The sequence below is a fragment of the Sphingobacterium spiritivorum genome (assembly GCF_016725325.1).
GTDB lineage: Bacteria > Bacteroidota > Bacteroidia > Sphingobacteriales > Sphingobacteriaceae > Sphingobacterium.
In genome coordinates this window covers 2,536,810-2,652,152 of record NZ_CP068083.1, presented here as the reverse complement: position 1 = coordinate 2,652,152, position 115,343 = coordinate 2,536,810, and the positions used below count along the sequence as shown (strand labels likewise).

At 39.2% G+C, this 115,343-nt stretch carries 97 protein-coding genes and 1 other RNA gene (1 of these 98 running past the window's edge); 61 read left to right on the top strand and 37 right to left on the bottom strand.

Annotation, left to right across the window (positions count from 1 at the left end; translation table 11 throughout):
* A protein-coding gene (locus I6J02_RS10925) for a Tex family protein (RefSeq protein ID WP_201678043.1) crosses the window boundary here: on the top strand, positions 1 to 58 show its final stretch. 2,180 nt of this gene lie to the left of the window's left edge; the window shows 58 of its 2,238 coding nt (coding positions 2,181-2,238); its start codon lies beyond the left edge, outside the window; the stop codon is at positions 56 to 58.
* Positions 59 to 297: 239 nt separating this feature from the next.
* Here the strand turns inward: I6J02_RS10925 and I6J02_RS10920 are convergent, their stop codons facing one another.
* The 6 genes from I6J02_RS10920 to I6J02_RS10895 form a co-directional block, all read right to left on the bottom strand.
* A complete protein-coding gene (locus I6J02_RS10920) occupies positions 298 to 1,089 on the bottom strand; it encodes a GLPGLI family protein (protein WP_201678042.1) in 792 nt (263 codons plus the stop codon).
* A gap of 14 nt (positions 1,090 to 1,103) precedes the next feature.
* The gene (locus I6J02_RS10915) at positions 1,104 to 3,869 is read right to left on the bottom strand and encodes an outer membrane beta-barrel protein (protein WP_201678041.1); all 2,766 of its coding nucleotides are present in this window, start codon (positions 3,867 to 3,869) and stop codon (positions 1,104 to 1,106) included.
* Positions 3,870 to 4,290: 421 nt separating this feature from the next.
* Positions 4,291 to 6,060: a RagB/SusD family nutrient uptake outer membrane protein gene (locus tag I6J02_RS10910; RefSeq protein ID WP_201678040.1), complete on the bottom strand. Its 1,770-nt coding sequence runs from the start codon at positions 6,058 to 6,060 to the stop codon at positions 4,291 to 4,293.
* An 11-nt stretch (positions 6,061 to 6,071) separates the two neighbouring features.
* Positions 6,072 to 9,395 carry a SusC/RagA family TonB-linked outer membrane protein gene (locus I6J02_RS10905; protein WP_201678039.1) on the bottom strand — a complete coding sequence of 1,108 codons (3,324 nt, stop codon included), beginning with the start codon at positions 9,393 to 9,395 and terminating at the stop codon, positions 6,072 to 6,074.
* A 22-nt stretch (positions 9,396 to 9,417) separates the two neighbouring features.
* Positions 9,418 to 10,449 (bottom strand): FecR family protein, encoded by a 1,032-nt coding sequence (locus I6J02_RS10900; protein WP_201678038.1) that lies wholly within the window; start codon positions 10,447 to 10,449, stop codon positions 9,418 to 9,420.
* A 39-nt stretch (positions 10,450 to 10,488) separates the two neighbouring features.
* Positions 10,489 to 11,019, bottom strand: a complete 531-nt coding sequence (locus tag I6J02_RS10895) for a sigma-70 family RNA polymerase sigma factor (protein WP_201678037.1) — start codon at positions 11,017 to 11,019, stop codon at positions 10,489 to 10,491.
* A gap of 262 nt (positions 11,020 to 11,281) precedes the next feature.
* Here I6J02_RS10895 and I6J02_RS10890 point away from each other — a divergent pair, with 262 nt between their 5' ends.
* The 9 genes from I6J02_RS10890 (at position 11,282) to trpA (ending at position 18,979) form a co-directional block, all read left to right on the top strand.
* Complete coding sequence (locus I6J02_RS10890; RefSeq protein WP_201678036.1) at positions 11,282 to 12,652, top strand: dipeptidase; 1,371 nt, start codon at positions 11,282 to 11,284, stop codon at positions 12,650 to 12,652.
* A 94-nt stretch (positions 12,653 to 12,746) separates the two neighbouring features.
* Positions 12,747 to 13,490 (top strand): lysophospholipid acyltransferase family protein, encoded by a 744-nt coding sequence (locus I6J02_RS10885; RefSeq protein ID WP_201678035.1) that lies wholly within the window; start codon positions 12,747 to 12,749, stop codon positions 13,488 to 13,490.
* Between the two features lie 25 nt (positions 13,491 to 13,515).
* A complete protein-coding gene (locus I6J02_RS10880; RefSeq protein ID WP_002996703.1) occupies positions 13,516 to 14,274 on the top strand; it encodes an ABC transporter ATP-binding protein in 759 nt (252 codons plus the stop codon).
* Positions 14,275 to 14,410: 136 nt separating this feature from the next.
* A complete protein-coding gene (locus I6J02_RS10875; RefSeq protein WP_002996718.1) occupies positions 14,411 to 14,632 on the top strand; it encodes a DUF2795 domain-containing protein in 222 nt (73 codons plus the stop codon).
* 94 nt (positions 14,633 to 14,726) lie between these two features.
* A complete protein-coding gene (locus I6J02_RS10870; RefSeq protein ID WP_201678034.1) occupies positions 14,727 to 15,176 on the top strand; it encodes a hypothetical protein in 450 nt (149 codons plus the stop codon).
* A 230-nt stretch (positions 15,177 to 15,406) separates the two neighbouring features.
* Positions 15,407 to 16,393 carry an anthranilate phosphoribosyltransferase gene (gene trpD / locus I6J02_RS10865; RefSeq protein ID WP_201678033.1) on the top strand — a complete coding sequence of 329 codons (987 nt, stop codon included), beginning with the start codon at positions 15,407 to 15,409 and terminating at the stop codon, positions 16,391 to 16,393.
* A complete protein-coding gene (locus tag I6J02_RS10860; protein WP_201678032.1) occupies positions 16,393 to 17,037 on the top strand; it encodes a phosphoribosylanthranilate isomerase in 645 nt (214 codons plus the stop codon). Before trpD ends, I6J02_RS10860 begins: the two co-directional genes overlap by 1 nt.
* Positions 17,018 to 18,202: a tryptophan synthase subunit beta gene (gene trpB / locus I6J02_RS10855; RefSeq protein ID WP_201678031.1), complete on the top strand. Its 1,185-nt coding sequence runs from the start codon at positions 17,018 to 17,020 to the stop codon at positions 18,200 to 18,202. The genes I6J02_RS10860 and trpB overlap by 20 nt, the downstream gene beginning before the upstream one ends.
* A gap of 3 nt (positions 18,203 to 18,205) precedes the next feature.
* The gene (trpA, locus tag I6J02_RS10850; protein WP_201678030.1) at positions 18,206 to 18,979 is read left to right on the top strand and encodes a tryptophan synthase subunit alpha; all 774 of its coding nucleotides are present in this window, start codon (positions 18,206 to 18,208) and stop codon (positions 18,977 to 18,979) included.
* A 243-nt stretch (positions 18,980 to 19,222) separates the two neighbouring features.
* Here the strand turns inward: trpA and I6J02_RS10845 are convergent, their stop codons facing one another.
* Together I6J02_RS10845 and I6J02_RS10840 are read right to left on the bottom strand one after the other, a co-directional pair.
* Positions 19,223 to 19,657 carry a PepSY-like domain-containing protein gene (locus I6J02_RS10845; protein WP_201678029.1) on the bottom strand — a complete coding sequence of 145 codons (435 nt, stop codon included), beginning with the start codon at positions 19,655 to 19,657 and terminating at the stop codon, positions 19,223 to 19,225.
* A 28-nt stretch (positions 19,658 to 19,685) separates the two neighbouring features.
* Entirely contained in the window at positions 19,686 to 20,132 is a 447-nt protein-coding gene (locus I6J02_RS10840; protein WP_201678028.1) for a PepSY-like domain-containing protein, read from the bottom strand.
* Positions 20,133 to 20,280: 148 nt separating this feature from the next.
* Between I6J02_RS10840 and I6J02_RS10835 the strand changes: the two genes are divergently transcribed.
* Together I6J02_RS10835 and I6J02_RS10830 are read left to right on the top strand one after the other, a co-directional pair.
* Positions 20,281 to 20,736 carry a hypothetical protein gene (locus I6J02_RS10835; protein WP_201678027.1) on the top strand — a complete coding sequence of 152 codons (456 nt, stop codon included), beginning with the start codon at positions 20,281 to 20,283 and terminating at the stop codon, positions 20,734 to 20,736.
* 83 nt (positions 20,737 to 20,819) lie between these two features.
* Positions 20,820 to 24,020, top strand: coding sequence for a carboxypeptidase-like regulatory domain-containing protein (locus I6J02_RS10830; protein ID WP_201678026.1), 3,201 nt, complete (start codon positions 20,820 to 20,822; stop codon positions 24,018 to 24,020).
* A gap of 25 nt (positions 24,021 to 24,045) precedes the next feature.
* On the opposite strand, the gene I6J02_RS10825 is transcribed toward I6J02_RS10830, so the two are convergent.
* Positions 24,046 to 24,627 carry a Maf family nucleotide pyrophosphatase gene (locus I6J02_RS10825; protein WP_201678025.1) on the bottom strand — a complete coding sequence of 194 codons (582 nt, stop codon included), beginning with the start codon at positions 24,625 to 24,627 and terminating at the stop codon, positions 24,046 to 24,048.
* A gap of 3 nt (positions 24,628 to 24,630) precedes the next feature.
* Entirely contained in the window at positions 24,631 to 25,149 is a 519-nt protein-coding gene (locus tag I6J02_RS10820) for a KdsC family phosphatase (protein WP_201678024.1), read from the bottom strand.
* A 995-nt stretch (positions 25,150 to 26,144) separates the two neighbouring features.
* Here I6J02_RS10820 and I6J02_RS10815 point away from each other — a divergent pair.
* The 14 genes from I6J02_RS10815 to I6J02_RS10750 all read left to right on the top strand — a co-directional run bounded on the left by I6J02_RS10815 (position 26,145) and on the right by I6J02_RS10750 (position 44,264).
* Positions 26,145 to 27,146 carry a helix-turn-helix transcriptional regulator gene (locus I6J02_RS10815; protein WP_201678023.1) on the top strand — a complete coding sequence of 334 codons (1,002 nt, stop codon included), beginning with the start codon at positions 26,145 to 26,147 and terminating at the stop codon, positions 27,144 to 27,146.
* A gap of 32 nt (positions 27,147 to 27,178) precedes the next feature.
* Positions 27,179 to 28,189, top strand: coding sequence for a helix-turn-helix domain-containing protein (locus I6J02_RS10810; protein WP_201678022.1), 1,011 nt, complete (start codon positions 27,179 to 27,181; stop codon positions 28,187 to 28,189).
* A 256-nt stretch (positions 28,190 to 28,445) separates the two neighbouring features.
* The gene (locus tag I6J02_RS10805; protein WP_236581799.1) at positions 28,446 to 29,447 is read left to right on the top strand and encodes a helix-turn-helix transcriptional regulator; all 1,002 of its coding nucleotides are present in this window, start codon (positions 28,446 to 28,448) and stop codon (positions 29,445 to 29,447) included.
* Positions 29,447 to 30,439, top strand: a complete 993-nt coding sequence (locus I6J02_RS10800) for a helix-turn-helix transcriptional regulator (protein ID WP_201678021.1) — start codon at positions 29,447 to 29,449, stop codon at positions 30,437 to 30,439. The genes I6J02_RS10805 and I6J02_RS10800 overlap by 1 nt, the downstream gene beginning before the upstream one ends.
* Before the next feature lie 107 nt (positions 30,440 to 30,546).
* Entirely contained in the window at positions 30,547 to 31,449 is a 903-nt protein-coding gene (locus I6J02_RS10795; protein ID WP_201678020.1) for a hypothetical protein, read from the top strand.
* A gap of 133 nt (positions 31,450 to 31,582) precedes the next feature.
* Complete coding sequence (locus I6J02_RS10790; RefSeq protein ID WP_201678019.1) at positions 31,583 to 32,857, top strand: helix-turn-helix transcriptional regulator; 1,275 nt, start codon at positions 31,583 to 31,585, stop codon at positions 32,855 to 32,857.
* 143 nt (positions 32,858 to 33,000) lie between these two features.
* Positions 33,001 to 34,041: a helix-turn-helix domain-containing protein gene (locus tag I6J02_RS10785; RefSeq protein WP_201678018.1), complete on the top strand. Its 1,041-nt coding sequence runs from the start codon at positions 33,001 to 33,003 to the stop codon at positions 34,039 to 34,041.
* A gap of 193 nt (positions 34,042 to 34,234) precedes the next feature.
* Positions 34,235 to 35,359: a clostripain-related cysteine peptidase gene (locus tag I6J02_RS10780; RefSeq protein ID WP_201678017.1), complete on the top strand. Its 1,125-nt coding sequence runs from the start codon at positions 34,235 to 34,237 to the stop codon at positions 35,357 to 35,359.
* Positions 35,360 to 35,374: 15 nt separating this feature from the next.
* Positions 35,375 to 36,292: a DUF5106 domain-containing protein gene (locus tag I6J02_RS10775; RefSeq protein ID WP_201678016.1), complete on the top strand. Its 918-nt coding sequence runs from the start codon at positions 35,375 to 35,377 to the stop codon at positions 36,290 to 36,292.
* 459 nt (positions 36,293 to 36,751) lie between these two features.
* On the top strand, positions 36,752 to 37,363 hold the full coding sequence (locus I6J02_RS10770; RefSeq protein ID WP_201678015.1) for a DUF3575 domain-containing protein: 612 nt from the start codon (positions 36,752 to 36,754) through the stop codon (positions 37,361 to 37,363).
* Positions 37,364 to 38,393: 1,030 nt separating this feature from the next.
* Positions 38,394 to 39,779 carry an Mfa1 family fimbria major subunit gene (locus I6J02_RS10765; RefSeq protein ID WP_201678014.1) on the top strand — a complete coding sequence of 462 codons (1,386 nt, stop codon included), beginning with the start codon at positions 38,394 to 38,396 and terminating at the stop codon, positions 39,777 to 39,779.
* A 119-nt stretch (positions 39,780 to 39,898) separates the two neighbouring features.
* Positions 39,899 to 40,825, top strand: a complete 927-nt coding sequence (locus I6J02_RS10760; RefSeq protein WP_236581798.1) for a FimB/Mfa2 family fimbrial subunit — start codon at positions 39,899 to 39,901, stop codon at positions 40,823 to 40,825.
* Between the two features lie 100 nt (positions 40,826 to 40,925).
* A complete protein-coding gene (locus I6J02_RS10755) occupies positions 40,926 to 42,308 on the top strand; it encodes a fimbrial protein (protein ID WP_201678012.1) in 1,383 nt (460 codons plus the stop codon).
* A gap of 120 nt (positions 42,309 to 42,428) precedes the next feature.
* A complete protein-coding gene (locus I6J02_RS10750) occupies positions 42,429 to 44,264 on the top strand; it encodes a FimB/Mfa2 family fimbrial subunit (protein ID WP_201678011.1) in 1,836 nt (611 codons plus the stop codon).
* Between the two features lie 869 nt (positions 44,265 to 45,133).
* On the opposite strand, the gene I6J02_RS10745 is transcribed toward I6J02_RS10750, so the two are convergent.
* On the bottom strand, positions 45,134 to 46,426 hold the full coding sequence (locus I6J02_RS10745; protein WP_201678010.1) for a DUF3472 domain-containing protein: 1,293 nt from the start codon (positions 46,424 to 46,426) through the stop codon (positions 45,134 to 45,136).
* 238 nt (positions 46,427 to 46,664) lie between these two features.
* Positions 46,665 to 47,651: a flotillin-like protein FloA gene (gene floA / locus I6J02_RS10740; RefSeq protein ID WP_201678009.1), complete on the bottom strand. Its 987-nt coding sequence runs from the start codon at positions 47,649 to 47,651 to the stop codon at positions 46,665 to 46,667.
* 236 nt (positions 47,652 to 47,887) lie between these two features.
* On the opposite strand from floA, the gene I6J02_RS10735 reads away from it, so the two are divergent.
* From I6J02_RS10735 to I6J02_RS10700, 8 genes are all read left to right on the top strand, one after another.
* Complete coding sequence (locus I6J02_RS10735; protein ID WP_201678008.1) at positions 47,888 to 48,679, top strand: hypothetical protein; 792 nt, start codon at positions 47,888 to 47,890, stop codon at positions 48,677 to 48,679.
* Between the two features lie 20 nt (positions 48,680 to 48,699).
* The gene (locus I6J02_RS10730) at positions 48,700 to 52,116 is read left to right on the top strand and encodes a response regulator (protein ID WP_201678007.1); all 3,417 of its coding nucleotides are present in this window, start codon (positions 48,700 to 48,702) and stop codon (positions 52,114 to 52,116) included.
* Positions 52,117 to 52,124: 8 nt separating this feature from the next.
* Positions 52,125 to 52,934 (top strand): CheR family methyltransferase, encoded by an 810-nt coding sequence (locus tag I6J02_RS10725; protein WP_201678006.1) that lies wholly within the window; start codon positions 52,125 to 52,127, stop codon positions 52,932 to 52,934.
* Positions 52,935 to 52,946: 12 nt separating this feature from the next.
* The gene (locus I6J02_RS10720) at positions 52,947 to 53,528 is read left to right on the top strand and encodes a chemotaxis protein CheB (RefSeq protein WP_201678005.1); all 582 of its coding nucleotides are present in this window, start codon (positions 52,947 to 52,949) and stop codon (positions 53,526 to 53,528) included.
* Between the two features lie 4 nt (positions 53,529 to 53,532).
* Positions 53,533 to 55,161: a response regulator gene (locus tag I6J02_RS10715; protein WP_201678004.1), complete on the top strand. Its 1,629-nt coding sequence runs from the start codon at positions 53,533 to 53,535 to the stop codon at positions 55,159 to 55,161.
* A 60-nt stretch (positions 55,162 to 55,221) separates the two neighbouring features.
* A complete protein-coding gene (locus I6J02_RS10710; protein WP_201678003.1) occupies positions 55,222 to 55,755 on the top strand; it encodes a plastocyanin/azurin family copper-binding protein in 534 nt (177 codons plus the stop codon).
* A 137-nt stretch (positions 55,756 to 55,892) separates the two neighbouring features.
* Positions 55,893 to 57,299, top strand: a complete 1,407-nt coding sequence (gene lpdA, locus I6J02_RS10705; protein ID WP_201678002.1) for a dihydrolipoyl dehydrogenase — start codon at positions 55,893 to 55,895, stop codon at positions 57,297 to 57,299.
* 176 nt (positions 57,300 to 57,475) lie between these two features.
* Positions 57,476 to 57,886, top strand: coding sequence for an acyl-CoA thioesterase (locus tag I6J02_RS10700; RefSeq protein ID WP_003007908.1), 411 nt, complete (start codon positions 57,476 to 57,478; stop codon positions 57,884 to 57,886).
* Here I6J02_RS10700 and I6J02_RS10695 read toward each other — a convergent pair.
* Positions 57,883 to 58,323, bottom strand: a complete 441-nt coding sequence (locus I6J02_RS10695; protein WP_201678001.1) for a DUF3817 domain-containing protein — start codon at positions 58,321 to 58,323, stop codon at positions 57,883 to 57,885. The genes I6J02_RS10700 and I6J02_RS10695 overlap by 4 nt on opposite strands.
* A 184-nt stretch (positions 58,324 to 58,507) precedes the next feature.
* Here I6J02_RS10695 and lpdA (I6J02_RS10690) point away from each other — a divergent pair, with 184 nt between their 5' ends.
* Positions 58,508 to 59,896, top strand: a complete 1,389-nt coding sequence (lpdA, locus tag I6J02_RS10690; RefSeq protein ID WP_003007912.1) for a dihydrolipoyl dehydrogenase — start codon at positions 58,508 to 58,510, stop codon at positions 59,894 to 59,896.
* Positions 59,897 to 60,008: 112 nt separating this feature from the next.
* On the opposite strand, the gene I6J02_RS10685 is transcribed toward lpdA (I6J02_RS10690), so the two are convergent.
* From I6J02_RS10685 to I6J02_RS10665, 5 genes are read right to left on the bottom strand one after another with little or no spacing between them, the layout of a single operon-like run.
* Positions 60,009 to 61,016: a LacI family DNA-binding transcriptional regulator gene (locus I6J02_RS10685; protein WP_201678000.1), complete on the bottom strand. Its 1,008-nt coding sequence runs from the start codon at positions 61,014 to 61,016 to the stop codon at positions 60,009 to 60,011.
* Positions 61,017 to 61,070: 54 nt separating this feature from the next.
* On the bottom strand, positions 61,071 to 62,582 hold the full coding sequence (locus I6J02_RS10680) for a S41 family peptidase (RefSeq protein WP_201677999.1): 1,512 nt from the start codon (positions 62,580 to 62,582) through the stop codon (positions 61,071 to 61,073).
* Between the two features lie 48 nt (positions 62,583 to 62,630).
* Positions 62,631 to 63,173: an HAD family hydrolase gene (locus I6J02_RS10675; RefSeq protein ID WP_201677998.1), complete on the bottom strand. Its 543-nt coding sequence runs from the start codon at positions 63,171 to 63,173 to the stop codon at positions 62,631 to 62,633.
* A 3-nt stretch (positions 63,174 to 63,176) separates the two neighbouring features.
* On the bottom strand, positions 63,177 to 63,668 hold the full coding sequence (locus tag I6J02_RS10670; RefSeq protein WP_201677997.1) for a hypothetical protein: 492 nt from the start codon (positions 63,666 to 63,668) through the stop codon (positions 63,177 to 63,179).
* A gap of 3 nt (positions 63,669 to 63,671) precedes the next feature.
* On the bottom strand, positions 63,672 to 64,322 hold the full coding sequence (locus I6J02_RS10665) for an ABC transporter ATP-binding protein (RefSeq protein WP_201681706.1): 651 nt from the start codon (positions 64,320 to 64,322) through the stop codon (positions 63,672 to 63,674).
* Positions 64,323 to 64,503: 181 nt separating this feature from the next.
* Between I6J02_RS10665 and sucC the strand changes: the two genes are divergently transcribed.
* From sucC to I6J02_RS10650, 3 genes are all read left to right on the top strand, one after another.
* Complete coding sequence (gene sucC / locus I6J02_RS10660) at positions 64,504 to 65,697, top strand: ADP-forming succinate--CoA ligase subunit beta (protein WP_201677996.1); 1,194 nt, start codon at positions 64,504 to 64,506, stop codon at positions 65,695 to 65,697.
* A gap of 187 nt (positions 65,698 to 65,884) precedes the next feature.
* A complete protein-coding gene (gene asnS / locus I6J02_RS10655; RefSeq protein WP_201677995.1) occupies positions 65,885 to 67,330 on the top strand; it encodes an asparagine--tRNA ligase in 1,446 nt (481 codons plus the stop codon).
* A gap of 132 nt (positions 67,331 to 67,462) precedes the next feature.
* Positions 67,463 to 68,083: an L-threonylcarbamoyladenylate synthase gene (locus I6J02_RS10650; RefSeq protein ID WP_201677994.1), complete on the top strand. Its 621-nt coding sequence runs from the start codon at positions 67,463 to 67,465 to the stop codon at positions 68,081 to 68,083.
* A 60-nt stretch (positions 68,084 to 68,143) separates the two neighbouring features.
* Here I6J02_RS10650 and I6J02_RS10645 read toward each other — a convergent pair whose 3' ends face one another.
* The 5 genes from I6J02_RS10645 to tilS all read right to left on the bottom strand — a co-directional run bounded on the left by I6J02_RS10645 (position 68,144) and on the right by tilS (position 71,808).
* The gene (locus I6J02_RS10645) at positions 68,144 to 68,458 is read right to left on the bottom strand and encodes a DUF721 domain-containing protein (protein ID WP_002996847.1); all 315 of its coding nucleotides are present in this window, start codon (positions 68,456 to 68,458) and stop codon (positions 68,144 to 68,146) included.
* Positions 68,451 to 69,557, bottom strand: coding sequence for a DNA replication/repair protein RecF (gene recF / locus I6J02_RS10640; protein WP_201677993.1), 1,107 nt, complete (start codon positions 69,555 to 69,557; stop codon positions 68,451 to 68,453). The genes I6J02_RS10645 and recF overlap by 8 nt, the downstream gene beginning before the upstream one ends.
* A gap of 37 nt (positions 69,558 to 69,594) precedes the next feature.
* Positions 69,595 to 69,894 carry a DUF4834 family protein gene (locus tag I6J02_RS10635; RefSeq protein ID WP_002996851.1) on the bottom strand — a complete coding sequence of 100 codons (300 nt, stop codon included), beginning with the start codon at positions 69,892 to 69,894 and terminating at the stop codon, positions 69,595 to 69,597.
* An 86-nt stretch (positions 69,895 to 69,980) separates the two neighbouring features.
* The gene (locus I6J02_RS10630) at positions 69,981 to 70,484 is read right to left on the bottom strand and encodes a hypothetical protein (RefSeq protein ID WP_002996853.1); all 504 of its coding nucleotides are present in this window, start codon (positions 70,482 to 70,484) and stop codon (positions 69,981 to 69,983) included.
* The gene (gene tilS / locus I6J02_RS10625) at positions 70,477 to 71,808 is read right to left on the bottom strand and encodes a tRNA lysidine(34) synthetase TilS (protein ID WP_201677992.1); all 1,332 of its coding nucleotides are present in this window, start codon (positions 71,806 to 71,808) and stop codon (positions 70,477 to 70,479) included. Before tilS ends, I6J02_RS10630 begins: the two co-directional genes overlap by 8 nt.
* A gap of 359 nt (positions 71,809 to 72,167) precedes the next feature.
* On the opposite strand from tilS, the gene I6J02_RS10620 reads away from it, so the two are divergent.
* On the top strand, positions 72,168 to 74,567 hold the full coding sequence (locus I6J02_RS10620) for an OstA-like protein (RefSeq protein WP_201677991.1): 2,400 nt from the start codon (positions 72,168 to 72,170) through the stop codon (positions 74,565 to 74,567).
* A 68-nt stretch (positions 74,568 to 74,635) separates the two neighbouring features.
* Here the strand turns inward: I6J02_RS10620 and I6J02_RS10615 are convergent, their stop codons facing one another.
* From I6J02_RS10615 to I6J02_RS10595, 5 genes are all read right to left on the bottom strand, one after another.
* Positions 74,636 to 75,601 carry a glycosyl transferase family 90 gene (locus I6J02_RS10615; protein ID WP_201677990.1) on the bottom strand — a complete coding sequence of 322 codons (966 nt, stop codon included), beginning with the start codon at positions 75,599 to 75,601 and terminating at the stop codon, positions 74,636 to 74,638.
* Positions 75,598 to 76,173, bottom strand: a complete 576-nt coding sequence (locus I6J02_RS10610; RefSeq protein ID WP_201677989.1) for a non-canonical purine NTP diphosphatase — start codon at positions 76,171 to 76,173, stop codon at positions 75,598 to 75,600. Before I6J02_RS10610 ends, I6J02_RS10615 begins: the two co-directional genes overlap by 4 nt.
* Positions 76,174 to 76,272: 99 nt before the next feature.
* Positions 76,273 to 76,827: a hypothetical protein gene (locus I6J02_RS10605; protein ID WP_201677988.1), complete on the bottom strand. Its 555-nt coding sequence runs from the start codon at positions 76,825 to 76,827 to the stop codon at positions 76,273 to 76,275.
* A 24-nt stretch (positions 76,828 to 76,851) separates the two neighbouring features.
* Positions 76,852 to 77,832 carry a deoxyhypusine synthase family protein gene (locus tag I6J02_RS10600; protein ID WP_002996875.1) on the bottom strand — a complete coding sequence of 327 codons (981 nt, stop codon included), beginning with the start codon at positions 77,830 to 77,832 and terminating at the stop codon, positions 76,852 to 76,854.
* Between the two features lie 117 nt (positions 77,833 to 77,949).
* On the bottom strand, positions 77,950 to 79,047 hold the full coding sequence (locus I6J02_RS10595; RefSeq protein WP_201677987.1) for a mandelate racemase/muconate lactonizing enzyme family protein: 1,098 nt from the start codon (positions 79,045 to 79,047) through the stop codon (positions 77,950 to 77,952).
* 199 nt (positions 79,048 to 79,246) lie between these two features.
* Here I6J02_RS10595 and gltB point away from each other — a divergent pair, with 199 nt between their 5' ends.
* Together gltB and I6J02_RS10585 are read left to right on the top strand one after the other, a co-directional pair.
* Positions 79,247 to 83,764, top strand: a complete 4,518-nt coding sequence (gene gltB, locus I6J02_RS10590; protein ID WP_201677986.1) for a glutamate synthase large subunit — start codon at positions 79,247 to 79,249, stop codon at positions 83,762 to 83,764.
* 12 nt (positions 83,765 to 83,776) lie between these two features.
* A complete protein-coding gene (locus tag I6J02_RS10585; protein ID WP_201681629.1) occupies positions 83,777 to 85,243 on the top strand; it encodes a glutamate synthase subunit beta in 1,467 nt (488 codons plus the stop codon).
* Between the two features lie 128 nt (positions 85,244 to 85,371).
* On the opposite strand, the gene I6J02_RS10580 is transcribed toward I6J02_RS10585, so the two are convergent.
* From I6J02_RS10580 to tgt, 3 genes are read right to left on the bottom strand one after another with little or no spacing between them, the layout of a single operon-like run.
* Positions 85,372 to 86,283: a DMT family transporter gene (locus tag I6J02_RS10580; protein ID WP_201681628.1), complete on the bottom strand. Its 912-nt coding sequence runs from the start codon at positions 86,281 to 86,283 to the stop codon at positions 85,372 to 85,374.
* Positions 86,284 to 86,296: 13 nt separating this feature from the next.
* On the bottom strand, positions 86,297 to 87,376 hold the full coding sequence (locus I6J02_RS10575; RefSeq protein ID WP_201681627.1) for an LptF/LptG family permease: 1,080 nt from the start codon (positions 87,374 to 87,376) through the stop codon (positions 86,297 to 86,299).
* Positions 87,377 to 87,398: 22 nt separating this feature from the next.
* Positions 87,399 to 88,529, bottom strand: coding sequence for a tRNA guanosine(34) transglycosylase Tgt (gene tgt / locus I6J02_RS10570; protein WP_201681626.1), 1,131 nt, complete (start codon positions 88,527 to 88,529; stop codon positions 87,399 to 87,401).
* 234 nt (positions 88,530 to 88,763) lie between these two features.
* On the opposite strand from tgt, the gene I6J02_RS10565 reads away from it, so the two are divergent.
* Together I6J02_RS10565 and rsmG are read left to right on the top strand one after the other, a co-directional pair.
* On the top strand, positions 88,764 to 89,912 hold the full coding sequence (locus tag I6J02_RS10565; protein WP_236582408.1) for a glycosyltransferase: 1,149 nt from the start codon (positions 88,764 to 88,766) through the stop codon (positions 89,910 to 89,912).
* 24 nt (positions 89,913 to 89,936) lie between these two features.
* Positions 89,937 to 90,572 (top strand): 16S rRNA (guanine(527)-N(7))-methyltransferase RsmG, encoded by a 636-nt coding sequence (rsmG, locus tag I6J02_RS10560; RefSeq protein WP_201681625.1) that lies wholly within the window; start codon positions 89,937 to 89,939, stop codon positions 90,570 to 90,572.
* 59 nt (positions 90,573 to 90,631) lie between these two features.
* Here the strand turns inward: rsmG and I6J02_RS10555 are convergent, their stop codons facing one another.
* Positions 90,632 to 90,865: a hypothetical protein gene (locus I6J02_RS10555; protein ID WP_201681624.1), complete on the bottom strand. Its 234-nt coding sequence runs from the start codon at positions 90,863 to 90,865 to the stop codon at positions 90,632 to 90,634.
* 158 nt (positions 90,866 to 91,023) lie between these two features.
* Between I6J02_RS10555 and dprA the strand changes: the two genes are divergently transcribed.
* From dprA to accD, 5 genes are all read left to right on the top strand, one after another.
* Positions 91,024 to 92,142, top strand: coding sequence for a DNA-processing protein DprA (gene dprA / locus I6J02_RS10550; protein WP_201681623.1), 1,119 nt, complete (start codon positions 91,024 to 91,026; stop codon positions 92,140 to 92,142).
* Between the two features lie 8 nt (positions 92,143 to 92,150).
* Positions 92,151 to 93,659, top strand: coding sequence for an MFS transporter (locus tag I6J02_RS10545; protein ID WP_201681622.1), 1,509 nt, complete (start codon positions 92,151 to 92,153; stop codon positions 93,657 to 93,659).
* A gap of 6 nt (positions 93,660 to 93,665) precedes the next feature.
* Positions 93,666 to 93,893 carry a DUF6814 family protein gene (locus I6J02_RS10540; protein WP_201681621.1) on the top strand — a complete coding sequence of 76 codons (228 nt, stop codon included), beginning with the start codon at positions 93,666 to 93,668 and terminating at the stop codon, positions 93,891 to 93,893.
* Between the two features lie 168 nt (positions 93,894 to 94,061).
* An RNA gene (ffs, locus tag I6J02_RS10535) (signal recognition particle sRNA small type) lies at positions 94,062 to 94,159 on the top strand.
* 122 nt (positions 94,160 to 94,281) lie between these two features.
* Positions 94,282 to 95,124, top strand: a complete 843-nt coding sequence (gene accD, locus I6J02_RS10530; RefSeq protein ID WP_002996908.1) for an acetyl-CoA carboxylase, carboxyltransferase subunit beta — start codon at positions 94,282 to 94,284, stop codon at positions 95,122 to 95,124.
* Between the two features lie 15 nt (positions 95,125 to 95,139).
* On the opposite strand, the gene I6J02_RS10525 is transcribed toward accD, so the two are convergent.
* Positions 95,140 to 95,493 (bottom strand): hypothetical protein, encoded by a 354-nt coding sequence (locus I6J02_RS10525; protein WP_201681620.1) that lies wholly within the window; start codon positions 95,491 to 95,493, stop codon positions 95,140 to 95,142.
* Between the two features lie 548 nt (positions 95,494 to 96,041).
* On the opposite strand from I6J02_RS10525, the gene I6J02_RS10520 reads away from it, so the two are divergent.
* The 12 genes from I6J02_RS10520 to I6J02_RS10470 all read left to right on the top strand — a co-directional run bounded on the left by I6J02_RS10520 (position 96,042) and on the right by I6J02_RS10470 (position 108,880).
* Positions 96,042 to 97,343: a hypothetical protein gene (locus I6J02_RS10520; RefSeq protein WP_201681619.1), complete on the top strand. Its 1,302-nt coding sequence runs from the start codon at positions 96,042 to 96,044 to the stop codon at positions 97,341 to 97,343.
* A 211-nt stretch (positions 97,344 to 97,554) separates the two neighbouring features.
* A complete protein-coding gene (locus tag I6J02_RS10515) occupies positions 97,555 to 100,170 on the top strand; it encodes a DUF5977 domain-containing protein (protein ID WP_201681618.1) in 2,616 nt (871 codons plus the stop codon).
* A 3-nt stretch (positions 100,171 to 100,173) separates the two neighbouring features.
* The gene (locus I6J02_RS10510; RefSeq protein WP_236582407.1) at positions 100,174 to 103,674 is read left to right on the top strand and encodes a DUF6443 domain-containing protein; all 3,501 of its coding nucleotides are present in this window, start codon (positions 100,174 to 100,176) and stop codon (positions 103,672 to 103,674) included.
* Positions 103,675 to 103,688: 14 nt separating this feature from the next.
* Positions 103,689 to 104,177 (top strand): hypothetical protein, encoded by a 489-nt coding sequence (locus I6J02_RS10505; RefSeq protein ID WP_201681617.1) that lies wholly within the window; start codon positions 103,689 to 103,691, stop codon positions 104,175 to 104,177.
* Positions 104,178 to 104,497: 320 nt separating this feature from the next.
* Positions 104,498 to 105,202 (top strand): hypothetical protein, encoded by a 705-nt coding sequence (locus I6J02_RS10500; protein WP_236582406.1) that lies wholly within the window; start codon positions 104,498 to 104,500, stop codon positions 105,200 to 105,202.
* Complete coding sequence (locus I6J02_RS10495; RefSeq protein ID WP_201681616.1) at positions 105,199 to 105,495, top strand: hypothetical protein; 297 nt, start codon at positions 105,199 to 105,201, stop codon at positions 105,493 to 105,495. Before I6J02_RS10500 ends, I6J02_RS10495 begins: the two co-directional genes overlap by 4 nt.
* A gap of 102 nt (positions 105,496 to 105,597) precedes the next feature.
* Positions 105,598 to 106,041 (top strand): hypothetical protein, encoded by a 444-nt coding sequence (locus I6J02_RS21745; RefSeq protein ID WP_236582405.1) that lies wholly within the window; start codon positions 105,598 to 105,600, stop codon positions 106,039 to 106,041.
* Complete coding sequence (locus tag I6J02_RS21740; protein WP_236582404.1) at positions 106,038 to 106,937, top strand: RHS repeat domain-containing protein; 900 nt, start codon at positions 106,038 to 106,040, stop codon at positions 106,935 to 106,937. The genes I6J02_RS21745 and I6J02_RS21740 overlap by 4 nt, the downstream gene beginning before the upstream one ends.
* A gap of 197 nt (positions 106,938 to 107,134) precedes the next feature.
* Positions 107,135 to 107,494, top strand: coding sequence for a hypothetical protein (locus I6J02_RS10485; protein WP_201681615.1), 360 nt, complete (start codon positions 107,135 to 107,137; stop codon positions 107,492 to 107,494).
* A gap of 7 nt (positions 107,495 to 107,501) precedes the next feature.
* Positions 107,502 to 107,774, top strand: coding sequence for a hypothetical protein (locus I6J02_RS10480; RefSeq protein ID WP_201681614.1), 273 nt, complete (start codon positions 107,502 to 107,504; stop codon positions 107,772 to 107,774).
* A complete protein-coding gene (locus tag I6J02_RS10475; RefSeq protein ID WP_201681613.1) occupies positions 107,771 to 108,070 on the top strand; it encodes a hypothetical protein in 300 nt (99 codons plus the stop codon). Before I6J02_RS10480 ends, I6J02_RS10475 begins: the two co-directional genes overlap by 4 nt.
* Positions 108,071 to 108,544: 474 nt before the next feature.
* Positions 108,545 to 108,880, top strand: a complete 336-nt coding sequence (locus I6J02_RS10470) for a MerR family transcriptional regulator (protein WP_002996913.1) — start codon at positions 108,545 to 108,547, stop codon at positions 108,878 to 108,880.
* Positions 108,881 to 108,950: 70 nt separating this feature from the next.
* Here the strand turns inward: I6J02_RS10470 and fbp are convergent, their stop codons facing one another.
* The 3 genes from fbp to I6J02_RS10455 form a co-directional block, all read right to left on the bottom strand.
* Positions 108,951 to 109,952: a class 1 fructose-bisphosphatase gene (gene fbp / locus I6J02_RS10465; protein WP_201681612.1), complete on the bottom strand. Its 1,002-nt coding sequence runs from the start codon at positions 109,950 to 109,952 to the stop codon at positions 108,951 to 108,953.
* An 80-nt stretch (positions 109,953 to 110,032) separates the two neighbouring features.
* Entirely contained in the window at positions 110,033 to 110,527 is a 495-nt protein-coding gene (locus tag I6J02_RS10460; protein WP_201681611.1) for a metallophosphoesterase family protein, read from the bottom strand.
* A gap of 4 nt (positions 110,528 to 110,531) precedes the next feature.
* A complete protein-coding gene (locus tag I6J02_RS10455) occupies positions 110,532 to 111,188 on the bottom strand; it encodes a tRNA1(Val) (adenine(37)-N6)-methyltransferase (RefSeq protein WP_201681610.1) in 657 nt (218 codons plus the stop codon).
* A 146-nt stretch (positions 111,189 to 111,334) separates the two neighbouring features.
* Here I6J02_RS10455 and I6J02_RS10450 point away from each other — a divergent pair, with 146 nt between their 5' ends.
* Positions 111,335 to 112,477, top strand: coding sequence for a hypothetical protein (locus tag I6J02_RS10450; protein ID WP_201681609.1), 1,143 nt, complete (start codon positions 111,335 to 111,337; stop codon positions 112,475 to 112,477).
* On the opposite strand, the gene mutS is transcribed toward I6J02_RS10450, so the two are convergent.
* Positions 112,474 to 115,083, bottom strand: coding sequence for a DNA mismatch repair protein MutS (gene mutS / locus I6J02_RS10445; protein ID WP_201681608.1), 2,610 nt, complete (start codon positions 115,081 to 115,083; stop codon positions 112,474 to 112,476). The genes I6J02_RS10450 and mutS overlap by 4 nt on opposite strands.
* Between the last annotated feature and the right edge of the window lie 260 nt (positions 115,084 to 115,343).

The following is a 115,343-nucleotide window of genomic DNA, read 5'->3' as shown; positions in this document are numbered from 1 at the left end:
GCAACCCGAAACAGATATGGCTACGAAACTTGCAGCTCTTGCTAGCAAATTCAAATAATAAAGCAATTCTCTCTCCTTTTTAAGGAGAGAGTTAGGGTGAGGTTTTGCAATTTTACAATTAACCTCTCTGCCCTTCGGGCATCTCTCCTTTAGAAGGAGAGAAACGTTATAACAGGGTCACTACAATAGAAATGGGGCTATCCAAAAGATGGATAGCCCCATTTTTATTCACATATGAAATTCTCAAAGGGTTTGACTTGACTTTTTAGACATCGTCTTCTGACAGCTATTTCCTTGTTACAAAAGGAAATAGTCAATCAGATAAGTCACCAGATCTTTCGGCAAAAAGGTCTCTACCATTTGTCTGAATCTTATTTCTACCTCTTTGCGTGGCATAACCTTATTTTTCTTTTTATCAAATACAGAAAGGTCAAATGGTACCGTATTTGAGAACTCCACTTTACTAGCAAAATAAGAAACGTGATCATACGGCACAACCAAACCTAAAATCATTCCCGGAAGTCCGCTTATAGATTCAGGTCCTCCGCTTACAGGAATCTCATTCGTATAATAACCAATTACATACAGTGAATCCTGTGTCAATCCGTTGGCACGTCGGCATTCAAATCCTGCAATATCACGATACTCATCTGTAATCTTCCATTTAATACGAAGTACAGAATCTTTGATGACGAGATTATCACCAAAAAAATCCTGATATCGCTTATATTCCTTCGTTTTCAGATTCGTATAGACCGTACCGTCTCCCTTGATCGCATGATTTTCCATAAATGAACTGGCGAGTTCATTTATATCCGTCTTTACATATTCAAAAAGAGTTTCATCGTTATTAAACTTCAACGTGTTTTTCAGAACAACATTTCCGGGAAGTTTATTAGAGATCTGATCATACCAGTTCTTTGTCATTCCTTCGGCCTTTGCATACAATTGTTTTTTAAGCATATTTTGAAGGTAGACAGTCTTATCGTATGTAATCGTCCCTGTCTTGGGAAACATCGTATACTGTGCAAATCCGGAGCGGGCAGATAAAGCAATACTTATAAAAAGAAAAATCTTAACTATTTTCATGACTGATCGAATTCTTAATTAACAAACATTTTAGTAAAATCCCAGGATACTTTCAACATATAATATCTCCGGATGGTATCCGATCTGCGCTGTATAAAAAATGTATTAGACTGAGATCTGGTAAATCCTGTATTCTGATTAAGTAAATCATTTACCGTAAAATCAAGCATCAATGATTCATTTTTCAGGAATTTCTTACTGATACCCGGATGTACCAAAAATTGATCAAATTTCTCTTTTAATGCCTCTGTCGGTGCCTGATATGTATAGGTATAGTTTACATACAGTTTAACTTTGGCAGGGAAGTAATACGACATTCCACCGTTAGAGTTGAAGATAAAACCATCATTGTTCTGATCCGGCTGCAGGCTGGAAGACATCTTTTGGTAAGATGGAGACAAATTAATATCAAAATCAAAACCTTTCGTTGTATTCTTCGAAATGTTATAGCCTAATGAATAGTTCATATTATCATTTTGATTCAGCTTACTGTTGACCGAGTTAAAGTTTTTAGATCCGTTGATATAAAGTCTTGGGCCGTTATCAATATTAAGCTTCTTACTAAGTTTGAAAGAATAACCTCCCCATACACTAATTGATTGGTTGGTATGGTCATCCAGATTTGCCCATTTGAAGTTATTTCGACCTCCATCCAGTGTTTCCACATTCTGGATCAGGGCATTATTAGTAAAACTGACATAGGCACCGACGTACATATAAGAGCCGGCCAGCATTTTGGATGAATTATAATTCACATTAAAACTGTTTGAAAATGCAGGCTTTAAGTTTTCGTTTCCTATATATTGATTAAGAGCATCCTGATTGCTTCTTAACGGCTGGATCTGATTTAAAGAAGGCAACTGATTACGTCCGCTGTAATTAAAGTACAAATTGGAGCTTTTTGTAAACCTGTATGACATCGATAACGACGGATTATAGGTCAGAAATGAACGTGTCAACTCGGAGTTTGTATAATTATTTTGCTGATGCAGACGGTCATTATTCAGGTTATTAGTAAGATTTGCCCAGATTTTTTCATTATTCAGATTCAGAGACACACGATAGCTGTTACTCAATCTGTCAAATGCATAATCATTACTATACATCGAATCCAGAATATCGTAAGGATCCTGAGCCGATGATCTGTTAAATGAATTCAGTAATGATTTATTATCATTACGTTGCAGACCATAATTCAGCGTCAGATTCAACTCTTTTGTCAATGGCTCCGTATAAGAGATATTTCCACCTTTTGTAGTCGATTTTTGTCTGTTATCCTTTCGCTGATCAAAAATAATGCTGTTGGCAAGCAGATTATCCTTGTAGATTTTGGTATCGGAGAACAAATATCCATCACCTGTCGATTCATTGTTATTGATACTTAATGCCATAGAAAAGGAACGTCCTTTTTTCATAAACTTTCTGGTAAAAAGGGCTCTTGCATTTATAGCTTCGACTTTCCTGTCATTTCTATCCAGCGACTCACTGGTATTCAGGGTGTCCATATTTCCGTCAAATGTCTGTGAATTATTTTTGGTTTCACCCCAGATATTATCACGGGAAGCATTTCCTGTAATCGTCAGTAACGTTAATGAATCAAACTGAAGATCATACTTCAGGTTCAGCTTCTGTCTGTCCTTGTCTGCAGCTATCTGGCGAAGGGCATTTGTATTTTGAATCTGATCCGGCAAATTGTTCTGTGAGATCGTTTCTTCCTGACCTTCATTTTCAATCTTACCATACTTATAACTCAAATTCAGCTTATGCTTACCATTCTTTGTTTTGTCCGAAAACATGATCCCGGAATTGATAGCTTTTGGTATACCGATAACACCCTCTCCAGAAAAATCATCTCCCCCATTGGTACTGTAGAATGTACCTCCATCATCCGAATAGGAAACATTGTCATTTTCGCCATACTTCTCCGTATCCTGCCAGGATAAAGAAGTAGTTGCATTATTACCCACTAACCCATATGCGGCAATTTTCTGTGAGCCTTTGAACTTATTCAACATCAGCTGACCCATATAGTAGTCATCTGTGCCACCTCCGGCCAGCGCTTTCCCGAATAGTCCGTTTTTCTTATCTTCTTTAAGTTTGACGTTGATAGTTTTCACTTTCTGTCCATCATCAACTCCTGTACGTTCAGCTTCTTCAGACTTCTTATCATACACCTGCACTTTATCAACCATATCGGACCGGATATTACGGGTTACCAGTTTCGGATCATTTCCAAAAAATTCTTCCCCGTCCACCAATACCTTTTCTACTGTTTTACCCTGAGCTGTAATTTTTCCCGATGCATCTACGGAAATCCCCGGCAATACTTTTAACAAATCCTCTACCTTAGCATTTTTTTCTACCTTAAAGCTCCCCGCATCGTATTCCGTTGTATCCCCTTTTACTACAATGGGAATTCGTCCGATTACAATTGCCTCTTCCAGCAACTGAGCTTTGGTACTAAGCGCTATACTAAAATTAGCATAATTATTCTTAGCATCAATAGGGCTGTAAAAATCCCCGTATTTGGGATAACTGGATATCACCAGATAAGAACCTGTATCCGGTAGGTTTAATGTGAATTTGCCATCCTTGTCCGAACGGGTAAAGTCTACTAAAATAGAATCTTGTGCTGTCAATAGCATTACAGTAGCATTCTCCAGTTTTAACTTATCCTTTTCATCCTGCACAACACCCGAAAGTTTTTTCTGGGCAAACACAGGTTGAGAGAACATAAGTGCGATCAGGAGAACCGAAAATGCGAGTAATAGTCGCCTCATATGATTTGGTATGGTTTAAAATATTTCAAATAGGTAAATAACCACCACGAAGATATAATTATATTGTCTTCCATTAATAGCCTTAACTAAAATTTAACACTGTTTAAAGCTTAAATCTTTAGTATCACAGTAAATAGATGACTTTTACAACATTATTCCACAAAAATTTTACATTTTGTTTAACAAAAAATCCTTTTTAACGGATTTCATTAACCAGATTTTTAGAAATCTGGAATACTGGCACATTTATATGAATATTAATATTGCCGGAAGAGCAAATTTGGTTGGAATGTATTACATTAAGTCAGAGTGCTGACGAGTAGATTTTTCAGAAAACAGGAAAGAAAAATATCGGAATAGAGATAACATCTTTATGAAAATAAAATAGGCTGCTCAAATGAGCGGCCTATCTATATTTAGTTTATTGAATAGTCGGATCAAAATTCCCACCCCAATCTTTATTTTGGATGATTTTCGGGTTTTTATCAATGACCGATTGTGCTATCGGAAAGAAATAGTAGGTATCCGGTACCAGATTAACTTTATTTCCGGTATTTGGCACCTGCAATACACTATATTTAAATTGATTTTCCTTCAATTGATATGCTTTTGCTAAGGCCGCAGCTTCTTCCAGATCCATTTCCGTACCACTGCTGTTGATGGCTATTGCCTCTACACCATATTTAGTGGTATTGTTTAACACATTCAGTTTTCGTGACCGTCTCAGATCCCAGAAACGATGCCCTTCAAAGCAAAACTCGATATTACGCTCGGCTAATATCGCATCCCTCATCTGTACCCTGTTTGTCGCTGTAATACCGTAGTTACCATCTGCTCCGGACTCAATTCCTGCCCGCATCCGGATTTGTTTCAGAATATCCAAAGCTGTATTAAAATCACCTGTTTCATTTGCTGTTTCTGCATAATTCATCATGACCTCAGCAAATCGCATCAGTACATAATCGACATCATATTGAGTTTCCACCTCCGTTTGCTTAAGGGATAGCTTAGAATTCTTCAGGATAAAAAATCCGCTGTACCGGTTCAAATTCTCAGAGGGAGTATTAGCTTTCGGATTTACACCAAAATTATCCAGATCAGCCGCTATACCTACTGATGTATATTGGCGTTTACCTGCTTTTCCTGACACCTCGTATATTTTTCCGTTCCATACGATAGATTTATCAAATCGGGGATCTCTATTTTCCCAATAGGATTGTAAAAACGCAGCATCTGATTTATAATATTTTCCTGCCGGATCTGAGAAGAGTCTGCCATCCTTCATAGGAAAAGCCTTTACAAAATCCCAGGAAGGAACCGCTCCTGCTGCTCCCCTGCCCTCTGAGCCCGGCCGGACTCCGTTATCCCAGGCAGCTACTTTATTAGGATAAGCATTTATAACAGCAAATACCACTTCAGAGCCCTTTTCCTGTAATGCAATATTAGCATAATCCGGGGTCAAACTATAACCATTCGCTTTGAGCCTGTCATACGCCGCCTTATTCGCAGTATGTGCATCTGCCCAATATGCATTGTCATAAGGGTTAGTCGGATTGAATTGTGGAGAAGCTTTATATAACAGCACTTTCGCTTTAAACGCCACAGCAAAATTACCATCTATACGACCGTAATCACCAGAACCTTTCGCAATAGTCGGTGGTAACAGCGCAATCGCTTCATCCAGATCTTTAATGATAAATTCAAAACATTCTTTTGTTGTATTCCGTGGCGTTTCCAGATTGTCATTTTCCAGATCCTGCGGAACCGTAATATAGGGTATTCCACCATGATACTTCACCATATTGAAGTACATATAAGCCCGCATAAAAAGCGCCTGACTTATCATCGAATTTTTAAAACTTACAGATAAAGTGGTATTCTCTCTTACCTTCTGGATTGCCGTATTGATACGTCTTATCGTGGTATAATCCCAGGCTTTGTATGCTGTATTATTTACCGTTACTGCATCTAAAGGAAAAGCTATTCCAATCAGTTGCTCAGAATTATTATCCGCCCCCGAATTCCAGTTTCCAAACAATGGATACAGGTTGGTGACATATGCTTTCACCAGATTCGAATCGCTCCAGACTTTACTCTCATCCAGCGAATTTAAGTCGTCAATATCTAAGACATTTTTACACGACCAGGTGGTCAGTACCAATGCTATAATGGGATAAAATATATTTTTCATGTTGATTTCAGTTAAAATTTAACATCTAGGCCTAATGCGAAAGTTTTCATAACAGGATAGGAATCGTACATCTTTTGCTCCGGATCATGAAATTCAGTCATCGGCGAGAATACAAACAGATTGGTTCCGTTAAAAAATACACTCACATTTTTAATTTTCATTGCATTCGTAACGGACTGCGGCAAGCTGTAGGAGATATTGAGATCTCTTAACCGCAGATATGCCCCGTTACGTATCCAGAAGCTCGAAACTCCCGTTCCGGATTCCTGCCAATTCGACCCCACAACCCTTGGGTACGCTGCATCTGGATTTTCTGCGGTCCAGACGTCGCCTGCCCAGATCGGGTAATAAGGACGGAATGTACCTCCATGCTGGCGTATACCACCACCTTCCTGATTGCTGATAACACGATCGTACGCCATGACACCCTGAAGCAAGGCAGAGACAGAAAGACCCTTCCAGCTCGCATTTAAACCAAATCCATAATTGATGCGAGGAGTATTATCATCGGAAAGGAGCATCATATCGTTGTCATCTATTTTACCATCAGGTGTATCCGAATAATTAGCTCCCCGAATATCTTTATACAAGATCATGCCCAGATACGGATCACGGCCATAGGTCTTAAAACCCTGGTTTTTCAAAGCATCCAATTGTTCCTGTGTTCTTACCAGATCAATAGCTTCCAGTCCTACAATACGATTTTCAGGTCTCCCTACCCTCGATTCGAAATTGCGGGTGCCGCCTACTGCAAATGCAGGCTCCTCATCGTAAATATCCCAACGGTCTTTGGCATAGCCAATATTTGCAGTCAATCCGTAAGACACCTCCCCTAAGCGGTCATTCCAGTTGAGAGAAAATTCGCCTCCTTTATAACTTCTTGCTGCATAATTCTCCGGCGCCAGCTCCCGACCATAGTTATCAGGAACTTTCAATGATCTGGGACCTAAAATATTCGTTTCTTTTCTACTGAATACATCCAAAACACCGGTCAGTTTATTATTGATCAAGCCAAAATCCACCCCGATATTAATACTTTTAGAAGTCGTCCAGGTCAGATTTTGAGTAGGTGTAGCACCATACGCAATTCCGTTGTAGTAACGGTCACCAAACATATACCCTCCTGCAGGTCTGTACTTCTCTTGATAAAGAAATTGTCCGATCCGTTCTGCATTCACATTTAGATCGTTACCCGTAGTACCATAAGATGCTCTCAATTTCAGGTCGCTGAATGTATTCTTAATATCAGAGAAAAATTGTTCTTCTGAGATCCTCCATGCTGCTGACATGGAAGGAAAAAATCCCCAGCGTTTATCTCCAGGGAATAATGGAGATCCATCGTACCGGAATGAAAACTCAGCAATGTATTTATCTGCGTAATTGTAATTGGCTCTTCCGATAAAACCACGTCTGGAATTGATACTTTCATAGGCGTCTGTTGCTCTGAAAGTTCTGTCTGTCGGATAAATGAACATCTGATCGATGCTAACAATCGGATTTTCAGCACGTGAAGTTACATAAGTACCTCCGGCTTTGAACTGTTCGTAGACAACCAAGGCATCAATAGCATGTTTGTTAAAACGTCGGTTATAATTCAGGAACCAGTTGACCTGATATTCCCATTCCCGCTGTGGAGCATAATCCATGAAAGGCTGTGCCTGACTGAAAGTAAAGATATTCACTTTATCTTCTGAAGGTGGTGCCGGAATAAACCGGTTTCCATCCGGATTCAAAGAGGTAAATGTATAATTCTTCTGAAAAGTCATAAAGCGCTTGCGCATATAATCCTCCGCCAGATAACTTCCCACTACCTTTGTAGAAAGTCCCTCTATAAGCTTATCCAGTTTATAATTTAATGTCATAATCGGATTTACCTGACGCACCTTGCGATCGATATACCGGTTACCCACTACCTGATCGATGACATTCCAGGCCTGCCAGCTTCCCATCGGTGTCTGAACAGGGTATTCCGTAGCTGTATTACTCGGTGAGCCATCCTTATTCAGGTAGAATGGATACATCTTTGGCCAGTTGAATGTCACACGGTAAAAATCAGACACATCAAAATCATCATCATTGGAAGAAGTACTGAATGGCCAGTAAAACCGCTGCGAATTAATCTGATTAGCAGAAATATTGACATCTATTGTAAAATCATCTGTTATCTTCGCACTGACATTACTTCTCAAATTGAATTTTTCGTGATTTAAAGATTTATAGGATCCATTTTCTTTACGATAACTGACCAGATTGTAATACGTAATCCTGTCACCGCCTCCCGATACAGAAATGGATTGACGGTGACTGAATGGATTTCTCCAGATCACATCATTTACGCTATAAACCTTATCTTTAAAATAATCAAATTCCTCCTGGCCATTAGGTGCAACCCAGGGCTGCGACCTGGAGCCATTTTCCCAGAGAAATTGAGAAACTCTATTTTGGTATGTTAATTCATCTGCTGCTGTAGTGATATCAGCGAGTAACGTTTGTGTTGGTGCTCCAAAATTGTAATTACTTTGCACATTGAACACAGGCTCCTGAGCAGTTCCCTTTTTCGTAGTTACCACAACAACCCCATTACCTGCTCTTGTACCATACACCGCTGCCGTAGCCGCATCTTTCAAAAAGCTCATCTGATCAACTTCATTCGCTTCCAGTGCATCAAAGGCAGCCTTATCCCGCACTATACCGTCTATGACATATAAAGGCTCTGCAAAGCTTCCCCGAATTCTCAGGCTCGATGATGCTCCGGCCATGCCTGAGGTATTCGTTACATTAATACCTGCTGCCCTTCCTGCCAGCGTATTGGAAAGATTAGAAGGCGCAATATTTTTCAATTGCTCTGCATTGACGGAGGCTACAGATCCTGTAATATTAGCTTTTCGCTGTTTTCCGTATCCTACGACCACGACCTCTTCCAGACTCGCCTGATCCTGTTCCAATGCAACCGTTATAGCTACTTTGTCCTTCGAATCAATATTATAGTTACTTAATGTCTTTGTTTTAAAGCCCAGATAACTGACCGTGATAACGTATCCCTGTCCTTCAGGAATACGATCAAAAGAGAAAATTCCCTCTGTGTTCGTCGTGTTGACCTGTTTGTACTTTGTGGTCGGATTTTCAATAACGACAGTGGCTCCCGTAATCGGATTATTTTCCGAATCGCGAACGACTCCGTGCACAGAAGCAGCAGATTGTGCCAGCACAACCTGGCTGCTCACACAGAGCGCTCCTAAAATTCCCAACCGTAGTGGACAGTTAATCCGCGGGCTCTTAAACCGTAAGAGCAGCATCGTCAGCATCTGATGCTTTTTAGATAGAAAGATGTTCATAATTGTGATTTTGTTTTATTGATTAGTGTTGGAGATTGGTATAATTTATATCTGCATGATGTAGGTAGTTTAGTTCTTTAATAATTTCCTTGTACACGTGACGACTGTTCACATAGACCCCACTGTAATACTTATCTCTGATCTTATCCTGATCGTATTGTAATTTTATATTATAGTTTTGCTCCAGAAGATCCAGTACATCTTTTAAGGCTATATTCTGGAATCGGATATTTTCACTATTCTGCACAAAGTATCCGTCCCGCCCTTTGCCTGTTGCCTTGACTTCTTCAAGGACCTTTAAATCCTTATGATCCAATGTTATCTCTTCATTAGGTTCATAGGTACGGATCAATTTTCTGGAATTTTTAACATCTTCGGCCTTTACCTCTATTTTACCTTCCAGCAATTTGATGTTTGTTTGTGTAGATCTTAGTTCATCTATAATAAAGATCGTTCCTAATGCAGTGGTAGTTACGCCATTAGAATGCACCCGAAAGGGTTTGCTTTTATCTTTAGCAACCTCAAATCTGGCTTTCCCTTTGAGATATAATACTCTTTCTTTCAGGTGTCTGAAATTTTCAGCATATTTAATTTCCGATTTGGGATATAACGTAATGACCGAACCATCACTTGCTGTCAGCGACATATTTTCATTTCCGGAATTGATATAGTAAAGATTACTGACTTCGGTACTGTCTGCAGTTAGGGTTGCTAAATCTTTCCGATCTGCAGGAAAACTTTCCTCGGAACGATTCAGAAATAAGTAAATCCCCAAAAAAAAGATTAATAATGCCGCCACACCCGATAGTTTAACAAGCATTCTTCTTCTAAAAGATATCTTTCGCTTATGTACTATAGCAGCCAATATTTTTGCGCGAATCTCCTCCTCCCCGCTGTATTCGAGATCTCCCTTTGTTTCTTCCCATTCCTCCAGGGGTAAGAGCTGATCCAGTGATGTTCCTAAATACTGAATGTAGTTTTCCAGATATTCAGCCTCTTCAGCTGTGCATTTATTGGTTAAATAGCGATTGATTAGGTCTGTCGTAATCTTCATACATAAAGAATACTGCAGAAACGAGGCTTACCCCCAAAACTATTTTAAAAAAAATATAATGTATAAAATGAACAGTGTCTTTTTCAATGCCTTCAGGGCTAAGGCAATATGATTTTCAACAGTTTTAGGTGAAATAGACAAGCGATCAGCAATTTCTTTATAGCTTAAGTTTTCGAGCCGGCTCAACAAAAACACTTCTCTTCTGGAGGCAGGCATACGCTCCACTGCCCGTTTGTAATTTACATTCATCTCCTTCAAACGATACAACTCTGAAGGTGTTGGTACCTCATCCTGCATGTGCCGTATTTCCACTATTATCTGTCTTTTTCGCTCTTCTTTGACGACGTCCAGCAATGTCGTGCGGGCAATACAAAAGATCTGCGCCTCGATGTCGACAGCAATATTTTTATGAAAAAGGTTGTCCCAAAGCTTAATAAACACACGCTGTACTGTTTCTTCCGCAATAAATGCTGAAGAAGTTTTGGACAATGCATATTGATAAACCTTTTTATTCCATTTTTCAAATATCAGCTCAAACTCCGGTATCGAAATCAAGGTTTGGTTAGACATGGTTTAAATCAGTGTAGACACTAATATAATAATTAATGATTATTCATGATAACATCAAATCAATTATTTTCAAAAATGAAATTCAAATTTTACAAAAGACACATATAATTAATTAAAAATTTAAAAACACATTAGCAAAAAAGCTTTATTATTTAGAAATTTTTAATACATCCATCACCTCTGAATTTGACAGACAATCTTTATTAGCGGGTTTCCAATAACCAATAGTTTACGTAATTTTGGAACCAAATACATTCATGTTATGCAAAATATAAAAGAATATGTAGAAGCAAATAAACAACGTTTTCTTGATGAATTGTTTGATTTGCTAAGACTTCCTTCAGTAAGTGCAGATCCTAAATTCAAAGGTGATGTAGAAAAAACAGCTGAATTTGTTGCTCAAAAATTGCGTGATGCCGGTGCAGATCAGGTAGAAGTATGCCCTACTGCCGGCAATCCTATTGTATATGGTGAGAAAATCATCGATCCGTCATTACCTACAGTATTGACTTATGGTCACTATGATGTGCAACCTGCAGATCCATATGAATTATGGGAGACTCCTCCGTTTGAACCTACTGTCAGAGATGGTAAAATTTATGCCCGCGGTTCTGCGGACGATAAAGGCCAGTTTTATATGCATGTCAAAGCATTCGAATACATGATGAAAAATAATGCTCTTGCATGTAATATTAAATTCATGATTGAAGGTGAAGAAGAAGTGGGATCAAAAAATCTGGGAACTTTTGTTAAAGAAAACAAGGATAAACTGAAAGCTGATGTCATCGTTATTTCAGATACATCTATGATCAGCATGAAACAGCCTTCATTAGAAACAGGACTAAGAGGACTCTCTTATGTAGAAGTAGAAGTGACAGGTCCTAATCGTGATCTTCACTCTGGGGTATATGGCGGTGCAGTGGCTAATCCGGCAACTATTCTATCCAAACTGATTGCCTCTCTGCATGACGAAAACAATCATATTGCTATCCCGGGATTCTATGATGATGTAATCGAACTGACAGCCGAAGAACGTAAGGCTCTTAACGAAGCTCCTTTTGAGATCGAAGAATACAAAAAAGACCTTGGCGTAGATGAGCTTTGGGGAGAAAAAGGTTATACCACTATTGAACGTACAGGTATCCGTCCTACTCTGGAAGTCAACGGTATCTGGGGAGGATATATCGGAGAAGGTGCAAAAACCGTACTTCCTTCAAAAGCATTTGCGAAGATTTCCATGCGTCTGGTACCCAATCAAAATTCTCAACGCATTACTGATTTGTTCAAAAAACACTTTGAAGCCATTGCTCCGGACTATGTAAAGGTAGAAGTAAAACCTCATCACGGAGGTGAACCTGTAGTAACTCCTACGGACAGTGTCGCTTATAAAGCTGCTGAAAAAGCGTTGAATGATACTTTTGGAGTAAAACCAATCCCAACACGTGGAGGAGGCTCTATTCCTATTGTAGCACTTTTTGAAGATGTGCTGGGCATCAAAACCGTATTACTCGGATTTGGTCTGGACAGTGATAATCTTCACTCTCCGAATGAAAAATACGGAATTGAAAACTACTTAATGGGTATATCTACTATTCCACTGTTTCACAAATATTACGCGGAATTAAGCAAGTAAAATAACTGCACCTTAACAATATTGAAGTTAATCTTTGATTTGTTAAGGTGCTTTACTCTTGTTTAACAATAAATCCTTCATTATATTTGGTTCCATGGTTAGAATATGGAAAAAAGCCCACCGGATTTGTTATTTTACTTCTGTTCTCTTTTTCTTTATTCTGTTTTTCCCGGTTCTTTATTTCTTTACCCGAAAACCGCTGAGGTATTATCATCAGATAGCCTATTGTCGCAAGTGGATCAGTTTACTGAGTGCCTATTGTGTCGGAATACGATTTAAAACGACATATGAAACTCCCATCGACTGGAGTAAAACCTATATTTTATGTGCTAATCATACATCCGTATTAGACATTACCACACTCAGCCATATCTGCCATCAGTCCTTTTCATTTCTTGGAAAAGCCGAATTGCTTAAAAATCCGGTAACGAGAATTTTCTTTAAGACCATTGACATTCCGGTAGACCGTAAGAGTAAAATTGCGTCCTTCAGAGCGTTCAAAAAAGCAACCCTAAATCTGCAGGTCGGCAAGTCAATAGTTATTTTTCCGGAAGGTCGTATTGATGACTCCTACCCTCCCGTACTGCATAAATTCAAATCCGGTCCATTCCGTATGGCGATAGAAAATAATATCCCGATCATACCAATCGTTATTCACAATGCATGGGATATCTTCTGGGATGACGGAAGAAGGAATGGCTCCAAACCCGGCAAAATATATTCTACGGTATTATCTCCGGTAAGTCCGGAAGGGTATACAGAGGAAAATATAGAAGATTTTCAGGAATTGATCTACGAAAAGATGAAATCCTATTGGGAAATAAAGAAATTATCGTAACTTTTGACCAATTAACAGGTTACAGATGGCAGATAACACCCTCATCCAAATAACAGATATAGGCAGGAAATACATTATTGGCTCAGAAACCATTCATGCACTTAATTCAGTTTCTCTTTCTATAAAAAAAGGAGAATTTGTTGCACTGATGGGCCCCTCGGGATCTGGAAAATCTACACTGATGAATATTCTGGGTTGTCTGGATACACCATCAAAAGGTGAGTATGTATTAAATGGCATCAATGTAAGTCAGATGACAGAGAACGAACTGGCTGAAGTCCGTAACAAGGAAATTGGCTTCGTTTTCCAGACATTCAACTTGCTTCCCAAATCAACAGCTTTGGAAAATGTAGCCTTACCCCTGATATATGCCGGTAAATCCAAAAAAGTCAGAGATGAAAAAGCGCTGGCTACCCTGACAAGTGTGGGACTGGAACATCGTACCGATCACAAACCCAATGAACTCTCCGGAGGACAGCGCCAACGTGTAGCAGTAGCCCGTGCGTTAATCAACGATCCATCCATTATATTAGCCGATGAACCTACGGGAAACTTAGACACCAAAACATCTATTGAGATCATGGGACTTCTGGAAGATATTCATGCCAAAGGAAACACCATTATTCTGGTCACGCACGAAGAAGATATTGCACAGCATGCACATCGTATCGTACGTATGCGCGACGGATTAATTGAAGATGACTACCCGAATACCAATATTAAATCTGTATCGCCAAGATTGGCCGCGTTGAATGCTAAAGGTTCTGATTTTGAAAACATTTGAGTCTGAAAAACGGACTGATTTCTTTTCAAATAACAAACTTGTTACTACAAAAAAAATAAATTACAAAGGAAAGACTTGGATAAGTCAAATTAAATATTACTTTTGCCAAAAAACGAAATTTTAAATTATCAGATATATGTATTGGACATTAGAATTAGCTTCGCACCTCGAAGATGCCCCATGGCCAGCAACTAAGGATGAATTAATTGACTATGCAATCCGTTCAGGAGCCCCTGTAGAAGTTATAGAGAATCTCCAAGCCTTAGAAGACGACGGTGAACCGTATGAGAATATCGAAGAAATTTGGCCGGATTATCCAACCAAAGATGACTTCTTTTTCAATGAAGACGAATATTAACGAATCATAAAAACGCCTTAATCTAATTAAGGCGTTTTTATTTAGCGGACTAATCTTTTGGCTCTTTTGCGAGTCAAAACCCTAAATATCTGTTATGCGAAAATATATTTTTGCACTTGGTTTGTTTTGGATCATTCCATTTCTAGGCCTTGCACAATCCTCCGATAAAGATCTTCCCTACATTCGTAAGTTTGTCCACGATTTGTCTGTAGACAGCATTGCGACAGATGTATTGCTGAGCCAGTATGTCACCGTCAATAAGGAAGTCGATGACGATTATCTGGATTATCTGGTCGTCAGTCTGGATGAAGTAAGACTAAATATTCAGAATAAGAATATAAACGAAATTGAATACCTAAACTGGAATCAGATTCCTAAAAAAGAAACCCGCGATATAGACCCGGAGGGATTGGATGTCAACAACATGTACTTTCTGAAATACAAAGGACGACAGGTCGTAGCCCTGTATCTGGAAAACGGAAAAATAGCATCTTTCACTCTTGTCTCAAAAGGAAACAGAACGGCACATTTTGTCACCTATTAGTATATTTGACAAAAACGTTTGTTTTTTTTCTAACAAAAAGTTGTTTTTTTAGAAACAATGCATCATATTTGTCATAACGATAATAAAAATGAAATCAATTAGTGTAAATAAAGCATGGTGGTGGCACAACAGTTAATGTTGTGGCAACTGTCTATTGCTTGAATTATTTACATATCAAAGAATAGTGGGCTTGCCTTTTTAGGTAAGCCTTTTTTTGTTTTAAATCCTATATGAAAGAGATATTAGCACATTTATTTGAATACAAAGCCTTCACCCGCAAAGAGGCTTACGACATATTGATCAATATAACAGAAGGAAAATATGATACGCACCAGGTTGCAGCCTTCATGACTGCATACGGAATGCGCAGCATACGTGTAGAGGAACTTGCCGGATTCCGGGATGCCATGTACGATCTCTGCAAAAAACTGGATCTGAGTGCTTACCGGCTTATTGATCTGTGTGGTACCGGAGGAGACGGCAAGAATACATTTAATATCTCGACTTTAGCTTCCTTTATTGTAGCAGGGGCAGGATATCAGGTCGCCAAACACGGCAACATAGGTGTATCATCAGGATGTGGTTCTTCCAATGTCATGGAGTATCTCGGCTATAGATTTACAAATGATGAGGGAGAAATACGAAGGCAGCTCGATGAGGCTAACATTTGCTTCCTGCATGCCCCGTTCTTTCATCCGGCAATGAAAACAGTGGCTCCTATCAGACGTGCATTGGGTGTAAAAACATTCTTCAATATGCTGGGTCCCCTGACTAATCCTGCGAATCCACAGTTTCAATCTGTAGGCGTATTCAGTCTTGAACTGGCCAGATTGTATGCTTATCTATATCAAAACACGAACAAACAATACGCAATACTGCATGCTTTAGATGGCTATGATGAAATCTCCCTTACCGGAGACTTCAAAGTAATAGACAATAAAGGAGAGCATTATTATACAGTAGCACAGCTTGGATTCGAGCCAATACATCCTGAAGCAATCTCTGGAGGAGATACGGTAGAAGAAGCTGGTAAAATCTTTATGGATATTCTCAGCGGAGAAGGAAATGACATTCAACAGAATGTGGTATTGAGCAATGCGGCAATTGCCATACAAACATTTAATCCGGAGAAAACATTTGCCGACTGTTATTATGAAGCTGAAGAATCGCTGTTAGGTAAAAAAGCGCTGAGTTCTTTCAAAAAATTAATAAACTAATGAATCATCCCGTAAAAATCAAAATCTGTGGCATGAAGTATCCGGAGAATATCCGGGAAACAGGTTTGCTGAATATCGATTATATGGGGTTCATTTTTTATGAAGGATCAAAGCGTTATATAGCAAATCTGTCTGCTTCCGATATTGATGTCCCTGATCGCATACAACGTGTTGGAGTATTTGTAAATGCTTCCGCCGAGACCATCAAAAATAAGATCCGGTCCTATGGACTTCATGCAGTACAACTACACGGGACAGAATCTCCGGACCTGTGTGAAGAGTTAAAAGTATTCGGAGTCCTTGTCATCAAGGCATTCGGGATAGACAGCAATTTTGATTGGAAAACCCTTAATGAATATACAGAGGTCACAGACTATTTCCTTTTTGATACAAAAAGTGATCAGCATGGAGGTACAGGAAAAACGTTCGATTGGGATATTCTGCAGAATTACTCTTTGCAGAAACCTTATTTTCTGAGTGGAGGATTAGGCCCTGACAATATCAGCAATGCCCTTCTAACAGATGATAAAAGGTTATATGCGATTGATCTGAATTCAAAATTTGAGTCAGAACCGGGATTAAAAAAAACAGAATTATTAAAACAAGTAGTGAAAACAATTAAAAATGAGCAAATATCAAGTTAACGAAAAAGGATACTACGGGCCGTTTGGAGGCGCCTATATTCCGGAGATGCTTTATCCAAATGTAGAAGAACTACGTCAGCAATATCTCAGCATAATTAAGGAGAAAAGTTTTCAGGAAGAATTCCAGTCTTTGCTTCGTGATTATGTAGGGCGGCCTTCACCTCTTTACCTGGCAAAACGACTTTCGGAAAAATATGGTGCCAATATCTATTTAAAAAGAGAAGATCTGAATCATACCGGTGCTCATAAAATCAACAATACAATAGGTCAGATCTTACTTGCTGAACGCCTGGGCAAAAAAAGAATTATTGCAGAAACCGGAGCCGGACAACACGGTGTCGCTACAGCTACAGTATGTGCGCTCAAAGGACTGGAATGTGTCGTATATATGGGTGAAGTCGATATCGAGCGTCAGGCACCTAATGTGGCCCGTATGAAAATGATGGGTGCACAGGTTGTAGCAGCAAAATCTGGAAGCCGGACTTTAAAAGATGCAACCAATGAAGCGCTGCGAGACTGGATAAACAATCCCGTAGACACGCATTATATTATCGGATCAGTGGTCGGACCACATCCGTACCCGGATATGGTTGCTAAATTCCAGTCTGTTATATCTGAAGAAACGAAAAGACAGTTAAAGGAAAAAACAGGAAAATCCAATCCGGATTATGTACTGGCTTGTGTCGGTGGAGGATCCAATGCAGCGGGTATGTTTTACCATTATCTGGATGAAGAAGATGTAAAAATCATAGCAGTAGAAGCAGCAGGACATGGTGTTGAGTCCGGAGAAACAGCCGCTACGACGGTCTTAGGAAAAGAAGGGGTATTGCATGGCAGCCGTTCCATATTAATGCAAACCGAGGACGGACAAGTAATCGAACCGTATTCTATATCTGCAGGACTTGATTATCCCGGTATAGGACCCCAGCATGCCTGGTTGTTCAAAAGCGGGCGTGGACAATATGTAAGCGCAACTGATGAAGAGGCTATGCAGGCAGGACTTCAGTTAACCCGTCTGGAAGGTATCATTCCGGCCATTGAGAGTTCACACGCACTTGCACATCTGGAGAAGATGAGCTTTGATGGTTCTGAGACTGTAGTCGTTTGTCTATCAGGACGTGGCGATAAGGATCTGGATAATTATATGAAATACTTTGGATTTTAAATTATGAACGAGAAAAAATATACATTCGCTTCTGTAACAGACAAACCTTTACTTTCTATTTATTTTACAGCCGGGTATCCTACGCTGGAAAGTACAGTAGAAATAGCAGAAGCTTTGGAAAAATCAGGAGCAGATTTTCTGGAAATAGGTTTCCCTTACTCTGATCCTGTGGCAGATGGCCCTGTGATCCAGCACAGCTCTGAGGAAGCATTGAAAAACGGAATGACACTGCATAAACTTTTCGAGCAGCTACGTACATTGAGAGATCGGGTCACTATACCCGTCTTCCTGATGGGTTACGTCAATCCGGTATTGCAATATGGCGTTGAAAATTTCTGCAGATCGTGTCAGGAGGCCGGTATTACAGGAGTCATTATCCCCGATCTTCCGATGTATGAGTATGAAGAACTCTATCAGGATATATTTAAAAAATACGGGATCAGCAATGTGTTTCTGGTAACACCACAGACCTCTGATGAACGGATTCGTAAAATAGATAACCTATCAACCAGTTTTATCTATCTTTTATCTTCTAATGCAGTGACAGGCAATAACCTTAATGTAGGTGATGACACTACTGCATACTTCAATCGTATCAAAGCTTTGGAACTGGAACATCCCCTAATTGTCGGATTTGGTATTTCTTCCAGAGAAGCATTTGTGCGGACAACTTCTATTGCCGATGGAGCTATAGTAGGAAGTGCCTTTGTCAAATTACTGGCTCAGGAAAACTACATGGAAAAAATTCCCGGTTTTATAAAAGATTTGAAAGCATAAAAGAAAAGCCCGGATCGGGCTTTTCTTTTTTAATACCTGATTATACTCTTTTGATTAATTTAGAGTATACCTTATATAAAGCAACTGCTGAGCTTAATAGAAGCGCGGTGCATATAAACAGGACAGTAGGGTTTGTGATCAATTGTTCCATTACAGTTCAATTTTAGGTTTGTATTTTGGTTTATATTCAATGTTATAACCAATATAAACAAGACACAAAAAAATCACAAAAATCAGCCGACGCTATTTATCCACATTTTTAAACTCTCCGTTAAGATCGAACACCAGTTCTATTCCGTTATTAAGCTTTATTTCCTGCTCCATTCGATCTAATTCCCATTTTACAACAAAAAAATTATTATAATTTACAGAAACATATGTGGATAACTTTTCAGGAATAACGGAATCCGGAAGTCTTTTTGTATTACCATCAATTCCATAAATATCTCCGGCTTTGTTAAAATCCAGTTCATAACCAGTTGATAAATAGACTTCGTAATACGAATTACTATCCCCCTTATCCTGTTCTACCCTACTGATATGGGCATCAGAAAAATGTACCGCAATATAATCCTGTACTTTGGAAGGCAATTTAGTAGGATCCATTACTTCATCCTTATCACAAGCCACAAAGACCGTCAATAATATCATCAGAGGTGCAATTATTAATTTTCTCATATTCTTGTTTTATATATCTGTAAACTGATTAATCCAATTTTTTACTGATTACGGAACCATTTGCTCCGAATACCACATCATAATCCTGAGCATTGCTTTTCAGACTCACCTTATAGGTTACTTTACCTTGCTGATCTATACGATCTACATCATCTATGCGATATCCTTTAAAGTCCTTCTTAATGGAAGCGGACACTGCTGCCGGAAGATTTTTAGCAGCCAGCTCCTCCTTATGCTGATAAAGTTTTCCCTCAGGAGTGAACAATGCTGTATGATCTTTACCTGTCAGACTCGTCTTGAATTCGACTTCATACATACCATTTGATTTAATTTCCCAATCACTGAATTTAGCACTTTTAAAATGCTGCTTATATGTATTCAGGATTACTGCCGGTACCTGAGTTTCTTTGATATCCTGTGCAAATGCAAATTGCATACCACATACTACTGCCAGTGTTAAAATGATCTTTTTCATAGTCTGCATTTTTATATTAATTATTTAATACTACAAAATTATATTTCAATTTAGGAAAGAATTGGGATAAGTCTGTACTGGGATAACTTTTTTGTCACATCTTTGGTTTTGAGTCAGAGTTCTGATTTTTTTACTATATTTGTAACTTATGCGAAAATGGATTGCCACCGTATTAGTATTGATTTACTCGCTTACCACGAGTGGAGCATCCTTTTATTTCCATATCTGCGGTAATGATCAGGAACATATTATTTCCGTTTCAGACAAATCATCACACAAAAATTGTCCTCTTTGTACCAAGAAGTCATCTTCCGAATCAACCAAAAAGAGCGGATCCTGTCATACAGATTCCAAGCCTGAAAAGAAGCATGTCTGCAAAGATGTCGTCGTTGATCTGGAAAAAGCCTCAGACAACTATTACTCCAATAATAATCAGATCAAGAATTTTAATTTATTTACACCATCAATAATTACGTTATTCTGGGTTTATAATTTCAATATTTTTGAAGAATTGGGAATTGAGCATCAAATTGCTCAAACCGATACCACAGCACTTGTCCGACAGCAGGACAGTTATCTCCTCCATTGTAATTTCCGGATTTAGCATTAATTGTATCCCCATATTAAACAGGCTTCTGACATAAAGAAGAACTCCTGTATTTTATTTGTACAATTAATGATTAAAAAATGAAAGTATTCAATATACTACTGTTGCTGTGTGCAATGGTAACGTTGCCTGTATTTGCACAGACAGGCAGGCAGGATACCACTGTTACTTTTCAGGTAAAAGGAAACTGTGGAATGTGTAAAAAAAGAATTGAAAAAGCTGCTATTACTGCGGGAGTGCATCAGGCATCCTGGAATAAAACCAAGGAGTCAATTACGGTAACATATAACCCTTCGAAGGTCAGATTAAACAGTATTAAGCAACACATTGCGGAGGTTGGTCATGACACAGAAGGCATAAAAGCAGAACAAAAGGCTTACGATAATCTTCACCAATGCTGTAAGTATGAACGTACACAAGCGGCTCCGCCCCCCATTACCGAACCCGAGGAAATGTCAAATCACAAACAAGACAGTACAGCTACCTTTAAAGTAAGCGGTAACTGTGGAATGTGTAAGAAAAGAATCGAAAAGGCAGCCCTTACAAAAGGTGTTGAACAAGCAACGTGGGATGAAAGCACCGGAATAGTCTCTCTTCAATATGACAGTTCCAAAATAAAATTGTTGCAGATCAAGCAGAATATCGCAGCTGCAGGACATGATACGGAAGAAGTAAAAGCAGATGATAAAGTATATGACAGTCTTCATGAATGTTGTAAATATGAACGTCTCGCAGCAGAGCCTACAGATCCGGTATCCCTAGCTAATACAGGTTCTGCAGTTGGCCGCGACAGTACAATTACGTTTGCAGTAGCCGGAAACTGCGCCATGTGTAAAAAAAGAATAGAAGCTGCAGCTCATATAGCAGGTGTTAAGTCTGCTGTCTGGGATATCAACACAGGCCTACTGACCGCCACCTACGATTCTTCCAAGATTAAACTGGGACAGATCAAGAAAAATATAGCAGAAGTCGGACACGATACAGAAGGTATGAGAGCAAACGATGAAGCCTACCAGAGTCTCCATGAATGCTGTAAACACGACCGTTTGCAAGAAAACGGATCGGAAAATGTATCTGTAGCAGGGAAAAGCAAAGATGAAGTAATGGGAGTAGTGGTAGAGGAAAGCAAAAACGGATCGCTGACCCCTATCCCCTCGGTAAATGTGAGATGGCTGGAGAAAAAAGACAGTCAGACATTAACCAATGAAAACGGAGTTTTTAAGATCAGACATGAAAAGGGTTTAGCAAAGCTTATCATTTCATTTGCCGGAATGAAATCTGATACAATAACAGTAACTGATCTGAATAAAGTTCTCGTAATACATGCAAAAGAGAATGTGCTTGCTGAGGTCGTTGTATCCCGTTCCCGTAAGACAAGTTATGTATCCAACATGAATCCCGCACGTGTGGAAGTACTGACTTCCAGAGAATTATTTAAGGCGGCCTGTTGTGATCTGAGTGAGAGCTTTGAAACCAACGCTACTGTAGATGTAATCAGCAATGACGCTGTCACCGGAAGTAAGCAAATTCAAATGCTGGGCTTGAGTGGTATTTACACACAACTCACCGTAGAGAGCCTACCTGGTCCCCGCGGATTAGCGACTCCACTCGGATTGAATAGTATCGCAGGTCCCTGGATTGAATCTATACAGATCAGTAAGGGAATAGGATCTGTAGTAAATGGCTATGAGAGTATGGCCGGACAGATCAATGTAGAACTGAAGAAACCTCAAAATTCAGAAAAGCTTTACTTCAACGCCTACGCAAACAATATGGGACGTACAGATCTGAACCTTAACCTTTCTCAAAAAATCAGCGACAACTGGTCCGTAGGTTTGTTGTTACATGATAATTTTATGTACAATAAAGGGATGAATTTCAGCAATAACGGCTTTCGTGACCTGCCTGCCGGTAATGTGTTTTCAGGAGTCAACAGATGGACCTATCAGAATGGAAAAGGGCTTATTGCACAGTTCGGAGTCAAATATTTAAAGGATGACCGTACCGGAGGACAAATTGATTTTGATGAAAAAACAGATAAGCTTAGCACAAACAGGTATGGACTGGGATTTGACATTAACCGATACGAAGGTTTTGCAAAGATCGGTTATGTATTTGAAGGCAATTCTCACCGGAGTATAGGTTTGCAGCTATCCGGAACATACTACGATCAAAAAAATTATTTCGGAACACGCACCTATAATGCAGAACAAAAAAACGGGTATGCAAACCTGATTTATCAGGACATTATAGGCACAGTAGCCCATAAATACCGGACAGGACTTACACTGACGTATGACAATGTGGACGAGACACTTGCAGGCACAGACCGCTATCTGCGCAAAGAAGTTGTATCAGGAGCTTTTGGGGAATACACGTATAGTCCGAATGAGAAATTTGATGCCATACTGGCAATGAGAGCTGATTACAACTCGCTGTATGGATGGTTTGGAACACCACGTGCACAACTTCGATATCAGCCCGTCACAGGTACGACATTACGGTTAAGCTCCGGAAGAGGACAACGTACTGCGAATATATTTGCAGAGAATATGTCCGTATTCGCAAGTAGCCGGGCATTGGTGATCCGGTCCGAAAATCGTTTTGATAAAGCGTACGGCCTCCGTCCTGAAGTATCCTGGAATACGGGATTAAGTATAGACCAGACGTTCCGTATGTTTGGAAGAGAAGCTACAGCATCGATGGAACTATTTTCCAATCACTTCCAGAATCAGGTAGTCGTAGATTATGAAAACCCAAGAGAAATTGCCTTTTACAATCTTACGGGTAAATCATACTCCAACAGCTTGCAAGCTGAACTCAGGTTTATGCCTGCACCAAGATTCGAAACACGCATGGCTTACCGTCTGCTGGATGTTCAGACAGACTACGGAGATCAGCGGTTAAGCAAGCCTTTATTAGCCAAACACAGAGGCTTTATGAATCTCGCATATACACTGGAAAGCGGATGGAATTTTGATTACACCTTAAATATTGTTGGTCAGAAAAGACTGCCTTCTACCGCAACCAACCCGGCTCCATATCAGCTGGAAGAATATTCACCTGCTTATGCGACTATGAATGCACAGATAAGCAAAACATTTGGAGCATCCAAAAACTTTGACATCTATGTAGGAGCAGAAAATTTCACCAACTATTTTCAGAAAAATCCCATTCTGGCCTATGACGATCCCTTCGGGAATTATTTTGACACCAATATGCTATGGGGGCCACTTTCCGGAAGATTGTTTTACACAGGAATACGATACTTTATCAAATAAAAAAAAGGAGCTAGGCTCCTTTTTTTTATTTGATATTCTTTAATTCCTGATACAACCTTGCAGTGGGAAGCCCCACCACATTGGTATAGGATCCTTTAATCTGATCAATAGCCACTAGCCCCATCCATTCCTGTATACCGTATGCTCCGGCCTTGTCATAAGGTTTGAAATGTTCGATATAATAGTCTATTTCATCTTTGGACAGCTCAGGAAAAACCACATCCGTACGTTCTACAAAAGTACGAAGTTCTCCTTTCCACAATATAGAAACAGCCGTCATCACCTGATGTGTATAATCAGAAAGCATAGACAGCATACGAAAAGCATCATCCCGATCCTGCGGTTTACCGAGGATTTTATGATGAGCGACCACAATAGTATCAGCAGTGATAAGCAAATGATTCTCATATTCAGCATTCCTAAATGCAGTAGCTTTCTTCTCCGAAATAGATTGCACTATCTGTTCCGGTGATAATTCCGGATCAAAGGATTCATCAGTATCTTTGACAATAACTTTAAAATCTATCCCCATTCCAGACAGTAATTCCTTTCTTCTGGGGGATTGGGAGCCCAGAATCACAGGTATATTCTTTAAATTATTAAGCATGGATTATACACTTTTCACATTCATATCATCATACCATTTATCCTGTAGTTTGAGCGTTTTTTCGATCAGTTCGCGAACCACTCCCTTGCCCCCGCCTAAGCCGGAAACATAATGAGAGATCTGCTTTATTTCTTCTACTGCATCTGCAGGACAGACAGCTACTCCTACAGCTTTCATACATTTGTAATCCGGCATATCATCTCCGATAAACATCACATCCGGCAATTCAATGCGGAACCGCTGCATAATATCCTGAAGCAATGTCAGCTTATCTGCTACACCTAAATGGATTTCCTGTATACCCAATCCTTCCAGACGTCTTTGCACACCCGCATTCTTCCCACCTGAGATCACAATAATCTGTAATCCTTTTGACATCGCCAGATGCATAGCATATCCATCCTTTACGTTAAAAGTACGCAGTTGTTCTCCATGTTCATCAACCTGTACCGTACCATCTGTCAATACACCATCCACATCTATAACAATAGCTTTTAATCTAGCCAATTCCTGTAAAACCATATTTCAATCTTTTCTATCAAAAGTAAAAATTAAAAATCAGAATGCCGTCCCCCGAAAAGAGATTGATAAGGACATTTTATTATCCATTCTGGACAGACTATCAAATTTATGTCAAGAAATAGTTGTTAACACAACTTTTAGATGAAATTATTTGGAACAATCCTTGTTTAATATGTATCTTTGCAGAAGATAATTCAGAATTATCCGTTGTTTTCAGAACAACCATTAAAATGTCTTTTCATAATTTAGGTTTATAATTGGTTAGTAACGAACCCTGGCGCCCATCGTCAGGGTTTTGTTTTTTTATACCTTTCACAAAAAACCTTCTCTCTCCTTTTCAAGGAGAGATTCTGATGTATCGGGAGAGAGGTTGATTACGGAATCCAATACTAACCACAGACTTTTACTTTCATTGTTGGTGGGGACACCAACAAACGCCATAAATAAAAATGAACTTTCCGGCAAAACCCTGCTCTCTCCTTTTCAAGGAGAGCCCGATGTATCGGGAGAGAGGTTGATTACGGAATCCAATACTAACCACAGACTTTTACTTTATTGTTAGTGGGGACACCAACAAACCCAATTGCTGTCAAGTACACCAACAGAGATATCACGCTGATAAGTAAACCTGTTAAATCCTTATCAACTTTACAAAAGGTAACATATATTTTTTGTTATACTAAACAGCAATCCGTACTATTCCACAGCTAAACAAACCACTTAAATAACAAAAAAATAATATACTCTACATAATAAATTTAATTTAAAATAAAATATAATTTCGAAATAAAAATATTTGTAAAAAATATTCACAAATAATACCAAAAGGCACAACAAGTTAATTAATCACCACAATAAGACCTATATAAGCAAATGTCCTATTGTGTTATTTAAATATCCTTTCCTTTCCTTTTACTGTTTTTAGTTAATTGAAATTTGCATATGTAAATCATTATGTGCAGGAAACTGCACACACAACTATCAGTATAGCGTATATGAAAAAAATACAGTTAGATCTTACATATACACTTACACCTCAATGGCTGCAACAATTTGACAATCTGATTGGCATCAAACCAGTTGATAATAAAATAATCCACCTTTCTGAGGAAATTGCTGAAGGAAGGATCTACTTTTTAGAATTAATGTCCGGGTTATCCGTCATGTTGAGAGATATGATTGTTCATCAACCTATACTCTTTAGCCGGAAAGCAAAGCAAGATGATTTGGTGTTCGTGTATTATGACTTGAGTGAAAATATTAGTACTCATATTGTAAATGGTGTCGGTCATATGGTTGGTCTCAATTCTCCTTTTGATATGGGAATAGTCGATTCATCTGTAGAAAGTACCTACATACCTATTTTAGGTGAAAGAGTGTATTCGCTGTGTTTATTGGTTAGCAAAGAACTTTTAATAAGGCTTTTTAAGGATCATATTCAAAAGAGTAATAAGAATATCTATTTTGACCCTGAACACAATACTTTATTATTTTACGGGCATATAGACAGTCGCAGTAAATTATTACTTAATCAGCTTAAAAGAAAATCGTATAAAGATCCGTCTTACGAACTTTTTTTCAGGAGCACTTCTTTACGCTTGTTTGGCTTACTTATAGAAGGATTCAGCAAGATAAGCTATCCTTCGTTCAAACTGTCGGAAGTAGAAATCAAAGGAATCTTGGCTACTCAGGAATACATATTAACACAACTGTGGTTAAAATTTCCAGGCGTCGGCACTTTATCCAGGATGGCAGGAATGTCAGAATCAAAATACAAATTAGCTTTTAAAAAGATCTTTAACGACACCCCCAATAACTTCTTTCTGACAGAAAAGTTATTCCTCGCTAAACGGCTATTGCTTAGCGGAGATTATAATTCCATATTAGAAATTGCTTACGAATTAGGTTATAGCAAATCCAGCTATTTCTCCGCTGTATACCGAAGCAAATTTGGCATCCTTCCTGGTAGTGTAATTGTTCGGAAGAAGTCTTCCTGATTTTTTTTATTCAAATAAAATTGAAATTAACCATGTTAAAAGTAAAATGCAGATTTAGTGTAGAGACGAATTGGAAAGAAGATTTAGCTATACAGCTAAATGGAAAGATACAGGGTAATTTTGTTGAAATACCTCCCTGTATGTATCAGGGAATAAATTATTTACTTGAAGTGGATTCCAATTTTTCAGTTTGGTTTTCTAATGGAAAATATTACAAAACTATTAGCATTCAATCATTGGAGAATACACAGCCAGACTTTTTCTTTCTTATCTTCTGTTCAGGTATTGGCACAATAACCCTATTAAATAATAATAAAAACCATAAATGGAATTATGGATTTGTCTTATTGGACAGTGCAGACAAAAATCACTTTGTCATTGAAGCGGGTTCAGAAAATTGTGTATTGGCAATTTTTGTAAAGAAAAAAGCGCTGAATCAACTTTTCGAAACTCATACCGCTGATCCGTCTCAAAAATATAAGCTGGAAAACACATTAGCGAAATTTGGCAGGGCCAATCCAAGAGCATGGAATGTACTGAACGAAATCAGGCATTTATCACCTGTTTCTGTGAGTTTTGATTATTTTCTTACCGGTGCTATGTATGCCCTATTAGGAATTATATTTGATGAAATCACAAATCAGGATAGAAGTTTTGCAGATCTGGAAGATGCTGATATCACAAGAATACTGCTCACACAAGAACTTATCATTCAGCGATTAGACAAAAATTTTCCGGGTATTAAGATGTTGGCCTCCATGGCCTACATGTCCGAATCCAAATTTAAACATCTGTTCCGCAAAATTACAGGATTCAGTCCAAACAACTTTTTTATAAAAAACAAACTGGAACTTAGCAGAAAAATAATGGAACTGGAAAATTCTTCAATAGCTGAAATCGCAAAGAGAATGAATTACTCCAGTCACTCTTATTTCTCAGAACAGTTTAAAAAGCATTTCGGTTTGCTTCCCAAGGAATATCGGGCGAATCTCTTCCCTCACTATCCCCAAATTGGTGAAAACCCAAAATATATTGATGATTAACTATAATATTAGAGCTTTGCACTAATTTTTATGCTCTGTATATTGTTGATTCTGGAGTAAATAAAATAAGCTCCTTACAAAGGGAAACAACAACTCTAAAACATTGTATTACAAAGAATTACAAAATTAAGCAAAACAAAAGAAAATGTCATTAAAAAGTCAAAATCATCGGATTCATTCCATAAAATAGGCGCTGTAACAAAACAAATACACTATTTCTATATTACATTATTTAATTTAAACAGTCATACTACCTTTGAAAACCAAATCAGTTGATGACATGGAAATTATTCATGAGAATGGTGTAGATCCCTACTGGATATATCCCCTTGCCCAAAAACTGGGAGGGGAAGTAGAAGGGTCATTTCTAAAGATACCAACAGAAGTACTGGAAGGCACCTGTTATTTTACAAAAGTCAGCGAATCTATTTCTACTTTTATAATTGACGCAGTGTTTAACCAATCCCTTATATTCTACCTGCGAAATTCGAAAAACAATTTTGTAACTCTTCACTTTGACTTTACTGAAGGTGACGCTGTACATATCCTGGATAATGTTGCCAATCCTGTTGGCCGATGGGATTATAATGTAGCATTTTATGACAGCAGCCTTGACGCAGATTATATTGTACAAAAAGGAAGTAAAACATATAGTATAGATATTCATATAGATAAAAGAGAATTAAGGCGAATTCTTTCAGAATTTCCTCAGTTCAGGGATATCCTAAACACTATGTTTGATTCTGAAAAAAACACTTTTTTACGATATGGACGCACCAGTAACAAAGCCTGGTGGCTGATAAACGAATTAAGAAATACAAATCAGGAAGATCCTCTTTATGAAATTGTTGTCAAAAGCACGGTGTATAACCTGTTGAGTGACTATCTGGATCAGGCAATGAATCAGGAAATTCTTTTAGAAAAAATAGTAAAAGAAGATTTGGTTTCAATAATTGATTCGCAATCCTTTCTGATTACCCGGATTGAATCTCCATTCCCGGGCATAAAGGAATTGTCGGCACGGGCAATGATGTCTGAAACGAAATATAAGACCCTATTCCGAAAAATAACAGGCTTGTCGTCCAATGCATTCTTTCTTCAGAATAAACTAACCTATGCAAAACAAATGTTGGAAACAGGACAACATACCATAGGCGAAGTGACAGCACATTATAGTTTCACTAATGCATCCTATTTTGCAGATCAGTTTAAAAAACTGTACGGAATACCTCCAAAGGATTATCTAACACACATGTAATGAGACATATTAAACACACCTACAGTTTGAATCCTGAATGGCTGTATCAGTTAGCTCATGCATTTGATACCGATATCATTGATAATAAACGGAGTACTCTTCCCAAACAACATGGTTATGGTGAAACTATATTCTTAGAAATCATGCCTGGTTTTTCTATACAATTGGTTGATGTTGTCTATACTACAGCTGTAAAAGTAACGCGCATACCTACCAAAGAAGATATGTATGTGGTTTATTATGATATCAGCGACAACTTTAATCAGCATATTATTGATGGTACAGATCACCGGGTTGGTTATTCTTCTAAATTCGGGATGGGATTTACGGATGGTAAGGTGGAGAGTACTTTTATTCCGGCAGTTGGTAAACGAAACTTTTATCTCAGACTTTTTATATCCAAACCCTTATTACAATCGATGTTGGCCGCATCTAAACCCGTACAGGAAATCGAGGCAATATTCGATGAATCAAAAAAAGTCCTGTCCTACTACAGGCATATGGAGAGCACTACACAGCTCTTATTAAATGATTTAAAAAACCGTTCGTTTGCTAATCCGGCTTTTGAATTACTTTTAAGAGGGATTTCCCTACAAGTCTTTACCAACCTGATCAGACGCATACGATCGTATGATGATAAGCTATATAAATTACCACAGCAGGATTTAGAGAACATGGATAAAAGTATAGCCTATCTGACAAAGGATTTACAGATGGATTTCCCCGGTATACAGAAACTGGCCGAAATAGCAGGCATGTCAGCTTCCAAATATAAAACACTGTTTAAAAAGATTATGAAAGATACACCTCAGCAATTCTTTCTCAGTGAAAAATTACTATTGGCAAAGGATCTTCTTAACGGTGGAACTTTTGGATCGATCAGAGAAGTGGCACTGGAACTGGGATACAATCAGTCCGGATATTTTGCGGCCGCCTATAGAAAAAAATTCAATCTTCAGCCTGGTGAAAATTTTGTAAAATCAACAGAATAGGTTTAATTTCATCTTAATATAGTACTTTAATATCCTATTTTATCCTTCCTTCACTGTTATCTATCCTATTTTTACACCTTCAATAAGATATTAACGTAAAGGAAATTATGAAAATCAAAAAATACATCATCATAGAGGGACAGCCTGTTCTTTTTCCTGTTGAATTTTTGCATGCAGATATGGTTGATAAGGGAACAACAATAGATAGCGCAGGAACATTCATTCTTATAAGAGACGATAAAGATCAAAATATAAAGGTAAAATGTATGGGAGAGAGTACTTCGCTTTCCGTCAAAAGCCATCCGTCAACGGACGAGATACTCATAGCAAATTATCTGGGACTGAATCCGGAACAACCTGCCACGAAAGTCATACCTGCTATTAAAGCCCATCTCAACAGTGACAAAGAATGCCTCTCTGCTTTTGCATTAGCTATGTCAAGGGTATACAAAGAGCTGATTCATGCCCGCAATAACCGTATCACCCTCCCTCCGTCTGTGGGTAAAGGATATATGTCTCTGTCGGAGCTTAGTGTTGGTCTTGCTCTTTTCAAGGCTGAAGTAAAGTTTAATAACCGGGTAAACTTCTTACGCAGTGTCGTTCCTTCAAATGCACATTTATATATGCATTTCAATATGAGTGAAATCCCGTTTTTTATAAAACAGGACAATGGGAAACAATTGAATGTTGGAGACAATTGGATAGAAGAAATGTTTTATTCAAGCAGTGGAAAATCAGTAGAACTGGAAGTCCCGGCAGGCAATTGGGCTAAGTGGATAACCATTATCATACACCGTTCCTGGCTGATAAACAAACAGTTAAATTATAAAGTTGATATTGGAAGTGGGCTTATTCATGATTTTCTGAAAAACAGAACTATGCAAGGCATTATCAGTCTGCCTATGGAAATTATGGTACTTGCTTTTGAGCTGCTGCAGGAAAAGGACGAACAGACATATATGCGGCTGCAGACAAAAGGAAAAGTGCTAAAATTACTCTCCTATTTTTGAGATTCTGAGCAAGAATTACGAATCCAATTATTTCTACCTTAATATAGTATTTTAATACCTTATACTATCCTCTTTACCTAATAATCCGACATAACTTTGTACTAATCAATAAGATATTAATGTGTGAAAGCGTATGAAAATAAAAAAATATATTATTATTGAAGGAAGTCCGGTTCTGTTTCCTCTTGAATTTATGCACTCGGATATGGTTCATAACGGTGCTAAAATAGAAAGTGCAGGTTTTTTCATAATTGTACAAGACAGTAAAGCCCAGCAGTTAAAAGTAAAATGTATGGGAGAGAGTACTTCTTTGTCCATAAAGAGCCATCCTGAAAAAGACGAGATCATAATTGCTCAGTATCTGGGACTTGACACCGGAAAACAAGATGATAAGATTGTATCTGAGGTTAATGTATATCTGAACAGTGAAAAAGATTGTCTACATGATTTCGCTCAGGCAATGTCAAAGGTATATAAGGATACGATTCTACCAAAGAACAACAGTATTCATTTACCCTCTTCTATAGGAGAAGGCACAATATCTATGTCCCAACTCAGTACAGGTCTGGGTCTGTTCAAAGCAAATGTCAGATTCAAAAATCCGGTTAAGTTTATACGAAATAGTATACATTCAAATACACATCTGTTTATTCATTTTAACCTTAGTGAATCTTCATTCATTATAAAAAAAGACAACGGACAGCAAACCGATGTCGGCGTTGACTGGGAGGAAGCAGTGTTTTATTCCAGCAGCGGAAAATCAGCAGAACTGGAACTTCCTGAAGGGAAATGGTCTAAGTGGGTTACCATTATCATACACCGATCCTGGCTGATAAACAAACAGCTAAACTACAGCACGGATATAGGTCAGGATCTGATACAGGATTTTCTTAAAAATAAAGCGATGCAGGGTATGCTCAACCTTACTATGGAAGAAATGTCTCTGGCTTTTGCTTTGCTGCAGGAAAAAGACAACCAGACTGATACACGACTTCAGACAAAAGGAAAAGTACTCCAGTTGCTCTCACATTTTATTACAAGACACCTGCAGGAGGATACACCTTCTCAGTATGCTGACTTTTCAGATGTATCCAGAATTATGTGTGTAATCGGAAAGCTGGAAAAAAACCTAAACAGCAGCTGGCCAACAATAAACCTTATAGCACATAAATGTTTGATGAGCCGCACTAAATTTATAACACTTTTCAAAAATATATATGGCAAAAGTTACCATACAATGATGATGGAAATCCGCATGCAAAAAGCTGCTGAATTTTTACAAACCGGCGAACCCATTTCAGAGGTTGGTCAAAAGGTAGGGTTCTCAAATCTCAGCCATTTTGCAAAAACATTTAAACAGATATTTCATATTGAACCCAGCAGATACAGACAAACAATCAGTCACTAGCATAATATTTACGACCCTCTGAGCTGGATATATCTATATAAAACCTTCATAATTAGTCTTATTCCAACAGTTAATTAGCTTATTCTAGCCTATTGCAAGGCACTGACAATGTAACTTTGTATTCAGGCAAATAAACAATTATCATGACATTTAAATTAGATTACTATCTAACAACAGATGATCGCTGGCTCAGGAATTTCTCAGATATACTCAGCGAAATGACCGGACATGTAAATGAAGTGAGGGATAACAATTTAATATTACATCCTGCTATAGGTGAGGGAATGTTTGAAGTGATCACTTTTGGAGACGGACTCAGCCTATTAAGAGTAAACTGTATCTTTCATATCAATCTGAAAATAAACAGAAGCCCTGATCCCAAAAACGAGGAGTTCATTATACACCTCAACCTGAGTGAAAGTCAGGAATGTACAATCAGCGCCAATAAAAATAAAACAGATTATATACTGCCCTTTTCAGAAGCTGTACTTTATTCTTCTTCCGGAACCGGACTACAGACAGATATACATAAGGGTGATCATATCAAATTCCTTATTCTCATTGCTGACAGGCGTTGGATTACCCATAATGCAGACAGTGAGACATGCGATTCTCATGTTTTGCAACAGTTTCAGGATAACGTTCCTGTTCATGGCTTATTGAATATGGACTTGGTGGATTTCAATACGGCATACGAAATACTCCATATGTCACTACCAACTCCTTCTTCTTTCAAGTTTCAGATACACGGCGCAACACTAAGCCTCCTTGCTCATTTCTTCAGAAAAATTTATATCCGTGAACAGGCTCTAAATAAAGAACTATCATTAGGAAGTGAGCCCTTTACTAAACTCAAAGAAAGATTGATTCGTCAGCTGCACAAACCCTGGCCACCTCTCGAGATCTTAGCCGGCGAACATAACATGAGCAAGACAAAATTTATACAATCCTTTACCCGCATCTTCGGCAAGAACTATTCACAGTTCTATCTGGACGCCCGTATGGAAAAAGCAGCTCAAATGATTCTTGAAGGAGTAAGTATATCAATAGCGGGTATGGATGTCGGATATACCAATTTAGGCCATTTTTCAAAAATATTCAAAAGATACTATGGTATATCACCAAGACAGTATGTTAAAGAAAAAGAATTGATTATAGCGCAGACACAGGTTACTGTCGCCTGAATATAAATAGCTGTAAAAGCAAGACTGCATAAATAAACCGGCTCTTTTAAATTATAAAAAACGGTTTACTATCATCATAAAAAGAAAGCCATATTCAGATCTCCATAACAGGATAATACAACGAAGCTATCGCCATATGGTCTAAAATAAAAATGCTAGTGATGTCTCCTAAACCCATGTAAGCAAAAAAAACATGAAAACTTTGTACATTCTATTTTGCCTTTGTTACCTTTTGATGTTCTCAGGTTGTCGCAAAGACTCCCCGGATATTCCGGAAAATGCTGCTATCTCCCGTACTGTTCTCGTGTATATGGGAGGGAACAATAACCTGCAGTATGAAACATACGATAAAATCGAAGCATTAAAACAGGGATATAATGCCGATATGGGGAGATTACTTATCTATCAGGCAGTACAGGATGCCACCCCCCGTTTATTAGAGATTACTACAAATTCCTCTGGCAAGGTGGTCGAAAAAGTGTGGAAGATCTATGAAAAACAAAATACGGCAGACGCGAATATATTTGTCAAAGTATTAGCTGATGTCAGGAAGACAGCCCCTTCCAAAAGCTATGGACTGATCATGTTTTCACATGCTTCAGGCTGGCTGCCTCAAAGTACACTACTCAAGCCGAGAACACTATTGCAGGATGACAAAAATGATCTGGAATTGCGAGATTTTGCCACAGCTTTGCCCGATAACAGCTTTGACTTTATAATCTTTGAATCCTGTTTTATGACAGGGATAGAGGTACTGTACGAACTTAAAGACAAGACGCGATACGTCGTAGCCTCGTCTGCAGAAATACTTTCTCCGGGATTTACGCCTATATATGCACAGCTCCTTCCCTACCTTTATAAAGAAGAAGCGGACTTAAAAGGTTTTTCTCAACGGGTATTTGCTTATTACAACGGCCTCCGTGGCGACTATCGGTCAGCTACTATATCGCTGATAGATGTCAGACCATTGCCGCAACTGGCAGGATGGGTACGCACAAATGTCTCCGGGTCTTTACCATTAAATGACCTAAGCCTTATACAACATTTTGACAGATACACAAACTACAAACTGTTTTTTGATTTCGCAGATTATTATAAAAGATTAGCTCCGGTGGAAAGCCATGAAAAACTTCAGTCTCTTCTGGACAAGATCATCGTTTTTAAATCGTCAACTCCACAGTTTTTATTAGCACAAAATGGTTTTATTATCCGGACACATAGCGGCCTTACAAGTTACATACCACAGGCCCGTTTTCTGTATCTCAATACCGAATATGCAAAACTAAAGTGGGCAACAGATACCCAAATTAATCCATAATTGCTCAAAGTGAATATGAAAAAATTGCTTTTTTCACTCCTGTATGCAGGGTTTATCATTTCCTGTCAATCTCCGAATCAGGCGATTCATGAACAGGAAGAAAAAGATTCCGATAGTCTTAGTGCTTCTATTCACGGACAGGAACATAAGTATTATCTTGCTAAACATTATTGGGATGATATACCTTTACCGGATAGTCTTTCTGACATCGGACTAGAAGGCTTTAAAGAGTCTTTGGAAGACTATCTGCTACTTCTCCAAACGTTCCCACCGGCAATGGCTAACGAAACAATGAGGGGATTTCTGAATAGAAAAGTAACTTCATCCACCTTAGTTATACAAGTGGGGGATCTGATAGAGAACTACCTCTACAATCCGCTGTCTCCTCTTCGGAATGACAAACTGTATGCTACCTTTTTGGAATATAAACTTACATTTCCAGGGATTGAGGATATATTTCTGGTGCGTACCAGATACCAGCTCCATATAATTTCAAGGAACAATGTAAACCAAACTGCAGAAGATTTCACATACATCACACGCAAATCAAGAGAAGCGTCTCTGTTTACTACAAAAAGCAACTATACACTCTTATATTTTTATAACCCCACCTGTCCCTTCTGTGAGGAAACAACAAAAAAAATGATACAGAGCCGTATATTAAACGAATTTAAAACGGTCCGTCAAGGACTCGCTATTCTGGCCATCTGTACCGAACCATCCCAAAAAAACTGGTCATCTTACATCAGATCACTCCCTTCAGACTGGATCAATGGATATAACGATAAGATATCTAATCAGCAACGGTATGACCTGCGCGCGCTACCTTCATTATACCTTATCGATAAAGACAAGAAAGTGCTTCTTAAAGACGCACCATTTTCTCAGATAGAATCCGTACTATCAGACTTAAAGGCTCAGGAGGTATTGTAAACAAATGGCATATGTATTCAGAAAAATTGTTCTTCTCTCCTTTAAAATTGGATATCCGATATGATCCGGGGGGGATCATACCGGATCTTAAGAATACAACAATTATTAGCCGATAAGGCTCCATATCAGTACTGTATAGAAAAACCTTTATGCTGGTAAACATATTCATTCGAACAAACGCCAACCATATTAAACCTGATTACCCCATATTTCCAAATTCTAGTGCCCTAATACGTACATAGCTATCCGCACAAAAAGCCTTAAAACATCTTTATCTGATTCTATTAAGCTAAATATAGAAATGATCAATCCAATTGGTTTTAAAATCCATAGGAACATTTTAATCTTTTATCATTCCCAATCTTTGCAATAAAAGGGACACAACTAGCCTGAAAGATTCGCCTCAAATGTGGATCAGTCTGATCACGTAATATAAAAACAGAATTTACATCACATCATATGAAACCAAAAGCATCAATCCTTGTTTTACTAAGCCTGATTTTAAATTGTTCTCTCCTGATTGCGCAGTTCCCTAAAAGCAGATATAATAACAGTGGCGGCAGCTGGGTATTCAAGAGCAATATAGCAGGATTGGCTATCGGTAATATCAATTTAGCAGCAGAAACCATTATCAACGAAGATTATGATTTCCCAATTACTGTACATACATCCGTCTCTTACAATTCATTAAAAAAATATGCTGGCAACACTAAACTCAGACATATCGCCCTACAACCTGAATTCAGAATGTGGATGCAGGGTGAAGCTTTTGAGGGATTTTTTGCCGGAGCCAACCTCAATTACGCTAACTACAATGCGGGTTATATATCACTTAGCAAATCACTTAAAGATAATTATTACCAGGGATATCTTTTCGGGGTTGGTATTGCCGGAGGGTATCAGCTGACCATTAGTGATAAAATTGGTGCTGAAGCCTCTCTGGGGATTGGTTACGCCAATATGAAACATGATGTATACAAGAAATTAAAATACAGTGAAAAGCTAAGGTCAGAAACCTACAATTATATAGGTCCGAATAAATTCTCTATTTCACTGGTATACAGACTATAACACATAGGCTCTACACAGAATACTGTTTGAGAAATAAAATTTATTGATCGTCTTTAATATACATCCAGTATGTTTAAGCGAGTCTTATATTCTCTTCAAAGGTCGAGTTAATCATTGTAACCAATCCATCGAATCTGCTATCACAGATACCGGTCACCTATAAATTCTTTTACGTAACCACTACCCGACTTTTCCGTAACTATAAATTTCACAGCACATTTCACACGGTACCGTCCTCCCCTTTAACGAACTTTTTTATTTGCAAACCATTCATTTCGAACATTTGAGCACAAAAATATACAATTACAGATCTCAGAGATTCCAAATAGAATGCAAATACAACCGGGCTATATACTATCCGTCTTCAGACATGATATACAGAATATGCACTCATACGGCAATGCTTACAACTTTATGCACCGTCGGACGATCCTTATACAGGGCAAGAAGAATCTGATGTCCTCCACACGTTCTTAAAAAATGAACGATCCCGATAGTTTTAAGATTAGTCGGGATAGCCTTCAGCGTGTTGATTATGGATATTTGTATTGAAAAAAATATTAATTAACGACATGCATCAAAGCATAATAAAGCTTAGGACACAAACATTCACAGATTACTAAACTCAAGTGAGCCGATAGTTTTTAAACAGTAAAATTTCTGTTTTGCTGAATTCCAGTAAACAGATCTTGAGGAACATGACACAACATTTTTTAATAACACACTGACTTCCTATTATTTCCATATTCGGATATACAGAATCCTAAGGAAATGTAAATCCGAAAGAAAAACAGATGCCTTATTCTCTGAAAATGCCGGATCACAATTTCAAAACAGGATATTATTTTATCCTCTAGACTAAGCAAACAGCATCGGTAAAGGTGGAATATTCTGACAATCAGATTTGTACACAGCATAACATCAGCATTCATAATTGACCTGATCAGAACCTTGCAGAATCAATGTGTATATGAAATTAACACATAATATAGAAAACAAGAATAATAATTTAACACCAAAAAGAATGAGTATGAAAAAGTACGCCATTATCGCTCTTGCAGGGTTAACCCTTGCATCATGTAAAAAACAAGGAGGAGAGCCCTCTCCTGTTGTACCCGGGGACGAAAAAGATGCCCGTGTAACCCTTAATATTACCCCCTCTGCCAACATCGGGACTTATGCCAGTACAGTAGGATCGGATAACGGTACCGCAAACGAGTCAAAGATTACGACTATTGACGTATTTCTGTACAATGAGGACGGAGGACTTACTCCTGCGGGATATAAAAGGTTTTCTGGTGCGGAAGCCAATCTCTCATCACCAAAAACCATCGAAACGAAAACAGGAAGAAAAAGGATTTACATCGGCATCAACTTACCTCAGTCGCTCGCCGACCAGCTAAAAGCAAACTTCTCAGCTATGCAGTCTCCTTACGTTGTCAATATGGCGCAACTGGCCACAGCTAATGACGGCGTAATGATGTTCAATCAGGCTGTAGCATCACTGACTATTAAAGAAGGTAACGATCCGGATAATAAGATCAGCATTCCGGTGGCACGTTTACTGGCCAAAGCAGGTATATTGCAGGGAGCCAACCTGAGTCTGAATACACAAGGAGGTGCGGTATCTGATCTTCAGTATACTGTGGGACAGCGCAACAAGCAGATATTTATAGGTAATCTGTTTGACTTTAAAGATGCCAACTGGACATTTATTGATCGCACTGCCAATGCTGCAGGCTATAATGCTGCATTTGAACCCGTACTTAGTAATGAATATAAGCCTGTAGATGCAAAAGGAACTGCTACAAATGCACTTAAAACGGTATATATTCCTGAAAACACTTCCGAAAAAAGTGAGCACACGCAGTTGACTTATATACAGATCAGATCAAAATTCACCCCAACTACAGTAAGTGATGGTACCCTACCAGCAAGCGGAACATTTTATGTTGTATTTGGACAGGTAGGTAGTAATCTATATATGCACCAGTTGTATTTTGCGAGCAAAACAGAGGCGGACAAAGAAGCAGCCAGCGACAAATATAAAGTAACAAAAACTGTAAACGGAGTGGCCACTACGGTTTCTCAATCAGCTGTACTTACCTATGAAAATGGACTCTGCTACTACCGTTTGTACCTCAATGAGGATCAGGCTGCCGGAGCCAATAAAGCAGGTATACTTCGTAACACCTTCTTTAATGCACAAATTACCAAAATCAACGGTTTGGGTACACCGAAAGAAGGACAAGTACCGGGCGAACCTGGAACACCAGGTAATCCGGGCGGAGGCGTAACACCGACAAATCCTGTTGATCCGGAAAAACCTATCGTACCAGGAAACGTAGATGCAAATATAGAGGCTACGATCTCTATTACACCTTGGAAACTAATAACAAGCGAACACGAAATATAAAGAACAATTGTAGAAAAAAGGAGGGAGAAAGAACAAACTCACTTCCTCCTTTTTAATCTAATCTTATAGAATAACAAAAAAACAAACGGACGAAATAACAGCATGATACACAGATGGAAATGATGAAACGATATCTACAGCACATTTACATACAGCTTCTGATAGTAACCATGCTGATGGTCACCATAAACAGCTGTATAAAAGATGATTTGTCACAATACACCTTTGATATAATGCTGAGCTTTACAGACAAAGCAGGGAGCTGTCCGGACAAAGTCGTATATACGGGTACTGCAAGTATTGTTGTTTACGCATTTGACGAAAAAGGCTATTTTGTGGATAGATTTACAGAAAAAAATATTACATTCTCTCCGGAACAAACCCTCAGGGTAACGCTTCCAGAAGGAAATCATACACTCATCGCATGGGCAGGAACTGTACAGGGACAATTTGAAGACAGACTACTTGTAAAAGGAGAAACACGTATTGACGAACTGACAGTACCTTCATTCACACTCAAAAACGGTCTAAAAGTCATGTCTGATCAGGTATTATTCCATGGCGTATTAAAAAATGTGAATTCTGAAACCGCAACATATACACCGGCACAACGAATTGATCTGCGAAACATAACCAAACCACTTTATGTCTCTGTAGAAAAATATGATATTCAAAAGCGATATCAGGTCAGAATAAGTCATAATGCTGCAGTGAGCCAGTTTGAAAGTGCTGAACTGCTCAGCACTGATGATCATTATACGATGACTGATCTTGAGGAAGATCCCACGACAGCAACATATACCGGCAAAACGGGATTGCTTTGGAGACTCGAAGACCGTAACCCGAAAATTACGATCAGGGATATGGACACAGGAACCGATGTATTCAGTGCAAGTGTAAAGGAACTGATGGAAAAACTTCCCCAGCTCAACCTTAACTGTGAACCCGCTATTAATCTGCAGATTGTTCGCAAATTCCCTACAGAGGCAAGTATTACCATTCTGATTAACGGATGGAAACTTATCGAATCTGAAGGTTCTATATAAAATCAGAAAATAACCCACAGCAAAAATTGCGTAATAAGCTTAAAAAGCTGTGTCACCATAAAAGCCAGTTGCTATAAACGGCGATCAATAATACAAAAAGATGGAAAAAATACGACTACCGATATTGCTGATGTGTATCTCCATGATTACACTGCTTTCCTGTAGCAAGGAAAAAACCATCACTGATGATACAACAACCGGAACAAACAACACCAAGGACATAACATTTACTGTAGCGCTGCCCGGCATGTCACAGAATATCAGCACGTATGCCATCACCGAAAATGAAGAGAATAAGATCCGTACCATTGATGTACTTGTATTTTTGGTTAATGGATCCAGTGAGACCTATGCCTACAGAGTACGGGGAAGGAATATCAAACAGCTAACGGCTAATACTGTTCAATTTCAGGTATCACTACAGACACATGCGACGAACCGCTATCGTGTTGTGGTCATTGCCAATGCAAAAGCAATTGTAGATGGGATCAGTTATGGAATAAATGAGAGCAAAGCAGCAGTAACAGATAAGCTTTTGATCAATAAACCTACTCCGTGGAATACTACTTCCAGCAAAGACTATGATCTCTTTCCCATGTGGGGCGAAACTAACGATATAATTATTAGCGATAAAGTTCCGTCATTGTACGCACCCCTTCTCCGAAGTTTGGCCAGGGTAGATGTAAAGGTAAGACCCGAATTGACTACTGATTTTACCATGACCAGTATCAGTGTGTACAACACCCGCATCACTGGCAAAATAGTGCCCTTCGCTGAGAATTTCGTTGGTCTAGGAACATATGTAACCAATCCATCAATGTATACTTCATTCCCTATCAGCAGCACTCCATGGGTATATACTACAGAAGCACTAAGCTCCGAACAGCAGATCTATTTATTTGAGAATGCTCCAATTACTTGGACCCCAGGTTCACCCAAATCACTCTGTCTCATCATAGGAGGTAGGTATGGTGGCAGCAGCACAGAAACCTATTACAAGGTCGAGTTTTTGGATGGTTGGCAGAGCTCTGCTTCCGTGTTACGCAACCATAAATATACTTTCAATATCATGGGAGTTGACGGAGAAGGATATGCCACGAAGGAATTGGCTCTGGCTGCCAAACCTTCCAATATGAAGGTTTCCCTGTTGACAATAAATGAGAATGAACTGCCCATTATATACTTTGATGAACATTACTATCTGGGGCTGCAAACAGATCTTATTACTTACACACATTCTGCTACGGGTCAGCCTTACAAAATAAAAACGAATGTCCCGGGAGGCTGGCAATGGACAAGTGATCAACCCTGGATTTTAGTGACTCCTAATATCGGTACAGATAACGCAAATATAAGTGTTCTTATTAATGAAGGTAATCCAATACCACGATACGGAACAGTCACCATTATCGCAGGGAAAATAAGAGCTAAAATAAAAGTCTATCAGGGGTATGGAACTAATCCCTTACCAGATATACCCTGACATAGTCCTATCAATCCGTTTGATTGGTTTTGTAGACTATATCAAACGGATTGATACTTTGAATTTAAGATCTGATGCTAACTATCAAATTAGTTGTTAGCTTAAAAATATTAAAACAGCATGAAACAAAGATTTTTTTTAATCATCTGCATATTGTTTATCACAACACTTTCTGCCTGCAAGAAGATTAACAGCCCGGAAGAAATCAACAAAGCAGACGAACAGCAGGTCACACTACGTCTGTTGCTACCGCAGCAAAGCGATAAGGCGGGTACCTACGCTATCAGTGAAGTCGATCAAAACACTATCCATACGCTGGATATACTGGCTTTTAAAGTGGCTGATGACGGCAAAGAGTACTATGCCTATCGCAAAAAAGGGGTATTACTGAGTCCCAGTCCAACAGCCGGCGAAGTCAACTTTCATGTCGATCTGCTCAAAAGTGAAGACAAATACCGCTTTGTACTTATTGCCAATGCCGCTGCACAATTGCAGGCTATCCCCGAAAAAGCAACGACAAATACCGAAAAGGAAAGCCTGCTGAGCAGTATCAATTATACCATTACCGCTGGCTGGAATGCCAACTCATCAACCAACTTTACCCCATTGTCCATGTGGGGCGAAAGTACGGTCATAAATGGTATCAGCAACAATACTTCCGGTTTTAATGTCAGCATGCTACGCAGTCTGGCCGCTATAGATGTCACTGTGAGTGCTCCTGATTTTGTGATGGAACGGGTGTATGTATACAATATGCCCAACAAGGGTCGTGTAGTACCACTGCCTGCCAACTACGATGCTGCTAGCCGTAGCGTAACGGCTCCTAGTCTGGTCACGGGCACTACTGCATTGACAGCAGTAAACTATGTATCCGGAGCTACTGAATTATCAAACAGCATTTTTCTTTTTGAGGCTGCTGCAGCTCAGTATATCGGGCAAAGCACTGCGACCGGACTGGTAATAGCCGGGAAATATGCGGGTAGCGCTATTACCACCTATTACCGTATAGATCTGGCAGATGAACAGGACAAACCATTTCCCATACTGCGCAACCATCGCTACACCATTGATATCAGCAAGGTACACGGTGACGGTTTCGGATCTCAGGCTACAGCATGGAGCAGCAAGTCCATGAATATAAATGCGACCGTTGTCGAATGGAAGGAGGGTTATGTTCCTGAAACCAACTCTACTTTGAATTACCTGAAGGTCAGCATGGACAGCATTACCATAGCGCGTTCTGCCAAGACATTATCGCTGGAGGTCCGCACCAATGATTTGGCTGCCATGACACTCACTGACATCCCGAATTGGGTTACGGTTACGCGTCAAAACAATCCAGAAAAGGCAGTTTTTACATTAAATATTCCAACTTATACCTATCCACAGGGAGTCCGTGTCGCAAAACTTGCGGTCAATGCCGGACGGATCAAAAAGATCATCACCATTATTCAAAGCCCTCCACCGATAGATATAGGGCTACCGTTTCTGGTTAGTGGAAGTAATCTGTCAGGAACAAAAGTCCCCTGGCATAAACGGGCTAATGTAGAATACGGACTACATGTAAATATGGATGCATCTCAGACGCAGAAGCCCGGTACTCCATATGCGGAGAGCTGTGCTGCACTGGGCCCAGGCTACCGGCTACCAACATACAATGAGCTTATTCAGCTTGTTCCTCCAGCTTCTCCTTCCGAAAGAGAGAATATTGATACTCAGCTTGCAAGTAAAGGTGGGGCAAAAATAAATAATACAAACTTGGCCACCACATTTTTATCATCATCTACTGCCAGTAATCAGGGTAATTATGCCTTGTATTTAGGTTTGAGTAATCTTTCAGGTGGTACAGGATCCAACGGGGTATACTCAACGGGAAACTATCCTAAGAGCAGCTATGTATGGAATTCCGAAATAGCCCGATGCGTCATGTCAAAAAGCAATGCTCCTCCGCTATAATTAAGCCTTCATGCGGAACGCGTGCGCTAGCATAGTATTAAATAATAAGAAGTTATAGTAAAGAATAAGCTATGCGCCTTTAGTTAGCGCACGCCTGTGGCGTGTGCTATATTGAGCGCCAGCAGAGAATAATAGGATAAACTATAGTATGATATATTAGAAATATCTCTCTATAATTTCTAACTACATAAGAATAATAATCACTTCATTGATTCAATTTCTCATCGGATATATGTTTAAACAAAGTATTATTACCGTTAAAAAACACCTGTTTCGAATAACAGAAAAATCTGTAAGCCTGTAATTTAGAGTAAAATAATAAACTCCATTTTCGGATCATATAACAATAAATTACTTACATAGTTCGAACAGCAAAAAAAGATTTAAATTAAGTGTGTTGTGTTTTGCCCGGATTTCCTGCTATATAAACAGAAAATCAAAACCCAAAAATATTCTGATAAGTCAGGGAATCGGGCATTTTTTACAAATATTCATTCACTTTCTAATATAAAATTTACAAAACAAATAACCAGCATCCAGACCCTTACTACTATTCGGTAAATTAAAAGAACGATTTCATCCTATTTAAAATGACATCGAATGTTATAGCAGCTATAAATTCCTCTCTTTTGTAAAGAGGGTTAGCATAAAATTAAGAGGAAATACCATACCAGTACGAATCTTAACTGTTGAAATACTTTAGTCGTTACTACTCACTTGCATAGGTAGATATCAATACATCTTATACTCATAAGATTTTTTCACACAAACTAAAGGACTGGAATTTTCAACCAAAAAGAGTCCGGAATAATTTCCGGACTCTCTTTGTTATTCTTACTTTATTAATTCACTACATTAGAATGCAGATCCTATTTCAGCGGCAACTTGTCTAAATCAATCTGAGGAGCTTTGCCTTTTGAAGGACGCTCAAAACGGGAATCAACCACCGTTTTATCCTTAAAAAAACCACAGTTTCTCAGATAAAATGCTCCATCGGCTACTCCGCCGGCATAGTCAAGACGATATCCCTTCCGGGCAGTCTGATCTGCTGTAAATTTTGCCTTTGTACACTCTATCCAATTACCCTGCTGATTGCGTACCCATTGATTATCAAATTTAACGACACGTTCATATATTCCCTGATTAGGGTTGAAGTTCTCCAGAAAAGAATGGAATCCTTTTAGATATGAATTTGTTTTAGGTCTTTCAAACTGCGCGATCAATTGCCATTTCCCCTTTTCGGGAGCATAGAACCAGGCAGTATATTCTGTATAATCATTTGCAACAGGGCGTCCTCTTAACAAGAATTTATAGGTATTACCTGTAATCCAGTTATAGCGCAGGAAACTCTGCCCACCCGAGCCCTCATTTCCGAATTCACCTGTATTGACGCCTTCGCCTTTAGCTTTCAGAATTATTTTATGATCATCCGGAATAGCTTTGGGATCATCTGTTGTAAAAGGACTCCAAACGGAAAAGAGAATTCTCCGTTCTGTCTTACTATTCACCTGCATGCCAAAGTAACCTCCCGAAAAGCCATTGGCCATATAATATGATCCTTCCGTATCATTTCCCTTGCCTACAGTCACTTCGTTATAATAGTACTCTACATTACCTTCCGGCTGATTGTAACCCAGGTGTACAGAAGGTCCTCTCCGTCCCCAATAAAAGAAATTTCCCTCATTATTGGGAACAAAATTTGCAGAAGCAATAAAAGCTTCCTTACCTGAAATCTCATAACCTTTAATGGCCGCAAAGTTTGTTTTAGGACTTAGGGCTTTTAGTACCAGAGCATAATATCCTGAATCATTCACAGTCCATTGCCCCAGATCTATGCCGCCTGTATTTTTTACGGTGATTTTCTTTTTCTGTTGTCCGATGCTGATCTCATATTCTCCTCCTTTGTTTACAGCATCAATGATTACACTCAAATCAAAACTTCCCTTTTCAGCAAAGCGAACGAAAGTCTTAAAATATATTGCAGGGTCATTCCAGGATTGGATACCAGCATCCGTTATCAGACCTTTACCATCCGGTAAAGACGGATATTGCCATGTATTACCTGCTATCGGTAGAAAAAATTTAGTTGAACCCTTTTCGACAATCTGCTGTGCAAATGTCAAAAGAGGTGCTAAGAATAGAAACAGAATTATTTTTTTCATATATGCAATTTGATTTTTAATGGTCATCTGCGAGTTGGTGGATCTAAATTCTATTCATCGGTAGTTGGGTAGTTGTGCTACATGTATATTTCAGAAACATAATTAGATCTGAGCTAAATATAGAGGAAACATCTCTAATTCCCCTTTCATCAAATGGTCTGAAAGCACAAAAAAACCGATTGCGGTTTAAGCAATCGGTTGATTATTTTTATAATATTTCTATTACAATTCGGTCAGCCTATTTCTGGCTCCCTTTATCTCCAGAACCCGGACGGGCTATGGACGATCGCATATCAGAATCTGCCTGTATATTTTGCATTTTATAATAATCCATTATACCCAGATTTCCATTACGAAAAGCTTCAGCCATAGCTAATGGAACCTGAGATTCGGCTTCGATTACCTTTGCTTTTGCTTCCTGAGCCTTCGCTTTCATTTCCTGTTCTGTTGCAACGGCCATTGCTCTTCTTTCCTCAGCTCTTGCATTCGCAACCTTAAGATCTGCCTCTGCCTGATCCGTCTGTAGCTTAGCCCCTACGTTATCGCCGATATCTATATCTGCAATATCAATAGACAGGATCTCAAACGCTGTCCCGGAGTCAAGTCCTTTTGATAGTACTGTTTTAGAAATACGATCCGGATTTTCTAAAACTTCTTTATGATTAGCAGACGAACCGATAGTTGTCACAATTCCTTCACCTACACGTGCAAGAATAGTTTCCTCTCCGGCACCCCCGACCAATTGATTAATATTAGCCCGAACGGTTACACGCGCTTTAGCGATTAATTGAATACCATCTTTTGCAACCGCAGCCACAGGAGGAGTATTAATAACCTGAGGGTTCACCGACAACTGCACAGCATCGAACACATCACGTCCTGCCAGATCAATAGCAGTAGCCAGTTTAAAGTCCAGTGGAATATTCGCTTTATCGGCTGAAATAAGTGCCTTGATTACTTTATTGACATTGCCGCCCGCAAGATAATGGGTTTCGATATCATTTGAGGTAATTCTTAGACCGGCCTTAGTTGAGGTAATCATCGCGTTTGTAACCAGAGAAGGTGGTACTTTACGAAGCCGCATTAACACAAGATTTAGCAAACTAATCTTCACATTAGATAGTTGCGCTGTGAACCACAAATTGACAGGCAAAAGATACAGCAACAGGAAAAAGGCAACAATGCCTCCGATAATAAATAATACTAAGGAAATTTCGGGATTCATAACTTTTTTAATTTCAGATTCCTTAAAGATAACATAATTTATTTAATTCTCTTCCGATCGATTTATTCATTAATTCCGAAGAAGAAAAAAACAACATTAACAACTGATTTACAATTAGATATGTTAAACAAAAAAAAATTTGCACAAGGATAAAACACAAAAAATATAATGTAATTTTATATATTCTATAAATTATATGTAATAACCGGATTATTGATCTTATATAGCGTCAAAAAATGAATATTTTCTCTGTTTTTGGTCATAATACAAACCAGGTAGTATTTGGTCATTATTCTTTTGCAGTATCGGGATTTCAAAACCCTGATTCTATATACCAAGCCTCTATTCTGAAAAGCAGAATATGGTATAAATACAGCGTTCTTCAGTATTGGTTCTTTCGGATGAATGCATTCATCCGGGTCCACATGCCGAAATGGCTTTTGCTGCATGACGATCGTTATTCCGGGATTACTGAAAAATTATCTGCGGCTCCCTCCTTTCTGCATAGATTTTTCCTTCAACAGGCATCCTATGTAGCTTCAGACTCTCTTCTTCCGTTACATTTATGCCGTAATAACATAATAAAACTACTTTTTATGAAGAAAAAACAAGATGCAGGCACACATTTAACAGCATTCGCAACTTGCTTTTTTTTAGGTTTTTCAGACTTCAAAGAAAATGAATTACGAAATAATTGTAGAAAAACAGCCTTAAAGAACAAATTAATATCACATTCTAGTCAAATTTTTAGAAAAGGAAAAACTATCTTTGGTATCGTTTTTGGGGATCAACCTAATTTGTACCGTCAAAAAATTAAGGGGAAATCAATATCTGCAATTAGCATTGATATTAACCTGAGAAAAACGACTATCTACTATGAAATTCAAATGAGTGGGGAGGGTTATTCTGAATTTGAAACGATATTTAATATCAAAAAATTCGGAATTCAATCGACTGATACCCATTCCTTATACGACAAAGAGTTGCCTGCTAAGAGCCAGACTTTATGCAGGTGGTCTCTTATTTAATCTTATTCTTACTTTGAGAAATGAATAAAATCAACTTTAAAACTCAGGTCACGATAGGAATTGTTATTGCATTCTTAATGATTTTGTTTGCAGTAGTATTCTTCTTTATTTCCTTTGACAGAAGTATCCGGTTTAATGATGAAATAATCGGGCAGTCAGAGCACAAATTCAACACCATCAATAATTTAGAAATTAATCTGGGCATCGTTAATAACAACAAACTGTTATACGCTAATAGTGAGGATCCCAGGATGCTGGATATTATAAAAAACAAGCACCTTATCATTGATGAAGATTTAAATGAACTTTTTCAGACTACCGAATTTTACACACCCAGTCACCGGATGGAAGTTGCCTTCAGGGCTGAGGTCGAGACGTTTTTAGATAACAGAAAACTCAGAAGGGATGTCGAAATCAACAAAAACGCTGTTATTCAAGACATTATTCTGGATTATGATCAATTACACAAACAGCTAACAACTATAATCAACTCTGTAGTAGATAGCCGTGCAAAATACATCAAGCAAAATAATGATCACCTGAAGATAAGCCGTTTTGTAACCTATGGATTTGTCATTCTTGGCCTTGGAATTATGATCTTTCTTTTCGTACGCGTGAATCAGGTATTCTCCGTACTCCGGAAAGCATTACGAAAAGAACAGGAAAGTTTTGAGCAGCTCAAATTGTTAGGGGATCAGATAGAAGAATCCAATTGGGTACTGGAACAACTGTCGCTACTGGATTCAGAAGTAAGAGGCAATTACAATGAAATGCAATTAGGTAACTATGCATTGGCCTGTATATGCAGAACTATCCATGCACTCGCAGGAGTTGTATATTTCAAATTGCCTGAAGGAGAAGGTTTCAAATTAACAGGAACCTTTGGTATCGAACAGAATTCTGTACCTGAATATCTGGACACAAATACAGGCTTGGCCGGAGAAGTCATTGTCCATCAGCAGCATAAAGTAATTGCAGCAGTGGATAACAACCTATTGAAAGGTCATAGTATTCTTGGAGGCAATCTGGTGAGCGATCTTCACATCATTCCGTTTATCTATGAGGACGAGACAGTCGGCTTATTAGAAATCTGCATTAACAATTCCGATGAGAAGAAGGGCAAAGTAAATGCTTATCTCGACAAGATAGGTAATACACTGGCAATCGCGATCAAGGTCACTCAGGCACATGATAAGATGGCCGAAATGTTTGAAGAACTGCAACAACAAACAGAAGAACTGGAAGCGCAGCAGGAAGAACTTCGTACAACCAATGAAGAGCTTATCTATAAAACCAATCTTTTGGAAGCTTCAGAAGAGGAATTGCGTGTGCAGCAGGAGGAGTTAACCCAGACGAATAATGAGCTGGAAGAAAAAGCCAAATTACTGGAACTTAAAAATGAAGACCTTGACAAAGCCCGCAAAAACATTACAGATAAAATCAACGAAGTAGAACAGGCAAGTAAATACAAATCTGAATTTATGGCTAATATGAGCCACGAACTCCGGACACCTCTCAACAGTATTCTTATCCTGGCCAAATTACTGAAGGATAATAAACATCATAATCTCAATACAGATCAGATAAAGTACGCAACTGTTATCCATAGTGCAGGATCAGATTTACTTCATCTGATTAATGAGCTTCTGGATCTCGCAAAAATCGAATCAGGGCAGATTGATCTGGTCGAAGACCAAATTGATATCCATTCATTGACTAGAAATATTGAGGGATTATTCAGAATCTCTGCAGAAGAGAAATCCATTAATTTCAAGACTACTATTGATCCGGAAGCTCCTGTTGCCTTTTTGTGTGATGAATACCGTCTGGAGCAGGTACTCAAAAATCTGCTTTCCAATGCATTCAAGTTCACCTTAAACGGAGGTAAGATTGAACTAACATATAAACACGTTAACGGCAACATTCATTTTATCGTTCAGGATGATGGAATTGGTATTGCAGCCGAAAAGCAAAAACTAATCTTCGAGGCTTTCAAACAAGAAGACGGATCTACCAGCCGAAAATATGGCGGTACCGGTCTGGGATTATCTATCTGCCGGGAACTTGCAACGCTGCTTGGCGGACGCATATCCTTAGAAAGTGAACCCGACAAAGGAAGCACATTTACTTTTATCATTCCTTACAGACCTGCTCAAAAAAATGAGACTTCTACAGAACCTGAAAACAGAACGATCGCACCGGAGCCAATCAGAGATACAAGCCCTGTCACTATTGAAGAAGACGCTTCTGTAAAAAGTAAAAAGCGATTACTCATTATAGAAGATGATGTCAATTTTTCTGAGATTCTGAAAGATTATGCTGTGGAGCATGGATTTGATCCAAGTGTGGCTTATAATGGCAAAGAAGGTTTAGAGATGGCAATTCAAACGCAACCGGATGCAATTATTCTGGATATTATGCTGCCGATAATAGATGGATGGGAAGTATTGAAAAAGCTCAAAAACGATGACAATACCAAAGACATCCCGGTACACATGATGTCGGCCGCCTCTCTTCATAAGGATGAGCCTATCAACAAAGGAGCTATTGGTTTTTTGAGAAAACCTGTTACTGAAGATTCTTTGGAAAACGCATTCAAAACGATCAAGTCACTTATCTCCACTCCTCTAAAACGCGTACTGATCATTGAGGATCATACCTTACAAAGTGATTTTATCAAATCCTCTCTGAACGAGCGCAATACCGTGGTTGATCAGGCATTCAACGCAGATGAGGCTATGGAAATCCTGGCGGAGAAAAAATCATACGACTGTATTATTTTGGACATCAATCTTCCTGACAAGTCTGGTCTGGAGTTACTGGATGATATCAAAGCGATTGATACTTATCAGCATACGCCTATTATTATTAATACGGCTATGGAATTGTCTCAGGAAAGCACGGAGCGTATTTTAAGACATACCCAAGCTATGGTCCTTAAATCAGGGAAGTCCAACACCCGTCTGATCGATGAGGTCAACTTATTTCTTAACAGACTCAAAAGCAATAAGGGAAGTCAGAAAATACCTACCCATACCAAAGGGGAAGTGATCATGGAGAAAGCTCTTGCCGGAAAGAAAGTATTGATTGCGGATGATGATATGCGTAATGTCTTTGCACTAAGTACCGCCTTTGAGGCCTATAATATGCAGATTGAGATTGCAAATAACGGTAGAGAAGCTTTACAGTTGCTGGATAAGTATCCGGATTTTGATTTGGTGCTGATGGATATTATGATGCCTGAGATGGATGGATTTGAGGCTATAGAAAAGATACGTGAAAATAAAAAGTTTGCTCAGCTTCCTATTATCGCTGTCACGGCTAAAGCCATGAAAGGGGATCGGGAAAGGACAATACAGATCGGTGCTAATGACTATATCAGTAAGCCCATAGATCTGGACAAACTAATATCATTAATGCGGGTTTGGTTAAGTTAGATTGAAAGATGATTTCATTTTCAGAATTAGAAGAATTAATAGAATTAGTAAAGAATGTAAATGGCATGGATCTTTCCGGTTATTCCAGAGCGTCTTTGAAACGGAGAGTAACACGTCTTATGGAAATAGACAGAATGGATTTGGTGGCTTTAAAAACAGCACTGGTCAATACTCCGGGCTATTTCAATCATTTTATAATTGAACTGACCGTAAATGTGACTGAAATGTTCAGGGATCCTTTTTTTTACAAGGCTATGAGAGAGGATGTGTTTCCTTATCTGGCCTCTTTCCCAAGAATCAAAAGCTGGAGTGCAGGTTGTTCCTCAGGAGAGGAAGTATACTCATTAGCGATTCTTTTGAAAGAAGCGGGACTATACGAAAGGTCTTTTATCTATGGCACAGACATTAATAATATTGTACTTGAACAGGCAAAAAAAGGTATCTATTCTCTTCAAAAGATTAAAGACTATTCAGACAACTTTCTGAAATCCGGGACGGTCCACTCGCTGTCTGATTATTACACAGCAATGTATGATGCCGCATCGATCAATAATGATCTCAAGAAAAACATTTTATTCTCTTCACACAATCTGGTTTCAGATGGAGTATTCAATGAATTTCAACTTATTACCTGCCGGAATGTATTGATTTATTTTGATCTGGAATTACAACAAAGCGTGATCAGACTCTTCTATGAATCTTTGTGTCTCTTCGGATTTCTTTGTCTGGGTTCAAAGGAAACCTTACATCATCAGGAGATAGCATCCAAATTTAAACTGATCAACAAAAAGTATAATATTTACCAAAAAATTGCATAGTACGAGAGAGATATGAATCAGCAAAAGATCATCATATTAGCTGGATCCGCCGGGAGTTACAGTATTTTAGTGGAAACCCTGAAATGCCTGCCTGCAGACATGTCTGTTCCGGTTATCGTTATTCTTCACCGCAATGCAAAATATGAAACCAATATAGAAAGCAGCTTATCCAAAAAATGCAAAATCGAGGTCAAGATTGCTGAAGATAAAGAACATATTCAGGCCGGAGTAGCTTACTTTGCTCCTCCCGGTTATCATTTACTGGTAGAACCGGATTATACATTCTCTCTCGATTCATCTGAACCTGTACAATTTTGCAGACCTTCTATTGATGTCACTATGGAATCTGCTGCAGATGTCTACCAGTCTGCCACCTTTGGTTTTTTATTCTCCGGAGCCAATCAGGATGGTGCAGACGGATTAGCCTATATCAAAAAAATGAATGGTACATGTATTGTACAGAACCCTGCTATAGCTGAAATATCAACTATGCCTGAATCTGCAATAAAGCTAGGGGCTTATCATCATATTATGGATAATAAAGGAATTATTGATTTCATATTAGATCTACACAAACAAAATATCAAGAATTAGTAACATGAAAAAGCTAAATCTGTTAATTTTAGATGACAAAATTGAGAACATCATTAGTTTAAAAGCTCTCCTGGAAGATATTGAGGGATTAAATATCCTAAGCAGTTCGGATCCTAATGAAGCGTTGAGACTATGTTGGAAAGAGGATATCGCAATTGCGCTCATTGATGTTCAAATGCCTGAAATTAATGGTTTTGAATTTGTCTCCATTCTCAAAAGTAATCCCAAAACACGGGAAATCATTGCAATAATGGTGACTGCTATATCAAAAGAAGATAAATATCTGATTCAGGGTCTTAACAGCGGGGCAGTAGACTATCTTTACAAGCCTTTAAGTCCGGAAATTACGATAGCCAAAGTTAAATCTTTTATGCAACAGGTATTGACCCAGCTTCAGATCAAAGAAAAAAATGCGGAGCTGGAACAATCCAAACAGGAACTGATCCGGTCTAAAGAAGAAGCTGAACAAGCCAGAAAATCAAAAGAGATCTTCCTTGCCAATATGAGTCACGAGATCCGTACTCCGATCAACGGAATTATGGGAATCACGCAGATGCTCCGCAGTTCTACGCTATCCAGTGAACAAAAGGATTGGGTAAACCGGCTCGATAGTGCTTCACATTCCTTATTATTAATTATCAATGATATTCTTGATATTTCGAAGATAGACTCCGGAATGATGAAACTGGAATTCGAAAACCTTGTGTTTCAGGATTTATTCGATGATCTCAATAAAATATTCAAAATAAAGGCTGCCAATAAGAATCTTGAATTTGAGATGAATATTGACAGCGACCTACCTACTTATGTCAAGACGGACTCATTGCGTCTGCAACAGATACTGAGCAACTTTATCTCTAATGGTTTGAAATTTACCGAAAAGGGAAAGGTAACATTAAGTATTAAGATTCTGGAAGTAAAAGATAACAGTTATTTTATACGCTTCAGTGTGAAAGATACAGGAATAGGTATACGTGCAGAATCACTGAATAAGATATTCCTGGCCTTTGAGCAGGCTGATGATGGTATTACAAAAAAATTTGGTGGAACAGGTCTCGGATTGGCTATTGTCAAACGACTTGCTGATCTTTTCAATGGATCCGTAGACGCCACCAGTGTGTATAATGAAGGCAGTGAATTTTCATTTCAATGTTGGTTTGAAAAGGCCGAGAGTTATGATGTGACAGACTCAAAAATAGAGCAACTATATACCCAATTACCTAAATTCGAGCGTTTGATAGTTTTAATTGCAGAGGACAATGACCTCAATAGTTTTATGCTTTCCCATATTCTGAAAAGCTGGGATTGTGAGGTGGATATTGTCAAAAATGGAAAATCCGCACTGGAAAATGTAGAAAATAAAAATTATGACTTAATCATGATGGACACTCATATGCCTATTATGAGTGGCTTTGAAGCGATCAGGGAAATCAAGAATCACGCAGACCCTGTCAAGGCAAATACGCCTATAATCACTATTTCCGCATCTGTTTTAGAGTCAGAACAGGCAGAAGCATATGAGGTTGGAGCAGACGGTGTAATCGGAAAACCTTTTGATGCAATCGATCTTTATAATCGTATTATTGAAGTCATCGAGAAGAAAAAGCAAATTAAGTTAGACTTCAAGAACTGATAATTTAGATAAACCATAAATATTGTATATTTTTATAAAAGTTTAAATACATAGTTCACAATGAAAAAATTATTTATTATTCCTGCTTTAGCTCTTGCTGTAGCGTTTGCATCTTGTGGCGGTGAAAGCAAAAAAACTTCGACAGAAGGGAATACAGAAACAACAAGTACAGAAACTCAGACAACTGAAGAAACGGTTCCTGGAATCGAAAATGTAGCGATTTCGAATACCCTTTCTTTAGAAGGAAATGATCAGATGAAATATGACAAAGATCTGTTTCGCGTGAAAGCTGGTGAGCCTGTGGAATTGACTTTTAAAAATGCAGGTCAACAGCCGAAAGAATCAATGGGACACAACGTCGTAATCCTTAAGCCAGGTACTGATATCGCTACTTTTGGTGGTGAAGCAGCCGGAGCAGCAGCGAGCGAATATATTCCCAAATCTTCTGCTTCATCTATTATTGCACACACAAAATTATTGGGACCGGGTGAAACAGATAAAATTACCTTTACATTAGAGAAAGGTGTTTACTCTTTTATCTGTAGTTTTCCGGGTCACTTCGGTATTATGCAAGGTAAAATCGTTGCAGAATAACCGGACTGTAAAAACAACATAAGAAAAGACACCTTCCGGGGTGTCTTTTTTGTGTAAAAACCGTTTTATTTTACGCTGTTCCTTACGAATAGTATTAATAATCATTAACTTTGGCAGCAAAATAAAAATCAAACTTTATGCAATACGACGTAATAGTAATCGGAAGCGGGCCAGGTGGATATGTGGCTGCCATCCGTTGCGCGCAATTAGGTTTAAAAACTGCCGTAATCGAAAAGTATAGTACATTTGGAGGTACTTGTCTTAATGTAGGATGTATTCCTTCCAAAGCATTATTAGACTCTTCAGAGCATTATCACAATGCTGCTCACAGCTTCGAAGGTCATGGGATTAGCCTAAGTAATCTAAAGGTTGATATTAAAAAAATGATGGCTCGTAAAGACGATGTCATTGCTCAAAACACAGCAGGTATCACTTATTTATTTAAGAAAAATAAAATAGACAGTTTTCAGGGAGTTGGTTCTTTCGTAGATAAAAACACCATTTTAGTTACTAAAGAAGATGGCAAAACTGAACAACTTACGACTAAAAATGTCATTATCGCGACAGGTTCTAAGCCAACGGCTTTACCGTTCCTTCCGGTAGACAAGAAACGCATCATTACTTCTACAGAGGCTTTATCTTTAACAGAAATCCCTAAAAATCTGATCGTCATCGGTGGTGGTGTAATCGGGCTTGAGTTAGGATCTGTATATGCACGTCTTGGTGCAAAAGTTACAGTTGTAGAATTTGCTAAATCTATCATCAGCACAATGGATGGCGGATTAGGTAAAGAATTGCAACGTGTATTGAAAAAGTCTTTAGGAATGGAATTCCTTTTGGGTCACAAAGTAACCGGTGCATCTGTAAAAGGTAAAAAGGTAACCGTTACTGCTGAAGATCCTAAAGGTCAGGAAATCTCATTAGAAGGTGATTATTGTATCGTTTCTGTCGGTCGCGTAGCATATACAGCTGGTCTTGGTCTGGAAAACATTGGTATACAGCCAGAAGAAAGAGGCAACAAAATCCCGGTAAACGATCACCTGGAAACAACTGTTCCGGGCATCTACGCTATCGGAGATGTGATCAAAGGTGCTATGCTTGCTCACAAAGCAGAAGATGAAGGTATAGCTGTAGCAGAAAGAATAGCAGGACAAAAACCGCATATTGATTATAACCTGATCCCGGGTGTAGTCTATACGTGGCCGGAAGTAGCTTCTGTTGGTCAGACAGAAGAGCAGCTTAAAGAAGCCGGTAAAAAATATAAATCAGGTTCATTTTCATTCAAAGCTTCAGGACGTGCTAAGGCATCCGGAGACACCGATGGATTTATCAAAGTACTGGCAGACGCAGAGACTGACGAAGTATTAGGCGTACATATGATCGGACCTCGTGCTGCAGATATGATTGCAGAAGCGGTAGTAGCGATGGAATACCGTGCTTCAGCAGAAGATATCGGTCGTATATGCCATGCTCACCCGACATTCACAGAAGCACTTAAAGAGGCAGCTCTGGCAGCAACTGCTAACAGGGCAATACACGCTTAAACAATATAACAAAGAAGGGCGATTTATTTGCCCTTCTTTTTTTATCAAACAGATCGGGGAATCTACCATCCGGAATAAATACAGCGTACAGAAATCAATATCTCCACTATACAACTCCGTACGAAGAGCTAAACCCGACTATCCCTATACACACCTCAACTCTAAATACGTAAATCATGAATTTTTACACCAGAAAATGGATCAAGCCTGAGGATCTCAATCCGAATGGAACATTATTCGGAGGGACATTACTGAGATGGATCGATGAAGAAGCAGTAATATATGCAATAGTACAACTGGGCAATCCTTTTGTAGTTACCAAGTATATTTCAGAAATCAACTTTGTAAGTTCAGCCAGACAGGGAGATATCATAGAACTCGGCATAGAAGCAATAGCCTTTGGCACGACATCATTGACCATGAAATGCGAAGTAAGGAATAAAATCACCAGAAAGACCATACTTTCAATTGAAAAACTGGTATTTGTAAACCTGAATGAGGAAGGCACTCCTACTCCGCACGGCAGAACAGAAATTACATATGCCTATATGGGTATTGAACGGATTAACAAAGGAGAAGCTGATTAAGCAACTCCTTTAGCATTTTTTGTAATTTCTTTTTTCAGATCCAATTCTACCCAGAAAGAAGCAACCGGGATCATCGAGACCACAAAATACTTCAAAGCTTTAATTAAGGGCCATTTGTACTCTACTGTACAGGCGACGAGCATAATTACAAATATGACGACCAAAAAACCGTGAATAGATCCGGCGATACGTACAGCTTCTGGGATATCTGCGAAATACTTCAGAGGCATCGCAAAACAGAAAAGGAGAATGGTGGAGATCGCTTCCCATAAAGCGATTTGTCTAAAAAGTCTTAGCATAATAATATCTTCAAACTTCAAAAGTAATACTAATTTGATCACAAAGATCTGACTATGTTTCTCTTTGACTAATAACTGACAAATGACACCTTTACGAATGGATTTAATGCATTTGTATGCAAACAATTGCATTTCCATTACATGGCAGATTAAAAAATAATACGTACATTTGGAGGAGATTGTGTGTTCATTTTTAGTCATGAACGCACATCACTAAATCAACTACAGAAATTATTATCTGCAGTATCCGGGATTGGAATAAATCAGTATTTATAAAGAAGAACGGAAATTACGGATAACTAAAAAAGACAAATTATATCATATGAATTACGACATCATTGTAATTGGAAGTGGTCCTGGGGGGTATGTTGCTGCCATCAGAGCTGCTCAATTGGGCTTTAAGACTGCGATCGTTGAGCGCGAATCATTAGGCGGAATCTGTCTCAACTGGGGCTGTATTCCTACAAAAGCATTAATCAAAAGCGCACAGGTTTTTGAATATCTGAATCACGCTGAAGACTACGGAATCAAAGTTCAGGGCGGAGAAGCAGATTTTGATGCGATTGTCAAAAGAAGCCGCGGAGTTGCTGATGGTATGAGCAAAGGAATCCAGTTTCTTATGAAAAAGAACAAGATTGATGTCATCAATGGTACTGCCAAAATCAAAAAAGGTGGTAAAGTAGAAGTGAAAGGAGCTGACGGAGCGACAAAAGAATATACAGCCAAACATACAATTCTGGCGACCGGAGCACGTTCACGCGAATTACCTAATTTACCACAGGATGGCAAAAAAATTATTGGTTACCGTCAGGCATTGACCTTACCAAATAAACCAAAATCAATGGTTGTAGTGGGTTCAGGAGCAATCGGTGTTGAATTTGCTTATTTCTACAATGCGATGGGTACTCAGGTCACTATCGTAGAATTCATGGATCGTATCGTTCCTGTAGAGGATGAAGAAGTATCCAAACAACTGGAAAAAAGCCTCAAAAAAGCAGGTATCAATATCTTAACAAAATCTGAAGTTCAGTCTGTAGACACCAAAGGAGAATTAAGCAAAGTAAGTATCAAGACAGCTAAAGGAGTAGAAACTCTGGAAGCAGAGATTGTACTTTCTGCTGTAGGTATCACCCCTAATATCGAGAATATCGGCCTAGAAGAGACAGGTGTGAAAACAGATAAAGGTCGTGTACTGGTAGACGATTTCTACAAAACAAATGTAGAAGGTGTATATGCTATTGGTGACATCGTGAAAGGTCAGGCCCTGGCTCACGTTGCTTCTGCTGAGGCAATCACTTGTGTAGAAAAAATAAAAGGTCTTCATGTAGAAGCCATCGACTATAATAATATCCCGGGTTGTACATATTGTTCACCTGAAATTGCATCTGTTGGTTACACTGAAAAAGCAGCTAAAGAGGCGGGATACGAACTAAAAGTTGGTAAATTCCCATTCTCAGCATCCGGAAAAGCTTCTGCTGCCGGAGCTAAAGACGGTTTTGTAAAAGTAATTTTCGATGCGAAATACGGAGAATTATTAGGTGCACATATGATCGGAGCTAATGTTACTGAAATGATCGCAGAGATCGTTGTAGCCCGTAAATTAGAGACGACAGGTCATGAAATGATCAAGTCTGTACATCCTCACCCGACCATGAGTGAAGCGATCATGGAAGCCTGTGCTGATGCATATGGTGAAGTGATCCACTTGTAGGCAATAACCTACCCCATAAAAAAGGCATTCAAGAAATTGAATGCCTTTTTAGTTTTTTATACTTCTGGGCAGGAAGCGAAATAATAGCATTATTTAGCGAGCCCTATATTGTCTATTGCAATATTAAGCGGGACTTAAATATAAATTGCTGAGGCTTATAGTCCTCCTTATTTTCCAGGCGGTCAAACAGAATCTCTGCTGCTTTCTTAGCCTGCTGATCGGGAAACTGCTCAATACTTCCCATTGGAGGATTTTCCATATATTTCCACAACGGATAGTTGGCAAAACTGATAAAATGGATATCACTGTTCAGCGATACGCCTCTCTGTCTCGCAAATTTCATAACATCCAGCGTGACAAAGTCATTGAAAGATAATATAGCCGAAGGCCTGTCCGATAGAGTAAGGAGCTTGTTCATCGCTTCTTCATTTCCTTCTTCAGTAAGATCCGTATTGACGAGATAACGGTCGTCAAATGCAATATCATTCTTTCTCAACCCCTTTATATAGGCGAGTTTACGTTCTTCGGAAGCTAACAGAGTATCAGGCCCGTTGATCAGGGCAATCTTCTGATGTCCGCGGGATACAAAAGCATCGATAGCTTCATATACTCCTGTAGCCAGATCGCATTCTATACGGTCAATATCATTCAGATTAGGAACACAGTCAAAAAATACGACCGGAATCTCCGATTCTTCCATACTCCTGATAAAATCAAAAGAATTGGTATTCTTTCCTATGGACATCAATACGCCGTCAACACGATGTTTTTTGAGGGTTTGCAAGATCCGTAATTCTCTTTCTGCATCATCCATCGACTGCCCCATGATCACCGTATACTTACGCTCATTAGCAAAGTTTTCGATTTCACTGATGGCAGCAGAGAAAAAGGGTTCGGAAAGACTGGGTAATACTACACCTATTGTAAATGTCTTTCGTTGTTTAAAGAAAATAGCAGTCTGATTCGGCTCATAATTCATTTCCTCAGCCATTTTTTTCACCCGCATCGTGGTTACCAACCCAATACTCGGATGATCATTCAGCGCTCTGGAAACTGTAGAAGGAGATATCTTCAGCTTTCTGGCTATTTCTTTTATTGTGGCCGGTTTTTCTTTTTTCATAGCTTTCTATATCAATCCTACTTGCAAAGTAAGGAATCTTTTAAACATTTACATTTATTTTAACCGTCCCGTCTGAAACTTGTACATACCATTTGCATGTGCGCGGACATCTATACTCTGTCGGTTTATATATTTTTCATTTCGCAACTTATTGACAGAAGCCAGTGCTGTCTTAGAAGTACTGGACAACCAGCTTCCATTCAGACTGTAATGCAGTGCTTCGGCAATCATCCTTTCCTGCGGATCACCAAAATCTTTGAAATAATCTTCATATGTACTTCTGTCCGGCGTTAATCCGGCAAAATAATCACCATAATTGTCTGCATTTACAGTCTGAAATGAGGTTGCATACAAATCTACGTCAGTGGTTCCTATGGTATACCTAAAGAATCCTACAGGTTTACCGAATGTATTTTCAACTACAGGATTGCCTCCGCTGTCTTCACCATATGTACCGATCATTTTCTGATTATCTTTAAAATATGGTTTTAGAGAGTTTATCAGGAGCTCACTCGCCGAAGCGGTAGATTTGGTCACTAAAAAGTATACTTTATTGAGATTAAGTGTTCCCTTTTTAGCATAACTGACCGGACCAAACTCTCCTCCATCTTTCCCCCATCCCCAGGCTTCCAGATTGCGATTCAGTTTGTAGGAATACATACGCCTGCCATTCGCAGAGGCTGGTACGATACGATTGGCCAAATACTCCGCTGTCTGGACAGAGCCCCCTCCGTTGTATCTCAGATCGACGATAAGTTCAGATATATTCTGTCCTTCAAACTGACTGAAAATATTTTCGAAGGAACTTAACATTGCTGTTGGAATCCTGTTATTATAAATAGCAACAAATGAGCTGAAAGCAAGATAGCCGATCTTTTTACCATTCTGATCAATAACTTTACTTGCCAGAACAGGATCAAAATTATACAAAGAGCTCACCATTTGTTTTTCTGTAGTGACTGAAGTCGGAGATACAAATTTGATGGTCATATTCCTGGAATTGATCGCATCATTTATCAGTTTAAAATTTTGGGATTTTTGAGTATTATAATCAATATTTGTCTGTCCGTTGATACTTAGAATACGATCTCCGCGACGTATACCTGCCTGATAAGCCGGAGAGTTCTTATCTACCATCCGTACATATAAATCTGCATTATCGCCTGAGGCACTTGTCTGCAGATAAAACACATACATACCATAGCTTGTACTGACTCCTTCTTCGATCTCGCCACTTATAGTCCCCTGTCTATCGATAAAGCTATACTTATCTACCGGCCGGCCATTAACTAAAGGTGTGAGTCCCATCATATAATTCAATACCTCTTCTCCTGTAGCGTAGTTTTTTGTATAAGAACGTACGACTCCCTTATCATCTAACGTATTGACATTACGCGGAGGCATGCTCCCCTCCCATAGAGAAAGAACTTTAGTGTAGTAAAAGACAGAATCTTTGATCATATCTTCTTCTGTATCGCTTTTATTATCAGGGTTATCTGACTTTTTACAACTATATAAAGAGGTAAAAAGTATAAGCACCCATAATACCGGAAATATTTTTTTCATAATCGTCAACAATTAGCATCTTCCGGAAATATAATCCGTAAAACTTGTCTATTCTACTATAGCTATTTCTTCAGGCTGAATCTTAAATTCATCTGCAATATAACTAATCGGGTCAATATTTCTGAAATTCAACTCATCAATAAAATACACTTTCATTCCTTTATCGAATCCCTGCCAATCTATATGCTTAAGTTTATTCAGTTGTTCGAGTGGATTACCTTTTGTTAAAACGGCCACATGTTTACCTGCATTCTGAAGATCTTGTAACAATTGTATCGTCTCCGGGAATAACAAAAGTTTAAGGGGTAAATGAGCCTGCACATGTATACGACCAAATTTTTCTCTGTATTGTTCATCCAAACCGAATTTTTCCTTTACACTGTCAAACATTCCCACTTCTCCATGTTCTTCATATTGCTTTTGCATAAAAGCCAATAAACTTTTGGAGTTCGGTGTTGTTTCTGTGAATTCAATAAAATTTGAAAAAAGATAATATACCTGCAATATGTAATCTTTTTTCGGATAGAGTATATCATCCAGTTCAAACAAAAATACTTTCTTGTCTGCCGGATATTCCTTGTAACTTTTCATCTCTTAGCCTTTAGCTGATACTAAACACAATGCCTGCTCATCTTCTGAATCAGCCAAAACAAAAGCTCCGGAGAGATTGCTAGTCCTGATTTGCTCCTCTGTCAGCAGATCTTTTCCATTCAGGAGTATATTTATAGCCATATCTTTGTCGGGATCTTCCAGCACAAAAATATCAGATAACAACTCCTTTGCCGGCAACAACAACCGGATACCATACTCTTCAAACAATATCTGCGCCTCTGCCAATACATTTATCTCCTCTTTCCCCAAAGGAAGTATATAGCTTATATCCTGATCTAAGCTAACCTTAAGTACTTCATGCGCATACGTTGACTGTCCTCCTGCCGGAATCTGAAGCACCTTGCCTGAAGACACCAAAATCCCGGGTACCTCTTCAGAAGAAGCCAGTTGTACACTTATTTTACTTTCTATCAGACGGGCAATTCGTTGCGCCAGTCCTCTGGTACCATATGTTATTAATAATTTCTCACTCATTTTTTAAACAATGTTTCCGTCACGCATATGAATGGTACGGTCTGAAATATTGGCCAGTTCATCATTATGGGTTACAATGACGAATGTTTGTTGGATTTTATCCCTTAAATCAAAAAACAACTGATGTAAGGCTGCTGCATTTTCGGAATCAAGATTACCGGATGGTTCATCTGCAAGTACGATTGAAGGTTTATTAATCAATGCTCTGGCTACAGATACACGTTGTTGTTCTCCGCCTGACATAGCTGACGGTTTATGGCCTGCGCGATGAGCCACACCCAACATCTCCAGCAGTTGCATAGCATTTGTTTCGGCATCTTTTTTAGATACTCCATTTATAAATGCCGGGATACAAACATTTTCCAATGCCGTAAACTCAGGAAGCAGATGGTGAAACTGAAAGACAAACCCAATGTGCTTATTGCGAAAAGCACTGAGTTTCTTCTCATTCAACCCGCTGACCTTCACGCCATCTATCCAGACTTCTCCGGATTCAGGCCGATCTAATGTACCGATAATATGCAATAATGTGCTCTTTCCGGCTCCGGAAGCGCCCACTATAGTCACAATCTCACCTTTGTCGACTTCCAGATCTACCCCCTTCAGAATAGACAGGTCGCCGTAGGATTTATAGATTCCTTTTGCTTGTAACATCATACAGCGAAGTTACTAATTTTTGTCCGTCCTGGCAGGAATAAAAATAGGGTTGATTAGCGAATAGAACGCCCGGTCTAAAGTCTGCCTTCGTCATTTTTATCAAATAAACATTAAAAAGACGACAGACACTTGACCTTTAAAGTTAAAAACCATATTTTTACACCTTAAAATTGTCAAAATGAACATTCACGAATATCAAGGAAAGCAAATACTAAAAAGTTTTGGTGTTACTGTACAAGAAGGAATTGTAGCTGACACTCCTGAGCAAGCTGTGGAAGCCGCTAAAAAGATGAAAGAAGACTACAACTCGGACTGGGTTGTTGTAAAAGCTCAGATTCACGCAGGTGGTCGCGGTAAAGGTGGCGGTGTGAAATTGGCTAAAAATCTGGATGAAGTAAAACAAAGAGCTACTGATATCATCGGTATGCAACTGGTAACTCCTCAGACAGGTCCTGAAGGTAAAAAAGTAAACAAGGTATTAGTTGCACAGGATGTTTACTATCCGGGAGCAAGCGAAACCAAAGAATTCTATATGTCCGTATTGCTGGATCGTGCAACAGGCCGCAATATCGTAATGTATTCTACTGAAGGTGGTATGGATATCGAAGAAGTAGCTGAAAAAACTCCTCACTTGATTTTCAAAGAAGAGATTGACCCTAAAGTTGGTCTTCAGGGCTTTCAGGCACGTAAAATTGCATTCAACTTAGGATTATCAGGTCCTGCACATAAAGAAATGGTAAAATTCGTAGCTGCACTTTACAAAGCTTACGATGCTACAGATTCTTCAATGTTTGAAATCAATCCGGTATTAAAAACTTCTGACGATAAAATTTTGGCTGTAGATGCTAAAGTAAATCTGGATGAGAATGCATTATACCGTCATCCTGATTATGCAGCAATGCGTGATGTTACAGAAGAAGATCCTACTGAAGTAGAAGCTGGTGAATCTAACCTGAACTATGTAAAACTTGACGGTAACGTAGGTTGTATGGTAAATGGTGCCGGTCTTGCTATGGCAACAATGGATATCATCAAAATTGCCGGTGGCGAGCCTGCTAACTTCCTTGACGTAGGTGGTACTGCTAATGCTGAGACAGTTAAAGCCGGATTTAATATCATTCTGAAAGACCCTAATGTAAAAGCGATCCTGATCAATATCTTCGGTGGTATCGTTCGTTGTGACCGTGTTGCTCAGGGTGTAATCGATGCTTATCAGGAAATTGGAAATATTCCGGTTCCTATCATCGTGCGTCTTCAGGGAACAAATGCGGAAGAAGCTAAGAAACTGATCGATGAATCAGGACTTAAAGTATACTCGGCTATATTATTAAAAGAAGCTGCAGATTTAGTAACTAAAGTATTAAAAGGTTAATTCCTTTTTTACCACTATATCAAAAGCCTCTGACTTAAATCAGAGGCTTTTTTGATAACAACACTTCCCGTATTTATAAATAAATCAAGGATTTTAACAAATTATAAGCTATTTTTGTGAGCTGCAGAATTAAAAAACAGCAAGAGTTTATTTTGAAAAATAGCTCCAATTAATATCTAACAACAAAATGGAACACACACGTATTAAAGAATTATTGAATGCCACTGAGTTTGGGCAAGAGGTCATTGTAAAGGGATGGGTAAGAACCTTCCGTAACAATCAATTTATAGCGATCAATGATGGTTCTTCAATCAATAATATCCAGGCAGTAGTTGATTTTGAAAATACGGATGATGCGTTATTAAAAAGAATCACTACAGGTGCTGCTGTACGTGTAAAAGGAACTCTGATCGAATCTCTGGGAAAAGGCCAGAAGGTCGAAGTCAAAGTAACGGAACTTGATGTGATCGGAGATTCAGATCCCGAGAAATTCCCTTTACAACCCAAAAAACACAGTTTAGAATTTCTTCGTGAAATCGCACATTTGCGCTTCCGCACCGGAACATTCAATGCTATTTTCAAAGTACGTAATGCATTGTCATTTGCGGTACACCGTTTCTTCAATGAAAGAGACTTTGTCTATATGCACACTCCTATTATTACCGGTTCAGACGCTGAAGGTGCTGGAGAAATGTTCCGTGTCACTACTTTAGACCTGAATAATCCTCCTCGTACCGAAAACGGTGAAATAGATTTTAAAGAAGACTTCTTCGGAAAATCCACTAACCTTACGGTATCCGGACAACTGGAAGGTGAACTGGCAGCTTTAGCATTTGGTAATATTTATACTTTCGGACCTACATTCCGTGCCGAAAACTCCAATACAACCCGTCACCTGGCAGAATTCTGGATGATCGAACCAGAGATGGCTTTCTATGAACTGGAAGACAATATGGATTTGGCTGAGGCCTTATTAAAATATGTGATACAGTATGCGTTGGAAACGTGTCCGGAAGAGATCGAATTTCTGAAAAACCGTCTGCTGGAGGAAGAGAAAAACAAACCTGCTGCAGACCGTTCAGAGATGGATCTTATTGAGAAATTAAAATTCTGTCTTGAAAATGAATTTGAGCGTGTCAAATATACAGATGCGATCGAGATTTTAAAACGCAGCAAGCCAAATCAGAAGAAACAGTTTAAATACCTGATTGACGAATGGGGTGCAGATCTTCAATCTGAACACGAACGTTATCTTGTAGAAAAACATTTTAAGAAACCGGTGATCCTTACAGATTATCCAAGAGAGATCAAATCATTCTATATGAAACAGAACGAGCCGGATATATTAGGCAGAAACACTGTTCGTGCGATGGATATTCTGTTTCCGGGAATAGGTGAAATGGTAGGTGGATCCCAAAGGGAAGAAAATCTGGACAAATTACTGGCTCGTATGGCTGAGGTAGGAATACCGGCTGAAGAAATGGAATGGTTCCTGGATACACGTCGTTTCGGATCGGTTCCTCACTCAGGTTTCGGAGTCGGATTTGAGCGACTGGTACTATTCGTAACAGGAATGACCAATATCCGTGATGTTATCCCATTCCCAAGAACACCAAAAAATGCGGAATTTTAATCCGGAATAACAACATATCAGAAACCGTCAAAAACATTAAAGCCTTTTGACGGTTTTTATATTATAAGAATCCGTTGTTCACGCGGAATGCAACGTGAACCGTTTAATATCTTTTAAATTTCAGGCTTCAATATGCTTATCCGAATTTACGAAAACAATCCTAATGAAAAGGCAATACAACAAGTCGTTGATGTATTAAAACGTGGCGGTGTAATTATCTACCCTACAGATACCGTATATGGTATTGGTTGCGATATCACCAATCATAAGGCTATAGAACGCGTATGTGAGATAAGAGGATTGAAAGTAGATAAAGCAAACTTATCTTTTATCTGTTACGATCTGACAGACATTTCGCAATATACCAAACCCTTTGACACCAGTGTATTCCGCGTGCTGAAAAAAGCACTTCCGGGTCCGTTTACTTTTATCTTCAACGCAAGCGGTCAGGTACCCAAACTTCTTTCTTCCAAAAAGAAAACTGTCGGTATACGTGTTCCTGACAATCATATTGTGAGAGAGATCGTCAGAGTACTGGGAAATCCTATTGTAACGACCTCGATTCGTGATGAAGATGATATTCTGGAATATTCCACTGATCCGGAACTTATCCACGAAAAATACGAAAATCTGGTAGATATCGTAATAGACGGTGGTTATGGAGATAATGTAGCTTCCACTGTGGTAGATCTTACCAACGGAGATTTTGAGATTGTCCGTGAAGGCAAAGGGGATCTTGAGCAGTATTTGTAATGGTGAACTAAAAAAGGATTGTTGGCCTTGTTATCCGAATTATAGACCGATACTCTTTTTTTAAAGAATGATCAATTCTTCGATAACAACCTGCCCAACATATTCATTAAGACGGCCAATAATCTGCCTGCGCATTAGAGCTAATTCGTTCTTGATTACTGCAGATTCCACCTTAACATACATCTTCCGGTCTTTGATATAAATTTTCTGGGTACGGTTGGCAATTGCTTTCCCAATAATCTCAGGCCATGCATTGACAATAGAAGATTCGTCAAATTTACGACGCAGACGATAGGTATCCACCCATTTTTCAATAGCCTGTTTTATACCAATATCATCATTGGAATGAATTTCGTCTACCTTCTTCTTATACATCTTGTATTGCGCCTCCTTTGATATCAAAGATACGGATTGGTTGTGCGATTTCCTCAAAAATTCTTTGCACACGTTCTGAATCTGTATCGGTGAGGAAGATCTGGCCAAAATCGTCTTCCGAAACCATCTGCATCAGTTTACGTGTACGTCTTTCATCCAGTTTATCAAAGATATCATCCAGCAGCAACAATGGCTTGAAGCCTTTTCTTGCCTGAAGAAAACTATACTGGGCTAATTTTAATGCAATGAGAAATGATTTTTGCTGCCCCTGAGAGCCAAATTTCTTTAATGGCATCCCTTCATGTATGGTAAACAGAAGATCGTCTTTATGTATACCCTGAGAGGTTCTTTCCAATGCCCGGTCACGTTCCAGGTTTCTATCCAGTAATTCATGAAAATCAACAGTCATCAACGGAGATTCATACACCAGAGATACCTGTTCTGCACTTTCAGTAAGAAAATGATAATGCTTTTCAAATTCAGGAAGAAAATCCTTCATGAATTGCTGACGCTTCTCAAAGATCTGTGCTCCTACTTCTACAAGCTGCAGGTTTAATACTTCCAGTAACCCCAGATCAAGTTGTCCGGTTTCCCGTGCTTGTTTGAGCATGACATTACGCTGAAGCATGACCTTATTATACGTGATAAGCTTATCCAGATAGTGATGATCCGTCTGCGAGATTACATTATCCATAAACTTACGACGTTCTTCACTTCCGTCCGTGATGATCATACTGTCATTCGGAGAGATCATGACCAACGGAAATTGTCCGATATGATCGGCAAGTCGCGGATAGTCCTTTTTATTTTTTTTAAACTGCTTTTTCTGATTCTTTTTCAGACTACAGGAGATTACATCTGTACGGGTATCATTTTCAAATGATCCCTGTACCATAAACCAGTCCATCCCCTGCTTAATATGCTGAGAATCGATCGGATTGAAATAACTTTTACACAGGGAAAGGTAATGTATAGCGTCTAAAAGGTTGGTTTTGCCGGCACCGTTCTCTCCGGCGAAAGCATTTACTTCCGGCAAAAATTCTAAAGCGGATTCCGTATAATTTTTAAAATTTAAAACAGATAATTGTTTTAACCACATAGACCGCAAAGATAACCTTTTTAGGAAGGAAAAGTGCTTATTTTATCTCTTCGAAGTCTACAAACTCTCCAGCTGTAGCTGTTCCAGGTCTGCGCTTTTCTTCTTTTTTAGAAGGAGCATATTCTACACGTACTCTTCCTTCATCGGCACGTGTTTGCTGTTCATACTGTTGATATCCAAACGGACCGTTACCGGTGGTATATTGTGATTGCTGAGCTTTTTTCATAATACGCTCTGCCGCTTTACGCATAGCGAATGGTAAAATTAATCTGAAAAGAAACCTTACTATGAAATAAACAGCGAAAGCTATCAATAAAAATTTCAATAATGGAGCCATACTAATTCGTTGCTTTTTCTCAAATTTAATAAATAATAGAAGAGATACCTTGTGTTTTTGTCAGAGAAAAATCACTTAACAAAATTTTAATCTTTTCTGAGCTTCCGTGCGTATTCTACAGCTTTATAGAATTCTTCCTGTTTGTGTGTGCCTATTACATACACCAGACCGTCCTTATCCGTCAGCCAGATCGCATCATTACCACCTGAATAAAAGCGAATTTTGCCATTTTTATGCAGGTTGTACACCGGATTATTAAAGATAAAAGTGCTGTATTTTTTCTTTTCCACTTTTGCGATGCTGTTCAGGTCTATTTTGACAAGACGTGTTGTCCATAGCCCGCTGATACTCACACAGTTTTCCCTGACAACCGTTCTGTAATGTAACATATACATCATCAGTATCGATACCAGTATAACAGCCACACCTACAATAAAAAATAATTGACGTGAAGCCAGATGATCCAGATTGAGATAGTAAGCAATAAAACAGAACAACGCTAAGATCAGGCGGACACTGATCCAGGTCTTATCTCTACCCAGATACTGTTGCTCTACAAATAAGTTTGGCTCTTCCATATAATTATTCACAGACTAAAGTAAATACTTTTTTTGTATTGTTCGTTATCTTAAACCGATTGTCTAACCTGTAATTGACAATCCAGATAATTTCCCCCGTTCCGTCCACCAAGATAGGAATTCGTGCCTTGGCAAAGGAATTTATTTTTTGCTGAATGAAATAATCACTCACTTTCTTCTTACCCTCCATCCCTAACGGATAAAAAACATCACCTTCCTGCCAACTTCGGATTTGTAAAGGAAACTTTAATTTATCCCAGTCAATTTTGGCGATATGTTTCTCTTTTACAATATCCCTTGAAGAAGATTTTTCAATATTAAAATGAAAGCCCTTCCATTCGGCTTGTTCATCTGTTTCCTCAATGCAAACCGGAGTTTCTTCCTCCGAAACAATCGGATGCAAGATCAAGTGTGTACGATCCACTAACAAGCGGTATGTGTCAGATTCAAAAATACGTCCCGTTCCATTATCCCAGGTTATTACCAGATCTTCCAGTACATTCTTTTGAAAATGATAGGGCTGAAAAAGCTCATACAGCAGTGCCGGATTAGTAAGGTACGGTTCCAGACTTTTCCTTTCAATAAGCACTTCTGCGGTAACTTTACTTTCCTGAAATAAAGACTCACGAACAGGGTTTACAAAATCCTGAAGAAGCTGATAGGCTCCTGCAAATTTGTCTATACTAGATGCAAAACTTTGTACAAACTCCGGATTTATCTCTTCCATCAAGGGAACAATCTTCAATCTGATTTTATTTCTGGCATATTTAACAGAAAAATTAGACTGATCATCCCTGTACGGAATCTGTAAAAGACGAACTGCCTCCGTAACTTCTGCAGCCCGGAGAAACAACAAGGGCCGGATGATACGTTCACGTCTTGGCTGTATACCCTGCAGACCTGCAAGACCTGTACCTCTGATCATATTAAGCAAAACTGTTTCGATATGATCATTGCAGTGTTGTGCAACCGAGATGTATGCACAGTCCTGAGCAATACGCAATTCTTCAAACCACTGATAACGTAAGTCACGGGCTGCCATTTGTATAGAAATCTTGTTTTCTTCTGCGTACGCTTCTGTATCAAATCTTTTGATGAAAACAGGAATACCATACTTTTCGCCAAAGGCTTCGACAAGCTGCTGATCAAGATCAGACTCCTCTCCTCTCAGGGAAAAATTACAATGTGCTATAATCACAGGATAGTTCGATTCCAGAAAAAGTCTGGCCATCAGCATAGAATCCTTACCTCCGCTTACAGCCAGTACAATTTTATCATCCGGACCAAAAAGCCCGTTTTGATTTACATATCTATGAAATCTTTCCAGCACATTCATGTACCCAAAGTTAAGGCTTATTTTTTCCGAAAGTGTGTCTTTTTTGATAACGACAAAGAAAGCTCTCAGATTTTTGCAGTTGCTGTAATCCTTTAAATGACGTAAGGATTTTATATGAAGTCTATTTATATGGAAAAATTAATTTTTTTAGGGTAACAATTAAATGTAATCCTTTCATAATATGTTTATAAATTGGAAAGGGCTTAATTTACCTTTCGATTTGAAAATAGACAATTTTATTCTTCTAATAAAATCTTATTGCACTCTGAATTCCCGGATGTTATCATAAACGGGATTGGTTTTAATGAAAATTTTTGCTTTAACAATTATTTGCACTTTATTTGCATATTTTTGCTGCTGTGAAACGATTATTCCTTTTTGTCTTAACATATATTTTCTGTCTGTTTGCATCCGCTCAACAGCCACAGCCTACTGGAGATCAGCTCAAGCTGGTTTCATCATCCAGTATGCGCCTGGTCAAAAATCCGGATCGTACTATTTATTACAGACCTGTTTTTGAACACAAAGGAAGTACGTTATCTGCTGACAGCGGATATATGTATGAGGATGGAATCGGCAGACAGTTTTTTGAAGCCTTTGACAATGTCGTTATAACGCAACCCAGCGGTACGATCATCTATTCAGATAAACTTCATTATGACGCAGCTCCTCAGATTGCCACGCTGACACGTAATGTGCGTATGGTCGATAAATCTTCTGTACTGACCACCAATTACCTGACGTACAATATGCGCAGCAAAGTCGGCACATACACCGGTGGTGGGCGGATTGTCAGTAAAGGAGACACTATTACTTCTAAAAATGCCTATTACTTTGAGAATACGCAGGATGCCTATTTCAGAAATAAGGTTGTCGTAAGAACACCGGACGTCAAGATCTATACGGATACCATGCGTTATAATTCTGTTCAACGGGTTACATATTTCTTCGGTCCAACCAACATCAAAGGAAATAAAGGCGAAAATCTGTATACGGAAAAAGGAAATTACAATACGGCTACCGGTGTTGCCCGCTTTTCTAAAAACAACCTGTACACAGAAGGTTCTAAGTTTCTCAAAGGAGACAGCTTATATTATGACAGAGCTACAGGAGAAGGTAAAGCGTACCGTAATGTAGTTTTTGTAGATACAGTTGATAAATTCTATGCCAATGGCGGGTACGGATTGTATAAACAATCGGATGAGTCTATCACCATGACGGATAAGCCATTGGTTACAATGGTGATTAAAAAAGACTCAACCAGTACCAGCGACTCTACTTCTGCCAAACCTGTAGAAAAAGAGGAGAAGGGTAAAAAGTCCGGTAAGGAAAAAACTGTAGAAAAAAAGAAATCCAAAGAAGAGGAATCCTTTAAGGAAATCAGCCCGATCACACCCGTTTCCAAAGACTCGGTATCCGCGACTGTCAAACCTGAGCCGCAGGTAGATTCCGCTTATATGACAGCTGATACCTTATATTCAAAGGTTATTTTCCTCAAAGACTATAAAGCACTCGATTTCAAGCTCGATCGGAATGGCGGACTCATAGAGGAAATAGCAGATGAAGACTACGGGGATGATGACGGTAACGAAAATACGGATAGCCTGTCTATGTCAGGCAATATAAGTGGTCTGTCAGATTCGACTCAAACAGATAGTCTTCATATAGAAGGATTAAAATCTGACTCGGCCAAAACTGTGATCAAGCAAGTCAAAGAGACAAGTAAAGCCATCACAAAAAATACCACAGCCCCACCTAAAAAACCTGCTGTCGTACAACAGGAAAAAGGGGATCCGAATAAAATACTAATCGGTAAGACCCTGACAGCAGACAGTGTGCTCAGACAGCGAACGGTATTGCCCAAAGGAAATGAGAGTGACAGCCTGATCAACAAAGCTTTGTTAGTTGCCAAATCACCGGACTCTGTCACGACTACTCCTAAAGACAGTGCTTATCTGGATACGGCACGTACGCGGATTATCATAGCACATTATAATGTACGTATGTTCAAATCTGACCTGCAGGCAGTCGCTGATTCGGTATATTACGGCATGGCCGACTCCATGTTCAGGTTTATGGGACGCCCTATGATATGGGCCGAAGGATCGCAAATCTCTGCAGATACGCTCTATCTGCAGATCAAGGAGCAACGTCTGGACAATATGTTATTGGTGAACAGTGCGTTCATGGTTAATGCTGTACTGGATACCATCAAATTCAATCAACTCAAAGGGAGAAAGATTACAGGCTTCTTTGCTGGCAATAATCTGGATCGTTTATTTGTTGACGGGAATGCGGAAAACATGATTTTCGTGGTCAATGAAGAGAAAAAAGTTATCACGGAAATGTTTCATGACCGCAGCAGCCGGATCAAAATTCTGATGGAAAACCGAAAAATCAAGGATTATGTATCCATCCGCAAGGTGGATGGCAAAGTATATCCATTGAATATGGTGACCAATGAGAATGAAGTATTGCCCGGATTTATATGGCGACCGGAAGACCGCCCGGTGTCTAAGGAAGATTTACTTAACAGAAAACGTGAAATTCCAAAAGATATAAATCCACCCGCAGCAAGTTCTTCATCCGGCAGCAAGTCTGCTGCTAAAGATCCTGTGGCGGAAAAGAAAGATCCGAAAGAGGGGAATAAAACGGAAGTTAAAAAACCTGCAGATCAAAAGACTGAACCAAAAAAAGTGAATCAGGAATCTAAAAATCCGGTAAAAGAGGAATCTGAACCTGTCACGGAAACAAATTGATTTCAATCGGCATTACATTTACAGCAAAATTACTTCCTGCAATACTGACAAAAGGTTTAAGCAAAGAATCAAAGTCCTTGATTCGTCTTTTCGAAATACTTTTCGAGAACGCGGAGTGCGATAAGATCTTCTAATTTTCTGTTTTTAAACTGTTGAATGTACTGATGTGCATTACCAATAATTTTTTCAGCTTCCTGCGGATGATTAATATAGTAGTGCAGCTTTTCCTCCAGATCCGAATAATCATCTTTAATCTGTATATAGTGAAAATCCGGGATCAGTCTACCTTCCATAAACCATGTTTCATATTTAGGCAGAGGCATTACTGCTACGGAATTGGAAGACATGATCCATTTGAGATTTGTAGCAACATCATTTCCTTCCAGAGACAGAATAAACTTATAATCCAGATGCTGCTGAATAGAAATAGGCTTACTGTACCATTCCGGATGATCATTATCCATCACGACACTCCCCAGATCACATAAAGGGTTGCCAAAGTACAATTCAAAAAAACGTTTGCGGTGTTGCTGGTAAGCTGCAAATCTTCCGATCAGCATATCCTTTTTACTACCAAACGCAATATCATCCTGTATAAAATTAAAGTGCCTGATCTTATCCAGATTAAGTAAGACAGCATTTTTATTATCTCCGGCGATGGGTCTGCTTTTCACTATTGCCGGACATTCGGGAATATCCACCACATCACCGGGTATCATCTGCAGTTTAAGTAGAGGATCAAAATAGCGGGCATATTCTTTCGTATCAAAATAATATACCCGGATTTTTTCAGGAATCTTAAATTCAGCTATTGCAACAGCCGCGGATGTCAGGGAAGTATTCTGCTGAAGCTTATTGTAATAATTCACCCGATCTTCCAGTGCTTTACTGTCAAATTTCGGGATTGCCTGAAATTTAGATTTTAATCGGGACCTATACCAGAACGAAAGAGGAATCTCCCTTAAAAGTGCTTTAAAATAATAGGCAAGCTTAAAATTCTTATTCTTAAAAACTATCCGCTTTATATTGATCATAATGATTTCAAAAAGCCTGTTAATGCCTTGACTGCAATAGAACGATGGCTGATTCCATTCTTTTCGTCTGCAGTCATTTCAGCAAATGTCTTTTCATATCCATCCGGAATAAAAATCGGATCATACCCGAATCCTTCCGTCCCTCTCCTTTCAGAAATAATTGTCCCAGCAATAGTACCTTCAAAGAAGTACTGCTGTTCATTCAGAAATAAGGATATAACTGTTCGAAATCTGGCTTTACGATTTTCACTACCTCCTAATTTTTCAAGAACCAGATCGATATTACGTTCCATATCTCTAGATCCTGAATAACGGGCTGAGTATACCCCAGGTTCATTATTGATTGCTTCGATTTCTAATCCTGAATCATCTCCAAAACAATATAAACCATATTTATTTACAAGATAATCTGTTTTCTGTTTTGCATTTTCTTCAAAGGTATCTCCGGTTTCGGGAATATCATCCTGACAATTGATATCATCCAGACTTTTGATCATAAAAGCATCCCCTACTATAGCACGTACTTCATCCAGTTTATGCGCATTATTTGTTGCAAAAATTAATTCGATCATATCTACAAATTAAAAAATAAAATTTCAGAAAAGCCCCTGTTTGCCAAAAAACTTTAGTTGGCAAAGGTATTTATAAAAAGATCAGATGATGTAAAGAGCTTAAGAAGCTATAAAAGTTTTGAATTCTATCCAGAATGCCTTTTTCTTCTCTATATCCACAAACATTTCCTCAAAACTATAGGTATTAAATACCGTGGCTACACGACCTTTCATGTAAGAGTTATGAGGGATATGCGGCAAGACAAGAGATGTCGGTTCGACGCCCAGCAGAATGATTTTTGTTGGCGTAAAAAACTGCATAATGCGTTTGAAATCATTCGGATTATGCGGATTAGCCAGATTGACAACAGCCACATCGGAGGGAGCAAGCTGAAGAGCACCAATTGTTTTCACAAATGCTTCCTGAGCACCTGCTGAAAAATACGGATATTCCTGATAACGTAAAATAAAGACAATCCCTCTATCTTTATTTCCCTGATAAATAAACTCCTCCGTCGCATCCGTTTTCACTTCTGCAGACAGAGGAGTTTGTATAGATGTTGCTTCCACAAATTCATCCTCCTGTCTATGTGCAAAGGACTGCCCGGCAGAAAACAATGTCTCTGACATGAGTGCTTTGATAGCAGCAGGGTTATCGGTGAGCAAATTCTTCATGTATAGCGTATACTAAAGTTAATTCTATTGACCCAGTACGTAAGCAAATACCAAAGGCGCCACAATAGTCGCATCAGATTCAATAACAAACTTAGGTGTATCGATATCCAATTTGCCCCAAGTGATTTTTTCATTAGGAACAGCTCCTGAATATGAACCGTAAGAAGTTGTTGAATCCGAAATCTGGCAGAAGTAAGACCAGAAAGGAACATCTTCCCACTCCAGATCCTGATACATCATCGGCACTACACAGATAGGGAAATCACCGGAAATACCACCTGCAATCTGGAAAAAACCTACCCCTTTTCCGCTGGAGTTTTCACGGTACCATTCTGTCAGGTAGATCATATATTCAATACCGGACTTTACAGTGCTGGCTTTCAGATTTCCTTTGATTACATTCGCAGCGAAGATATTTCCTGTTGTGGAATCTTCCCATCCCGGACATATAATAGGCAGATTCTTTTCAGCGGCAGCTACAATCCATGAATTTTTAGGATCAATCTCGTAGTATTGTTCCAATACACCTGAATTTACGACCTGATATAAGAACTCATGCGGAAGGTAACGCTCACCTTTGGCTTCAGCTGCATGCCATACGTCCTCAAGGTGCTTCTGCAAACGACGGAAAGCCTCTTCTTCAGGAATACAGGTATCAGTGACACGGTTATAGTGATTATCTAATAACTCTCTCTCCTGCTCAGGAGTCAGATCGCGATAGTTCGGAACTCTTTTGTAATGTGAGTGCGCAACCAAGTTCATCACATCCTCTTCCAGATTGGCTCCGGTACAGGAAATAATTGCAACTTTATCCTGACGGATCATCTCAGCTAAAGAAATTCCCAATTCAGCAGTACTCATCGCACCACCTAAAGAAATTAACATTTTACCACCTTCGTTCAGATGCGCTTCATAACCTTTCGCTGCATCCACCAATGCTGCTGCATTGAAGTGAAGGTAATTTTTCTCAAGAAACTGAGAAATAGGACCTTTTTGTGTACTCATGATAATTATTAATTATATAAAAATTAAGCAACAACAAAGGTAATAATTTGGATTGAGGTAGGGTAAAGATTTATGACTTTCTCTATCCGTAAAAAGATACTATCAAAAGCCGGATGATCAGATCACCCAACTTTCACATTTCTTTAAATATTCCGCATCAATATCTGCTCCTATACCAGGGGTATCACTTACCGAGATCCGGTATCCGTCATATTGTACTCCTCCGATGACAGGATCTTCCAGATGTCCGACCATACATGTATCCAGATCATAGAATCTGACCATTTTTGCCGCATAAGCAAAATGTACTTTCGCAGCTAAAGCCAGACGGCTTTCCAGCATACCTCCAATCATACATGGAATACCAAACTCTGCTGCAACGGCATCTATTCGTAAAGCCTCTGCAATACCTCCTGATTTTGAAAATTTAATATTGATATAATCACAGGCATCCTCCCGGCACAGCCGCTCTGCATCATAATGTGAATACACAGATTCGTCAGCCATAATCGGGACTATTGTTTCTGTACGCAACTGAGGAAGCAAATGGTCATTCCATGTCCGCATAGGCTGCTCACAGTATTGTATTTTAAAAGGTTCCAGTCCCTGCAAAGCCTGTACGGCTTGTTCATATGACCAACCCTGATTTGCATCAATTCGAACCGGCATATCAAAACCAACAGCTTTGCGGATGGCCCTGATCCGTTCAATATCTGTCTGAGGATCTTTCCCCAGTTTCACCTTCAATACAACAGCACCTTCACGCTGAAGATTTCTGGCCTTTTCAGCCATTTCTTCAGGAGATGCTATACCCAGTGTCATATCCGTAGTAATATCCCGGCGCTCCCCTTTTAAAAACTGATACAACGGCAATCCGGCATGTTTGGACGCAAGATCAAATAATGCACTGTCAAAAGCGCTTTTTATTGTTTTGTTTCCGGCAATATAAAGATCCAGTTCGGCAAGACGGTCCTGTATAGCCAGCGGATCCTTTCCTTTCCATAATTTTGCAAAATCACGGGCAAGCACCAGACAGGTATCCTGAGTCTCTCCTACAATCATCGGAAATGCAGAACACTCTCCTACTCCATATATTCCTTCGTCTGTATTTACCCTGATAAAAGTATTCTGAGCATAGTCCATCGTTCCTGTCGCAATGACAAACGGCTCCATCGGAATACTTAGTCTGTAGATCTCAATAGTCGTAATAACCATAATTTATTTGTTTACATCCCAAAAGTACAGAATGTTATTCCAATAACAGAAGCTCTAAGCTAATAAAATACAAAATCTATTGCATTAATCATGTTTAATTAACAAAGAATCAATATAAATTAGTTTTATTTGTGAATAATATAAAAATATAAGACTTTTATTCCTATATTAGCAAACTGATTATATTTTTGAGGAGAAGATGACAAACGAAAGAATAGAGAAAAAAGGACTTTACGACCCTGATTTTGAACATGACGCATGTGGTGTAGGCTTTGTAGCACATATTAAAGGCCGCAAGTCCCACAACCAGGTTAAGGATGCCTTGACCATGTTAGAAAATATGGAACACCGCGGTGCCTGCGGTTGTGATCCTGAAAGTGGTGACGGTGCCGGGATTATGATCCAGCTGCCTCATGAGTTCCTGTGGGAAGAATGTATTTCACTAGGCATTCAACTCGAAGAGCCCGGTTATTACGGAACAGGAATGTTATTTCTGCCAAAAGAAGCGGAAATGAATACACTTTGCAGAAGTACAGTCGTTGAAGCCTGCGAAGAACGCAATATGCGCTTCCTTGGGTTTCGTACGGTGCCTGTAAACCGGGAAGGTATAGGTCCGACTGCGCTGAGTGCCGAACCGGAGATTGTCCAATTCTTCGTAGCACGACCAGAAGGAGTGTTTAACACAGAAGAATTCGAACGCAAACTCTTTGTTCTGAGACGTCTCATCATTCAGAAAATCAAAAAACACCAAGAATACCCTCTCCCTATTTATATTGCCTCTCTATCTTGTAAGACTATCATTTATAAAGGCCAGCTTACGACTTATCAGGTAGGAACTTATTTCAAAGATTTGCGGGATCCTCGTGTTGTATCTGCTTTTGGTCTGGTACACTCCCGGTTCTCCACTAATACATTTCCTTCCTGGTCATTAGCACAGCCTTTCAGACATATTGCCCATAACGGGGAGATCAATACACTTACCGGCAACTTAAACTGGTTCTATGCCGGTGTCCGCTCTCTTTCATCCCCTTATTTTACAGATGAAGAAATGCAGATTCTATTACCTGTCGTAGATAAAGGCCAGTCTGATTCCGCCTGTCTGGACAATGTAGTTGAACTGTTATTACACAGCGGCAGAAGTCTGCCTCATGTTATGCTTATGCTGGTGCCTGAAGCCTGGGATGGTAACACGCAGATGGATCCCTTGAAAAAAGCATTCTATGAATATCATGCGACACTTATGGAACCATGGGACGGACCAGCAGCACTGTGTTTTACAGATGGCAAAACTATCGGAGCGACATTAGATCGTAATGGATTAAGACCCTTACGTTATGCGATTACTTCAGATGACCGCGTTGTAGTTGCATCAGAAGCCGGAGCCCTACCTGTTCCTGAAAGCTTAATTATCCAAAAAGGCCGTCAACAGCCCGGAAAGATTTTTGTAGTCGATATGGAAGCAGGACGCATCCGCACAGATGAAGAGGTAAAAGGTGAACTTATCCGTCAGCAACCTTATGGCGAATGGTTAAATAATTACAAAATCCGTCTGGAAGAACTGGCTGACCCACGTGTCACCTACACCTACTTATCTAAAGAATCTGTTTTCAAATATCAGCAAGGGTTCGGTTATTCGCGTGAGGATCTGGAAACAATACTGGCTCCGATGGCGCTTACCGGATATGAGCCTATCGGATCAATGGGAACTGACGTTCCTTTAGCAGTTCTGTCTGATCAGCCTCAACATCTTTCCAGCTATTTCAAACAGTTCTTCGCTCAGGTTACCAATCCGCCTATAGATCCTATTCGCGAAAGACTGGTCATGAGTCTGGCGACATTTATCGGTAATGCCGGTAATATTCTGATTGAAGATAAAAAATTCTGTCACTGTGTGACACTACAACACCCTATCCTGACTTCAAGTGAGCTGGAAAAACTTCGTTCTATCGATACAGGTGTATTTCAGGCGAAAACTTTACAACTCTATTTCAAAGCTGACGGAAAATCAGGTTCACTGGAAGATGGCCTTGAAAGACTTTGTCGTTATGCAGATGATGCTGTACGTGACGGATTTGAAGTATTAATCCTTTCGGACAGAGCCATTGATTCACAACATGCTCCTATTCCGTCCATCCTCGCAGTTTCTGCGGTACATCACCATCTGATCAAAACCGGTAATCGCGGTGCTGTAGGTTTGGTAGTTGAAGCAGGAGATGTCTGGGAAGTGCATCACTTTGCTTGTCTGCTGGCATTCGGAGCGACCGCAATCAACCCGTATATGGCACTGGCAAGTATCCGTACCATGAAAGAACAGGGACATCTGGATACCGATCTGACATGGGATACCTTAAAGAAAAACTACGTAAAAGCTATCTGTGCAGGTTTATTAAAGATATTCTCCAAAATGGGTATATCAACTCTTCAATCTTACCATGGTGCTCAGATCTTTGAGGTCCTGGGGATTGACAAAACAGTAGTAGACCAATACTTCTGCGGATCTGTATCCCGCATCGGAGGTCTTTCATTAGATGATATTGCAACAGAAGTTTTGATCAAACACTGGACTGCGTTCGGAAACTCAAGAGTCGAAAAGAATCTCCTTCCGGAAGGTGGTGTCTACCAATGGAAAAGAAGAGGAGAAGGTCATCTCTGGAATCCGCAGACCGTACACTTATTACAGCAGGCATGCCGCAATAACGATTACGAATCATATAAAAAATACGCAGGTCTGATCAACAATCAAAAAGAGAAGATGTATACGCTTCGCGGATTGCTGGATTTTGCAAAACACCGTACGGCAGTATCTATTGATGAAGTAGAATCTGCAAATGATATTATGAAGCGATTTGCTACTGGAGCTATGTCACTGGGATCTATTTCGACCGAGGCACACAGTACACTGGCTATTGCTATGAACCGTATCGGAGCCAAAAGCAATACCGGTGAAGGTGGAGAAGATGCGTCACGCTTTATACCGCTGGCAAACGGAGATTCTATGCGATCGGCTATCAAACAAGTTGCTTCAGCACGTTTTGGTGTGACTTCACACTATCTGACAGAAGCAGATGAGATACAGATCAAGATGGCTCAAGGTGCAAAACCGGGTGAAGGCGGGCAGCTGCCAGGTCATAAGGTGAACGATTTCATTGCGAGATTGCGTCACTCTACTCCGGGTGTAGGACTGATCTCTCCTCCTCCGCATCACGATATTTATTCTATCGAGGATTTGGCTCAGCTGATCTTTGACCTTAAAAATGCAAACCGTAAAGCTCGTATCAACGTAAAACTGGTATCTAAAGCCGGTGTAGGTACGATCGCTGCCGGTGTAGCAAAGGCTCATGCTGATGTTATCCTTATTGCCGGATATGACGGCGGTACAGGAGCCTCTCCTATCAGTTCGGTCAAACATGCCGGATTGCCATGGGAACTTGGTCTTGCTGAAGCACATCAGACACTGGTACAAAATAAACTACGCAGCCGTGTAGTATTACAAGCTGACGGACAGATGAAAACCGGACGTGACATTGTAATTGCAACATTATTGGGTGCTGAGGAATGGGGTGTAGCTACCGCAGCCCTTATCGCAGGAGGCTGTATCATGATGCGTAAATGTCATCTGAATACTTGTCCTGTGGGCGTAGCTACTCAGGATCCCGAATTACAAAAATTGTTCTCCGGTAAACCGGAAGATATTGTCAATCTTTTCCGCTTCCTGGCTGAAGAGATTCGTGAAACAATGGCAGAACTTGGTTTCCGTACCATCAATGAAATGGTTGGCCGTGCGCAGTTCCTTAAAAAACGTGAAAATATCCAACATTGGAAAGCTAAGAAAATTGATTTTTCAAGTATCCTGTATGTAGCCAGAAATTCTGCAGGTGAATCACTTCATAATACGGAAGAGCAGGATCACGGCATGGGTATGATACTGGATTGGGGCTTACTGAAACAAGCGAAAGCGGCTTTCGAAAGCAAAACACCTGTATTCGGTACATTCCCTGTAAAAAACACAGACCGTACAGTGGGTACCCTGCTTTCCAATGAAATATCTAAGTTATTTGGTGCAGAAGGGTTCCCGGATAATACGATCAATTACAAATTTGAAGGTTCTGCAGGGCAGTCTTTCGGTGCATTTAATACCAAAGGGATTTCTTTTGAACTGGAAGGTGAAGCAAATGATTATGTAGGAAAAGGACTTTGCGGAGCTCAATTGGCTATTTATCCGACAAAAGACAGTCCATTGGTCGCGCATGAAAATATCATCATCGGTAATGTTGCTTTATACGGGGCTACCTCCGGGCATCTCTTTATCAACGGTATGGCAGGTGAGCGATTTGCAGTACGCAATTCAGGCGCAACAGCAGTAGTCGAAGGTATCGGAGACCATGGCTGTGAATATATGACTGGTGGTCGTGCACTGATCCTGGGTCCTACAGGACGTAATTTTGCTGCCGGTATGAGTGGAGGTATTGCCTGGATATACGATATCAACGGTACATTCAGAGAAAACTGTAATATGGAGATGGTAGATCTGGATCCGTTAGATACAGAAGACGAAACAACAATCATTGCCCTATTGAAGCGCCATATCCACCTGACCAAAAGTGAAAGAGCAAATTACATCCTTCAACACTGGGCAGCTGAGAAATCAAGATTTATCAAAGTATTCCCTCGTGAATATAAAAATGTATTACTTAAAAAATTGGTAGAAGCTAAATAAGGGGCAATTGTCATGGGAAAACCAACCGGATTTTTAGAATATGATAGAACACTTCCTAAAAAGGAAGCAGTTGAAAATAGAAAACAACATTATCAGGAGTTTGTAAAAAGCTATTCTGATACACAACTTAATGAGCAGGCTGCACGTTGCATGAACTGCGGTATCCCTTTTTGTCACTCGGGATGTCCGCTGGGCAATGTGATTCCTGAATTTAATGACGCTGTATATGACGGAAGATGGGAAGATGCATACAATATCCTGATCTCAACCAATAACTTTCCGGAGTTTACAGGCCGTATATGTCCTGCTCCATGTGAGTCAGCCTGTGTACTGGGTATCAATAAGCCTCCTGTAGCTATTGAAGAGATCGAGAAGCATATTATCGAGATTGCCTTCAAAAATAAATTCGTAAAACCGAACAGAAGCTATTTAAAAACAGGCAAAACGGTAGCAGTTATAGGTGCCGGTCCTGCAGGTCTTGCTGCCGCAGCACAACTGAATAAAGCAGGTCACGATGTCGTTGTTTATGAGCGCGATGACAAAGTCGGCGGACTGTTACGTTACGGTATTCCGGATTTTAAACTGGATAAATCGATTATCGACAGACGTATTGAGATTATGGAGCAGTCGGGCATAGTATTCCGTACCAACAGCGAAGTTGGGAAAAATGTTCCGGTATCGGAGCTGGCTCCTTTTGATGCTATTGTACTTACAGGAGGCTCTACAATTCCCCGTAATCTTCAGATTCCAGGTCGTGAACTTAAAGGCGTGCACTATGCGATGGAGTTCCTGAAACAACAAAACAAACGTGTTGGCCAATCTCCGATAGAAGTAGAAGAAATTACAGCTACCGGTAAAAATGTATTAGTTATCGGTGGTGGTGATACTGGTTCCGACTGTGTAGGTACTTCAAATCGTCATGGTGCGGTTTCCGTTACCCAATTTGAACTGATGCCGCAGCCACCGAATACACGTACGAATGGTATGCCGTGGCCTACTTACCCGATGCTGTTAAAGACAACGACTTCACATGAAGAAGGTTGTCAACGCCATTGGAGCATAAGCACCAAATCATTTGTCGGTGATGACAACGGAAATCTCAAAGGCGCAATCGTCGTTGATCTGGAATGGGAAACCGATACTTTCGGAAGACCTGTCAAATTTACCGAGGTAGAAGGATCAGAACGTGAGATTCCATGTGAACTGGTTACATTGGCTATGGGGTTTTTACATCCGCAACATGAGGGTCTTTTACAGCAATTAGGTGTTGCACTTGACGGAAGAGGAAATGTACAGGCTACTGAAGGCGAATACAGAACATCGGTAGATAAGGTCTTCTCAGCCGGAGATATGCGTCGCGGTCAGTCTCTGGTGGTATGGGCAATCTCTGAAGGACGTGAATGTGCCCGGAAAGTGGACGAGTTCTTAATGGGTTCGTCTAATCTTGAAAGCAAAGAGACAATTTATAATTACGCATAATCACCTACCCTAATAACAGTAAAGTCCGGTGTGTTTTCACAACCGGACTTTATTATGATATGCCAAAGCGATCTCCAGGAAAGTATAATAAATTTCAGGATTATCCTCCGGAAGGACAACGGATAATTTTAGTGCAGCTTACGGATAACCAGATCTTTCTGCCGGTTTTCCATTCGGGTTTTGACATATGGATATAGAAATACAGCAGTCAATACGATTACTGCTCCTACATAAAAGCCAAGACTCATGGTTTCTTTATGACCAAATATCAATACTGCAAGGATAATTCCGTAAACAGGTTCCAGATTAGTCGTCAATGCTACAGTAAATGCCGTGAGCTCTTTCATTACAGCCACTCCCATAACATAAGCTACTGCCGTACACACAACACCCAAAAGCAATAAATACCAGAGATCCTGCTGACTAAGTTGCATACTGGCATTGAAATCTCCGGAGAAAAGCATAAAAACACTGATCCAGAAAAAAGCCCCCAGCATCTCGTAAAAGGTAATAATTGTTGGACTGGATGATTTAACCATCTTACCATTGAGAATGGAGAATACACTCGCACAGAATGCACATGCCAGACCACTGATAATGCCGGCCAGATACCGGGTTTCAAATTGAAATATAGTGTATATCCCCAAAATAATAATCAGTCCAATGACGATATCCAAAGCCGCTATTTTGCGTTTGTATAACATAGGCTCAAATATGGCGGTATATAAGGTTACCGAAGAGAGTGTTACCAGTGTAACAGATACAGTCGATACTTTTATAGAATAAAAGAACAGAACCCAATGTAATCCCACCACAGCTCCGGTCATAAAAAATTTAAGGAAGTCCCGCTTACTGACAACTATACTTTGACGCTTAAATACAAAATATACCGCTAATGCAATGGCAGCAATACCTACTCTATACCAAACCAGATGAATCGCTGATACGGAAATCAACCCGCCCAAAATACCTGTAAAACCCCAAATCAGCACAGTCAGGTGCAAAACAAGAATATTGCGATTAATTTTGATGGAGGACATGAAAAAATAAGGATTATTTTGGTGCTTTATACATCAGATAAAGGCCTAAACTCAGGAATATTAAATTCGGAATCATGACGGCGATCAATGGCGGAAGACCTCCTTTGAGCGAAAACATGGTTGAAAACTGAATCAATACTATATATACAAAGCTCAATGCGATACCTAATCCCAGACTAAGTCCTATCCCTCCTCTTACCTTCTTGGAAGAAAGCGAAACTCCCATCAGCGTCAGAATAAATGCGGAAAACGGATATATATACCGTTTGTATTTTTCCAGCAACAGTTCGGTCATCATACCTGTTCCCCGGGTTTCTTCCTTGTCGATACGCTTACTCAGTTCATCGGTATTCATTGCTGTAAACATATTGTCATACTTCTCAAAATCGGAGGGTTTCATATCCAGCGTAGTATCTTTCTGATCCGCCTTATCCATACGCTCCTGAAGACCATTGATAACCCGGTTGGTATAATTCTCTATTTTCCATTTTGTAGAAATTGAATCCCAGCGTATCCTGTCTGCAATCATCTTTTCTTTCAGGCGATCTCCATCAAATTTTTCCAGCACAAAATTATAGCCTATTTTTTGCTTTGTATCGAAATTATCAATGTATACGTACGTATCGGAGTCGATCTGCATATGAGTAGCAGAGATAGATCCACCGGCTTTATCAGGCTTGACATATACATTCTCAAAGCTCACTTTCATTTTATTCGTACGCGGAATAATATAAATGTTAAATACAAAAGTGACAGCAAAAATGAGCGAAGCTGCAATCATATATGGCCTCAACATTCGGTTGAAACTCATTCCTCCACTCAGAATAGGCACGATCTCGGTCTGATCTGCCATCTTGGAGGTAAAGAAAATAACGGCAATAAAGTTGATCAGCGGAGATAAAAAATTCAGATAAAAAGGAATAAATCCGGCATAATACTGAAATACTATTTTGGAGATCGGCGCTTTATATTGCAGGAAATTATCCAGTTTTTCGGAAACGTCAAAAATAACCATGACCACAGTAAAAATAGCCATAGTGAAGACGAACGTCGACAAATACTTCTTAATAATATACCAATCTATTATTTTCATGAATCGCAGCTTACGCGTTAGCTTACAACCGTTGCCCTAAAATTTTGACCATTTTGTTTTTCCACTCGTAAAATGTGCCATCCACAATTTTCTCACGAGCCTGATTAACAAGCCAAAGATAAAAATGTAAATTATGTAATGAAGCAATTTGAGCTCCTAAAATTTCCTGTGAACGAATCAGATGTCTCAAATAGGCTTTTGTGTATACCTGATCGGCCATCAGATCACTTTCAGGTTCTATCGGAGAGAAGTCATCTTTCCATTTTTCATTTTTGATATTGATGATTCCGTTCTGCGTAAACAACATTCCGTTACGTGCGTTACGGGTTGGCATTACACAGTCAAACATATCGATACCAAGCGCAATATTTTCCAACAAATTGATCGGAGTACCCACTCCCATCAGATAACGTGGTTTTTCGGTCGGCAATATATTACATACGACTTCTGTCATAGCATACATCTCTTCGGCCGGTTCTCCGACAGACAATCCGCCAATAGCATTTCCTTCCCGGTTAAAAGAAGCAATGACTTCTGCAGATTTTTCACGTAAATCTTTATACACAGATCCTTGTACAATCGGGAAAAGTGTCTGATCGTATCCGTATAACGGATCTGTTGTATCAAATCTGTCACAACAGCGCTTCAGCCAGCGATGCGTCATGTCCAGAGAACGGCGGGCATATCCGTAGTCGCAAGGATAAGGAGTACATTCGTCAAATGCCATAATGATATCTGCACCGATAACACGTTGTGTATCCATGACATTCTCCGGTGTAAACAGATGTTTGGAACCATCTACATGTGATCTGAATGTTACACCTTCTTCTTTGATCTTACGCACTTCCGTCAGGGAATAGACCTGATATCCACCGCTATCTGTCAGAATAGGGCGATCCCATCCGATAAACTTGTGAAGCCCTCCAGCTTTATTAAGGACATCCAGTCCAGGACGCAGATATAAATGATACGTATTACCAAGGATAATCTGCGCTTCAATATCCTGTTTCAGCTCGTGCTGATGTACAGCTTTGACCGTACCCGCAGTACCAACAGGCATAAAGATGGGCGTCTGAATTTTACCATGGGCCGTTTCAATTTCCCCGGCACGGGCTTTAGAAAATTTATCGTTTGCTTGAAGCGTGAATTTCATGAATTAACCTCTCTATCTGTCAGAAACATACAGTCCGGATATACCTTTATGTATTTCTTCTGTATTTGACCGTACACCGGCCATTAAAAAACACCTGCAAAAGTACTACAAATTATGGCATCTGTAAACATCTCTCCTATAAATATTGCAATCAAATCGTTCACTTTGACAATAAATAACTAATTTTAACGCTCGAATTCATGATTCATCATAGAATCGTTATAATTTTTTCCAGTGAATATATTTCATTTTTTTCAAAGCCATTTTACATTCTTTTATCTGGCCTTGTTTATTTTAGGTATTTTCTTACTTATCCAACTGTATTACATCCTGTTTGTATATACTAAAGTAAGCCGGTATCGTGTACAATCTTATCAGCAGAACGCAGATCAGGTTCCTGTTTCCGTTATTATCTGTGCTCGTAATGAAGAGCATAATCTCAAAACGTTTTTACCGCTAATCCTGGAACAGGAATATCCCCAATTTGAAGTTGTGGTCGTCAATGATTGCTCAAATGATGACACCAAATGGGTACTGCAGGACTTTGAACGTAAATATATGCACTTAAAGGTAGTGGAAATCAAGGAACACATTCAACTCAAGCACAATAAGAAATTTGGGGTGACGATGGGTATAAAAGCTGCAAAGTATTCACATTTCGTCTTCACAGATGCGGATTGCCAGCCCAATTCGCCGCTATGGCTTTCGGAAATGGCAGGCGCTTTTACAGAAGGAAAAGAGATTATTCTGGGTTACTCTCCTTATTTCAGACAACGCGGATTCCTGAATAAGCTCATCCGCTTCGAAACTACACATACTGCGATGAGTTACCTTTCGTATGCACTGAAGAAGAATGCATACATGGGTGTAGGCCGTAATATGGCGTATACCAAAGAATTATTTTTCAAAGGAAAAGGATTTACTTCGCATATGCATATCAAGTCAGGTGATGATGACCTGTTTGTCAATCATAATGCAAACAAGCAAAATACCCGGATCGTCATACATCCTGATGCCCATATGTACTCTGTACCTAAAGACAGCTGGAAAAGTTATTACAAACAAAAAGCAAGACATTCCGGAGCATCTGTTCTATACAAAAAGAAACACCAGCGTATGTTAGCGACCCAGCTCGCTTCGGGTATTTTATTTTACATCACCTTAATTACCTGCGTAGCCTTATTTCCGACGATGTGGTATTATATGGCAGGAGCCTATGTATTGAGACTACTTGTGCAGATCATTGTCTTTCGTACTGTTTACAAAAAACTTGCTGTACACGATCTTATCTGGTGGTTACCATTTTTAGACCTGTATTACTATTTCTATATTTGCATCAATGGTTTATTCAACAGGAAGAAACCGCAACGCAGCTGGAAATAATTATTTATTCAATCCATACGTATTTTGAATCCTTCAGTAGACATTATCTATAAATACTTTCCGAAATTAACGGAAACACAAAAAACTCAGTTTGCACAACTAGCCGAGTTATATCCTTTCTGGAATAACCAGATCAATGTGATATCGCGTAAAGATATAGAGAGCCTTTATCTCCACCACGTGCTTCATTCGCTGGGTATTGCTAAGTTTATGACTGAGTTTGCACCGGGCACACATATTCTGGATGTTGGTACAGGAGGAGGATTTCCGGGTATACCTTTAGCCATCTTGTTTCCCGAAGTCAGGTTTCACCTTGTCGATTCGATCGGAAAAAAAATAAAAGTAGTGCGGGAAGTAGCCTCAGCATTAGGACTTACAAATGTGGAAGCCGATCATATGCGAGCGGAGCAACTGGATTATAAATACGATTTCGTCGTATCCAGAGCAGTGACAAGATTAGGAGATTTTGCACCATGGATCCGCAATAAATTTTTGAAACAGGATAAAAACGGTGTTCCTAACGGTATCCTGTATTTAAAAGGAGGAGATCTGAAAGAAGAAATCAAAGAGTCCAGACTCAAAGCGGAGCTTCATCCTTTGTCAGATTATTTTACTGAAGATTTCTTTGAAACCAAGTACGTGGTTTACGTACCCATGTAACTCATAAATATGTTTTTGGCTTGCGAAAATATTTAACAAGCCAAAAACGTGTTGATTTTTTATGATCCGGTTTCTTCTCTGATCTTTTGTCCGATCAGATTAATTTCCTCATCCATACCAAACATTGGTAATCCTGTTTCGGGATTCAGTTTCAACCAGGTGGTATCTGTATCCTTAATAATCTGCACATATTCTTTACCTTCTTTAAAGATCACATACGTATCTTCCTCTTCCGGAAAAACAGAATATACAATATCTTCTATTTCAATATCAAAGGGCTCCTTTGTTTCCATACTATGTAGTTTTGTTGTTCAGCCTGAGACTGCTTTTATTTTTATAAAATCTGCGGAGACTTTCATCTCTTTATCGTTGCAAAGATACGATTCTTCAGAAAATTTCGGGTGGGGAATCAAGTTACAGGATTTATCCTTATCTTTAAGGATAACCATTTATGAATACTTTACTACAAATAGCTTTGACCAAAGTAAAAGGCATTGGTCCCCGATTGTCACGATCTCTTCTTTCTCATTGCGACTCTGTGGAAGCTATTTTTTCTGCTTCAAAGAAACAGCTTTTAACCATTCCCGGCATTAATACAGCTATTATAGACCGCATACGGTCAAAGGACGTATTACTGGAAGCGGAGCAGGAACTGGCATTTATCTCCGCTCATCATATAGACCTGCTGTGGATAGAAGACGATCGTTATCCCAGACGATTACGTGAATGTGATGATGCTCCTGTGCTGCTCTATTATAAAGGTTCGGAATCGCTCAACCCGGCCAGGACCATCAGTATCGTCGGCACACGAAAAGCAACAACATACGGACAACGGATCTGCGATGAACTGATTGAGGAGCTAAAACATCCCGATATACAGATCATCAGCGGTCTGGCTTATGGCATTGATATTTATGCTCATCAGACTGCACTTCGTCATGATATCCCAACCTTAGGCATATTGGGACATGGACTGGACCGTATATATCCGGCTGCACACCGGAGAATAGCTGCGGATATGGTGTCCTGTGGAGGGTTACTTACGGAATTCACTTCCGGTACAAATCCGGACAGACAAAATTTCCCGATGCGTAACCGGATAATCGCTGGAATGGCAGATGTAACTATTGTTATTGAAGCGGCATCAAGAGGTGGCGCCCTGATTACTGCAGAAATAGCGAACACCTACAATCGGGATGTATGTGCCTTTCCAGGAGGTATTGATCAGGAATCTTCCGCAGGATGTAATTACCTGATCAAAACAAACCGCGCTCACCTTATCCGTAATGCTGCAGATCTCTTTTATCTGATGAACTGGGAACAAGAGCAAAACCAAAATCAAAAATCTTCAGCTCAGCTATCATTACTTCCACCCCAACTCAGCGAAGAGCAGGAAAAAATATTTCAATTTCTGCAACAGCAGAATGCAGTTCCTATTGATGAGATCGCAATACATTGTGCATTACCTCAAAGTCAGCTTGCTATTTCACTCCTCGAACTGGAAATGGAAGGTATAATTCTCTCTATGCCCGGAAAAGTATATAAATTACATCACCTATATCAACACTAAACCTACTTATGAAAGAAACAGTCAGTAAAAAGGGAATCTGGAAAGTCATCGGTGCCTCCTCTATGGGAACACTGATTGAATGGTACGATTTCTTTATTTTCGGAAGTCTCTCCGTAGTCATTTCTACGAAGTTTTTTCCTTCAGACAATCCAACGGCAGCTTTTCTGTCCACATTAGCCACATTTGCTGCCGGATTTGTGGTCCGGCCATTCGGAGCCTTATTTTTCGGAAGACTGGGCGATATGATAGGTCGCAAATACACATTTATGGTCACTTTGCTCCTGATGGGAGGAGCTACTTTTCTGATAGGCTGTATTCCAAGCTACGATTCTATTGGTTTCTGGGCACCCCTGCTGGTTCTTATTCTGCGACTTCTGCAAGGGTTAGCCTTAGGAGGTGAATACGGAGGAGCGGCCACGTATGTGGCAGAGCATGCTCCGAAAGGTCAGCGTGGATACTGGACGTCCTGGATTCAGACAACGGCAACCTTTGGTTTGTTTATTTCTCTGATTGTAATCCTGCTGACCAAAAGTATATTGTCGGCAGAACAATTTGATACCTGGGGATGGCGTGTACCTTTTATGTTATCTATTATTATGGTATATGTCTCTTACCTGATTCGTAAGAATATGGATGAATCTCCTGAGTTCCAGAAAGCAAAGACGGAAGGCAAAGTGTCTGTTAATCCTTTGAAAGAGAGTTTTGGCAACCGGTATAATCTGAAATTTGTACTTCTGGCACTATTCGGAGCTGCTATGGGACAGGGCGTAGTCTGGTACACAGGGCAGTTTTACTCCATGAGCTTTATGAAAACGGTCATGTTTCTGGATTCAGATCAGGCTGACACCATATTAGGTACTGCTTTATTGATAGGGACTCCTTTTTTTATCGTTTTTGGCTGGCTGAGTGATAAGATCGGCCGGAAATGGATTATGCTTTCAGGTATGCTTCTGGCTATCCTAACCTACAGACCTATTTATAAAGCTATGTATGTGGTGACTGATACCCAACAAAAGGAAGAAGTCATTGCAAAAACGACCCGTACATCCGGATTGGATGAGGTTCATAATGCCAGTTTTCAAACTATAGAAAAAGAGTACACAGATGGTACCACTTCAAAAGTCACTACCTCTGCAACTATCGGCGAAGCTAAAGAAACTGTCAAGACAACAATCACTATACAGGGCAAAAACAGAGCCTGGCTCACCGCTCTTATCTTTATACAGATTATTTATATCACAATGGTCTATGGTCCTATAGCAGCCTTTCTGGTAGAAATGTTCCCCGTGAAAATACGTTATACGTCTATGTCCTTACCTTATCATATAGGTAACGGTATATTTGGGGGGCTTCTTCCTGCCGTATCAACCTATCTGGCCAGTAATGCAAAAACCGCTCAGGATCCTGAGTTTTATCTTGCCGGACTCTGGTATCCGATTATAATTTCGGCGGTATGTTTTATAATAGGAGCCCTCTATATTAACAAATCTATTATTCACAAAAATGTTAATGACTAAAACACTATGGAATCTGTAAAAAAACTTTTAGGAATTGTGTGGATAGCATTAGCACTTTTCACAGCTTATTTCTGCATTTTCGAACTTGCCATTCCAAAGATAGGCACCGGCCATCAGGAAGATCTGGTATTTGGGATCATCATACTGGCGGTTCTAACGCCTATTATTTCTGTCGGACTGGCCCTTTTCGGATATTTTGCGTGGACCAGTGAATACCACACGGAGAAAATGTAAGTTAATCTGATGTAGATTATCATGAGCATATATAGTAAAACCAATAAATATGCTCATGATAGTTTTAAACAACTATTTAGCGAAAATATATTCTCATGAAAATCAGCCTTATAGTAAAATATCGGGCATTTATTTTCTGTATTACCAATATTTTGCTACTTTTGCGGTGGGTAAGTCTTTTACGACCAGCTCCCATTGACTCCCCCAGGGTGGGAACACAGCAAGGGTATTTGGTTGAGCGGTGCGATAAAAGGAGCTTACCCATTTTTTGTGCCTTAATTTTTTTAAAATCCTGAGACATCCCCGTACAGCATTCCTTTTAATTTTAGTACTTGTTGTAGGGATAAGATATTTTTTCGTTTATTTGTAGTCGAATAAGAACTTTTGTATGAGTTGGTTTAAAAGAGAGAAAGCAGGGATAAATACCGCAACTGAAAACAAAAAAGAAGCTCCTGACGGGCTTTGGAATAAATGTCCTTCGTGTAAAAAACCCCTATTAAATATAGAACAGATTGAAAACAACTATGTATGTCAGTACTGTGGTTATCACATTCGTATTGGCTCTGCAGCATATTTTTCGATTCTGTTTGATGATAACAATTTCACCGAACTTTTCAGCGATTTAAGATCCGGAGACCCTATCCACTTCGTGGACACCAAGCCTTACGCTGAGCGTCTGGTAGAAGTGCAGGCTAAAACAGGTTTAAAGGATGCGCTGCGCAGTGCACATGGTAAATTGAACGGTCAGGATCTGGTAGTCGCTTGTATGGATTTCACCTTTATCGGTGGTTCTATGGGTTCTGTTGTTGGTGAGAAAATCGCAAGATCTATTGATTACTGCCTGGAACATAAGATTCCTTTTATGTTAATCTCCAAATCCGGAGGAGCACGTATGATGGAAGCTGCATTTTCGTTGATGCAAATGGCGAAGACTTCAGCAAAACTTGCTTTATTAAGTCAGGCTAAAATCCCATATATCTGCTTGTTGACGGATCCGACTACAGGTGGTGTAACAGCATCATATGCAATGCTGGGTGATATCAATATTGCTGAGCCAGGAGCTTTGATCGGCTTTGCAGGACCTCGCGTTATCAAAGAAACAATCAAAAAAGATCTTCCTAAAGGTTTCCAGACTTCCGAATTTTTACTGGAACATGGATTTTTAGATTTTATTGTAGATCGCCGTGAATTAAAACAGAAAGTTTCCACTTTTCTAAAGTTGGTTAAATAGATACAAAAAAAGCACCTAAACGGTGCTTTTTTTTGTGATATACTTCCGAAATTCCCAGAAAGACCGGTTTTTCAGATAATCCTGATTTTGTTCATTGGAATAAGCCTCCCGCTCAAACGAAATACGCAGATAAGCTCTTCTAAAATTACGCTGCTGTATCAGGCGAACTAAAAATTCGATCAGATACCACAAATAAAAAAAGATAATACCAAGTTCCAATGCCTGTCTGAGATGGATACGTTCATGATTGAGTAATGTCTTATCTTCCAGAAATATCGCTCTGCTCAGAAAAATAAAAGGATACACGGTGACCGCATGGGCCTTCCCAAATGAAAATATACGAGTCCAGAATTTACTGACAATAAGCATAATATCTAATCTGAATACTTCTCTACTACAAAGATAATTTGAGAAAATTTATCATTTAATCTTAAAAAGATCCTTATTTCACATCTAACTACACCTTTTGTTAGATATAAAAGTCAATTTAATGTTTTTTATCAAAATTTGAAGTTGTCTTTCGTCATAAAAAAGAATATTTTTATTCTCAATTATTATTAATATCATCTTTATATAGATTGTTTTCGCACACTAAAAAATAACACAAATTCCTTAACGAATAAATTAAATAAAAATGATGTAAAATTTATATGTTTTTTTAATTTTAATAATATTACATAAATTAGCATATTATTAGCCATGCATTCATTATTCAAGTAGATTCAAACGAAATGAATGATCAAAAATAACTAAAAAACAATTTAACACAAACTAAATGACTCATTTCAACCAATAAGAACAACACACGTTTTTAAATGAAATATATTCGTTTTTATCAGATATAAATCTATTTTACTTTCATGCTTTCCTGATTTTGTTAAAGAGAACAGTTAATCATTATAACCTAATTAAACCTAATGAATATACGATTTGATAGAATATTATTAGTTCCTATACTAATCACACTGTTTACTCAGTGGTCGCATTGTCAGGAAAAAAAAATAATTCCACCTTCTCCTGAGGTTGCTCAACTGATAAATTACGAGCAAACAAAAATCTCACCTTATTCAGGAATTCCCAAAACAAGTATAAATCTCTTCGAACTAAAACAAGGTGATCTTACCATTCCTATTGATATCAACTATTTAAGTGGAGGAGTTAAAGTCGAGGAAGTCTCTACCTGGATAGGATTAGGATGGAGTTCAAACTTTGGAGGAGGTGCAATAACCAGAACAGTAAGAGGAAAAGATGATTTTTTGTCAAACCATTACTTTGAAAATGTTAACAGATTTATTCAAGAATCAGGTGTATCTGATTTTGGGACAAAGCTAGCAATTAATAGCTCCAATAATATTGTACAGACCAATCTGCTGGATGAATATATGAGCCAGGGGAAAGATACCGAACCCGACGAATTCTATTTTAGCTGTGGCAATCATTCAGGCAAATTTATTATGTTTCCAAGCGGGAAATACGAGACTATTCCGAAAAGCAATACAAAAATTGAATCTGAGATCTCTGGAAACCGATGGGTGATTACTACTGATGATGGTACCCGTTATGTTTTTGGAAAAACATTGAATGGTTCAAGAAATGCTTACGAATATACCGATACATGGAATGTCCCTTTCGGAGGAGAAAATATATCTAGTTGGTATCTCGTTGAAGTATTACCAGTGAATGGCAATCTTATCTCTTTCGAATATGTTTCAGATAAATATGCATTCAGAACAGTCCCAAAACAGACTATAACACATACTGTCGGATCAGGAGGAGCAATCAATGTCGAAGAAAGTAAAGAGGATAATTTCAATTATGTTAATGGATTAAAATTAAGTAAAATTGATGCGGATAATTTTTCTGTCCTGTTTGAATCTATTGCTGACAGAAAAGATCTTGGAGGTGCTAGACGTTTGAGTTCAATTTCACTTATATCGAAGCCATCAGGATCAATTGTCAAAAAGATTAATTTCTCACAAAGTTATTTTGGAATACCGGATGCTCCTTTTAGCAATCAGTTTGAAAAAGAAGAAATATGCAGACTAAAGCTTGATTTAATATCTGCCGAAAACATCACAGAAGGAAAAAAGATAAGGCTATATGACTTTCATTATGATGTATCCAAGTCTTTTCCAAGCAGACTATCAACTTCCGTAGATTATTGGGGATTTTATAACGGAAAAAACAATCAGTTAAATTATATCCCGAACGGGTATTAATGGTCGCAATTATACCTACAGAACTAATTTAGCAGATAAATCCGTTGATGAAAATTATGCAAAAACTGGAATATTAACCAAAATCATTAATCCAACAGGGGGTAGTCAGATTTTTGAATTTGAGTCCAATAAAGTAGACACAATCATTTCTCCTGAATTCTTTCTAAACCAGCCAGATTTTGGCCTCGTTCAACAGATTGTGGAAAAATCTGTGACAGCTTCAATAAACGGATATGGAGATATCAGTAACGAAATCGAATTTCAGTATAACCCGTTCTTACAAAACCCACAAAATGGAACTTCTTATGTAGAAGCATCGTATACTTCACAAAACAGCATATATAATCAGACAGAAGTTCAATGTATATGTATGTGTTTTCAAGGCAAAATCACTGGAATAGATAATAGCCTGAGATACGAATTTATGCTCCCCGCTACAGGCAACATACGTATTGAGAATATTTTAGTCCCGGGGAAAAAATACAAATTATCCTTTTATAAGAAAGAGGGCTATTGTAATGGAGCGTTAGCCAGAATTTTGGTTACATTAAAATGGAAAGGTGTTGAAGATAATATCGTAGATCGTCCTAAGAGAACAATAGTAGGAGGTTTGAGAATAAAACAATACACTGAGCTAGATAATGATGGTAAAATTTCTCATCGTAAACAATACTTTTACACAAACAAAAACAATCCCACCAAATCCTCCGGTTCGGTGGTGACACCTCAAATTCATACACACAAACTACGTTCAAGAATTGACAAAACTGTATATGGTTCATCAGTCCCTGTAACAGAGCTACAGCAAAAGTCTATTTTTCAATATAGTAACAGCAGTTATTATCCGCTTCAAACTACAGACGGAGGATATGTTGGTTATTCCGATGTTGAAATTAAAACGATTAATACAAAGGATATAAATGACTATCAACTGGAACGATTTTCTTATACCGCACCAAAAGACTTTCAGGATACATATTTTGATGACACAAAATTGTATAGTCCATCATTTTTGGGGTCCTTACCCATAACATCATCATCTCCTCCGGTCGATTCGAAAGAATGGATGAGAGGAAAAGTTCTAAATCATGAAATTCTAAAAAAAGCAGCAAACGGCAATTTAAATACAATTGAATCAACTCAGTTTATATACGAAGTGGTAATTGACAAAACAGTCAAGGGAATGAGTTATTATAATTTTGCTTATGATAAATTTGATCCTCTATTTGTATTTAAAGCCTATCTATATAATTTCTATCAGTATTCTGTAGGTAATTTTCTGTTAAAAAAAGAGGTTAAAACTAATTATGAAACTCCCTCTTACCCTCTTACTATTACCAAAGAATATAATTATCATCCTCAAAATCTGGATTACATTACCGAAGTAAATACGAGAGATAGCCAAGGAAAGCTTAAATTACTGAGATATAAGTATGTTTATGATTTTCTATCCGGTACTAACCAGATTCCAATTGCAAATGTCTTACTATCTAAGAATTTTGTAAATAAGCCCTTCAGAGATGAAGTATTAATAAATGAAAGAACGCTAAAAGTTATTGATTACACATATGATGTGTTTAACAATCAGTACTTGAAACTTAAAAGTATTTCTCAAAAAAACGGAAGTAATCTGGAAATTGACAGAAACGACTTCTTACACTACGATAGCTATGGCAATCCTTTAGCTGTAAAGAAAACCGATGGTCCGGTTACCAGTTACCTCTGGGGTTACAACGGACAGTATCCTGTTGCCGAAATTGTCCATGCACATTATAATGACGTCGTTTCAGCCATTGGTGGACAAAGTGTAGTCGATGCGCTGAATAGCGGAACGGTCACAGTGGATTATATCCGTCAGAAGATGGACATTTTACGCTCCCATCTTCCCGGTTCTCATATTACTTCTTATACCTACAAACCCCTAGTCGGCATAACGAGCAAGACCGACTTTCGAGGAATCACTGAATACTATGAGTACGATGCTCTCCAACGACTTACAACTATTAAAGATAATAATGGTAATATTTTAAAGACATTCTGTTACAACTTCGCAGGACAACAGGTTGAGTGTTTTGGTACTTCTTCCCATTATTATAATGATGAGCTTTCAAGAGAATTTATTAAGAATGATTGTCCTTCGGGCAAAGGAGGTGAAAAAATTCGTTATACTGTCCCGGCAAATAAATATTCAGCTGCGACCAAACAACAGGCAAATGAAAGAGCTTTAAGTGACCTAAATCAAAATGGTCAACCATTTGCTAATCAAAATGGTCGTTGTCTGGATTTATTTTATAATGTTGAACAATCTGACCAGTTTATCAAAGACAATTGCCCTGTAGGATACGATGGATATCTAGAAATTAATCATACAATTCCTGCAGGCCTGTATTCAGGCAGTTCACAAGCCGAGGCTAACCAGAATGCACGAGATGTACTGATCGAAGAGGGACTTGTATTAGCACGTCTACAAGGACAATGTAGATTAATATCTCCATTATCTGAATCTGATCTATCTTATACAACATTATCCTCAGATTTAGATTATGGGGGCGAAATTCATAGAAATGCAGTTACCAATATTCGTCTGCAATGGCAGCGCGATATACCTGAGGGACTAAGTTGGAACATCAGTGTCAGCTTGGATGGGAATACTAATGCTTCATACAATATCTCATTTACGAACTCCAATCAAACAGAATTTGCAATCATTCCCCATGGCACTATTCCAAGTTCGATTACATCTGCACAAATACTTATTGAGGCGGGTTCAGAGGTTAGCAATGAATCGTTCTTTTACTCTTTTCCGGTAACTCTAAAAGGACAATAGAATATGAAAAAACAGCTTTTATCCACAATATTAACCTTATCCACGCTCTTAACCCTATCCATAGTTAAGGCACAAAATACGGATCTGATCCTGACCAGCTACAGCGGTCAGGGTCAGATCAAAGCCAGTAGCAGTGTTACGCTGAAGCCGGGCTTCCATATTCCCTCAGGCAGTACGGTACGGATCTATACCAGCAGCAGTCTGCAGACACACCCGGTTTTACAAACCCAGCTGAGTGGTAACCAGAACTACATCCTGACACGTACCTTTCGCAAGGCAGGGGTGACGCTCGCTAACCTATCCCAGTCCCGCACAGTAGAAGAGGAGAACCAGACAGTACAGTACTTTGACGGCCTGGGCAGACCTATGCAGAGTATACAGGTCATGGCTTCCCCTACACACAAAGACATTGTGCAGCATGTAGAGTACGACGGCTTTGGCAGGGAGAGCAAAAAATATCTTCCTTATGCCACTTCTGCAAGCATGGATGGCAGCTATAAGCCCACAGCCGGAGTGGATGTAATGAATTTCTATAATCCTACCTCCGGCTGGGATGCAGCAGTAAAGAAAACAGGCTATCCCTATTCGGAAACCCAGTTTGAGAACAGTCCGCTGAACCGGGTGCAGGCTCAGGGTTCTCCCGGCGAAGCCTGGCAACTGAGCTCAGGCCATACGGTACGCACAGAGTATGGTACCAATGTAGCTAATGATGTAAAACTATGGCAGCTCAATGCAGCCGAAAACGGAGCCACAGCAACCTTCTATCAACCAGGCAGGCTGTACAAAACCACCACCAAAGATGAGAACTGGAGCAGTGGCAAGAGCGGTACCGTAGAAGAATACAAAGACTTTGATGGAAGAGTGGTATTGAAACGGATCTGGGAAACAGAGAGTAAAAAACTGGAGACGCATTATGTCTACGATGACTTCGGCGACCTTCGCTATGTAGTCCCACCTGCAGTGACTGTTAACACATTCAGTGAAGATGCTGCAGACCCCAACTATGATGCATACATCTATGGTTATAAATATGACGAACGCAGACGCTTAACAGAGAAGAAGATCCCGGGTAAAGGAAAAGAAGAACTGGTGTATAATAATAACAACCAAATAGTGCTGAGCCGTGATGCCAACCGCAGAGCAGCCGGGGAATGGCTGTTCAGCAAATACGATGCATTTGGCCGGGTAATTATGACCGGTATCTACAATAGCACCGAGAGTGCAGCTGCGCTGACTGCCCAGATCCACAGCAATGGCCAGACAGCCGGCCGGCTTTGGGAAAACCCGACAACTACAGATCAGGGGTATACCAATGCTGTCTTTCCAACCACTATTGCGTATTACCATACGATCAACTACTACGACCGCTATGACTTTCCGGAGAACAGCTTTGGAGCTCCGGCAGGTAATCAGGCTTCCGGAGGACGGGTAAAGACCTTGTTGACGGGAACCAAAACCACCACACTGGGTACAGGTAATATGCTGCTGACCACCCATTATTATGATCTGGAAGGACGGATCATCCAGAGTAAGAGTCAGAACCATATTGGTGGTACAGAAATCACGGACAACAGCTACAGCTTCACCGGAGAACTGGAAAGCAGCACCCGCAGACATACCGTTAACGGACAAATCACTACTATCACCACCATCAATGAATACGATCATGTCGGCCGTCTGATCAACAGCAGACAACAGATCAACAGTCAACCAGAAATTACCTTACTGGCCAACAGTTACAACGAGATCGGACAGCTCAAGACAAAGACCGTAGGCGCAGATCAGCAGGGAAATAACCCGGTGAATACGACAGACTACCGGTACAATGAGCGGGGATGGATGACAAGCAGTACTTCACCTCACTTTAGTCAGCAGCTCCGTTATCAGGATCCGGTCAAAGGAGCAGCAGCACAATGGAACGGCAATATCTCCGAACAGCAATGGGGGCAGACGACAACTCTCAATCAGCACTTTGTATACAGTTATGATAAACTGAACCGGTTGACCAGCGGAAGCAGTCCCACATCCGGGATGTCTGAAATCCTGAACTACGATGATATGGGTAATATAACTCAACTTACCCGTGATGGATCCGGGATCAGCTACAGCTATACCGGCAATAGACTAAATACCGTATCGGGTGGTATCAATGGCAGCTACAGCTATGATGAAAACGGCAATGCAAAGACCGACCGTATGGGAATGAATCTGAGCTACAATCACCTGAATCTACCACAGCAGGTGACAGGAGCAGGGAACACGATTACCTACCTGTATGATGCAGGTGGCAATAAACTTCGAAAAACAGCAAACACCACGGGAGAGCGGGATTATGCCGGCGGAATAGAATACCAGAATGGAGTAATCGAGTTGATCCATACTGCAGAAGGGGTAGCCTACCGAAATGCGAATGGAGATTACACGTACAGATACAACCTGACGGATCACCTGGGCAATGTCAGAGCTACCATCTACCGGAACCCGGGTACAAATGCAGTGGAAGTCTTACAAAGAGATGATTACTATCCGTTTGGCTTACAGAAATCCCCAAATCCGGTATATGGAAATAATAAGTATCTTTATAATGGCAAAGAGAAACAGGAGGAGTTAGGTGGCCAACTGGACTATGGAGCAAGGTTCTATGACCCTATGATTGGAAGATGGAATGTGGCGGATCCGTTGGCGGAACAATACAGACGATGGTCTCCATATAATTACACCATGAACAATCCGATACGCTTTATCGATCCGGATGGGATGGCTGTTGAGGAAATCGAGGGAGGATTCAAATATACCAAAGAAGATGCTGTAGCTATGTTCAGCCAATTGAAAAATGAATATTTGGATCAGAATGAACAAGATCCTCCTCAGAATCCCCCGATAAAAGGTTACTGGAACTCATTCAGAAAAGCAACTAATGAGTATGCACCATTTGATAAAGTTGGACAAACTTTTACGAGATGGATTGGTGAAGGTCCAAGTGCGATGTTGAACGATCTTGGTGGAGTAACAGGAAATTTTACATATGGACTTGGAAGTTTACTCTTTAGCGAAACTTATGTCAGTAGTTATAACAATTTTAGAAATTATCTTAGTTCATCTTCAGAAGAGAAGGGGTTTGTTGATGGTAGATCTGTATCATCATTAATAGAGGGGGCTGTGACATATGCTCCTTTAGCGATGTATACAAATTCAGCATTATCATTCCAAATAAACGGTGGATATGGTGCTTTTGGATTAGATGGACTTAATATTGGAAATTATAACATTAATCTATTTTATGCAAATCGAACTCCTGGTGCAGGAACGTATTTAAGTATTAAACAAAGAGTAGAAGGTGGAAGTTTATTTCGTTGGGATTATGGCACAATTCATAAAACACAAACAATGTTACCACATTCTACAATACGTTTTTACTGGAATGGTAAAAGATATGGCAATACACAACAGAGAACTTTCTTGCCAAGTTCTTTCAGAGCACCTTTCTTTAGAACAATTAAATAATAATTACTTATCAAATGAGAAAAAATAAGGATTTTATTGATCAAAATAGTTGTAGAGTTTATTCATTTGACAGTAATAAAGAGGATAAACTTTATGTGGAAAATATTTTTGCAGAAATAATACGTCGATGTCCGAATTTGCAAATTTCAAGTATAAGGTCAAATTATGATATATCATATTTATTAAGTAAATTATACGAAATTGAAGATCAACTGACTCATTTGAAATATGATCGCAATTGGATAGATTTAGAATGTAATAATATTGTTACTGACTTCAAACTTGCTTCTGTATTGGTTGATTTATGGTTTAATTTTGAAGAGAATCGTTTCGTTTTCTACCAGTTGCCTGGATATAATGAAAATGATGATTTATCGAATTTGGTTTTAGATGATAGGACAAATATTATAAAAAGAACCAAAGCCTATTTTGTACAGGGGAACGGTCTCTCTGATTATATTGATTTTTTTAAATCAGATGAACTGAAATTTGATATTTTTTGATTTTTTCATATCTCTTAGAGTTGAAATATCTCATTAATAATTAATTGTACTATATAGGTGTTAACTTGACAAACATGTTGCTCTCTACGATGGAATGACCCAATTGATTCGACTTCCCATCTATTGCATACCCTACCGTGCTGGCATGAATGCTTTGGTATATAAGATGATTACTATCCTTTTGGCTTACAGAAATCCTCCGGTCTGGTATATGGAAATAATAAGTATCCTTATCAGCCTGTGAGCTGACAAGTGTTGCAAAAGAGAAGAAGGAGAAGTTAGGTGATCAACTGCACTATGGTGCCAGATTCTATGATCCAGTGATTGGAAGATGGAATGTGGCGGATCCGTTGGCGGAACAATACAGACGATGGTCTCCTTATAATTATACAATAAACAATCCAATTCGGTTTATTGATCCCGATGGAATGCAGGTGATAGATCCGCCAACAAAGCGTCAAATTAGAGTAGCAGCTGGTGTAACGGCAGGAGGAATAATTGGAGGGGCTTTGGCTACAGGAGGTACTGTAGCTGCTGTTGGAACTGGAACCGTTATAGGTGCTCCTGCAGCTTGGGTCGTGGGAGGAAGTATTGTCGTGGGAGGCCTGATTGGTGGAGGAGCAGTTGCTGCTTATGATTATTTTTTTGGAGGAAATGAAAGCAGTACAACTTCTAGTAGTTTGAGTTCGTCTGAGAAGACTTCAAGTAAAGAAGAGGGGAAAAAGGGTGATTACTCTCATCTGAAAGAACCTAGGAAGGTGGATGAAGGAAAAGAAACTACAAAGGCACAACGGCAAAGGATACTTGAAGAAAACAAGAAACAGAATGATGGAGAGCTTGTTAGTGATGGGGATGGACGGAAGTTAAACCCTCCTAAAGCGAACAAGAGGGGAGAACCTGCAGACATGAATCAGGCAGAGGTTGACCATAAACAATCAAAGAAGAATAATGGAACGAACTCTAATTCAAACATGAGAGTTCGTTCCAAAGAGGAGAATTTAAAAAAATCAAGTAATAATTTATGATGGAATTGTATAATTATTTTTCAGATCCAAATGAGGCCGTTTTGACGACATTATTTGTCTTGAATAAAGATGAGCAAATAACAAGGATATACCATCATTTAGAATATGGAATGTGGGAATTTGTTGGCGATACGGAAGTAGCAGAATCCGATTATCGAGTTGTTTCTATAGAAGAAATGGTCAATCTTGACAATTCGATACTTTCTGTATCGAATATGGAACCTGGGTATTTTGCCCATAAAGTTGCAGGAAATAATACTTTTTTTATAGAAAAAATACGAAGTGACACATGATGTTTTAGACTAATGTTTCATCCGATTTTATAGTGTTGTTTATTATGCATAAGTTTTTCTTGTCTTATAATCTCTGGAGCAGATCAACAGGGGAATAACCCGGTGAATACCACAAATTACACATACAATGAGCGGGGCTGGATGCCAAGCACTACTTCACCCCACTTCAGCCAGCAGCTCAGTTATCAGGATCCGGTCAAAGGAGCAGCAGCACAATGGAACGGCAATATCTCCGAACAGCAATGGGGGCAGACAACCACCCTCAACCAGCACTTTGTATACAGTTATGATAAACTGAACCGGTTGACCAACGGAAGCAGTCCCACTTCAGGAATGTCTGAAATCCTGAACTACGATGATATGGGTAATATCACGAATCTGACCCGTGACGGATCAGGGATCAGCTACAGCTATACCGGCAACAGGCTGCATACCGTATCCGGTGGTATCAATGGCAGCTACAGCTATGATGAAAACGGCAATGCAAAGACCGATCGTATGGGTATGAATCTGAGCTACAATCACCTGAACCTGCCCTGCAGGTGACTGGAGGAGGGAACACGATTACCTACCAGTATTATGCAGGCGGAATAGAATACCAGAACGGAGTAATCGAACTTATCCATACCGCAGAAGGCGTGGCCTACCGGAATGCGAATGGCACATACACCTACCGGTATAACCTGACGGACCACCTGGGCAATGTCAGAGCTACCATCTACCGGAACCCGAGTACAAATGCAGTGGAAGTCTTACAAAGAGATGATTACTATCCGTTTGGTTTACAGAAGTCCCCAAATCCGGTATATGGAAATAATAAGTATCTTTATAATGGCAAAGAGAAGCAGGAGGAGTTAGGTGGCCAGTTGGACTATGGAGCCAGATTCTACGACCCTGTGATTGGAAGATGGAATGTGGCGGATCCGTTGGCGGAGAAATACTATCCCTATTCAGCATACAATTATACGCTTAATGATCCGATAGGAAAGTTAGACCCTAATGGTATGTGGGTTGCAACAGCAGAAGGCTGGTCTACTAATGATCCCAATGATATTGCTGAGTTCATGCAACAAATGCAGGGAGATGATCAGGATAAAGGAGGGAAAAAGAAAAACCAACAGGATCCTCCTAAAAAAGGTAGAAATTCAAAGGGGGGCACTAATGATGTGTATGGTGATGGGGGAAAAGTTCTTTATAATGGAAAGGCAATGTTTGGAACAAATTTTATTGGTCCAGGCCCTGATGAAGACCCCAGGGATTTGGGCCTCGTTCCCTTAGATATGATAGATATGGCGGCAATGAATCATGATTTGTCTTATTTTATTAACAAATCTAGTGGTATAAAAGGAGCTTTTATAGACTTAAAAGTTTTGGATGCTGATAAAAAATTAGTCAAAGAAGCTTTCAAAGTGATTAAGCAATATAAAAAGGGGGGGGATTGATCCTGTAACCGGCGAAAAGATTTCGCAAAGAACATATAATATTGCTGTTTTAGTAACTTTGCTGTTTTCAGATATTAATGCACAAAAAAGCGTAAGGAATATAACTCCACAAACAAAAAAAACAGTTAATCAGAAATATAACAATTTTATAAATAATGTGATTAATTCTATTTCTAGGTCATATTAAATTACAATAAATGAATAAATTTTTAAATTCTATATATTGCATATCAGTAGTCTTGTTTTTTGGTTGTAGTTCTAATAAAAATAAAGACGTTGGTGAATTGGGAAGATTTGACATAAGTAATGATGGAAAATTTATAATCTATTCTTGGTTGGAAGGAGAAAAAAGCTCCATTTACAGAGTAGATATTGATGGAAAAAACGTAAAATTACTTATTAACTCTTCAGATAATATCTCTTATTTTAATCCCAGTTGTTCAAGTGTTGATGGACAAATTATTCTTGTTGGTTATTCTCCAAAAAGTTTGAAGAGTTCTTTATGGATCAGTAATATACTAGGAGAAAAGTTAAAACAGATAACAGATAACAGATAGTAGTACGTTGAAATTAGAAGCAATTTTCTCTGTAGATGGAAAATCAATTTATTACACACAGGCAAATGAATACACTGGCAATTCTCCGATAGGAAGAAGGGCTGCTCATGACTTTGATGTATATGAACTAAAGCCAAAGAGTTTCGAAACAAAAAAAATAACCAATTTGAATTCCTATCAAATAACCAATATTTTGGATATTGATAGTAGCCAAATGTTATTAACAATAAATGATAAAGATAGAGGTATATTTTTTCTTGAAAAAAGAGTGGAAATTTGAGTAAAATTCAAACTTTAAATGATACTTTGAGGAATTCAACAGGATATTCTAATCCGGTTCTTCTAAATAACAATTATGTTGTTTGTTCTTCTTATTATGAATTAGCTCAAATTGATCTGAAAAAGAAGATTGAGAAAATAATTTTACCCTCATCAGGAGTTCATTTTAAACAGATTAGATATAATAAACTTTTAAATTCCATTTTTTTTATTAAACAAGGTTCTAATATTATTTATCGACTAAATGTAGATGGAACGGATTTAAAAGAAATTGAAATGAATGCCTCAATTCGTTAATAGTATTGATTAAATATTAGTTGTTGAGATGTTTTTCAGCACGAGCATAATTTTATTAATTTAACCCGAGTTTTAGGTCTTAATTGGGTTTAATAGACCATGAAATAATCTCGCTAACGAACAGCTCTATAATCTGATTTGATATGAAATATTTTTTTTATAAGTTCAGTTTTCAGAGAATCAGTAGCGTGTACAATAATTGGCAATCGTCATGTTCATGACGAAGCTAAATTAGTCCCGGCTAGCGAATATATTATGAAATTAATTACGATTATGTCAGGAGATTTAGGGAAGCTAACTTTTACGTTATGCTTAAGATTCGGGTAAAGTATTTCCAATCTGATTTTTCAGTTTCATATACCTTTTAACATTTTGTCTTATTTCAATGCACATTTGCTTATATATACAATACAATAATTGCATATAAAAGCAAATTTATCTAAGTTTGTTTGAGCAAGACTAATTTAAATAAATATGCCTTACAAGGAGCGCGAAATAAATAAATTATACTACACGATGGGTGAGGTAACGGAGATGTTTAATGTCAATGCATCTCAGATTCGTTTTTACGAACGTGAATTTACGGTCTTGCAACCCAAAAAGAATAAAAAGGGCAACCGTCTCTTTACACAGGAAGATATCGCAAACCTGAAAATAATCTTTAATCTGGTAAAAGAAAAAGGCTACACATTACAAGGTGCGCGTGATTATCTGCGTACAAATAAAAATGAAGCGCGGGAAAATCAGCGTGTCATTGATTCCTTAGAAAAGTTAAAAGGTTTTTTACTGGAAGTAAGGGACAGTCTGTAACGACTATCCCTGTACAAGTTGTTTATCCGAATAAACAAAATCTATTCATGCAGGTGAATAATCCGATCTTTTAAGACCGGAGCATAAATTCCTCCACTTTCTCCACCATTTCAGGACTACCCATAAATGCCGGACATCGCTGATGCAGCTCGTAGGGTACTATATCCAGAATTCTTCCCTGGCCTGTACTTGCCTTTCCTCCGGCTTGTTCTACAATAAAAGCTATCGGATTGCATTCGTACATCAACCTTAGTTTTCCGTCCGGATGGCTTAGTGTAGTAGGATACAGGAATATTCCTCCTTTGAGCAGATTACGATGAATATCAGCTACCATGGATCCAATATAACGGGACGTATAGGGTCTGCCTGTAGATGCATCTTCAACCTGACAATATTTAATATAATCTTTGACGCCCTGCGGAAATTTGATATAATTACCTTCATTAATCGAATATATAGATCCGCTTTTTGGAATTTTGATATTGGGATGGGAAAGACAGAATTCACCTATGGAAGGATCTAACGTAAAGCCGTTAACACCTTTTCCGGTGGTATATACCAACATGGTAGAAGAGCCGTAGATAATATATCCTGCTGCTACTTGTTCCGTTCCTTTTTGCAGGATATCGCTTAAGGTTGCCCTATCATTGACGGATTTTCTTCTGTATATGGAAAAAATAGTTCCGACAGAGACATTTACATCTATATTGGACGAACCATCCAAAGGATCAATACAAACAATATATTTGGCATCTTTGGATACTGTTGAATCCAGATAGATAGCTTCATCCTGTTCTTCCGAAGCAAAAACGCAACATTCTCCACCATGATTCAGGGCTTTCATAAATTGCTCATCTGCATAGACATCCAGTTTCTTCTGCCCCTCCCCTTGCACATTGGTCTGTCCTGCATCACCCAGGATATCGGCCAGCCCGGCCTTATTTACTTCCCGGTTGACTACTTTCGCCGCTATTCCGATATCTCGTAACAGTCGGGAAAGCTCCCCTTTTGCATAGGGGAAATCGGCCTGTTTTTCAATGATAAACTGACCTAAGGTTTTCATAATTGTCATTTGTTGTTTTGTTTGTTTATATGATTTAGGCCAAATGTAGGCAACCTAAAACAATCCTGCAACCTAATGACAACCAGAGTTTAACGATTTGCCAGTTCTATAACTTCCAAATTTTCAATTTTATCCCCATTTATATCAAAACGCATCAATGTTCTGACTTTTTGCCAACCATGTTTACCGGCTGCACCGGGGTTAAGATGCAAACATTTTAATTTTTGATCGAACTGTACTTTTAGAATATGGGAGTGACCACAGATAAACAACTGTGGTGGGTTGGCCGTAATTTCATCTTTCACAGCAGAAGCATACCGGCCGGGATATCCGCCAATATGCGTCATCCATACATCCACTCCTTCACACATAAATCTGAGATTTTCGGGATATTGTACTCTTATCTCCTTACCATCTATATTACCATATACACCGCGAAAAGGTTTGAAGTCAGCCAGCGCATCTGCGACTTGTAACGATCCGAAATCACCTGCATGCCAGATCTCATCGCAATTCTCGAAATAGGTAAACACCGCTTCGTCCAGATAGCTGTGTGTATCTGATATCAATCCAATTTTTTTCATGTGTCTAAAAAGCTAAAAAATAAGGACGTAAAAGTTCTTTATATCTCTCCGAATATACTCCTTTGCGCTCATATATAATCAATAATTCCTCCGCAGTCACGGCTTTCTTCCCTCCCTTGCGCCATGTAATCATCTTCCTGAAGACAGGACTGTCATTATACGATTGGACAGCGATTACATGCTCTGTTATCAGATTCTGAGCAGTTGCAATGTCCTGTAGTTGTTCGGCGAGTTCCGGGGGAAGAATCAGACGCAACAAGCCATTTTCCATCAAATGGCCTCCGGCAAAATCAAAGAGTCTTTCAAAGAATGGAAGATCAGCATGTCTGGCTGTTTTTTTTCTGTTATCAGGATTATGCAACGAATCCGTATAAAAGGGAGGATTAGAGATAATCAGATCATATTTTCTGACCGGGTTCAGGTCTTCAAAGGAAGTATGTCGTGCAGACATGCGCTCAGAAAAAGGGGAATTCAGAAAATTCTGCTTTGCTCTGTCCGCAGCAAGCGCATCGATCTCAACAGCCTCAAGTGTAGCCTTTTCGAATCGTTGTGCAAGCATCAGTGCAATCACACCCGTACCCGTCCCTATATCCAGTATATGGGCAGGGGGAATATTTGCTGTAGTAGCAGCCAGCAATACTCCATCTGTATTGATCTTCATGGGACAATCCGTTTGATCTACAGCAAATTGTTTAAACTGAAAAATAGAAGACATAGTACAAAGATACAATCCCCTGTAGCACACACAAGCTTCGTATTACTTCATAAACCAAAAAAATCATTACTTTCGTTTATTAGTTTATTATTATGCGCAACATTTCCTTCTTCCTATTTACAATCTTGCTGTTTGGAATCAGCGGAGTTACCCGTGCACAGCAAACCGGTTCTACCTCTGGTACCTGCATCACCTCGGCCCAATCCGGTCTGGATAAACTCGTTCCCGCTCTAGTGAAAAATGATTTTGATGCTATCCGGGATATTGTCAATGTATGGGAAAGGGATTGCGGAAAAACAGAGTTTCTGGAGCGCATCAAGATCCTTCAGCTTCTCATCTCTAAATCTCCTTATCAAGCAGAACTGGATTATTACTACGGTCAGAAATACGATCAGCAACTAATAAAAAGATGGAATAATGCGGATAAGAAAAACTACAAGGATATTTACACGAAGCAACCTTCTCAGTTTGATTATGTCCCTTTACGTCATCAGGCAGATTCATTACTGAAACTGAAAGCCAAGGCCTTACTGTATTCAGATAGCTACCAGTTAGCGGATAAGGACCGGAAACTGATTGCTTTGTTTGCTGATGATTTTAATGAAATTGCAGCTCAGCAAGCCGAAAGTAATCAGGCTCAAAGCAATCAAGGATCTCATTCAGACGATTATAAAGACAGAGTAGGTTATACGGTCTATGCCGGTACTTACGGCCCGCTGGGTGGCAGCAATACCACATTCGGATATAATCCGGTCTTTGGGTTAACAGTAATGAGTTCGCTGCGCAAAAACTTTATTTTCGAAGGAGGAATAAAAGTCAGAATTAACAGTTCGGACAGGGATTTTCAATACCTGCTCTATAATGAAACGATGGATGTAAACTCTGCGGCCAGCTTTTCTGTAGGTGGAAATGTGGGCTATAAAGCAATGGATAGGGGTAAATTTATGCTTATTCCTAAATTGGGCATAGGATGGGAAGTAATCAGCACAGGGTTGTCCGAAACGGTATATAATGACAATTATGTAGATGAGTACGGAGATGGTTCCAGCACAAGATTTCATAATGTGAATACACTTCACCTCGGAGCGAGTCTGGCAGGTATGTACGGCGTATCCAGAAAAAATTATATCGGACTGGAGATCGGTTACCATTACACTCCTTATCAGTGGGACAGTAACCTGATCACAGACATCTACAATCACTATGGAAGTGTAGAATTATTTTTTCGATTTTAGTTTTTCAGAAGACGTTGTATTTCATCCAGTTTCATCAGGGCTTCTACCGGAGTCAGGGTGTTGACATCGAGATTATTCAGCATGTCCCGGATTTTTTCCAGAATAGGATCATCAATAGCAAACATTTGCAGTTGATAGGCTTGTTTTTGTATTTTGCGCATACTGTCCTTTATCTGCTCACCTCCGGTACGCTCCTGCTCCAGACGCTTCAGGATTTCATTTGCTCTTCCCAGCAATTTCGGAGGCATTCCGGCCAGTTTGGCAACATGAATACCAAAGCTGTGTTCTGAACCTCCGGGAACCAGTTTACGCAAAAAGATAACTTTATTATTGACTTCCTTGACTGTCACATTGAAGTTTTTGATTCTAGGCATGGAAGTACTCAATTCATTGAGTTCATGATAATGCGTCGCAAATAAAGTCTTTGCTCTTGCTGTAGGATGATTGTGCAAAAATTCAGCAATCGCCCATGCAATAGAAATCCCATCATATGTACTCGTACCACGCCCAATCTCATCCAGCAGAATAAGACTTCTGTCCGACAGGTTATTCATGATACTCGCTGTTTCGTTCATTTCAACCATAAAGGTAGATTCACCGGACGAAAGATTATCCGACGCTCCTACACGGGTGAATATCTTATCTACCAAACCGATATGTGCTGTTTTGGCAGGAACAAAACTTCCGATCTGCGCCATTAACACAATCAATCCGGTCTGCCTTAGTAAAGCGGATTTACCGGCCATGTTGGGTCCTGTAATAATAATAATCTGCTGTGCATCATTATCCAGGAAAGTATCGTTGGTGATATAGTCCTGTCCGATCGGCAGGTTCTTTTCGATCACAGGGTGTCGTCCGCCTTTTATATCCAGAACTTTGCTCTCGCTGATCTCCGGTTTGACATAAAAATTCTTTTCTGCTATTACAGCAAAGTTCAACAGGACATCCAGTTTGGCCACCAGCTGAGCATTAAGCTGTACCGGTTTGATATATTCGGCAATCGCAGATAATAGCTCTGCATACAGTCTGTTTTCTATAACCTGAATTTTTTCTTCTGCACCGAGGATCTGCTCTTCGTACTCTTTCAGCTCTTCAGTGATATAGCGTTCTGCATTTACTAATGTCTGTTTACGGATCCAGCCTTCCGGCACTTTATCCTTATGGGTATTGGTCACTTCGAGGTAATACCCGAAAACATTATTGAAAGCTATCTTTAAAGATGGAATTCCGGTCAGTTCAGCTTCGCGTTTCTGAATTTCCAACAGATAATCTTTACCTCCAAAGGCAATTTTGCGCAGACGATCCAGTTCACTGTCAATGCCATCTGCCATGACATTTCCTTTATTAAGTGCAACAGGAGGTTCGGCCTGCATTTCTCTTTCTATTCTATCACGGATCAATGAACAGGTGTTAAGCTGTTCCGAGATAATTTTTAATGACTCTGCGTCTGCATCCGCCGTTCGTGTTTTCAACTTTTCGATCGCATACAACGATCGCTTCAATTGCATAATCTCTCTGGGATTGGCTTTGAGAAGTCCGATCTTGCTGATCAGTCGCTCCAGATCACCTACCTGTTTTATTTCCTGCACCAGCTCATCCCGTAAAGATCTGTTTTGATGAAAATGCTCCACTACATTCAACCGTTCCTGTATAGAAGCCCGGTCTTTTAGGGGCATGACGATCCATCGTTTGAGCAAACGTGCACCCATCGGTGAGGCCGTATGATCCAGTACATCCGAAAGAGTTACTGCATTTTCATTTGCAGATCCTATCAGTTCCAGATTACGGATTGTAAATCTATCCAGCCACATATAGCGATCCTCTTCGATACGCGATATATTGGATATATGCTGCAGATTACGGTGTTCTGTTTCATTCAGATAATGAAGTGCAACACCGGCAGCTATAATGCCTACAGGCATACGCTCTATTCCGAACCCCTTCATCGAGTTGACCTCAAAGTGCTTGAGTAAGGTCTCTGTCGCATAATCTCCCGTATACGGCCACTCATCCAGTGTATAGGTGTAAAACTGGCTTCCGAAATGTTCTGTAAATTCTTTAAACTGTTTTTTTGCCAGTATGACCTCTGTAGGTTTGAATCCCTGCAGAAGTTTATCAATATAGCTGTTGCTGCCTTGCGCAACCAGAAATTCTCCCGTAGAAATATCCAGAAAAGCAACTCCTGTAGAATTCTTTTCAAAGAATACAGAAGCAAGATAATTATTCGATTTTTGCTGAACGATATTATCGCTGTAAGATACTCCGGGAGTTACCAGTTCTGTCACTCCACGCTTGACGATAGTCTTGGTCGTCTTCGGATCTTCGAGTTGATCACAGATCGCCACACGTTGACCGGCTCTTACCAATTTTGGCAGATACGTTTCCAGGGAATGATGCGGAAATCCCGCTAATGCTGTCTCGGACTCACTTCCACTCCCCCTCTTTGTCAATACAATCCCTAATATGCCTGCGGCTTTGATTGCATCTTCTCCAAACGTTTCATAAAAGTCTCCCACTCTGAATAACAATAATGCTCCCGGATATTTCACCTTTATAGCATTATACTGTTGCATCAATGGAGTTTCTTTTTTTGCTGCCTTTGCCAATTTAATATCGATTTTTGATAAGCTGTAAAAATAACAGAAATGTAGCAGATAGGCAACTCTGCAGAGAGAAACATACTATATTGTCAGGCATTAACTTTTTTGTATAAATCATGAATTATAATGGTGTCAATTACTATGACGGATAAACATGTAGTGTATGAGATATAACAATAGTCTACGCTATAAATCAAATGACAGCAGACTGCAGCCGCAAAGATTGCCAACCCAATAAGTTTTATAATTCACAGGCTCTCCCTGTG

Excerpts from the sequence above, each read along its gene's own strand:
- I6J02_RS10450 (WP_201681609.1), top strand. The coding sequence starts at position 111,335 with ATGCGCAACATTTCCTTCTTCCTATTTACAATCTTGCTGTTTGGAATC.
- I6J02_RS10575 (WP_201681627.1), bottom strand. The coding sequence starts at position 87,376 with ATGAAAATAATAGATTGGTATATTATTAAGAAGTATTTGTCGACGTTC.
- I6J02_RS10725 (WP_201678006.1), top strand. The coding sequence starts at position 52,125 with ATGATTTCATTTTCAGAATTAGAAGAATTAATAGAATTAGTAAAGAAT.
- I6J02_RS10785 (WP_201678018.1), top strand. The coding sequence starts at position 33,001 with ATGACATTTAAATTAGATTACTATCTAACAACAGATGATCGCTGGCTC.
- I6J02_RS10540 (WP_201681621.1), top strand. The coding sequence starts at position 93,666 with ATGGAATCTGTAAAAAAACTTTTAGGAATTGTGTGGATAGCATTAGCA.
- I6J02_RS10760 (WP_236581798.1), top strand. The coding sequence starts at position 39,899 with ATGATGAAACGATATCTACAGCACATTTACATACAGCTTCTGATAGTA.
- I6J02_RS10605 (WP_201677988.1), bottom strand. The coding sequence starts at position 76,827 with ATGAAGAATTTGCTCACCGATAACCCTGCTGCTATCAAAGCACTCATG.
- trpA (WP_201678030.1), top strand. The coding sequence starts at position 18,206 with ATGAACGAGAAAAAATATACATTCGCTTCTGTAACAGACAAACCTTTA.
- I6J02_RS10735 (WP_201678008.1), top strand. The coding sequence starts at position 47,888 with ATGAATATTTTCTCTGTTTTTGGTCATAATACAAACCAGGTAGTATTT.
- I6J02_RS10920 (WP_201678042.1), bottom strand. The coding sequence starts at position 1,089 with ATGAAAATAGTTAAGATTTTTCTTTTTATAAGTATTGCTTTATCTGCC.
- fbp (WP_201681612.1), bottom strand. The coding sequence starts at position 109,952 with ATGACAATTATGAAAACCTTAGGTCAGTTTATCATTGAAAAACAGGCC.
- tgt (WP_201681626.1), bottom strand. The coding sequence starts at position 88,529 with ATGAAATTCACGCTTCAAGCAAACGATAAATTTTCTAAAGCCCGTGCC.
- I6J02_RS10895 (WP_201678037.1), bottom strand. The coding sequence starts at position 11,019 with ATGTCTAACCAAACCTTGATTTCGATACCGGAGTTTGAGCTGATATTT.
- I6J02_RS10905 (WP_201678039.1), bottom strand. The coding sequence starts at position 9,395 with ATGAACATCTTTCTATCTAAAAAGCATCAGATGCTGACGATGCTGCTC.
- I6J02_RS10755 (WP_201678012.1), top strand. The coding sequence starts at position 40,926 with ATGGAAAAAATACGACTACCGATATTGCTGATGTGTATCTCCATGATT.
- gltB (WP_201677986.1), top strand. The coding sequence starts at position 79,247 with ATGACAAACGAAAGAATAGAGAAAAAAGGACTTTACGACCCTGATTTT.
- I6J02_RS10505 (WP_201681617.1), top strand. The coding sequence starts at position 103,689 with ATGAGAAAAAATAAGGATTTTATTGATCAAAATAGTTGTAGAGTTTAT.
- I6J02_RS10700 (WP_003007908.1), top strand. The coding sequence starts at position 57,476 with ATGAATTTTTACACCAGAAAATGGATCAAGCCTGAGGATCTCAATCCG.
- I6J02_RS10810 (WP_201678022.1), top strand. The coding sequence starts at position 27,179 with ATGTTAAAAGTAAAATGCAGATTTAGTGTAGAGACGAATTGGAAAGAA.
- I6J02_RS10910 (WP_201678040.1), bottom strand. The coding sequence starts at position 6,060 with ATGAAAAATATATTTTATCCCATTATAGCATTGGTACTGACCACCTGG.
- I6J02_RS10455 (WP_201681610.1), bottom strand. The coding sequence starts at position 111,188 with ATGAAGATCAATACAGATGGAGTATTGCTGGCTGCTACTACAGCAAAT.
- I6J02_RS10880 (WP_002996703.1), top strand. The coding sequence starts at position 13,516 with ATGGCAGATAACACCCTCATCCAAATAACAGATATAGGCAGGAAATAC.
- I6J02_RS10485 (WP_201681615.1), top strand. The coding sequence starts at position 107,135 with ATGAATAAATTTTTAAATTCTATATATTGCATATCAGTAGTCTTGTTT.
- I6J02_RS10775 (WP_201678016.1), top strand. The coding sequence starts at position 35,375 with ATGAAAAAATTGCTTTTTTCACTCCTGTATGCAGGGTTTATCATTTCC.
- I6J02_RS10580 (WP_201681628.1), bottom strand. The coding sequence starts at position 86,283 with ATGTCCTCCATCAAAATTAATCGCAATATTCTTGTTTTGCACCTGACT.
- I6J02_RS10680 (WP_201677999.1), bottom strand. The coding sequence starts at position 62,582 with ATGAAAAAAATATTTCCGGTATTATGGGTGCTTATACTTTTTACCTCT.
- I6J02_RS10900 (WP_201678038.1), bottom strand. The coding sequence starts at position 10,449 with ATGAAGATTACGACAGACCTAATCAATCGCTATTTAACCAATAAATGC.
- I6J02_RS10780 (WP_201678017.1), top strand. The coding sequence starts at position 34,235 with ATGAAAACTTTGTACATTCTATTTTGCCTTTGTTACCTTTTGATGTTC.
- I6J02_RS10750 (WP_201678011.1), top strand. The coding sequence starts at position 42,429 with ATGAAACAAAGATTTTTTTTAATCATCTGCATATTGTTTATCACAACA.
- I6J02_RS10460 (WP_201681611.1), bottom strand. The coding sequence starts at position 110,527 with ATGAAAAAAATTGGATTGATATCAGATACACACAGCTATCTGGACGAA.
- I6J02_RS10815 (WP_201678023.1), top strand. The coding sequence starts at position 26,145 with ATGAAAAAAATACAGTTAGATCTTACATATACACTTACACCTCAATGG.
- I6J02_RS10470 (WP_002996913.1), top strand. The coding sequence starts at position 108,545 with ATGCCTTACAAGGAGCGCGAAATAAATAAATTATACTACACGATGGGT.
- I6J02_RS10840 (WP_201678028.1), bottom strand. The coding sequence starts at position 20,132 with ATGAAAAAGATCATTTTAACACTGGCAGTAGTATGTGGTATGCAATTT.
- I6J02_RS10835 (WP_201678027.1), top strand. The coding sequence starts at position 20,281 with ATGCGAAAATGGATTGCCACCGTATTAGTATTGATTTACTCGCTTACC.
- I6J02_RS10685 (WP_201678000.1), bottom strand. The coding sequence starts at position 61,016 with ATGAAAAAAGAAAAACCGGCCACAATAAAAGAAATAGCCAGAAAGCTG.
- accD (WP_002996908.1), top strand. The coding sequence starts at position 94,282 with ATGAGTTGGTTTAAAAGAGAGAAAGCAGGGATAAATACCGCAACTGAA.
- I6J02_RS10510 (WP_236582407.1), top strand. The coding sequence starts at position 100,174 with ATGAAAAAACAGCTTTTATCCACAATATTAACCTTATCCACGCTCTTA.
- I6J02_RS10525 (WP_201681620.1), bottom strand. The coding sequence starts at position 95,493 with ATGCTTATTGTCAGTAAATTCTGGACTCGTATATTTTCATTTGGGAAG.
- I6J02_RS10670 (WP_201677997.1), bottom strand. The coding sequence starts at position 63,668 with ATGAGTGAGAAATTATTAATAACATATGGTACCAGAGGACTGGCGCAA.
- I6J02_RS10665 (WP_201681706.1), bottom strand. The coding sequence starts at position 64,322 with ATGTTACAAGCAAAAGGAATCTATAAATCCTACGGCGACCTGTCTATT.
- I6J02_RS10765 (WP_201678014.1), top strand. The coding sequence starts at position 38,394 with ATGAAAAAGTACGCCATTATCGCTCTTGCAGGGTTAACCCTTGCATCA.
- asnS (WP_201677995.1), top strand. The coding sequence starts at position 65,885 with ATGGAACACACACGTATTAAAGAATTATTGAATGCCACTGAGTTTGGG.
- I6J02_RS10595 (WP_201677987.1), bottom strand. The coding sequence starts at position 79,047 with ATGGTTATTACGACTATTGAGATCTACAGACTAAGTATTCCGATGGAG.
- recF (WP_201677993.1), bottom strand. The coding sequence starts at position 69,557 with ATGTGGTTAAAACAATTATCTGTTTTAAATTTTAAAAATTATACGGAA.
- I6J02_RS10915 (WP_201678041.1), bottom strand. The coding sequence starts at position 3,869 with ATGAGGCGACTATTACTCGCATTTTCGGTTCTCCTGATCGCACTTATG.
- I6J02_RS10635 (WP_002996851.1), bottom strand. The coding sequence starts at position 69,894 with ATGGCTCCATTATTGAAATTTTTATTGATAGCTTTCGCTGTTTATTTC.
- I6J02_RS10830 (WP_201678026.1), top strand. The coding sequence starts at position 20,820 with ATGAAAGTATTCAATATACTACTGTTGCTGTGTGCAATGGTAACGTTG.
- I6J02_RS10650 (WP_201677994.1), top strand. The coding sequence starts at position 67,463 with ATGCTTATCCGAATTTACGAAAACAATCCTAATGAAAAGGCAATACAA.
- I6J02_RS10730 (WP_201678007.1), top strand. The coding sequence starts at position 48,700 with ATGAATAAAATCAACTTTAAAACTCAGGTCACGATAGGAATTGTTATT.
- I6J02_RS10790 (WP_201678019.1), top strand. The coding sequence starts at position 31,583 with ATGAAAATAAAAAAATATATTATTATTGAAGGAAGTCCGGTTCTGTTT.
- I6J02_RS10720 (WP_201678005.1), top strand. The coding sequence starts at position 52,947 with ATGAATCAGCAAAAGATCATCATATTAGCTGGATCCGCCGGGAGTTAC.
- lpdA (WP_201678002.1), top strand. The coding sequence starts at position 55,893 with ATGCAATACGACGTAATAGTAATCGGAAGCGGGCCAGGTGGATATGTG.
- lpdA (WP_003007912.1), top strand. The coding sequence starts at position 58,508 with ATGAATTACGACATCATTGTAATTGGAAGTGGTCCTGGGGGGTATGTT.
- I6J02_RS10800 (WP_201678021.1), top strand. The coding sequence starts at position 29,447 with ATGAGACATATTAAACACACCTACAGTTTGAATCCTGAATGGCTGTAT.
- I6J02_RS10875 (WP_002996718.1), top strand. The coding sequence starts at position 14,411 with ATGTATTGGACATTAGAATTAGCTTCGCACCTCGAAGATGCCCCATGG.
- tilS (WP_201677992.1), bottom strand. The coding sequence starts at position 71,808 with ATGAATGTGCTGGAAAGATTTCATAGATATGTAAATCAAAACGGGCTT.
- trpB (WP_201678031.1), top strand. The coding sequence starts at position 17,018 with ATGAGCAAATATCAAGTTAACGAAAAAGGATACTACGGGCCGTTTGGA.
- I6J02_RS10555 (WP_201681624.1), bottom strand. The coding sequence starts at position 90,865 with ATGGAAACAAAGGAGCCCTTTGATATTGAAATAGAAGATATTGTATAT.
- dprA (WP_201681623.1), top strand. The coding sequence starts at position 91,024 with ATGAATACTTTACTACAAATAGCTTTGACCAAAGTAAAAGGCATTGGT.
- I6J02_RS10695 (WP_201678001.1), bottom strand. The coding sequence starts at position 58,323 with ATGGAAATGCAATTGTTTGCATACAAATGCATTAAATCCATTCGTAAA.
- I6J02_RS10845 (WP_201678029.1), bottom strand. The coding sequence starts at position 19,657 with ATGAGAAAATTAATAATTGCACCTCTGATGATATTATTGACGGTCTTT.
- I6J02_RS10890 (WP_201678036.1), top strand. The coding sequence starts at position 11,282 with ATGCAAAATATAAAAGAATATGTAGAAGCAAATAAACAACGTTTTCTT.
- I6J02_RS10795 (WP_201678020.1), top strand. The coding sequence starts at position 30,547 with ATGAAAATCAAAAAATACATCATCATAGAGGGACAGCCTGTTCTTTTT.
- I6J02_RS10870 (WP_201678034.1), top strand. The coding sequence starts at position 14,727 with ATGCGAAAATATATTTTTGCACTTGGTTTGTTTTGGATCATTCCATTT.
- I6J02_RS10600 (WP_002996875.1), bottom strand. The coding sequence starts at position 77,832 with ATGAGTACACAAAAAGGTCCTATTTCTCAGTTTCTTGAGAAAAATTAC.
- I6J02_RS10770 (WP_201678015.1), top strand. The coding sequence starts at position 36,752 with ATGAAACCAAAAGCATCAATCCTTGTTTTACTAAGCCTGATTTTAAAT.
- I6J02_RS10495 (WP_201681616.1), top strand. The coding sequence starts at position 105,199 with ATGATGGAATTGTATAATTATTTTTCAGATCCAAATGAGGCCGTTTTG.
- I6J02_RS10745 (WP_201678010.1), bottom strand. The coding sequence starts at position 46,426 with ATGAAAAAAATAATTCTGTTTCTATTCTTAGCACCTCTTTTGACATTT.
- floA (WP_201678009.1), bottom strand. The coding sequence starts at position 47,651 with ATGAATCCCGAAATTTCCTTAGTATTATTTATTATCGGAGGCATTGTT.
- I6J02_RS10675 (WP_201677998.1), bottom strand. The coding sequence starts at position 63,173 with ATGAAAAGTTACAAGGAATATCCGGCAGACAAGAAAGTATTTTTGTTT.
- I6J02_RS10715 (WP_201678004.1), top strand. The coding sequence starts at position 53,533 with ATGAAAAAGCTAAATCTGTTAATTTTAGATGACAAAATTGAGAACATC.
- I6J02_RS10645 (WP_002996847.1), bottom strand. The coding sequence starts at position 68,458 with ATGTATAAGAAGAAGGTAGACGAAATTCATTCCAATGATGATATTGGT.
- I6J02_RS10585 (WP_201681629.1), top strand. The coding sequence starts at position 83,777 with ATGGGAAAACCAACCGGATTTTTAGAATATGATAGAACACTTCCTAAA.
- I6J02_RS10885 (WP_201678035.1), top strand. The coding sequence starts at position 12,747 with ATGGTTAGAATATGGAAAAAAGCCCACCGGATTTGTTATTTTACTTCT.
- I6J02_RS10820 (WP_201678024.1), bottom strand. The coding sequence starts at position 25,149 with ATGGTTTTACAGGAATTGGCTAGATTAAAAGCTATTGTTATAGATGTG.
- I6J02_RS10520 (WP_201681619.1), top strand. The coding sequence starts at position 96,042 with ATGAATATACGATTTGATAGAATATTATTAGTTCCTATACTAATCACA.
- I6J02_RS10860 (WP_201678032.1), top strand. The coding sequence starts at position 16,393 with ATGAATCATCCCGTAAAAATCAAAATCTGTGGCATGAAGTATCCGGAG.
- I6J02_RS10610 (WP_201677989.1), bottom strand. The coding sequence starts at position 76,173 with ATGATCGAATTAATTTTTGCAACAAATAATGCGCATAAACTGGATGAA.
- sucC (WP_201677996.1), top strand. The coding sequence starts at position 64,504 with ATGAACATTCACGAATATCAAGGAAAGCAAATACTAAAAAGTTTTGGT.
- I6J02_RS10615 (WP_201677990.1), bottom strand. The coding sequence starts at position 75,601 with ATGATCAATATAAAGCGGATAGTTTTTAAGAATAAGAATTTTAAGCTT.
- I6J02_RS10710 (WP_201678003.1), top strand. The coding sequence starts at position 55,222 with ATGAAAAAATTATTTATTATTCCTGCTTTAGCTCTTGCTGTAGCGTTT.
- trpD (WP_201678033.1), top strand. The coding sequence starts at position 15,407 with ATGAAAGAGATATTAGCACATTTATTTGAATACAAAGCCTTCACCCGC.
- I6J02_RS10545 (WP_201681622.1), top strand. The coding sequence starts at position 92,151 with ATGAAAGAAACAGTCAGTAAAAAGGGAATCTGGAAAGTCATCGGTGCC.
- I6J02_RS10825 (WP_201678025.1), bottom strand. The coding sequence starts at position 24,627 with ATGCTTAATAATTTAAAGAATATACCTGTGATTCTGGGCTCCCAATCC.